At 64.1% G+C, this 111,095-nt stretch carries 108 protein-coding genes (1 of these 108 running past the window's edge); 62 read left to right on the top strand and 46 right to left on the bottom strand.

The annotated features are described in order from the left end of the window. The 10 genes from topA to ACLD02_RS10700 form a co-directional block, all read left to right on the top strand. Positions 1-12, top strand: the end of a protein-coding gene (topA, locus tag ACLD02_RS10745) for a type I DNA topoisomerase (RefSeq protein ID WP_410298687.1). It extends 2,724 nt beyond the left edge of the window; only the last 12 of its 2,736 coding nucleotides appear in the window; its start codon lies beyond the left edge, outside the window; its stop codon occupies positions 10-12. A 4-nt stretch (positions 13-16) separates the two neighbouring features. Continuing rightward, positions 17-544 (top strand): hypothetical protein, encoded by a 528-nt coding sequence (locus ACLD02_RS10740; protein WP_410298686.1) that lies wholly within the window; start codon positions 17-19, stop codon positions 542-544. Between the two features lie 105 nt (positions 545-649). After that, a complete protein-coding gene (locus tag ACLD02_RS10735) occupies positions 650-1,270 on the top strand; it encodes a TetR/AcrR family transcriptional regulator (RefSeq protein ID WP_203102304.1) in 621 nt (206 codons plus the stop codon). Between the two features lie 94 nt (positions 1,271-1,364). Next, entirely contained in the window at positions 1,365-1,838 is a 474-nt protein-coding gene (locus ACLD02_RS10730) for a L,D-transpeptidase (RefSeq protein WP_203102305.1), read from the top strand. An 11-nt stretch (positions 1,839-1,849) separates the two neighbouring features. Further along, a complete protein-coding gene (gene nagZ / locus ACLD02_RS10725; RefSeq protein ID WP_410298685.1) occupies positions 1,850-2,869 on the top strand; it encodes a beta-N-acetylhexosaminidase in 1,020 nt (339 codons plus the stop codon). Next, a complete protein-coding gene (locus ACLD02_RS10720) occupies positions 2,869-4,134 on the top strand; it encodes a mechanosensitive ion channel family protein (protein WP_203102306.1) in 1,266 nt (421 codons plus the stop codon). Before nagZ ends, ACLD02_RS10720 begins: the two co-directional genes overlap by 1 nt. Beyond that, complete coding sequence (locus ACLD02_RS10715) at positions 4,118-4,690, top strand: hypoxanthine-guanine phosphoribosyltransferase (RefSeq protein ID WP_203102307.1); 573 nt, start codon at positions 4,118-4,120, stop codon at positions 4,688-4,690. The genes ACLD02_RS10720 and ACLD02_RS10715 overlap by 17 nt, the downstream gene beginning before the upstream one ends. 1 nt (position 4,691) lies before the next feature. Beyond that, positions 4,692-5,429, top strand: a complete 738-nt coding sequence (locus tag ACLD02_RS10710) for an S-methyl-5'-thioinosine phosphorylase (protein ID WP_203102308.1) — start codon at positions 4,692-4,694, stop codon at positions 5,427-5,429. Continuing rightward, positions 5,426-6,655: an NAD(P)/FAD-dependent oxidoreductase gene (locus ACLD02_RS10705; protein ID WP_410298684.1), complete on the top strand. Its 1,230-nt coding sequence runs from the start codon at positions 5,426-5,428 to the stop codon at positions 6,653-6,655. Before ACLD02_RS10710 ends, ACLD02_RS10705 begins: the two co-directional genes overlap by 4 nt. A 134-nt stretch (positions 6,656-6,789) precedes the next feature. Then, positions 6,790-7,605 (top strand): enhanced serine sensitivity protein SseB C-terminal domain-containing protein, encoded by an 816-nt coding sequence (locus tag ACLD02_RS10700; RefSeq protein ID WP_410298683.1) that lies wholly within the window; start codon positions 6,790-6,792, stop codon positions 7,603-7,605. A gap of 24 nt (positions 7,606-7,629) precedes the next feature. Here the strand turns inward: ACLD02_RS10700 and ACLD02_RS10695 are convergent, their stop codons facing one another. The 4 genes from ACLD02_RS10695 to ACLD02_RS10680 form a co-directional block, all read right to left on the bottom strand. Continuing rightward, on the bottom strand, positions 7,630-8,124 hold the full coding sequence (locus ACLD02_RS10695; RefSeq protein ID WP_238400900.1) for a carboxymuconolactone decarboxylase family protein: 495 nt from the start codon (positions 8,122-8,124) through the stop codon (positions 7,630-7,632). A gap of 95 nt (positions 8,125-8,219) precedes the next feature. Continuing rightward, on the bottom strand, positions 8,220-8,699 hold the full coding sequence (locus ACLD02_RS10690; RefSeq protein ID WP_203102321.1) for an ester cyclase: 480 nt from the start codon (positions 8,697-8,699) through the stop codon (positions 8,220-8,222). Positions 8,700-8,736: 37 nt separating this feature from the next. Beyond that, positions 8,737-9,666 carry a nitrilase-related carbon-nitrogen hydrolase gene (locus tag ACLD02_RS10685; RefSeq protein WP_410298682.1) on the bottom strand — a complete coding sequence of 310 codons (930 nt, stop codon included), beginning with the start codon at positions 9,664-9,666 and terminating at the stop codon, positions 8,737-8,739. A gap of 23 nt (positions 9,667-9,689) precedes the next feature. Then, positions 9,690-10,982: an MFS transporter gene (locus ACLD02_RS10680; RefSeq protein ID WP_410298681.1), complete on the bottom strand. Its 1,293-nt coding sequence runs from the start codon at positions 10,980-10,982 to the stop codon at positions 9,690-9,692. Positions 10,983-11,135: 153 nt separating this feature from the next. Between ACLD02_RS10680 and ACLD02_RS10675 the strand changes: the two genes are divergently transcribed. Beyond that, positions 11,136-12,032, top strand: coding sequence for a LysR family transcriptional regulator (locus ACLD02_RS10675; RefSeq protein ID WP_203102325.1), 897 nt, complete (start codon positions 11,136-11,138; stop codon positions 12,030-12,032). On the opposite strand, the gene mfd is transcribed toward ACLD02_RS10675, so the two are convergent. Beyond that, entirely contained in the window at positions 12,029-15,496 is a 3,468-nt protein-coding gene (gene mfd, locus ACLD02_RS10670; RefSeq protein WP_203102327.1) for a transcription-repair coupling factor, read from the bottom strand. The genes ACLD02_RS10675 and mfd overlap by 4 nt on opposite strands. Positions 15,497-15,625: 129 nt before the next feature. Between mfd and tesB the strand changes: the two genes are divergently transcribed. From tesB to nqrM, 10 genes are all read left to right on the top strand, one after another. After that, complete coding sequence (gene tesB / locus ACLD02_RS10665; protein ID WP_203102329.1) at positions 15,626-16,501, top strand: acyl-CoA thioesterase II; 876 nt, start codon at positions 15,626-15,628, stop codon at positions 16,499-16,501. A gap of 252 nt (positions 16,502-16,753) precedes the next feature. After that, entirely contained in the window at positions 16,754-18,208 is a 1,455-nt protein-coding gene (locus ACLD02_RS10660; protein WP_203102331.1) for a glyceraldehyde-3-phosphate dehydrogenase, read from the top strand. Between the two features lie 318 nt (positions 18,209-18,526). Beyond that, positions 18,527-19,873, top strand: a complete 1,347-nt coding sequence (locus ACLD02_RS10655) for a Na(+)-translocating NADH-quinone reductase subunit A (RefSeq protein ID WP_203102333.1) — start codon at positions 18,527-18,529, stop codon at positions 19,871-19,873. Between the two features lies 1 nt (position 19,874). Then, positions 19,875-21,134, top strand: coding sequence for an NADH:ubiquinone reductase (Na(+)-transporting) subunit B (locus ACLD02_RS10650; RefSeq protein ID WP_203102335.1), 1,260 nt, complete (start codon positions 19,875-19,877; stop codon positions 21,132-21,134). After that, complete coding sequence (locus ACLD02_RS10645; protein ID WP_203102337.1) at positions 21,134-21,946, top strand: Na(+)-translocating NADH-quinone reductase subunit C; 813 nt, start codon at positions 21,134-21,136, stop codon at positions 21,944-21,946. Before ACLD02_RS10650 ends, ACLD02_RS10645 begins: the two co-directional genes overlap by 1 nt. Further along, positions 21,946-22,611: an NADH:ubiquinone reductase (Na(+)-transporting) subunit D gene (locus ACLD02_RS10640; RefSeq protein WP_203102339.1), complete on the top strand. Its 666-nt coding sequence runs from the start codon at positions 21,946-21,948 to the stop codon at positions 22,609-22,611. Before ACLD02_RS10645 ends, ACLD02_RS10640 begins: the two co-directional genes overlap by 1 nt. A gap of 25 nt (positions 22,612-22,636) precedes the next feature. Then, positions 22,637-23,257, top strand: coding sequence for an NADH:ubiquinone reductase (Na(+)-transporting) subunit E (gene nqrE / locus ACLD02_RS10635; protein WP_194297618.1), 621 nt, complete (start codon positions 22,637-22,639; stop codon positions 23,255-23,257). A 21-nt stretch (positions 23,258-23,278) separates the two neighbouring features. Beyond that, positions 23,279-24,508: an NADH:ubiquinone reductase (Na(+)-transporting) subunit F gene (nqrF, locus tag ACLD02_RS10630; protein WP_203102341.1), complete on the top strand. Its 1,230-nt coding sequence runs from the start codon at positions 23,279-23,281 to the stop codon at positions 24,506-24,508. Positions 24,509-24,629: 121 nt separating this feature from the next. Beyond that, positions 24,630-25,658, top strand: coding sequence for an FAD:protein FMN transferase (locus ACLD02_RS10625; protein WP_410298680.1), 1,029 nt, complete (start codon positions 24,630-24,632; stop codon positions 25,656-25,658). Between the two features lies 1 nt (position 25,659). After that, positions 25,660-25,896, top strand: a complete 237-nt coding sequence (nqrM, locus tag ACLD02_RS10620) for a (Na+)-NQR maturation NqrM (RefSeq protein WP_203102345.1) — start codon at positions 25,660-25,662, stop codon at positions 25,894-25,896. A gap of 192 nt (positions 25,897-26,088) precedes the next feature. Here the strand turns inward: nqrM and ACLD02_RS10615 are convergent, their stop codons facing one another. After that, positions 26,089-27,201, bottom strand: coding sequence for a GNAT family N-acetyltransferase/peptidase C39 family protein (locus ACLD02_RS10615; protein WP_410298679.1), 1,113 nt, complete (start codon positions 27,199-27,201; stop codon positions 26,089-26,091). Positions 27,202-27,320: 119 nt separating this feature from the next. On the opposite strand from ACLD02_RS10615, the gene ACLD02_RS10610 reads away from it, so the two are divergent. After that, entirely contained in the window at positions 27,321-28,460 is a 1,140-nt protein-coding gene (locus tag ACLD02_RS10610; protein WP_410298678.1) for a patatin-like phospholipase family protein, read from the top strand. Between the two features lie 80 nt (positions 28,461-28,540). On the opposite strand, the gene ACLD02_RS10605 is transcribed toward ACLD02_RS10610, so the two are convergent. Continuing rightward, on the bottom strand, positions 28,541-29,293 hold the full coding sequence (locus ACLD02_RS10605) for a glycerophosphodiester phosphodiesterase (RefSeq protein ID WP_203102351.1): 753 nt from the start codon (positions 29,291-29,293) through the stop codon (positions 28,541-28,543). Between the two features lie 407 nt (positions 29,294-29,700). Between ACLD02_RS10605 and ACLD02_RS10600 the strand changes: the two genes are divergently transcribed. The 3 genes from ACLD02_RS10600 to ACLD02_RS10590 all read left to right on the top strand — a co-directional run bounded on the left by ACLD02_RS10600 (position 29,701) and on the right by ACLD02_RS10590 (position 32,795). Continuing rightward, positions 29,701-30,867: a sulfotransferase family protein gene (locus ACLD02_RS10600; protein WP_410298677.1), complete on the top strand. Its 1,167-nt coding sequence runs from the start codon at positions 29,701-29,703 to the stop codon at positions 30,865-30,867. 91 nt (positions 30,868-30,958) lie between these two features. Continuing rightward, on the top strand, positions 30,959-32,095 hold the full coding sequence (locus tag ACLD02_RS10595; RefSeq protein ID WP_410298676.1) for a glycosyltransferase: 1,137 nt from the start codon (positions 30,959-30,961) through the stop codon (positions 32,093-32,095). Position 32,096: 1 nt separating this feature from the next. After that, positions 32,097-32,795: a polysaccharide deacetylase family protein gene (locus ACLD02_RS10590; protein WP_203102357.1), complete on the top strand. Its 699-nt coding sequence runs from the start codon at positions 32,097-32,099 to the stop codon at positions 32,793-32,795. A 7-nt stretch (positions 32,796-32,802) separates the two neighbouring features. Here ACLD02_RS10590 and ACLD02_RS10585 read toward each other — a convergent pair whose 3' ends face one another. Together ACLD02_RS10585 and ACLD02_RS10580 are read right to left on the bottom strand one after the other, a co-directional pair. Continuing rightward, a complete protein-coding gene (locus ACLD02_RS10585; RefSeq protein ID WP_203102359.1) occupies positions 32,803-32,973 on the bottom strand; it encodes a hypothetical protein in 171 nt (56 codons plus the stop codon). 57 nt (positions 32,974-33,030) lie between these two features. After that, entirely contained in the window at positions 33,031-33,939 is a 909-nt protein-coding gene (locus tag ACLD02_RS10580; RefSeq protein WP_203102361.1) for a LysR family transcriptional regulator, read from the bottom strand. A 915-nt stretch (positions 33,940-34,854) separates the two neighbouring features. Here ACLD02_RS10580 and ACLD02_RS10575 point away from each other — a divergent pair. The 3 genes from ACLD02_RS10575 (at position 34,855) to ACLD02_RS10565 (ending at position 41,034) form a co-directional block, all read left to right on the top strand. Continuing rightward, the gene (locus ACLD02_RS10575) at positions 34,855-36,186 is read left to right on the top strand and encodes an OmpP1/FadL family transporter (RefSeq protein ID WP_410298675.1); all 1,332 of its coding nucleotides are present in this window, start codon (positions 34,855-34,857) and stop codon (positions 36,184-36,186) included. Positions 36,187-36,275: 89 nt separating this feature from the next. Next, positions 36,276-37,598 (top strand): OmpP1/FadL family transporter, encoded by a 1,323-nt coding sequence (locus tag ACLD02_RS10570; RefSeq protein WP_410298674.1) that lies wholly within the window; start codon positions 36,276-36,278, stop codon positions 37,596-37,598. A 178-nt stretch (positions 37,599-37,776) separates the two neighbouring features. Continuing rightward, positions 37,777-41,034, top strand: coding sequence for an Ig-like domain-containing protein (locus ACLD02_RS10565; RefSeq protein ID WP_410298673.1), 3,258 nt, complete (start codon positions 37,777-37,779; stop codon positions 41,032-41,034). Positions 41,035-41,175: 141 nt separating this feature from the next. On the opposite strand, the gene ACLD02_RS10560 is transcribed toward ACLD02_RS10565, so the two are convergent. Then, a complete protein-coding gene (locus tag ACLD02_RS10560; RefSeq protein ID WP_410298672.1) occupies positions 41,176-41,676 on the bottom strand; it encodes a hypothetical protein in 501 nt (166 codons plus the stop codon). 218 nt (positions 41,677-41,894) lie between these two features. Between ACLD02_RS10560 and ACLD02_RS10555 the strand changes: the two genes are divergently transcribed. Further along, complete coding sequence (locus ACLD02_RS10555; RefSeq protein WP_410298671.1) at positions 41,895-42,131, top strand: hypothetical protein; 237 nt, start codon at positions 41,895-41,897, stop codon at positions 42,129-42,131. Positions 42,132-42,153: 22 nt separating this feature from the next. Here ACLD02_RS10555 and ACLD02_RS10550 read toward each other — a convergent pair whose 3' ends face one another. Continuing rightward, positions 42,154-42,822: a transposase gene (locus ACLD02_RS10550; protein WP_410298670.1), complete on the bottom strand. Its 669-nt coding sequence runs from the start codon at positions 42,820-42,822 to the stop codon at positions 42,154-42,156. A 798-nt stretch (positions 42,823-43,620) separates the two neighbouring features. On the opposite strand from ACLD02_RS10550, the gene ACLD02_RS10545 reads away from it, so the two are divergent. The 4 genes from ACLD02_RS10545 to ACLD02_RS10530 all read left to right on the top strand — a co-directional run bounded on the left by ACLD02_RS10545 (position 43,621) and on the right by ACLD02_RS10530 (position 48,974). Beyond that, a complete protein-coding gene (locus ACLD02_RS10545) occupies positions 43,621-44,106 on the top strand; it encodes a DUF192 domain-containing protein (protein WP_410298669.1) in 486 nt (161 codons plus the stop codon). Positions 44,107-44,229: 123 nt separating this feature from the next. Further along, positions 44,230-44,469 carry a hypothetical protein gene (locus ACLD02_RS10540; protein ID WP_410298668.1) on the top strand — a complete coding sequence of 80 codons (240 nt, stop codon included), beginning with the start codon at positions 44,230-44,232 and terminating at the stop codon, positions 44,467-44,469. 140 nt (positions 44,470-44,609) lie between these two features. Further along, positions 44,610-44,846 (top strand): DUF4351 domain-containing protein, encoded by a 237-nt coding sequence (locus ACLD02_RS10535; RefSeq protein ID WP_410298667.1) that lies wholly within the window; start codon positions 44,610-44,612, stop codon positions 44,844-44,846. A gap of 456 nt (positions 44,847-45,302) precedes the next feature. Then, positions 45,303-48,974, top strand: coding sequence for an Ig-like domain-containing protein (locus ACLD02_RS10530; protein WP_410298666.1), 3,672 nt, complete (start codon positions 45,303-45,305; stop codon positions 48,972-48,974). A gap of 1,329 nt (positions 48,975-50,303) precedes the next feature. On the opposite strand, the gene ACLD02_RS10525 is transcribed toward ACLD02_RS10530, so the two are convergent. The 4 genes from ACLD02_RS10525 to ACLD02_RS10510 form a co-directional block, all read right to left on the bottom strand. Beyond that, complete coding sequence (locus ACLD02_RS10525; protein WP_410298665.1) at positions 50,304-50,999, bottom strand: hypothetical protein; 696 nt, start codon at positions 50,997-50,999, stop codon at positions 50,304-50,306. Between the two features lie 127 nt (positions 51,000-51,126). Beyond that, the gene (locus tag ACLD02_RS10520) at positions 51,127-51,825 is read right to left on the bottom strand and encodes a hypothetical protein (protein ID WP_410298664.1); all 699 of its coding nucleotides are present in this window, start codon (positions 51,823-51,825) and stop codon (positions 51,127-51,129) included. A gap of 280 nt (positions 51,826-52,105) precedes the next feature. Further along, complete coding sequence (locus tag ACLD02_RS10515) at positions 52,106-52,855, bottom strand: DsbC family protein (protein ID WP_410298663.1); 750 nt, start codon at positions 52,853-52,855, stop codon at positions 52,106-52,108. A 27-nt stretch (positions 52,856-52,882) separates the two neighbouring features. Continuing rightward, on the bottom strand, positions 52,883-53,590 hold the full coding sequence (locus tag ACLD02_RS10510; RefSeq protein ID WP_410298662.1) for an FKBP-type peptidyl-prolyl cis-trans isomerase: 708 nt from the start codon (positions 53,588-53,590) through the stop codon (positions 52,883-52,885). Between the two features lie 125 nt (positions 53,591-53,715). Here ACLD02_RS10510 and ACLD02_RS10505 point away from each other — a divergent pair, with 125 nt between their 5' ends. After that, positions 53,716-54,546, top strand: a complete 831-nt coding sequence (locus ACLD02_RS10505) for a type II secretion system protein N (RefSeq protein ID WP_410298661.1) — start codon at positions 53,716-53,718, stop codon at positions 54,544-54,546. Between the two features lie 40 nt (positions 54,547-54,586). Here ACLD02_RS10505 and ACLD02_RS10500 read toward each other — a convergent pair whose 3' ends face one another. The 3 genes from ACLD02_RS10500 to ACLD02_RS10490 form a co-directional block, all read right to left on the bottom strand. Beyond that, on the bottom strand, positions 54,587-55,276 hold the full coding sequence (locus ACLD02_RS10500) for a transposase (protein ID WP_410298660.1): 690 nt from the start codon (positions 55,274-55,276) through the stop codon (positions 54,587-54,589). 625 nt (positions 55,277-55,901) lie between these two features. After that, on the bottom strand, positions 55,902-56,567 hold the full coding sequence (locus ACLD02_RS10495; RefSeq protein ID WP_203102390.1) for a hypothetical protein: 666 nt from the start codon (positions 56,565-56,567) through the stop codon (positions 55,902-55,904). 325 nt (positions 56,568-56,892) lie between these two features. Then, on the bottom strand, positions 56,893-57,612 hold the full coding sequence (locus tag ACLD02_RS10490; protein WP_410298659.1) for a transposase: 720 nt from the start codon (positions 57,610-57,612) through the stop codon (positions 56,893-56,895). A 311-nt stretch (positions 57,613-57,923) separates the two neighbouring features. On the opposite strand from ACLD02_RS10490, the gene ACLD02_RS10485 reads away from it, so the two are divergent. From ACLD02_RS10485 to ACLD02_RS10455, 7 genes are all read left to right on the top strand, one after another. Next, a complete protein-coding gene (locus tag ACLD02_RS10485) occupies positions 57,924-58,109 on the top strand; it encodes a hypothetical protein (RefSeq protein WP_410298658.1) in 186 nt (61 codons plus the stop codon). A gap of 29 nt (positions 58,110-58,138) precedes the next feature. After that, entirely contained in the window at positions 58,139-58,501 is a 363-nt protein-coding gene (locus ACLD02_RS10480) for a DUF4351 domain-containing protein (RefSeq protein WP_410298657.1), read from the top strand. A 151-nt stretch (positions 58,502-58,652) separates the two neighbouring features. Next, positions 58,653-59,354 (top strand): NUDIX hydrolase, encoded by a 702-nt coding sequence (locus tag ACLD02_RS10475; RefSeq protein WP_203102405.1) that lies wholly within the window; start codon positions 58,653-58,655, stop codon positions 59,352-59,354. Between the two features lie 165 nt (positions 59,355-59,519). Next, positions 59,520-59,882, top strand: a complete 363-nt coding sequence (locus ACLD02_RS10470) for a type II toxin-antitoxin system RelE/ParE family toxin (RefSeq protein ID WP_410298656.1) — start codon at positions 59,520-59,522, stop codon at positions 59,880-59,882. Beyond that, positions 59,875-60,180, top strand: coding sequence for a helix-turn-helix domain-containing protein (locus tag ACLD02_RS10465; RefSeq protein ID WP_203102409.1), 306 nt, complete (start codon positions 59,875-59,877; stop codon positions 60,178-60,180). The genes ACLD02_RS10470 and ACLD02_RS10465 overlap by 8 nt, the downstream gene beginning before the upstream one ends. A gap of 185 nt (positions 60,181-60,365) precedes the next feature. Next, on the top strand, positions 60,366-60,635 hold the full coding sequence (locus ACLD02_RS10460; RefSeq protein WP_203102411.1) for a helix-turn-helix domain-containing protein: 270 nt from the start codon (positions 60,366-60,368) through the stop codon (positions 60,633-60,635). 108 nt (positions 60,636-60,743) lie between these two features. Beyond that, complete coding sequence (locus ACLD02_RS10455) at positions 60,744-61,106, top strand: helix-turn-helix domain-containing protein (RefSeq protein WP_203102413.1); 363 nt, start codon at positions 60,744-60,746, stop codon at positions 61,104-61,106. Positions 61,107-61,210: 104 nt separating this feature from the next. Here ACLD02_RS10455 and ACLD02_RS10450 read toward each other — a convergent pair whose 3' ends face one another. The 5 genes from ACLD02_RS10450 to ACLD02_RS10430 form a co-directional block, all read right to left on the bottom strand. Further along, complete coding sequence (locus tag ACLD02_RS10450) at positions 61,211-61,786, bottom strand: hypothetical protein (RefSeq protein ID WP_410298655.1); 576 nt, start codon at positions 61,784-61,786, stop codon at positions 61,211-61,213. A gap of 274 nt (positions 61,787-62,060) precedes the next feature. After that, positions 62,061-62,396: a DUF3325 family protein gene (locus tag ACLD02_RS10445; RefSeq protein WP_203102416.1), complete on the bottom strand. Its 336-nt coding sequence runs from the start codon at positions 62,394-62,396 to the stop codon at positions 62,061-62,063. Next, a complete protein-coding gene (locus ACLD02_RS10440; protein ID WP_410298654.1) occupies positions 62,393-63,997 on the bottom strand; it encodes a PepSY-associated TM helix domain-containing protein in 1,605 nt (534 codons plus the stop codon). The genes ACLD02_RS10445 and ACLD02_RS10440 overlap by 4 nt, the downstream gene beginning before the upstream one ends. After that, positions 63,994-64,293, bottom strand: a complete 300-nt coding sequence (locus ACLD02_RS10435; protein WP_203102418.1) for a DUF3649 domain-containing protein — start codon at positions 64,291-64,293, stop codon at positions 63,994-63,996. The genes ACLD02_RS10440 and ACLD02_RS10435 overlap by 4 nt, the downstream gene beginning before the upstream one ends. A gap of 157 nt (positions 64,294-64,450) precedes the next feature. Next, on the bottom strand, positions 64,451-65,839 hold the full coding sequence (locus ACLD02_RS10430; RefSeq protein WP_203100378.1) for an MATE family efflux transporter: 1,389 nt from the start codon (positions 65,837-65,839) through the stop codon (positions 64,451-64,453). A gap of 54 nt (positions 65,840-65,893) precedes the next feature. Here ACLD02_RS10430 and ACLD02_RS10425 point away from each other — a divergent pair, with 54 nt between their 5' ends. The 4 genes from ACLD02_RS10425 to ACLD02_RS10410 all read left to right on the top strand — a co-directional run bounded on the left by ACLD02_RS10425 (position 65,894) and on the right by ACLD02_RS10410 (position 70,880). Continuing rightward, on the top strand, positions 65,894-66,445 hold the full coding sequence (locus tag ACLD02_RS10425; protein WP_203100376.1) for an elongation factor P hydroxylase: 552 nt from the start codon (positions 65,894-65,896) through the stop codon (positions 66,443-66,445). Between the two features lie 435 nt (positions 66,446-66,880). Then, complete coding sequence (locus tag ACLD02_RS10420; protein ID WP_203100368.1) at positions 66,881-67,399, top strand: sigma-70 family RNA polymerase sigma factor; 519 nt, start codon at positions 66,881-66,883, stop codon at positions 67,397-67,399. Positions 67,400-67,403: 4 nt separating this feature from the next. Next, entirely contained in the window at positions 67,404-68,378 is a 975-nt protein-coding gene (locus ACLD02_RS10415; protein ID WP_410298653.1) for a FecR domain-containing protein, read from the top strand. A 267-nt stretch (positions 68,379-68,645) separates the two neighbouring features. Next, the gene (locus tag ACLD02_RS10410; RefSeq protein ID WP_410298652.1) at positions 68,646-70,880 is read left to right on the top strand and encodes a TonB-dependent receptor domain-containing protein; all 2,235 of its coding nucleotides are present in this window, start codon (positions 68,646-68,648) and stop codon (positions 70,878-70,880) included. A gap of 74 nt (positions 70,881-70,954) precedes the next feature. On the opposite strand, the gene betT is transcribed toward ACLD02_RS10410, so the two are convergent. The 10 genes from betT to arsC form a co-directional block, all read right to left on the bottom strand. Continuing rightward, complete coding sequence (gene betT, locus ACLD02_RS10405) at positions 70,955-72,988, bottom strand: choline BCCT transporter BetT (protein ID WP_203100362.1); 2,034 nt, start codon at positions 72,986-72,988, stop codon at positions 70,955-70,957. Positions 72,989-73,172: 184 nt separating this feature from the next. Further along, a complete protein-coding gene (locus tag ACLD02_RS10400; protein ID WP_410298651.1) occupies positions 73,173-74,507 on the bottom strand; it encodes a DUF58 domain-containing protein in 1,335 nt (444 codons plus the stop codon). A gap of 37 nt (positions 74,508-74,544) precedes the next feature. Then, complete coding sequence (locus ACLD02_RS10395; RefSeq protein ID WP_410298650.1) at positions 74,545-75,513, bottom strand: AAA family ATPase; 969 nt, start codon at positions 75,511-75,513, stop codon at positions 74,545-74,547. Then, entirely contained in the window at positions 75,510-76,751 is a 1,242-nt protein-coding gene (locus ACLD02_RS10390) for a DUF4350 domain-containing protein (protein WP_410298649.1), read from the bottom strand. The genes ACLD02_RS10395 and ACLD02_RS10390 overlap by 4 nt, the downstream gene beginning before the upstream one ends. Next, positions 76,748-78,310 carry a DUF4129 domain-containing protein gene (locus tag ACLD02_RS10385; RefSeq protein WP_410298648.1) on the bottom strand — a complete coding sequence of 521 codons (1,563 nt, stop codon included), beginning with the start codon at positions 78,308-78,310 and terminating at the stop codon, positions 76,748-76,750. Before ACLD02_RS10385 ends, ACLD02_RS10390 begins: the two co-directional genes overlap by 4 nt. After that, the gene (locus ACLD02_RS10380; protein WP_410298647.1) at positions 78,297-79,265 is read right to left on the bottom strand and encodes a stage II sporulation protein M; all 969 of its coding nucleotides are present in this window, start codon (positions 79,263-79,265) and stop codon (positions 78,297-78,299) included. The genes ACLD02_RS10385 and ACLD02_RS10380 overlap by 14 nt, the downstream gene beginning before the upstream one ends. Beyond that, a complete protein-coding gene (locus ACLD02_RS10375; protein WP_410298646.1) occupies positions 79,262-79,954 on the bottom strand; it encodes an RDD family protein in 693 nt (230 codons plus the stop codon). The genes ACLD02_RS10380 and ACLD02_RS10375 overlap by 4 nt, the downstream gene beginning before the upstream one ends. Next, positions 79,944-80,285 carry a DUF2069 domain-containing protein gene (locus tag ACLD02_RS10370; protein ID WP_410298645.1) on the bottom strand — a complete coding sequence of 114 codons (342 nt, stop codon included), beginning with the start codon at positions 80,283-80,285 and terminating at the stop codon, positions 79,944-79,946. Before ACLD02_RS10370 ends, ACLD02_RS10375 begins: the two co-directional genes overlap by 11 nt. An 85-nt stretch (positions 80,286-80,370) precedes the next feature. Further along, positions 80,371-80,988, bottom strand: coding sequence for an NAD(P)H:quinone oxidoreductase (gene wrbA / locus ACLD02_RS10365; RefSeq protein WP_203100346.1), 618 nt, complete (start codon positions 80,986-80,988; stop codon positions 80,371-80,373). Further along, entirely contained in the window at positions 80,985-81,386 is a 402-nt protein-coding gene (gene arsC, locus ACLD02_RS10360; RefSeq protein WP_338015157.1) for an arsenate reductase (glutaredoxin), read from the bottom strand. Before arsC ends, wrbA begins: the two co-directional genes overlap by 4 nt. Before the next feature lie 171 nt (positions 81,387-81,557). Here arsC and ACLD02_RS10355 point away from each other — a divergent pair, with 171 nt between their 5' ends. Genes ACLD02_RS10355 through ACLD02_RS10345 form a run of 3 tightly spaced genes read left to right on the top strand, consistent with a single transcriptional unit; the run spans position 81,558 to position 84,033 of the window. Then, positions 81,558-82,877 carry a YihY family inner membrane protein gene (locus ACLD02_RS10355; protein ID WP_203100344.1) on the top strand — a complete coding sequence of 440 codons (1,320 nt, stop codon included), beginning with the start codon at positions 81,558-81,560 and terminating at the stop codon, positions 82,875-82,877. Continuing rightward, on the top strand, positions 82,867-83,151 hold the full coding sequence (locus ACLD02_RS10350) for an acylphosphatase (protein ID WP_203100340.1): 285 nt from the start codon (positions 82,867-82,869) through the stop codon (positions 83,149-83,151). The genes ACLD02_RS10355 and ACLD02_RS10350 overlap by 11 nt, the downstream gene beginning before the upstream one ends. A gap of 3 nt (positions 83,152-83,154) precedes the next feature. Further along, positions 83,155-84,033, top strand: a complete 879-nt coding sequence (locus ACLD02_RS10345; protein WP_203100338.1) for an alpha/beta fold hydrolase — start codon at positions 83,155-83,157, stop codon at positions 84,031-84,033. A gap of 101 nt (positions 84,034-84,134) precedes the next feature. Here ACLD02_RS10345 and ACLD02_RS10340 read toward each other — a convergent pair whose 3' ends face one another. Continuing rightward, positions 84,135-85,433, bottom strand: a complete 1,299-nt coding sequence (locus tag ACLD02_RS10340) for an APC family permease (protein ID WP_410298644.1) — start codon at positions 85,431-85,433, stop codon at positions 84,135-84,137. Between the two features lie 274 nt (positions 85,434-85,707). On the opposite strand from ACLD02_RS10340, the gene ACLD02_RS10335 reads away from it, so the two are divergent. The 7 genes from ACLD02_RS10335 (at position 85,708) to ACLD02_RS10305 (ending at position 92,727) form a co-directional block, all read left to right on the top strand. Then, a complete protein-coding gene (locus ACLD02_RS10335; RefSeq protein WP_410298643.1) occupies positions 85,708-87,219 on the top strand; it encodes a fumarate hydratase in 1,512 nt (503 codons plus the stop codon). Between the two features lie 378 nt (positions 87,220-87,597). Then, positions 87,598-88,602 carry an ABC transporter substrate-binding protein gene (locus tag ACLD02_RS10330; RefSeq protein ID WP_410298642.1) on the top strand — a complete coding sequence of 335 codons (1,005 nt, stop codon included), beginning with the start codon at positions 87,598-87,600 and terminating at the stop codon, positions 88,600-88,602. Beyond that, entirely contained in the window at positions 88,595-88,999 is a 405-nt protein-coding gene (locus ACLD02_RS10325; protein ID WP_203100329.1) for a RidA family protein, read from the top strand. The genes ACLD02_RS10330 and ACLD02_RS10325 overlap by 8 nt, the downstream gene beginning before the upstream one ends. Continuing rightward, entirely contained in the window at positions 88,996-89,778 is a 783-nt protein-coding gene (locus ACLD02_RS10320; protein ID WP_203100327.1) for an ABC transporter permease, read from the top strand. Before ACLD02_RS10325 ends, ACLD02_RS10320 begins: the two co-directional genes overlap by 4 nt. Further along, positions 89,775-90,569 (top strand): ABC transporter ATP-binding protein, encoded by a 795-nt coding sequence (locus ACLD02_RS10315; protein ID WP_203100325.1) that lies wholly within the window; start codon positions 89,775-89,777, stop codon positions 90,567-90,569. Before ACLD02_RS10320 ends, ACLD02_RS10315 begins: the two co-directional genes overlap by 4 nt. Before the next feature lie 49 nt (positions 90,570-90,618). Then, positions 90,619-91,797, top strand: coding sequence for an MFS transporter (locus ACLD02_RS10310; RefSeq protein ID WP_410298641.1), 1,179 nt, complete (start codon positions 90,619-90,621; stop codon positions 91,795-91,797). Positions 91,798-91,827: 30 nt separating this feature from the next. Continuing rightward, positions 91,828-92,727 (top strand): IclR family transcriptional regulator, encoded by a 900-nt coding sequence (locus tag ACLD02_RS10305; protein ID WP_203100321.1) that lies wholly within the window; start codon positions 91,828-91,830, stop codon positions 92,725-92,727. Positions 92,728-92,810: 83 nt separating this feature from the next. Here ACLD02_RS10305 and ACLD02_RS10300 read toward each other — a convergent pair whose 3' ends face one another. After that, positions 92,811-92,933 carry a hypothetical protein gene (locus tag ACLD02_RS10300; protein ID WP_274380618.1) on the bottom strand — a complete coding sequence of 41 codons (123 nt, stop codon included), beginning with the start codon at positions 92,931-92,933 and terminating at the stop codon, positions 92,811-92,813. 31 nt (positions 92,934-92,964) lie between these two features. Here ACLD02_RS10300 and ACLD02_RS10295 point away from each other — a divergent pair, with 31 nt between their 5' ends. Beyond that, positions 92,965-93,762, top strand: coding sequence for a hypothetical protein (locus ACLD02_RS10295; RefSeq protein ID WP_203100319.1), 798 nt, complete (start codon positions 92,965-92,967; stop codon positions 93,760-93,762). 314 nt (positions 93,763-94,076) lie between these two features. On the opposite strand, the gene ACLD02_RS10290 is transcribed toward ACLD02_RS10295, so the two are convergent. The 7 genes from ACLD02_RS10290 to ACLD02_RS10260 are packed head-to-tail and all read right to left on the bottom strand — an operon-like array spanning position 94,077 to position 101,327. Next, positions 94,077-95,036, bottom strand: coding sequence for an alpha/beta hydrolase (locus ACLD02_RS10290; RefSeq protein ID WP_410298640.1), 960 nt, complete (start codon positions 95,034-95,036; stop codon positions 94,077-94,079). Then, entirely contained in the window at positions 95,030-95,413 is a 384-nt protein-coding gene (locus tag ACLD02_RS10285) for a hypothetical protein (protein WP_410298639.1), read from the bottom strand. The genes ACLD02_RS10290 and ACLD02_RS10285 overlap by 7 nt, the downstream gene beginning before the upstream one ends. Next, complete coding sequence (locus ACLD02_RS10280; RefSeq protein WP_203100314.1) at positions 95,410-95,835, bottom strand: MaoC family dehydratase; 426 nt, start codon at positions 95,833-95,835, stop codon at positions 95,410-95,412. Before ACLD02_RS10280 ends, ACLD02_RS10285 begins: the two co-directional genes overlap by 4 nt. Further along, complete coding sequence (locus ACLD02_RS10275; protein WP_203100312.1) at positions 95,819-97,342, bottom strand: acyl-CoA synthetase; 1,524 nt, start codon at positions 97,340-97,342, stop codon at positions 95,819-95,821. The genes ACLD02_RS10280 and ACLD02_RS10275 overlap by 17 nt, the downstream gene beginning before the upstream one ends. Positions 97,343-97,389: 47 nt before the next feature. Continuing rightward, on the bottom strand, positions 97,390-99,864 hold the full coding sequence (locus tag ACLD02_RS10270) for an NHL repeat-containing protein (RefSeq protein WP_410298638.1): 2,475 nt from the start codon (positions 99,862-99,864) through the stop codon (positions 97,390-97,392). A 42-nt stretch (positions 99,865-99,906) separates the two neighbouring features. Beyond that, the gene (locus tag ACLD02_RS10265) at positions 99,907-100,677 is read right to left on the bottom strand and encodes an enoyl-CoA hydratase/isomerase family protein (protein WP_410298637.1); all 771 of its coding nucleotides are present in this window, start codon (positions 100,675-100,677) and stop codon (positions 99,907-99,909) included. Further along, complete coding sequence (locus ACLD02_RS10260; protein WP_203100306.1) at positions 100,674-101,327, bottom strand: TetR/AcrR family transcriptional regulator; 654 nt, start codon at positions 101,325-101,327, stop codon at positions 100,674-100,676. Before ACLD02_RS10260 ends, ACLD02_RS10265 begins: the two co-directional genes overlap by 4 nt. A 323-nt stretch (positions 101,328-101,650) precedes the next feature. Here ACLD02_RS10260 and ACLD02_RS10255 point away from each other — a divergent pair, with 323 nt between their 5' ends. From ACLD02_RS10255 to ACLD02_RS10230, 6 genes are all read left to right on the top strand, one after another. Continuing rightward, a complete protein-coding gene (locus tag ACLD02_RS10255; RefSeq protein WP_203100304.1) occupies positions 101,651-102,874 on the top strand; it encodes a substrate-binding domain-containing protein in 1,224 nt (407 codons plus the stop codon). A 127-nt stretch (positions 102,875-103,001) separates the two neighbouring features. Continuing rightward, positions 103,002-103,790, top strand: coding sequence for an ABC transporter ATP-binding protein (locus tag ACLD02_RS10250; protein WP_203100302.1), 789 nt, complete (start codon positions 103,002-103,004; stop codon positions 103,788-103,790). Between the two features lies 1 nt (position 103,791). Next, complete coding sequence (locus tag ACLD02_RS10245; RefSeq protein WP_203100300.1) at positions 103,792-104,517, top strand: ABC transporter ATP-binding protein; 726 nt, start codon at positions 103,792-103,794, stop codon at positions 104,515-104,517. A 33-nt stretch (positions 104,518-104,550) separates the two neighbouring features. After that, complete coding sequence (locus ACLD02_RS10240) at positions 104,551-105,609, top strand: branched-chain amino acid ABC transporter permease (protein ID WP_203100298.1); 1,059 nt, start codon at positions 104,551-104,553, stop codon at positions 105,607-105,609. 10 nt (positions 105,610-105,619) lie between these two features. Further along, a complete protein-coding gene (locus ACLD02_RS10235; RefSeq protein WP_203100296.1) occupies positions 105,620-106,831 on the top strand; it encodes a branched-chain amino acid ABC transporter permease in 1,212 nt (403 codons plus the stop codon). After that, a complete protein-coding gene (locus ACLD02_RS10230; RefSeq protein WP_203100294.1) occupies positions 106,821-107,600 on the top strand; it encodes a 3-hydroxybutyrate dehydrogenase in 780 nt (259 codons plus the stop codon). The genes ACLD02_RS10235 and ACLD02_RS10230 overlap by 11 nt, the downstream gene beginning before the upstream one ends. Positions 107,601-107,892: 292 nt before the next feature. Here the strand turns inward: ACLD02_RS10230 and yddG are convergent, their stop codons facing one another. The 4 genes from yddG to minC all read right to left on the bottom strand — a co-directional run bounded on the left by yddG (position 107,893) and on the right by minC (position 110,762). Further along, positions 107,893-108,768, bottom strand: a complete 876-nt coding sequence (gene yddG, locus ACLD02_RS10225; protein ID WP_410298636.1) for an aromatic amino acid DMT transporter YddG — start codon at positions 108,766-108,768, stop codon at positions 107,893-107,895. Between the two features lie 180 nt (positions 108,769-108,948). Next, positions 108,949-109,203: a cell division topological specificity factor MinE gene (gene minE, locus ACLD02_RS10220; RefSeq protein WP_203100283.1), complete on the bottom strand. Its 255-nt coding sequence runs from the start codon at positions 109,201-109,203 to the stop codon at positions 108,949-108,951. 2 nt (positions 109,204-109,205) lie between these two features. Continuing rightward, complete coding sequence (gene minD, locus ACLD02_RS10215; RefSeq protein ID WP_203100281.1) at positions 109,206-110,018, bottom strand: septum site-determining protein MinD; 813 nt, start codon at positions 110,016-110,018, stop codon at positions 109,206-109,208. Positions 110,019-110,054: 36 nt separating this feature from the next. Next, the gene (gene minC / locus ACLD02_RS10210) at positions 110,055-110,762 is read right to left on the bottom strand and encodes a septum site-determining protein MinC (protein WP_203100279.1); all 708 of its coding nucleotides are present in this window, start codon (positions 110,760-110,762) and stop codon (positions 110,055-110,057) included. Positions 110,763-111,095 lie beyond the last annotated feature (333 nt).

Genomic DNA, 111,095 nt, shown 5'->3' with positions numbered 1-111,095 from the left:
AGGAAGAGCTGACCCCATGTCCCGAATGGTCCGAGAAAGCGAAATCAGCGGCCTTCGCGAGCGGCTGTTCTTTGCCCGCAGCCTGCTCAAGGCCCTGGACGCCGACCCGGACGGCGCCGCCGGCCCGCGCCTGGCGCTGCGCGGCGGCGCCGTCTTCCACCTTTATTCGGTGCTGGTGGGCATCGCCCGCCAGGCCGCCAAGAGCTACCGGGTACCCGGCTACGAGGACCTCATCAGCCTGGCGGCCCTGGAGCAGGCGTTCCGTGACGCCGGCATCCAGGCGCCGGAAATGAGCCTGCTCGCCCAGGCCCGCGCCAACCGTTCCGACCCGGTGTGTTGGCTGGATCAGGAAATGCGCGCCGCCGTCGGCGCCGCCGGCCTGGCCCGGCGTCCCACGCCGCCGGAGGAACGGGACGCCCTGGCGATCCGCGCCGAGGACCCGTACGCGCCCCTGGCCAGCGGCGACCGGCAACGCCTGGACGGGGCCGCCGCCCGGGTCGGGGAGCTGGTCGAACAATGCGCCGCCTACATGGAAGAGTGGTAGCAGGGCCCGCTTCAGTCGCGATGCCAAGGCCCGCGATCACCCCCGCTTGACGCCCGTATCGGCCAAACGTATGTTTAAAACGCTTGTCCACCAGCGCGAGGCCTCATGTCCCAGTCCGATACCGTTGAGCGCATCCTGGATGCGGCGGAAATCCTGTTCGCCCAGAAAGGCTTCGCCGAGACCAGCCTGCGCGCCATCACCAGCAAGGCCCGGGTCAACCTGGCGGCGGTCAATTACCACTTCGGGTCCAAGGAAGCGCTGATCCAGGCGGTGTTCGAGCGCTACCTGACGCCGTTCTGCCTCGCCCTGGACGCCAAGCTGCAGGAGCTGGAGCAGGCCGGCGGTGTCGATCTGGAAAAGCTGTTCGGTCTGGCCTCCCGGCTGGCGCTGGGCTCCCACGGCGATGAAACACGCCGGGCGATCATCTTCTTCCGCCTCGCCGGCCAGGCCTACAGCCAGCCCCAGGACCATCTGCGCGCCTACCTGCGCGAGCACTACGGCGCCGTGTTCCGGCGCTTCCTGGCGTTGCTGCACGCCGCCGTGCCCGAGGTGCCGTCCCTGGAGTTGTTCCTGCGCGTGCATTTCTGCCTGGGCGCGGTGATCTTCACCCTGTCGGGCATGGAGTCGCTGCAGACCATCAGCAAGAAGGACTTCAACACCGACATCACCGCCGCCCGCATCACCCAGCAATTGCTGCCGTTCGTAGTGGGCGGCATTCGCGGCTGAAGCGGTACGCCGCCCGGCCGCTCCTACAAGGTCCTGCCCGACGTTCGGGGGTTTGCCGTTCCCGCGATGGCCGGGATTGCTGTATCGTTTCGTCATGCTGATTACCGTATCCCTCTCCGACCAGACCCTGACGCTCCAGGACGGAGCCGAAAGACACCTGTTCCCGGTTTCCACCGCCGCCGCCGGCGCCGGCAACCGGTGCGGCAGCAACGCCACGCCACTGGGTCGCCACCTGGTGCGCGCGCGCTTTGGCGCCGGCCTGCCGGAGGGCGCCGTGTTCCAGGGCCGCCGCTTCCACGGCGAAATTCATGATCCGGCGCGGGCTGCCGAACACCCGGACCGGGATTGGATCCTGAGTCGCATTCTGTGGCTCGGCGGCCTGGAACCGGGCCTTAATCTGGGCGGCGACGTGGATAGTTTCCGGCGCTTTATTTATATTCACGGCACGCCGGACAGCGAGCCCATGGGCACGCCGGCGTCGCACGGTTGCATCCGCATGCGCAACACGGATGTGATCGCACTCTTTGCCCGGGTGCCGGTGGCCACGCCGGTGACCCTCGTCGACTAAGACCACAGCCCATGCCAACAGACATCGAGACCCAGCCCTTGCTGATGCTGGACCTGGCCGGCCTTACCCCGGACCAGGAGGAACGGGAGCTGCTGCGCCACCCGGCGGTGGGCGGCCTGATCCTGTTCAGCCGCAACTACCAGGAGCCGGAACAGCTTCATCAACTGGTGCGCGCGGTGCGCGCCGAACGCCAGGAACTGCTCATCGCCGTGGACCAGGAGGGCGGCCGCGTGCAGCGTTTCCGCACCGAGTTCACCCGCCTGCCGCCCATGGCCACCCTGGGTCGCTACCACGATCGCGACCCGCAAGGCGCCCTTCAGGCCGCCGACCTGCTGGGTGAATTGATGGCCGATGAGCTGCGCGCCTTCGACCTGGACATCAGCTTCGCGCCGGTGCTGGACCTGGACCACGGCAACTCCAGCGTGATTGGCGACCGCAGTTTCCACGCCGATCCGCGCCAGGTGGTGGCGTTGGCCGGCGCCTTCATCGACGGCATGACCCGCGCCGGCATGGCCGCCACCGGCAAGCACTTCCCCGGCCACGGCCACGTGGCCGCGGACTCCCACCTGGAATTGCCCGAGGACCCCCGTGACCGGGACGCCCTGGAAGCGGATCTGGCGCCGTTCCGAGCCCTGGCCGGGCGCCTGGAAGGCATCATGCCGGCCCATGTGCGCTATCCGGCGGTGGCGCCGGAGCCGGCGGGATTCTCCGCCCACTGGCTGGGCCGGGTGCTGCGTGGCGAATGCGGCTATCGCGGCGTGATCTTCTCCGACGATCTGGCCATGGCCGGTGCCGCCGTGGCCGGCGATTACCCGAGCCGCGCCGAGGCGGCCCTTGGCGCCGGCTGCGACATGGTGCTGGTGTGCAATGATCGGCCCGGCGCCGTGGCGGTGCTGGAATGGCTGGAAGGTCGCCGCTTCGACACCCGCGTGCCCGCCGCCGGCCTGCGCGGTCGCGCCCGCGCGCCCATGGACCTGAGCCGCCGGCGCCAGGCCGGCGACGTCGCCGATTTACTGCTTAAGGACGCGTAATGGACTGGCAAGCCCTCACTGACTGGCGCCAACTGCTGATCTGGCCCGGCCCGGAAACCCAGACCGTGGTCTGGCTGGCCCAGGTGTTCGCCGTGGTGTTCTGCACCGTGGCCACCAATTTCATTCTGATGCGGGTGATCGACCTGCTCGATCACCTCAGCGACAAAACCGAAAATCTTTGGGACGACGCCCTGCTGGAGGCGGCCCGCGTGCCGGTGCGCCTGTTGCTGTGGGTGGTGGGGCTGTCGGTGGCCGCGGAGATGCTGCAATCGGTATCCGAGAGCGCCATCTTCGAATACGTCTCGGAAGTGCGCCGGGTGGCCTTCATCGCCATCATTGCCTACTTCCTGACCCGCCTGGTTACCAATATCGAGACCAATCTGGTCAACCCGAACCGGGTCAAGAAGCCCATGGACAAGACCACCGCCAACGCGGTGGGCAAGCTGCTGCGCATCTCGGTGATGATCACCGCGCTGCTGATCATCCTCCAGGCGCTGGGCTACAGCATCTCCGGCGTGCTCGCCTTCGGTGGCGTGGGCGGCATCGCGGTGGCCTACGCCGCCAAGGACCTGCTCGCCAACTTCTTCGGCGGCATGATGGTGTACCTGGACAAACCCTTCAAAGTGGGGGAGTGGGTGCGTTCCCCGGATCGTTCCATCGAGGGCACCGTGGAGCACATCGGCTGGCGGTTGACGCGCATCCGCACCTTTGATCAGCGTCCGCTGTATGTGCCCAACTCCCTGTTCACCACGGTGGTGCTGGAGAACCCGTCACGGATGCTCAACCGCCGCATCAACGAGAAGATCGGCATCCGCTACGACGATTGGCGGGTGATGCCCGACATCGTCGCCGCCGTGCGCCAGATGCTGATCGACCATGAGGACATGGAAACCGATCACCGCACCCTGATCGTCAACTTCGATCACTATGGTGACTCCTACATCGAGTTCTTTATCTACACCTTCACCAAGACCACCGACTGGGTGCGCTACCACGAAATCAAGCAGGACGTGCTCATGCGCATCATGCACATCGTGGACGAGCACGGCGCGGAATTCGCGTTCCCCACGCGCACCCTGCACATGCACACCAGTGAGCCCGCCGGCGACGACGACCAGGCCCCGGCGGACGACCAGGGCGGCGGCCAAGCGCCGCCCGCGCGCGGCCAGCGTGCTTCGCACCGGGCGCCCCGCAACCGGCGGGACCACCGCCAGGGCTGGAAAGGCGAACAGGATCAGGAGACAGGCAATGACGACGGCGAGTGATCTTAAGGACGAACTGATGCGGGTGCGCCAGCAGGCCCGCGAACTGCATTCCCACGACGATGTGATGGCGGCCATTGGCCGGGTGGCGGTGCAACTGACCACGGACTATTCCGAGCGTTGCCCGGTATTCGTCACCATCATGAACGGCGGCATCGTGTTCGCCGGGCAACTGCTCACGCGGCTGGATTTTCCGCTCGAAGTGGATTATCTGCACGCCAGCCGCTACCTGGGCGAGACCAGCGGCGGCGACGTGCAATGGCTGGTCACCCCCAGCGCCAGCCTGGCCGGCCGCGACGTGGTGATCCTTGACGACATCCTCGATCAAGGCAACACGCTGCTGGCCATCGTCGAAGCCTGCAAGGCTCAGGGCGCCACCAGCGTCGCCACCTGCGTGTTGATCGACAAGGTCCACGACCGCAAGGCCCGGCCCGGCCTCAAGGCCGATTACACCGCCCTGGAAGCGGAAGACCATTACCTGTTCGGCATGGGCATGGATTACAAGGGCTACTGGCGCAACGCCCCCGGTATCTTCGCTCTCGACGAAGAGGACGCCTGAGATGCTGGCGTTCATCGGCGGCACCGGCCTGACCCGCATCGAAGGCCTCACCATCCGCGAGCGGCACGCCACCGGCACCCGCTTCGGCGAACCCTCGGCGCCGGTGGTGGAAGGCGAGCTCAACGGCGCGCCGGTGCTGTTCCTGGCCCGCCACGGCGACCCGCACACGCGGCTGCCCCATCAGGTCAACTACCGCGCCAACCTGCTGGCGCTCAAGGAAGCCGGCGCCAGTGCCATCATCGCCGTCAACGCGGTGGGCGGTATCACCGTCGCCACCGGCTCCCTGGTGATTCCCGACCAGATCATCGACTACACCTGGGGCCGCGACAGCACCTTCTTCGACGGTCCCGACGACCCGCTGGTGCACGTGGACTTCAGCTGGCCCTTCGACCGCGCCCTGCGTGAGCGGCTGAGTGCCGCCGTGCAAGCGGCCGGTGTCCCGCTGATGGACGGTGGCTGCTACGCCGCCACCCAGGGGCCGCGCCTGGAAACCGCCGCCGAGATCCGGCGCCTGGAACAGGACGGCAACAGCATCGTTGGCATGACCGGCATGCCGGAGGCGGTGCTCGCCCGGGAACTGCAAATCCCCTATGCCATGCTGTCGCTGGTGGTCAACCCGGCCGCCGGCAAGGCGGAGCGGGAAATCACCATGGCCGAAATCGAGAAGGTCCTGCACGATGGTATGGCCGGCGTACGCCAGGCCCTGGCGACCCTCGCCGCCAACAACCGGTCAACATGACCGAGCACTACGACGTCATCGTTCTCGGCGCCGGGGCGGCGGGGCTGATGTGCGCCGCCACCGCCGGCTACCAGGGCCACTCCGTGCTGGTGCTGGACCACGCCAACAAGCCCGGCAAGAAGATCCTCATGTCCGGTGGCGGGCGTTGCAATTTCACCAACCTGAACACCACCCCGGCGCACTTTACCTCCGCCAATCCGCATTTCTGCAAGTCCGCCCTGAACCGCTATTCCCCCTGGCATTTCCTTGAGCTGGTGGAACGCCACGGCGTCGAACACGTGGAGAAAGCCCCCGGCCAGTTGTTCTGCGCCGGCTCCAGCAAGGAGATTCTCCAGGTGCTGCTGACCGAATGTGAGTGGGCCGGGGCGCAAGTGCGGTTGAACACGTCGGTCACCCACCTCAATGACGTACCGGTGGACGGGGAGGGCGCCGAGCCGGACCTGGCGGAGCGGGTCGCGGACGGCTTCCGGCTGCGCACGGCGGGCGGCAAGCTCCACGCCCGCCGCCTGGTGGTGGCCACCGGCGGCCTGTCCATTCCCACCCTGGGCGCCGGGCCCTTTGGCTACCGGCTGGCGGAGCGCTTTAACCTTGCCGTGCTGCCCACCCGCGCCGGCCTGGTGCCTTTCACCCTGCAGCCGGCGGACAAGGCCTGGCTGGCGGAGCTGGCCGGGGTCAGCGCGGAGGTCGCCGCCGAAGCCGGCGGGCGCCGCTTCGAGGAGCCGCTGCTGATCACCCACCGGGGATTGTCCGGGCCGGCCATGCTGCAGGTCTCCAGCTTCTGGCGCCCCGGCGACGCGGTCAGCGTGGACTGGCTGCCGGCGCTGGCGGACCCGGCGGCGGCCCTGCGCCAGGCCCGCGCCGAGCAGCCCACCAGCAGCGTGGAAAAATGGCTACGCGGTTTCTTCTCACAACGCCTGGCCGCCACCCTGGTGGCGCGTTTCGGCTGGGAGGGCCCGCTGCAGCATCATGGCAACGAACGTCTGGCGGAGATCGCCGCCGTGCTCAAGGGTTGGCGCTTCAAGCCCGCCGGTACCGAGGGCTACCGCACCGCCGAGGTGACGCTGGGTGGCGTCGATACCGGCGCCGTGTCCTCCAAAACTTTCGAGGCCAAGGCGGTGCCCGGCCTGTATTTCATTGGCGAAGTACTGGACGTGACCGGGGAACTGGGCGGTTTCAACTTCCAATGGGCCTGGGCCAGCGCCCACGCCGCCGGCTCGGCGCTCTGACTCGCGGCGTATCGCGCGCGACTTCCGCCCGGTCGCTCCTGCTGCATCCTTCAACCGCCAATTGCGCACCACTACCGGGCACCGCCGCGTCGCCGCCGGTTAAAATGGCCCACCACTCACAGTAGGACGTGAACATGCCGGACAACCCTCTGTTTGAATCGCTCAAACGCGCCGCCGATGACCCCGCCGCGCGCCCCGAATTCTACCGCCGGTTGCTGACCGCCGAGATCTTCGTGATCGGCCACGGAGACGGTTCCAGCGAAGGGAGGGGCACGGTACCGGCCGGCGCCCACCTCTCCATCGAACACTGGCAAAACGCCGAGGGGGAATCGGTGATCCCGTTCTTCACCGACCTGGAAGCATTGCAGCGGGCCATCGATGAGGAAAAGAGCTACCTGGGTCTGCCGGCGCGCAGCCTGTTCGAAATGACCGCTGGCACCCGACTGGTGCTCAACCCTCGTTCCGATTACGGCAAGGAATTCCATCCCGAGGAAGTTCGTTCGCTGCTGGAGAACGGCAGCAATCATTCCCCGGAAACCCGTCGGACGGAAGCCGACACCGACGTACTGCTCGGCCAGCCCTCGGAATACCCCACCGCCATGGTGGAAGCGCTCCAGCGCCTGCTGACCGGCTACCCGGAAGTCGAAGCCGCCTATCTATGCCTGATGCAACAGGGTGGCGAATCGCCCCAGCAAAGTCTGGTGGTGGGCCTGCGCGGCGGCAACCTGGAGCGTGCCCGCCTCGCCGCCGGCTCGGTGATCGCCGACACCGCGCCGCAAGGGCGCGCCGTGGACCTGATCGAGATCAGCAGTGACGCGCAGGAGGGCGGCCTGGCCGGTTACCTGCGTGACGAGACCACGCCGTTCCATGAACGACAACAGGCGGCTCGGACGCGGTCGGACGACGCCCCGCGCCGGCCTTGGTGGCGCCGCCTGTTCGGCGGGGGATGATGGGGCCGGTGTCCCGCGTGGATGTCAGTCATCTACTTGGATCTCGAACACATTCAGGGTCATCGCCACGCAGGTGTAATATCCGATTAAACCCACCAGGTTGACCACTACGCGCAAACCAAAGCGACCAATGGCCTCCTCGAAAAGGTGGTCGGAGACTCGACTGGAATGATGCAATTGCTTGGTGAAACGGTATATGAACTGCTCATCGGGGGCATCGAAATCGGGTGCCACACCTGTACGGATTGCCTCCAAGGCCGCCGGTGACAATCCGGATTCCACGGCAATCGGGTGATGGATTCGCCACTCGGTCATGGAGCGCCAATGAGCCGCCGTGACCAATACCGCCAATTCGGCGAGTCTTGTTGGCAACCCGCTTTGATAGCGGCATACGGAGCCCAGACGCTGGGCATGCGTTGCGAAATCAGGGCTGTGTATCCAGGCGTGGAAAGGACCGGTCAAACGACCTCGAGGGCCGGCGATGATCTCGTCGGCCACCGTCATTTGTTCGGTGTTCATGATCGATTTGTCGGTAGGGGGAAGCCGCATGATACTGCTCTTTCTCCTTTTTTTCCTGACCGTGCGGGCTGAAGCCCGCACGGTCAGTCGGGGAGTCACCGCACGGAAAATTCCACCGCGCTTTCCGAGGTTTCCAGTCGTTTGACGAGACCGTAGATGTCACCCAATACCCAAAGATCCCTGATTTTGTCGCCCTCGAAGGTGAAGATCGGGGCGCCGTGCCACCAGACACGCTCCTGGGTGGGTGGGTGTCCGAAGAAGAGGTCCCGGTGGATGCCATGGAAGCGCAGTTTGCCCGAAACCTGATCACCTTCCTCAATGAGGTCCAGGATGTCGGAGGTATAATCCTCCAACGCTTCGGTTAGCCATAGCACGTATTGTTTAAATTGTTCGTGGCCAATCAGTACAGGGCCCAAAGAGCCTCTGAAAGTGAAGTTTTGGTGGAAGACCTTGGGGATCAATTCAACCTTTTGTTGGTCCCATATGTCCTTATAGAAAACCCTAACAATGTTCTTCCTAGTGGAAAGATGGCTTGGGTTCAGATCAATTTCGTTTTCTTCAGGCAAGCTTCGCATGTGCGGATATGTCTCCTTTTCAAGGTCGGGGCCGGGGTTATTCAAATACAACGGGGGGCATCGGAGCTTCGTTGACATGAAGGCGAAAGATGTCGGAACGGGCGTAGTGGCCCGCCACGTCAAAGTCGTATTTGGCCCGGGCCAGATCGGCGAGGTCGAGATCATGAACAAGAATGTCATCCTCATCGAAAACAGGGCCGGCGAGGATTTCGCCTAGAGGACTGATGATGCAACTCCCGCCTCTCATCAACACGGTTTCCGGATCGTTGCCCTGAATGGCCTGATACCATTCGGGTGCGTCTTTACGCCGTAGATGCTGGCAAGCGGAGAGCACGAAGCAGCGGCCTTCCAGTGCGACATGCTGCATGGTGGGCACCCAGGTTGGCCGGTTATCCGCAGTCGGCGCACAGTAAATTTGCACGCCTTTGGCGTACATGGCCATGCGCATCAGTGGCATGTAGTTTTCCCAACAAATCACGGCGCCAAGGCGTCCGAAAGGCGTGTCGAAGATGGGTAGGGTCGAGCCGTCCCCGGAGCCCCAAACCAATCGTTCGCCAGCCGTCGGCATCAGCTTCCTGTGCTTGCCGAGCAGCCTGCCCTCCGGGCCAAGGAACAAGGCCGTGCAGTAAAGTGTGCCACCACTTCGCTCGATGACGCCGATGACAATATATAGATTCAGGTCGCCTGCGATCTGCGCAAGGCGCTCGCTATGCACTGAGGGCACCTCGATGGCGCTGTCGTAATAGCGCCGGTAGTCTTCCCGCCCCCCTGGAGTGCGTCCGCCGATAGTTGAGCCGAAATCAAGGCCCTTTGGATAGGCCGATACGAAGGCCTCGGGGAACACCACCAGTTGTGCACCCTGCTGCGCCGCCAAAACGGTATTCTTCTCAACTTTATCGAGCGTGGCATCGATATCGAACATCGCCGATCCGGTCTGTACGACCGCTGCGCGTACGTGGTTTTGCATGTCAGTCTCCTACTGAATATTGGTTAAGAGGTGGTGCGCGTCGGGGTGTTGACCGGCAGCTCATCGCCGACCAGGGGCTCGTTCTGATTGGAGTCCAGTGCAACACCCTGTGTCTCTGGCAGGAACAGGAGCGCGATAATGGCAATGCCATAGGCCCCAACGGTGTAGATACCGATGGCCATGCCCAGCGGCATGGTGGCGCTCAATAAGCCGACCAACGCGGGGAAGAAGGCCCCGACGCCCCTGCCGAGGTTGTACGCGAAGCCCTGGCCGGTACCGCGCAGTTCGGTGGGAAACAGCTCAGCGTAGAATGCACCGGTTGGAGCGAACATGGCATTGGCGAACAGTCCCAGCGGGAAGCCCAGGATCAACATGGCGGAATTCGAGAGTGGCGCGAACATATACAGGCAAACCATCGCCGCGGATAGGATGCCAAAAGTCATTAGTGTCTTTTTGCGACCGAGTGCATCCGCGCAATGCGCACCTAGCAGAAAACCCAGAAATGCACCAATAATGACCACCGCAAGATAGGAGCCGGTCCCAAGCACCGAAAGGTTGCGCTCGGTTTTCAAATAGGTGGGAAGCCAGGTGACCACGGCGTAGTAACCACCTTGCATGCCAATGGCAAATAAGGAAGATGCCAGGGTTTTTCGTAAAAGAGGGGGTTTGAAAATTGCTAGCGCACTAACTTTGTGCGTGGAAATCTGTTTTGCTTTTTCCTCAAAGGTGTCCGATTCCTTGACGTAGCGGCGAATCACGACGATGAGAAAGGCGGGCAGGATGCCGAGCCAGAAGAGGCATCGCCATGCGTACTCCTGGGGTACGAGTGAAAACACCAAAGCATATACGAGTGCCGCGCCACCCCAACCTACCGCGAAGCCACTGTGTACCGTACCAGCCGCTCGACCACGATATTGTGGGCGAATAATTTCCGACATCAGAACAGCGCCAGCGGCCCACTCGCCGCCAAAACCAAGGCCTTGAAGAGCGCGCAGAACCAATAGCTGCTCGAAGTTCTGTGCAAACCCGCTCAGGAAGGTGAAAAGGGCAAACCAGGCGACGGTCAGTTTAAGGACCTGGACCCGACCGATACGATCACTCAGCCTGCCAGCCACGGCGCCGCCGACCGCGGAGAACACCAAGGCCACCGTGCCTAGATAACCAGCTTCGGCCCTGGTCATCCCCCATACAGCGACAAGAGTAGGTATAACAAAGCTGTATATTTGAACATCGAACGCATCCAGCGCCCAGCCACCGAAGCAGGCACTCATGGTGCGCCGCTCCTGTTTGTTAAGATCAGATATCCAGAGTTTCATGGTTTTTCCTCTAGGGTTTTATCTGTTTCTGAGAGGCCCGTCTTGCTGGAATTCACAAAAAAACGCAGTATATTTTTGAGTTTTTTTTTACACAACAGGTAAAAAAACCACTGATGTCCGTGCATTTTTGCCTTGTTTTTATGGAGGTTTTTTATGGCCAAACCTTCCTGGTCTGATTTGAATATTTTTCTGGAGGTGGCACGTGGACCATCGCTGGCCGCGGTTAGCGAAAGGCTTGGCGTGGATGTGACCACCGTGCGTAGGAGACTGGCGGGTCTCGAGGAGACGATTGGCATGAGCCTTTTTGAAAAAAAAGGCAGGTCGCTTAGCCTCAATACGGAAGGCGAACGCATTTACTCAATCGCCAGCCGCATGGAAGTGCTGAGCGAGGAGATCGCAAATAGTGTTACAGACGCATCACGTGATCTATTGGGCGTGGTGCGCATATCCACCATGGAGGGCTTTGGCAGTTTTTACCTGGCGCCGAAGCTGGGCATGCTTGTTGCCGCTCATCCGAACCTGAGTATTCAACTGGTGACGGCGCCACATATCGTAAATTTGGCGGAACGGGAGGCGGATATTTCCCTGAACATGATGGAGCCACAGCGTGGCCGTTTTCTGGTTGAGAAGCTGACTGGCTTTTCAGTCGGACTTTACGCGGCCCCCTCCTACCTGGAGCGCAGCGGGAGCCCGCGAAGCTTGGACGATCTGGAGGATCACGTCTTTGTGACCTACGTGGAGGATTTGATTGAGGTGCCCTATGTGCAGTGGCTACCCGACGTGATTGACTCTCCCAGAGTGAGCTTGAGTTGCAGTAGTCTGGTTGCCCAGTTTCAAGTTACCTGCGCGGGTGCTGGCATGGCCATGCTGCCCGCCTTCATGGCCGAGAATGAGCCACGGTTGACCCGGTTGTTTCGGGACGAGATTCATCTGACGAGAGACTGGTGGATGGTGGTGCACCGGGATCTTGAGAAGGTGCCCCGCATACGGGCCGTCATGGACTTTCTGCGGGGTATTACCCGTGAGGATGCCGACATCTTGCTTGGTTAGCGGCCACTTTCACCGCCGGCCAAGCGCGCCAGTACTCCGGCCACCACTTCGATGCGCTCGGCGGCGTTGTCCGATTCCAGCTCGAAGCGCAGGGTGCTGGCGCCCTCCAGCTTGTAGATGTTGGGGCCGGACTGCACCAGCTTGACGATGGTGAGCGGGTCCACCGGGGTACGCTCGGCGAATTCCAGCTTGCCGCCGCGCGCATGGGCGTCCAGGCGGGTGATGCCGAGGCGCTCGGCGCGTTGGCGCAGGGCGGTGACCTGGAACAGGTTCTTGAGCGGGTCCGGCAGCAGGCCGAAGCGGTCGATCATCTCCACCTGCAACTCGTCCAGCTGCTCGGCGGTCTTGCAGCCGGCGATGCGCTTGTACAGCGTCAGGCGGGTGAACACGTCGGGCAGGTAGTCCTCCGGGATCAGCGCCGGAATGCGCAGGTTCACCTCGGGCCCGCCGGACAGTGGCTTGGCGGTGTCCGGCTGCTCGCCGTTCTTGAGCGCTTCCACGGCCTGTTCCAGCATTTCCATGTACAGCGAGAAGCCAATGGCTTCCATGTTGCCGTGCTGCTCCTCGCCGAGCAGTTCGCCGGCGCCGCGGATTTCCAGGTCCTGGCTGGCCAGCACGAAGCCGGCGCCCAGGTCGGTGGCCTGCTCGATGGCCTCCAGGCGCTTGAGGGCGTCCTTGGTCATGGCCCGGGGGCTGGGGGTGATCAGGTAGGCGTAGGCCTGGTGGTGGCTGCGTCCGACCCGGCCGCGCAGCTGGTGCAGCTGCGCCAGCCCCAGCTTGTCGGCCCGTTCGATGATGATGGTGTTGGCGCTGGGCACGTCGATGCCGGTTTCGATGATGGTGGTGCACACCAGCACGTTGAAGCGGCGGTGGTAGAAATCGCTCATCACCGCTTCCAGTTCGCGCTCGCGCATCTGCCCATGGGCGATGCCGATGCGGGCGTCCGGCACCATCTTGCGCAGCTCCTCGGCGGTGCGCGCCATGGTGTCGATGTCGTTGTGCAGGTAGTACACCTGGCCGCCGCGCAGCAGCTCACGCAGGATCGCTTCCTTGAGGGCGGTGTCGTTCTTTTGCTGCACGAAGGTTTTCACCGACAGGCGCTTCTGCGGCGGCGTGGCGATGATGGAAATATCACGCATGCCGCTCATCGCCATGTTCAGGGTACGCGGGATCGGCGTGGCGGTGAGCGTGAGAATATCGCACTCGGCGCGCAGTTCCTTGAGGCGCTCCTTGTGGCGCACGCCGAAGCGGTGTTCCTCATCGACGATGATCAGCCCCAGGTCGGAGAACGACACCGACTCCTGCAGCAACTGGTGAGTGCCGACGATGATGTCCACCTTGCCGGCTTTGAGGCGCGCCAGCACCTCGCTCTTTTCCTTGGCACTGCGGAACCGGGACAGCACTTCGATGTTCACCGGCCAGTCGGCGAAGCGGTCGACGAACGATTCGTAGTGTTGCTGGGCGAGCAGGGTGGTGGGCACCAGCACCGCCACCTGGCTGCCACTCTGCACCGCCACGAAGGCGGCGCGCATCGCCACCTCGGTCTTGCCGAAGCCGACGTCGCCGCACACCAGCCGGTCCATGGGCTTGGCCAGTTGCATGTCGCTGATCACCGCGCGGATCGCCGCTTCCTGGTCCGGGGTTTCCTCGAACGGGAAGCCGGCGGCGAAGCGTTCGTAATCCTCCGCCTCCACGGCGAAGGCGCGGCCCTGACGGGCCTCGCGGCGAGCGTAGGTGTTGAGCAGCTCGGCGGCCACGTCGTTGATTTTCTCGGCGGCTTTCTGCCGCGCCTTGGTCCACTGTTCGGTACCCAGGCGGTTCAGTGGCGGGCTGTCGCCGCCACCGTAGCGGCTGATCAGGTGCAGCGAGGACACCGGCACGTAGAGCTTGTCGCCGCCGGCGTATTCCAGCAGAAGGAATTCGTGCTGCTGGCGGTCCACCTCCATGTGCACCAGCCCCTGGTAGCGGCCCACGCCGTGATCCAGGTGCACCACCGGGGCGCCGATGCTCAGCTCGCCCAGGGAGCGGATGCCCAGCTCGTTGCCGCTGTCCTCGCTGGTGCGCCGGCGGCGGCGCTGCATCACCCGCTCGCCGTACAGTTCGCTCTCGCTGACCACCAGCAGCTCGTGGTCCGGGGCATAAAAGCCGGCGTCCAGCTCGCCCCGGGTCAGGTTCCAGCGTTGCGGGTCGGCGATGAAATCCGCCCAGCCTTCCTTGAGCGCCGGCTGGATGCCGATCTTCTGCATCAACTCCAGCAGCGCCTCGCGACGGCCGGCGGTTTCCGCCACCACCAGAATGCGCGTGTCCGGGTGCTCGTCGGCGAAGGTGTGCAGCGGCGCCAGCGGGTTGCGGGCGCGTGGGTCGGCGGCCACCGGCGGCGCCGCCTGCACTTGGAACGATACCGCCTGCTCGCCGTCGCGCTGGCGCGCCCGGGGCAGGCCCTTCCAGGCCGCGTCCAGCTCGTCCGGGCGCAGGAACAGCCGCGCCGGCGGCAGCACCGGTCGGTGGATGTCGTGGCGGCGCTGTTCATGGCGGGCGCTGACTTCGTCCCAGAAATGCCGGGCCGCTTCCTCGCAGCCGGCCATCTCCAGGGCCCGGGCGTTGTCGGGCAGGTAATCGAACAGGGTGGCCAGGCCGTCGAAGAACAGCGGCAGATAATACTCCAGCCCCGCCGCCGCGATGCCTTCGGACACGTCCTGGTAGAGCGGCACATGGCGCGGGTCCACGTCGAAGGTATCGCGGAAGGCGGTACGGAACCGGCGAATGCCCTCGGCGCTGAGCGGATACTCGGCGGCGGGCAGCAGGTTGATCTCGTTGACCTGACCGGTGGAGCGCTGACTCTCCGGGTCGAACAGGCGCAGGGACTCGATGTCCTGGTCGAACAGCTCCACCCGGAATGGCTGGCTGGAGCCCATCGGGAACACGTCCATGATGGCGCCGCGTACCGCGAATTCGCCGTGCTCGTAAACGTTGTCGCGCTGCCGGTAGCCGCAGTCCACCAGTTGCGCGCGGGTGCGTTCCATGTCGAACGCCTCGCCGACGCGCAGCATGAAGCTGTTGCCGCTGATGTGGGAGGGCGGCGCCAGGCGCTGCATCAGGGTGTTGATCGGCACCACCAGCACGCCGGCGCGGGCGCTGCCCAGCCAGTTGAGCACGCGAATGCGGTCGCTGACGATGTCCTGGTGCGGGCTGAACAGGTCGTAGGGCAGGGTCTCCCAGTCCGGGAACAGCATCACCGGCAGGTCGGGCCGCTCGGCCATCGGGTTGCTCGCCAGATAGAAGCTGAGAGCGTCGGCCAGTTGCTGGGCGCGGCCACTGCCCGGCGCGGCCACCAGCAGCGGGCCGTCCAGGGAGCGCGCCACCTGCGCCAGCACCGCCGCCAGGCTGCCGTCGGAAAGCCCGCGCCAATCCTTGAAGTGCTCGGCGCCGGCGGGAAACAGGGGAGTATCGGGTAACAGGGTCATCGTGCCTCCATCGAGGGCGCGCATTGTAGCGCAGCCGCGTGGCGGGTTCATGAGGCTTCACCGTAGGAGCGGCTTTAGCCGCGATGATTGTGGTAGCATCGCGCCGCTCGGTATACGCAGAGGCAGACAATGAAAGAAGCGGTTCGCGAATTAATGCAGCGGTTCAGCCTGGAACCCCTGGAAGACAATCTGTTCCGGGGCCAGAGCGAAGCCAACGGGCAACGCAGCATCTTCGGCGGCCTGGTGGCCGGCCAGTCGCTGCTGGCGGCGTCCATGACCGTGCCGGAGGATCGCCCGGTGCACTCCCTGCACGCCTATTTCCTGCGTCCCGGCGATATCCGCCGGCCGGTGATCTACGACGTGGACCGCATCCGCGACGGCAAGAGCTTCACCACCCGGCGGGTGAACGCCATTCAGCACGGGCGTCCCATTTTCAGCCTGGCGGCGTCCTTCCAGGTGGAAGAGGAGGGCGCCCGCCACCAGGCACCGATGCCCGAGGTGCCGGCGCCGGATGAGCTGGAAACCGACGAGCAGGCGCGCCTGCGCATGGCCGAGCGCATTCCCAAGCAGTTCCGCGACGATTTCCTGCGCCAGCGCCCGCTGACATTCCGCCCGGTGACCCCGAGGGATGCGTTCGAGTCCGAATCCCGGGAGCCGGTCAAGCGCTTCTGGTTCAAGGTGGCCGACGAAATCCAGGCGGACCGCATGACCCAGCGGGCCCTGCTGGCCTATTGCTCCGACTACGGCTTCATGGGTACCGCCATGCAGCCCCACGGCATGACCTTCTGGCAGAGCAACGTGCAGTGCGCCAGCCTGGACCACACCATGTGGTTCTACGAAGACTTCCGGGTCGACGACTGGCTGCTCTACGACTGCCTCAGCCCCGGCGCCGCCGGCGCCCGGGGGCTGACCTTTGGCAACATCTACCGCCGCGATGGCGTGCTGGTGGCGTCCGTGGCCCAGGAAGGCCTGATGCGCCTGCGTCCCGGCGAGGAGCTGGTTTAGGGCGCGGGCCGCTGGACGCCGGACGCTAACCCGGGCCTTGAATGATTGGTGTGTTTCCGGCCAGTCGGAGAGAGGGCGCCGGGGCAAACACTCCTTGCCGCGCCGCCTCGGGTTTGGCGTCCAGCGTCCGGCGTCTGGCGTCCCCACGGCGGCTGGATATACGCGGGTATTGGCGCTATCATGCGCGCGCCCCGGGTCCGGTCCGCCGAGGACCGGTAAACCGACCTGCAGACCCTGACTGAGAGGCGCCCCGTGAACAAACTGGAAGACCACTTCGGACGCTGGAAAAACCGCGAAGAGATCGCCGAAGCCATGATCCCCATGATTGGCCGGCTGTATCGGGAGAAGAATGTGACCACCCAGGTCTACAGTCGCTCCCTGGTCAACAAATCCGTGATCCAGATCCTCAAGGATCACCGGTTCGTCAAGCAAATCGAGGCGAGCCTCTCCGAAAGCGGCCTGTCCGTGGTCGATTCCTTCCCGATCCTTCAGGAAGTGTCCAAGCTGGACATCGGCCCGAGCCGCATCGACATCGGCAAGCTGGCGGTGGCCTACAAAAAGGACGACAAAGGTCTGTCCCTGGAAGAGTTCGTGCGCGGCGAGCTGGCTGAAGCGGTCAACCAGAAGGTCGACCTGCCCGGTCAGCAAGACGTGGTGCTGTACGGCTTCGGTCGTATCGGCCGCCTGCTGGCCCGCCTGCTGATCGAAAAAACCGGCTCCGGCGACGGCCTGCGGCTGAAGGCCATCGTGGTCCGTGAATCCGGCAAGGAAGACCTGCAGAAGCGCGCCAGCCTGCTGCGCCGCGACTCCGTGCACGGCCCGTTCGCCGGCACCATCGCCGTCGATGAGGAAGAAAACGCCATCATCGCCAACGGCAACTACATCAAGGTGATCTACGCCAACGATCCGTCCAAGGTGGATTACACCCAGTACGGCATCGACAACGCCATCCTGGTGGACAACACCGGCAAATGGCGGGACCGCGAAGGCCTCTCCCAGCACCTTCAGTGCGCCGGCGTGGAGCGCGTGATCCTGACCGCTCCCGGCAAGGGCGACCTGAAGAACATCGTGCCCGGCGTCAACCACGACATGGTGGAAGACTCCGACACCATTCTGTCGCTGGCCAGCTGCACCACCAACGCCATCGTGCCGCCGCTGAAGGCGCTGAACGACAAGTTCGGCATCGAAGTGGGCCACGTGGAAACCGTGCACTCCTACACCAACGACCAGAACCTGCTGGATAACTTCCACAAGGGCCCGCGCCGTGGCCGCGCCGCGCCGTTGAACATGGTTCTGACCGAGACCGGTGCCGCCACCGCCGCCGCCAAGGCGCTGCCTGATCTGGCCGGCAAGCTCACCGGCAACTCCATCCGGGTACCGACTCCGGACGTGTCCATGGCGATCCTGAATCTGACCCTGGGCAAGGAAACCACGCTCGAAGAGCTGAATGAATACCTGCGCTGGGTGAGCCTGCACTCGCCGCTGCAGCGTCAGATTGACTTCATCAGCAGCCCGGACGCGGTCTCCACCGACTTCGTCGGTTCCCGTCACGCCGCCGTCATCGACGCCGAGGCCACCATTGTCAACAATGGCCGCCACTGTGTGCTGTACGTGTGGTACGACAACGAATTCGGGTACAGCTGCCAGGTGGTGCGCCTCCTGCAACTGTTGTCCGGCGTGGAATATCCGCGCTACCCGAAAGACTGACCGGTCACGGAAAAGCCCGCGTAAGCGGGCTTTTTCTTGAGAGTATCGCCCATGGCGTTCCCCTTGCCGGGCCTCGCCGTGGACAATTTTCAGGGAATACCCACAAGGTCAATCCTGGCATCCGGACCGCACGGTCATTATAATGTCGCGCGCCGGCCCAGGCCGGCTTCTCCGGAGCTGGGTGCCCGGTACCTCCCGAACGGGTGTTCCTGACGCTTTCTACCGGTTTTCGCGCGCCTTCCCGCCTCCACCGCGACTCAGCGGTCCCCGGGGAATGCGCCGCTCGACTTCAGCAACACGCAACGTGGGCGAGACACTATGATCAAAATCAAGAAGGGGCTTGACCTGCCCATCGCTGGCGCGCCGCGTCAGACGATCGAGGAGGGTCATCAGGTCCGTTCTGTCGCCGTGCTCGGCGGCGACTACGTGGGGATGAAACCGACCATGGAGGTCCGCGAAGGCGACACGGTCAAGAAGGGCCAGCTGCTCTTCACGGACAAAAAGACCGACGGTGTGAAATACACCGCGCCCGCCGGCGGCAAGGTGACGGCCGTGAATCGCGGCCACAAACGCGTCCTCCAGTCCGTGGTGATCGAAATCGCCGATCAGGAAGAGGAAGTCACCTTCACCGCCCACGACCCCGCGTCCCTGGCGTCCCTGGATCGGGAAGCCGTGCAGTCGCAACTGGTCGACTCCGGCGAGTGGACCCTGCTGCGCACTCGCCCCTACGGCAAGGTGCCGGCACCGGGCAGCACCCCCAACTCCATCTTCGTGACCGCCATCGACACCAACCCCCTGGCCCAGGACCCGGCGGTGGTGATCAAGGAAAACGAAGACGCTTTCCGCCACGGTCTCACCGTTCTCACCCGCCTCACCGACGGTCCGGTATGGGTGTGCAAGGCGGCCGGCGGCAACCTGCCGTCCTTCGCCGAAGGCCAGGTCCGTGAGGAAACCTTCGGTGGTAAGCATCCGGCGGGCAACGCCGGCACCCATATCCATCATCTGGATCCGGTAGGCCCGCAAAAAACCGTCTGGAGCCTCGGCTACCAGGACGTGATCGCCATTGGCAAGCTGTTCACCGAAGGCCGCCTCGCCACCGACCGCGTGGTCGCCCTGACCGGCCCGCAGGTGAAGACGCCGCGCCTGCTGCGCACCCGCGTCGGCGCCAGCCTGGAAGACTTCACCCGAGGTGAACTCAAGGAAGGCGATAACCGCTTGATTGGCGGTTCCGTGTTCAACGGCCACCATGCCCGTGGCCCGATGATGTTCCTCAGCCGCGTCAGCAACCAGGTGACGGTGCTGCGCGAAGGCCGCGACCGCGAACTGCTGGGCTATATCTCCCCCGGCATGAACCGCTTCTCGGTGATGAACATCTACCTGTCCAAGCTGATGCCCGGCAAGCGCTTCAACCTCACCACCACCACCAATGGCAGCGAGCGCGCCATGGTGCCGATCGGTGCCTACGAGCAGGTCATGCCGCTGGACATCCTGCCCACCCAGTTGCTGCGTTCCCTGATCGTCGGCGACACCGACAGTTCCGTGGCGCTGGGCGCCCTGGAGCTGGTGGAAGAGGACCTGGCCCTGTGCACCTATGTGTGCCCCGGCAAGTACGAATACGGGCCGATCCTGCGCGACAACCTGACCACGATCGAGGCGGAGAGCTGAGATGGGCCTGAGAAACTACATCGACGACAAAATCGCGCCTCACTTCCACGAGGGCGGCAAGCTCGAGAAGTACTACGTCTTCTTCGAGATGTTCGACACCATGCTGTACAGCCCGGATTCGGTGACCCGGTCCGCGGCCCACGTGCGCGACGGCATCGACCTCAAGCGCATCATGATGACGGTCTGGTTCGCCACTTTCCCGGCGATCCTGTTCGGTCTGTACAACACCGGCTACCAGGCCAACCTGCAGATCACCGAGTTCGGTTACGACGCCATCCCCGGCTGGCGCGCGGACCTGGTGATGGCGCTCACCGGCTTCGACTACCAGAGTTTCTGGGCCAATCTGTTGCACGGCCTGGTTTACTACGTGCCGATCCTGATCGCCGTCTACCTGACCGGTTTCTTCTGGGAGGCGCTGTTCGCCTGGAAGCGCGGCCATGAAGTGAACGAGGGCTTCTTCGTCACCGGTATCCTGTTCACCCTGATCCTGCCGCCGTCGATTCCGCTCTGGCAGGTGGTGCTGGGGGTTTCCTTTGGCATCGTGATCGGCAAGGAAGTGTTCGGCGGCACCGGCAAGAACTTCCTCAACCCGGCACTGGTCGGTCGTGCCTTCCTGTACTTCGCCTACCCGGCGCAAATGTCCGGCGACGCCGTGTGGACCGCCGTGGACAACTTCTCCGGCGCCACCCCCCTGGGGCTGGCGGCCAACGGTGATCTGAACTTCGCCGCCGGCCTGTCCGAGAACGCCCTGGCCGCCGGCGCCAACGGCGCCACCCAGAGCCTGGCCTGGATGGATACCTTCCTGGGCGGCATCCAGGGCTGCATCGGCGAAACCTCGGTGATCGCCATCGGCCTGGGCGCGGCCTTCCTGCTGCTCACCAAGATCGCCTCCTGGCGCATCATGCTCGGCGTGCTGATCGGCCTGGTGGCCATGAGCGGCCTGTTCAACGCCATCGGCAGCGACTCCAACCCGATGTTCGCCATGCCCTGGTACTGGCACCTGACCGTAGGCGGCCTGGCGTTCGGCCTGGTGTTCATGGCCACCGACCCGGTGTCCGCGGCCATGACCAATACCGGCAAGCTGATTTTCGGCGCGCTGATCGGCGTCATGACGGTACTGATCCGGGTGGTCAACCCGGCCTTCCCGGAAGGCATCATGCTGGCCATCCTGTTCGGTAACCTGTGCGCGCCCCTGATTGACTACTTCGTGACTCAGGCGAACATCCGTCGTCGCCTGCGTCGGACCGGTGGAGCGGTGTAATGGCTGGAAACAAAGAGAGCGTAGCAAAAACCCTCACGGTCGCGTTTCTGGTGTGTCTGGTGTGCGCGGTGGTGGTGTCCACCGCCGCCGTGACCCTGCGCCCCGTGCAGCAGAAGAACCAGACCCTGGACCGCCGCGTCAACATCCTCCAGGCCGCCGGCCTCTACCAGCCCGGCATGGACGTGGAGGCGGCCTTCAAGACCATTGAACGTCGCTTCGTCGATCTGGACACTGGGGAGTACGTCGACAAGCCGGACTCCTACGACCAGCTCAAGGCCTCCAAGGACCCGCAGCAGAGCGAGGCGCTCAGTGGCGAGGAGGACATCGCCAGCATCAAGCGCCAGGCGGACGTGGCCGAGGTATTCCTGGCCCGCGACGACAACGGTGATCTCAGCCGCATCATCCTGCCGGTGCGCGGCTACGGCCTGTGGTCCACCCTGTACGGTTTCATGGCACTGGAACCGGACGCCAAGACCATCGCCGGCCTGGGCTTCTACCAGCACGGTGAAACCCCGGGCCTGGGCGGCGAGGTGGACAATCCCAAGTGGAAGGCACTCTGGGAAGGCAAGAAGATTTACGACGAAGACGGCGACGTGGCCATCCAGGTGATCAAGGGCACCGTCGACAGCAACACGCCCAACGCGGACAACAAGGTGGACGGCCTGGCCGGCGCCACCCTGACCAGCAAGGGCGTGAGTCATTTGGTGCGGTTCTGGGTCGGTGAAAAAGGCTTTGGCCCCTATCTGGAACGCATGCGCAACGGCGAGGCCGATAACGGCTCCAACGCCGGCGACACTGGAGGAGAGGCGTAATGGCGGAGAAGACCAAGGACCTGTTGTTCGGTCCCATTTTCGACAACAACCCCATCGCGCTGCAGATCCTGGGTATCTGCTCCGCGCTGGCTGTCACCAGTAACCTGAGCACCACGGTGACCATGTGCATCGCGCTGACCATGGTGACCGCGTTCTCGAACTTTTTCGTGAGCACGGTGCGTAACGTGATCCCGTCGAGCATCCGCATCATCGTGCAGATGACCATCATCGCCTCCCTGGTGATCGTGGTGGATCAGTTCCTGAAGGCCTACGCCTACAGCATCTCCAAGCAGCTTTCGGTGTTCGTCGGCCTGATCATCACCAACTGCATCGTGATGGGTCGCGCCGAAGCCTTCGCCATGAAGAACGCTCCGGTTCCGTCCTTCATGGACGGCATCGGCAACGGCCTGGGCTACTCCGTGCTGCTGCTTACCCTGGGCTTCGTGCGCGAGCTGTTCGGCGCCGGCAGCCTGTTCGGCATGCAGGTGCTGCCGAGCACCGCCGACGGCGGCTGGTACCAGACCAACGGCCTGCTGCTGCTGCCGCCCAGCGCCTTCTTCCTGATCGGCTGCTTTATCTGGGCGGTACGTACCTGGAAGCCGGAGCAGGTGGAGAAGGACGAGTTCAAGATGAAGCCGCACACCCGCGTCAGCGACGCGTTTTAACGGCGTGGAACAGGGGAGTTAACCAATGTTTGAACATTATATCAGCCTGTTCGTCCGCGCCGTGTTCGTGGAGAACATGGCGCTGGCGTTCTTCCTGGGGATGTGTACCTTCATCGCCATCTCCAAGAAGATCTCCACCGCCATCGGTCTGGGCATCGCCGTGGTCGTGGTGCTTACCATCACCGTGCCGGTGAACAACCTGATTCTTAAGTACCTGCTCGACGAGGGCGCGCTGGCCTGGACCGGCATCGATGCCCTGGCCAACCTGGACCTGCGTTTCCTGGGGCTGCTCAGCTACATCGGCGTGATCGCGGCGATCGTGCAGATCCTGGAAATGACCCTGGATAAGTACGTGCCCAGCCTGTACAACGCCCTGGGCATCTTCCTGCCGCTGATCACCGTGAACTGCGCCATTCTTGGCGCGTCCCTGTTCATGGTGGAACGCGACTACAACTTCGGCGAATCCCTGGTTTATGGCATTGGCGCCGGTACCGGTTGGGCCCTGGCGATCACGCTGCTGGCCGGTATCCGCGAGAAGCTGAAGTACAGCGACGTACCCGACGGCCTCAAGGGGCTGGGCATCACCTTCATCACGGTGGGGCTGATGTCACTCGGGTTCATGTCCTTCTCCGGCGTGCAACTCTAAGGGTAAGGGGAGAGCCAGAACATGAGTTTTGAAATCATTCTCGGCGTGGTCATGTTCACCGCCATCGTGCTCGCGCTGGTGGCGGTGATTCTCGCCGCCCGCTCGCGGCTGGTGATCAGCGGCGACGTCCACATCGACATCAACGGCGACCAGGAAAAGAGCATCGACGCGCCCGCTGGCGGCAAGCTGCTCGGCACCCTGGCCGATCAGGGTATCTTCCTGTCCTCCGCCTGTGGCGGCGGCGGTACCTGCGCGCAGTGCAAATGCCAGGTGCTCGACGGTGGCGGTGACATTCTGCCCACCGAGGAAGGCCACTTCACCAAGGGCGAAATCCGCGACGGCTGGCGTCTGAGCTGTCAGGTCAACGTCAAGCAGGACATGAAGATCAAGGTGCCCGAGGAATTCTTCGGCGTGAAGAAATGGGAATGCGAAGTCGTTTCCAACCCCAACGTGGCCACCTTCATCAAGGAACTGACCCTGAAGCTGCCGGAAGGCGAGGAAGTGGACTTCCGCGCCGGCGGTTACGTGCAGCTCGAAGCGCCGCCCTACGACATCGATTTCTCGAACTTCGATATCGATGAAGAGTTCCGCGGTGACTGGGAGCACTTCAAGTTCTTCGATCTCAAGGCCAAGAACAACGAAACCGTGGTGCGCGCCTACTCCATGGCCAACTACCCGGAAGAGAAGGGCATCCTCAAGTTCAACATCCGGATCGCCACGCCGCCCCCGGGCGCCAAGGACATTCCGCCGGGCCTGATGAGCTCCTTCGTGTTCAACCTGAAGCCGGGCGACAAGATCACCGTGTTCGGTCCCTTCGGTGAGTTCTTCGCCAAGGACACCGACGCCGAGATGGTGTTCATCGGCGGTGGCGCCGGCATGGCCCCCATGCGCAGCCACATCTTCGACCAGCTCAAGCGTCTCAACTCCAAGCGCAAGATCAGCTTCTGGTACGGCGCGCGGAGCTGGCGCGAGACCTTCTACAACGAAGAGTACGATCAGCTCGCCGAAGAGAACGACAACTTCGAGTGGCACCTGGCCCTGTCCGATCCGCAACCGGAGGACAACTGGGAAGGCCCCACCGGCTTCATCCACAACGTGGTCTACGAAATGTACCTCAAGGACCACCCGGCACCGGAAGACTGCGAGTACTATATGTGCGGCCCGCCGATGATGAACGCCTCCGTGATCAAGATGCTCGAGGATCTGGGCGTCGAGCCGGAAAACATCATGCTCGACGACTTCGGGGGCTGATTAAGCCTCGGGTATCGCGACCGGGCGGCGCACCGCTTCAGTCGCGATCCGGGGTCGCCCCGCGCCCCGACGATGGCCTCGCCGCTCCTCGGCATCCCCCAACCCGCGAATCGGCAGCCCCATGCGAATCCCTCTCTTCCGCCTGTTCCCGCTCCTCGCCCTCCTGGCGCTCCTCGCCGCCTGCGACGACACCAGCGACCGCCTTTCCGCGCTCAACGGGCCCACCATGGGCACCACCTGGTCGGTGAAATTCACCGGCACCCCCGGCGGTGGCGTTCCGGCCCTGCGCAAGGACATCGAATCGGCCCTGGAGCAGGTCAACGCGGACATGAGCACCTACCGTGAAGACGCCACCATCAGCCGTTTCAACCGCGCCGACGCCGGTCGCGCGGTGACCGTCTCCAAGGATTTCGCCAAGGTGCTCAAGGAAGCCCTGTCGATCTCCCGGGATACCGACGGCGCCTACGACGTCACCGTCGGGCCGCTGGTCAACCTGTGGGGCTTCGGCCCCGACCCGGAACGGTTCGAGCCGCCGCCGGAGGCGGACATCGAAGCGGCCCGGGCCCGGGTTGGCTGGGACAAGCTCAAGCTCAACGGCGACCAACTGGCGCAACCCGGCGGCGTCTATCTGGATCTGTCGTCCATCGCCAAGGGCTTCGCCGTGGACAAAGTGGCGGAAGTGCTGGAAAGCGCCGGCATCAAGAACTATCTGGTGGAGATCGGCGGCGAACTCCGTGCCGGCGGTCACAAGCCCTATGGTCAGCCCTGGCGCGTCGCCGTGGAGCGACCGATCGCCGGCGTCCGGGAAATGGAGAAGGTGATCGCCCTCGAAAACCTGGCCATCGCCACCAGCGGTGATTACCGCAACTTCTTCGAGGACGACGGCACCCTGTATTCTCACACCATCGATCCGCGCACCGGCTACCCGGTGGGCCATCAACTGGGCTCGGTCACCGTGTTACACTCCAGTTGCATGGTGGCGGATGGTTTGGCCACCGCGCTCACCGTGCTGGGGCCCGAAAAAGGGCGGGCGTTCGCCGAAGCCCGCGAACTGCCGGTCTTGTTCATTGTCCGAACCAAGGACGGCCCCGAGGAAATCATGACCCCCGCCTTCCGGACCCTCCTGGAAGCCGAGGAAGGAGGAAACTGAAATGCTCGCCACCGTACTCGCCAGCTTCGTGATCGTGGCCCTGCTGTTCGCCGGCATGGCCATCGGCGTGATTCTCTCCAACAAGCCCGTCAAAGGCTCCTGCGGCGGCCTCGCCGCCCTCGGCATGAAGGACGGCTGCGAAATCTGCGGCGGCGACAAGGACGCCTGCGAGGAGAACACCCGCCAGGTCAACGCCCAACGCGCCGCCGAACTTGGCCGCGACGTCCTCAAAACCTGAACCGGCACCGCGGCCGGCGGCTCGTGCCGTCCGCCGCGTTGATCGCGACTGAAGCCGCTCCTACAAAACCTTGCCAATAGCCACTGTAGGAGCGACTTCAGTCGCGATCCGTGCCATCCGCCACCACCACGCCCGACCCGGGCCCCATCGCGCCGACGCCACACGGTAGGCGCAACCGGGCGGCGCTCCGCTTCAGTCGCGACCCGGGCGCCCGACGATGACGGCGGTGCGCAGGCGCGCCTGGCCGTAACGGGTCATGCGCTCGAAACGGTCCCGGGTGATCGGTACATGCTGGCAATCCAGCGGTACCTGATCCTCCGCCGGGTCCGGGTCGTGGATGTAGAAGCACTCGTCGTCGGCGCCGCTGACCACCACCCAATGGGGCGCCTTGCGTCCGTCCAGCCGCCAGGTGCTGATCAGCACGATGGCCACGTCGCCGTTTTCCAGCGCCCGATCCAGCCGCGCCGCGCTGAGTTCCTGGTAATGCACGGGAATCCCTGAAGCACGGGCCTGTTCCTCGAAATGGTCGTGCACGGTCTCGATCACGCGCTTCTTGTTTTCGTCGCGCACTGAATCCAGGAACAGCGGCCCGCGCTGGTTGCAGTACACCTCGGCATTCAGGCCGCGCCGCCGCGCCGCCAGGGCCAGCCCCAGGGGATGGCAGCCGCCGTGGCCGGCGGTCATGAAGATGGTGGTGGCCTCGCGCCAGATCAGCAACTCCTCGCGGGCGTCCGGAACGCGGTGGAGCAGGGCCGCCAGGGCCATCTGCAGACACGCCGGCCCGCAGGTGAACTCGGTGCCCTGGCGCACCCAGGGCAGCGCCAGCCGGTTGCCGCCCTGGGGCGTGTAGTGCAGCCGCTTCTGGTAGCGCAGGGCGTCCTCGTGGTCCTCGTAGTAATCCGGCGTGCGCGCGAACAGTTTGTAGCCGCGCCGTTCGTAGAGGCGAATGGCGGCGGCGTTATCGCGGCGCACTTCCAGGCGCAGGTAGAGGCGTTTTTCCTGGTGGGCGTAGTCCTCGGCGGCGTCCAGGAGCCGTTCACCAAGCCCCTGGCCGCGCCGGTCCGGGTCGGTGGCGATGGAATACAGCCGCGCCAGCCGCGTGCCGCGCTGCAGAATCACCAATGCATAGCCGGCCAGGGCGCCGTCCTCGGCGAGCGCCAGAATCAGCCCGGAGTGGGCCTGGCGTATCCAGTGGCGGAAGCTGCGGCGTGACAACCGGTCGCTCTGGAAGCAGCGGCGCTCCAGGGCGGTAAGGGCATCGAGATCGTCGGCACGGGCGGGGCGGAAGGTGAAACGATGGGCCATGGGCATATCCATTGAAGTGCGGCCAGCATAGCGCCGCGCCGCCGCCCGGCGCCAGCGCTTTCCGACGGATGACGGGGCCCGCCCGGTCGCCCATAATGCGTGCATAAGGAGATCGCACCATGCCAGTTTCGTCCGCCCCCACGCGGGGGCTGATTCTGTCCGGCGGTGGCGCCCGCGCCGCCTACCAGGTGGGCGTGCTCAGTGCCATCGCGGACATGTCGCCGCCCAGCGCCACCAATCCCTTCCCGATCATCTGCGGCACGTCCGCCGGCGCCATCAATGCCGCCGGCCTGGCCGCCGGCGCCCACGATTACCGCCTGGCGGTGCGCGGCCTGGAGCAGGTGTGGGCGAACATGACCGCCGACCAGGTCTACCGCACCGACATCGTCGCCTTCGTGCGCAGCCTGTTGCGCTGGGTGTTCAGTTCCGCCGCCGCCGGCCGTGGCACCACGCGCAGCGCGCTGCTCGACAACACGCCGCTGAAACGGCTGCTGCGGCTGGTGATCAATTTTCAACGCATCGGCCAGAGCATCGACGAAGGCCATCTGCGGGCCCTGTCGATCACCGCGTCCAGCTACGCCTCCGGCGAATCCGTGGCGTTCTTCCAGGGCGCGCCGGACCTGCCGGAATGGAACCGGGCGCGGCGCCTGGGGCGGCGTTCCGCCATCGGCGTGCAGCACCTGCTGGCCTCGGCGGCGATTCCGCTGCTGTTCCCCGCCGAGCAGGTGGATGGCCGTTACTATGGTGACGGCGCCGTGCGCCAGCTGGCGCCGGTGAGCCCGGCGCTGCATCTGGGCGCCGACCGGCTGCTGGTGATCGGCGTATCCGGCCATTCCTCCGCCGCTCACCAGCGGCAGTTGAGCGGTTACCCGTCCCTGGCCCAGGTGCTCGGCCACGTACTGGACAGTGTGTTCGTGGACACTCTGGAAGGGGACGTGGAGCGTCTGGAACGGATCAACCGCACCGTGCAGGCGCTCAGCAACCGGGCCCGCAGCCAGCATGAGATCCAGCTCCGCAAGGTGGACGTACTGAAAATCTACCCGTCCCAGCCGCTGGACGAAATCGCCGCCGAGCACACCAAGGAGCTGCCGCGTACCCTGCGCTTTTTCCTGCGCGGCTCCGGGGCGACCCGGTCACCAGGGGCATCGGCGGTCAGTTATCTGCTGTTCGAGCCGGGCTTCACGGGGCGCTTGATGGCCTTGGGGTATCAGGACGCCAAGGCCCGCGAGGAGGAAATCCGCGCCTTTTTGCGGGATTGAGGGGGCGTTATCGCGACTGAAGTCGCTCCTACAAAACCTTGCCAATAGCCACTGTAGGAGCGGCCGGGCGGGGCTCCGCTTCAGTCGCGGTTGGCGCCGCGTTTATTGAAATGCGCGATGAAGCTGGTCGGGAAATCGGTGATGATGCCGTCCACGCCGAGCCCGGCCAGGCGCTCCGCCTCCACCAGATCGTTCACCGTCCAGGTGGACACTTTCAACCCCCGGCGCCGAGCGCGGCGCATTAGCGCCGGGGTCACCAGGGAATGGCGTGGCATCAGCCAGGCGCAGCCCAGGCCGGCGGCGCGCCGGGTGGGTTGCTGGTAGCGGTATTCCACCACGTAGCCGCGCTCCACCCGGGGAGTCATGTTGCCCAGCATGCGTAGAAAACCGGTGTGCTTCGAGGTCACCACCACCCGCTCATGGAGCCCCAGCTCGTCGATCAGTGCCACCAGACGGTGGGCAAGCCGGTGCAGCAGAGCGGACTCAGTGCCCTTCACCTCGAACTGAAAACGCATCGTCGGGCCGCACAGCTCCACCACTTCGCGCAGGGAGGGGATGCACACCGGGCTGTGCCAGCCGGGAGTGTCGTGGCGCGCGTCGAGCACCCCCAGTTGTGCCAGGGTGTAGTGGTGCGCCTTGCCCCGTTCGCCGGTGGTACGGGTAACGTGCTGGTCGTGCACCACGATCAAATGCCCGTCCCGGGACAGGCGTACGTCCAGCTCCACTTCGCGGGCACCGGCCTCCAGGGCGACCTGGAAACCGGCCAGGGTGTTTTCCGGGGCCTCGCCGCGGGCGCCGCGGTGGCCAACGATGGTAGGAATGCCTTGGTTCATGGGTCTCTTATGCAGCTATGCATCTATGCATCAGGCGTTGGGCGGACCGCCCGCCGGTTCGCCGGGCATTGTGCTTTGGCGCCCCGACCGCATCAATAGCCTCCGCCCATTTGTCACGCAATTGTCGCAACCGCCCCCGCCACGGTCTCCATGGAAGCAACCGTCGAAGCCCCCGTAGACCCCCCGTAGAACAGCCTGTAGAACAGCCCGTAGAACAGCCTGTAGGAGCGACTTCAGTCGCGATAACGGCCTGGCTGATCGCGACTGAAGTCGCTCCTACAGTCGCTCCTACAGTCGCGCCTAGGGGCGCGGCGCGGACCGTCCGGCGTTGAGCGGAGGCCCGTTGTCATGGAAGAGTCATGTTGGGCCTGCTAGGGTTGGCCCACCGCGAACCGCCGGAGACCGGGATGGGTTCCCTGATCAAGGCATACGCGGTGCTGTTCGTGCGCTCCTGGAATCCGGACTACGACGGCACCGTAAGCGGCGTCTCGCCGCGACGCTGGCTGGTGATGGCCGGCTTCTGGCCCCTGTTCCTCCTGGTGCAGGCGGTCAACGGCCTGGGGCTGCTGCTCGACCATCTGCTGTTTCCGGATTTCCGCCGCGTGCGGGTGCGCGAGCCGCTGTTCGTGGTGGGCGTGCCGCGCAGTGGCACCACCTTCCTGCACCGGCTGCTGGCCGCCGACGACAAGCGCTTCACCACCACCGCCCTATGGGAGCTGATCTTCGCCCCCTCGGTCACCCAGCGCTGCCTGTGGCGCGGGGCAGGGCGCCTGGATGCCCTGTTCGGGCGTCCGCTGGGCCGGGCCTTCCAGTGGCTGGAGCGACGCCTGCTGGGCGGCCTGGACGACGTCCACAAGACCGGCCTGCGCGATCCGGAGGAAGATTACCTGGCGCTGCTGCCGGTGCTCGGCTGCTTCCTGCTGGTGCTGGCCGTGCCGGACCCGCGCCTGTGGCGGCTCACCTACGCCGACCGGGACCTGCCGGCGGCGGAGAAACAGCGCCTGATGGCCGCCTACCGGCGCTTCGTGCAGCGCCACCTGTATTTCCACGGCGATCACCTGACCTTCCTGTCCAAGAACCCGTCGTTCACGCCGTTCATGGCGACTCTGGCGGCGGCCTTTCCGGATGCCCGCTTCATCGGCTGCCTGCGCAACCCCACGGCGGCGGTGCCCTCGCAGATCAACTCCATCGTCATCGGCGCCCGGGTGTTCGATGGCCGTGACACCGCCGCCTACTGGCGCGAGGGCTTCCTGGCCATGCTCGACTATTACTACCGCCATCTGCTGGAGCAACTGGAGCGGCTGCCACCGGAGCGCCAGGCCTTGTCCGTGATGGAAGCCCTGGCCGCCGAGCCGCGCGCCACCGTGGAGGGGTTCTACCGGCGCTTCGGGATGACCCCGTCACCGGCCTACCAGGCGCGGCTGGCCGCCGAGGACGAACGCGCCCGGCGCTACCGCAGCGGCCACCACTACTCCCTGGAAAGCCTGGGCGTGGCCCCCGAGCGGCTGTGCGCCACCTTCGGCTGGGTGTACGAAAAATTCAGTTACCCCTTGCCCGGGGTTGAACACGAGTGACATTTTTCTTGTCACAAATCGGAAATAAGTGGTACTCATACTGCCTGCTATGAAAACAAAAGACCTGCGAGTACTTTTTGTCGTGGACGCCATGAAAGGCCGCAATGGCGTCGGTGCCTACTTCCAGGATCTGGTGACGCACCTGGGCCAGGAGGTGGAACGAGCCGAACTGGTCTGTCCCAGCCTGGAAGAGCCCCACCCGTGCCAGGGTCTGTCCGTGCCGATTCCCGGCGACCCCACCCAGCGGTTGTTCTTCCCCAAGATGCGGGAACTGAGCGCCCTGGTGTGGGAGATGAAACCCCATGTGATCGTCATCCCCGGCCCCGGGATTTTCTCGCTGGGCGCTTACTGGATCGCCGGCAAGCTTGGCATTCCCGTGTGCGTGACCTTCCAGACCGACTATGACCGCCTGGTGCAGCTGTACTGGGGCCCGCGCCTGGCGCGGCTGGCCGGCGGCCTGCTCAACTGGCTGAACCGCACCATGTTCCGGGGCAGCAGCGCGGTGGCCACCATCTGTGAAAGCATGATCGCCGATGCCCGCGCCGCCGGCGCCCGCCATCCGCAACTGGTGGGCACGCCGCTGGGCGCGGAGTTCGTCAACAGTGCCGTGACGCCACTGGCCGACACCGTGGACTCAGTGCTCTATGTGGGCCGGCTGGCGGCGGAAAAGAACATCGAGCATTTCCTGGCCCTCGCCGAGGCGCACCCGGACTGCCGTTTCACCGTGGCCGGCGATGGTCCGCTGCGTGGCCTGGTGGAACAGCGTCGCAAGGAGCTGCCCAACCTGAATTTCCTGGGCTGGTGCAGTCGTGAACGGGTGGTGGCGGAGCTGGACGCCCACCAGGTGCTGGTGCTGCCCTCCGCCGTGGAGGCGTTCGGCACCGTGGCCCTGGAGGCTCTGGCCCGCGAACGCCTGGTGATCACCACGCCGGTCTGCGGCATCAATCAGTGGCCGGCCCTGGCCCGGGCTCTCACCGTGGCCGAGCCCGGCGAATGCCTGGCCGACACCCTGACCCGCCTGCGGGCAATGACGCCGGAGCGGCGCCGCGAGCAGGCTCGCGCCGGCCGCCAGGCCGCCCTGGCCATGAACCGCGAGGCCGTGGAGGGCTGGCTGCAAGTGCTCGGCGGCTGCGCGCGACAGGGCGCCGCCATGCCCAAGCCGCGCCGTTCACCGACCCTGGCGGTGCTGCGCCGGCTGAGCACCAGCCAGGCCCGCCCCGGGCTCTGACATGGCGCTTTCCGGGCTTGTTTCCATCCATGATGTAATGCCGGAAACCCGTGAGCGGGTGTCCGAGTTGCTGGAGCGGCTGGTGGACATCCCGGCCGGGGCGATCACCCTGCTGGTGGTGCCCGGTCGCGACTGGCACGCGGACGATCTGGACTGGCTCCGCGACCTGAGCGCGCGGGGCTACCCGCTGGCCGGCCACGGCTGGCGGCACCGCTGCGACCCGCCGCGCACCCTTCACCACCGCCTGCACAGCCGCTTTATTTCCCGCGACGTGGCCGAGCATTTGTCCCTGGACGGCGCCGCCATCGCCGCCTTGATCCAGGACTGCCACCGCTGGTTCGTGGAGCATGGACTGACGCCGTCGCCACTGTACGTGCCGCCGGCCTGGGCGCTGGGGCGCATCGAGCCACGCGCCCTGGCGGCGCTGCCGTTCCGCTACTTCGAAACCCTCGGCGGCGTATACGACGCCCGGGAACGTCGCTTTATCCGTTTGCCGCTGGTCGGGTTCGAGGCGGATACCGCCTGGCGCGCCTGGAGCCTTAATCTGTTCAACCGCGCCAACCTGGCGGCGGCGCTGCTGAGCGGGCGCTCACTGCGGGTGTCGATTCATCCCGGGGATCTGTACTACAAGCTGGGTGGGCAGGTGGAAGCCTGGGTGCGCCGGCTGGACCACACGCTGGATTACCCGGCGCTGGCCTGAGGTGGACCTAGCCGCGCACGGCGGTGGGGCGGCGGGGCAGGTCCGCGTCGGAGGAAGAGCTTTCACCGCCGATGGTGGGCCCGTCGGCGGCGGAGGGATCGCTGGCGAAACCGGCCCCGGGCATATAGAAAAACGCCGCAAGAAGCAGCAGCACCCGAGTCAGAAATCTGGTTTTCATGAAGCCCCCTCCCCATGTGACCCGGGGAGACTAACGCCTGAGGCGTGAAGATCGCGTTCAGCCGGCGCTTGCCTGCAGCCGTTCGGCACGGTCTTCCAGGAACGCCACGAAAGCGCGGGTCTTGGCCGGGATCAGCTCGCGGCCGGCGTACACCAGATAGAAATCCAGATCCGGCGCCCGGTAACCGGGCAGCAACCGCACCAGTTCGCCGCTTTCCAGCTTGTCCTCGATGTCCCACAGGCTCTTCATGGCGATGCCCTGACCGTCCAGCACCCACTCACGCAATGTTTCGCTGTTGTCGGTGATCAGGCCGCCTTTTACCCGCACTGAATGGCGTTTGCCGGATTCATCCTCCAGCACCCAGAGGTCCTTGAAAGAGCCCGGGCAATCCAGAATCAGGCAGGCGTGTTCCTTCAGTTCCTGGGGCGTGGTCGGCGCCGGGTGGCGTTGCAGATAGGCCGGCGAGGCGCACGGCACGCAGGGGTTGCGCAGAATGCGCTTGGCCACCAGGGAGGAGTCCTGCGGCTGGCCGATCACGATGGCCACGTCCACCTGGCCGGCGCCGGTGTCCGGGTCGCGGTCGCCGAAATTGAGCTGCACGGAAAGATCCGGGTACTGGGCCGCGAATTCCGACACCAGCGGCGCGATCCGGCGCCGCGCCAGGCCGATGCTCGACGTAATGCGCAACACACCCTGCGGTTGCAGGCTGCTTTTGCTGACCTTGGTGACCACCGCGTCCAGTTCGTCGAGCAGCCGGTCGACGTGTTCATAAAGATCGCGGCCCTCGTCGGTAAGCTTGAGCCCGCGAGAATTACGCACCAACAGGCGCACGCCCATTTGCTGCTCGATACGGGTGATGTATTTGCTGACCGAAGCAATGGAAAGGTCCAGCGTCTTGGACGCTTGGGAGATGGTCCCTGCTTTGACAACCGCCACGAAAATGGCGAAATCCGCAAGCCGTTTCATCGCGCATTCCCTTTTTGTTGTTTACACCTGATTTCGTTTTTTTAATAACCGCGCCGAGGCACGGTGAAGCGGGGTGCATGTACGTCCATCCATGAACGTTGTTGAGTATGGCACACTCGTTCCGCTACGACCATAGCCGGAGGAAACACCGGTTTTATCCTTTGAGTACACCGGACCCCGCACCAGAGCGAAGGCCGCCCCTTTCTGTTTTGCCGCCAGCAGGCCCGGTTTTCCAGCCAGCGGCCGATGTCATGTTCCTTTAGGTAACACCTGTAAACAAGGTCAACATCGAGCATGACGATGTTTCCTACATTATAGGATTAAGGAAAGGATTTTGCCCAAAAAGATACAAAACAATTGTTTGTGTATATTTTTTTGCCGGTTTCTCCGCCCAAACAGCCTTGGACTTGCCGGGCCATAAGTGTTTACATCTGTGCTTGTGCTGGCCAGGGTTCGCCGTCGACGGCGTAATTCGCGGGGTTAAGGGAAAAGCGGCCTTTTCATTTTTTGAAAGGCTCCTTTTCATTGTTTTTGTGTTTACGGTTTCATCGTCGACCCACTAGGATTCTGTCAGTCTCCCCGTTGTCATTCCGGCGTCCGGGCAGGGCGCCAAAAAAAACAACAAACGGACAAGAAATCAGCCGTGTCTGAAACGCGGTGAAGTACAACAAAAAAGAAGGAGGTCGAGAACGAATGTTCTTTGTATCGACAAGCCAGGACGGCGCATCCGTTCCCCCAATATCAACACACCGCTTCGTTTAAACGCCTTACTCCCGGCGGCTCTAGCCGTGGAGACCGTTTAACGCGGCGCTATGATCCTTACCGAAAATGTAAAAGCTGTGCTAATGGTTGAGCTGCGGTCACCCGGCTGCGTTCATCAAGAAGAACAACATCAGGTAGAAAGGTTGTCTAACTATGAAAAAATCGATAATCAAAACAATCCTGTTGCCCGCGGGAATGCTGGCTCTCGGCTCGCCCGCGCTCGCCAATATGGGCAACACGGGCACCACCTACGGTCTGTTCCCGTCGGATATTGCCTCAGCCCAGGCGCTCTCACTGTTCAGCACGAACACGTCCTCCACTTACTACAACCCCGCCAACCTGGTGCGGGATCGTCGTAGCGAGGTAACCGGCGCGATCTTCCACGCCGAGCACGACCTGAACACCGAAAGCCCGAACCCCGCCTACGACGGCAACATTCTCGACACCCCGTCGCAACAACTGATGCTGGGGCTCAAGGCGGACCTCAGCGGCCTGATGAAATCCCAACACCCGATCTACCTGGGCTTCGTCGCCGGCGTGGACCGTTACGGCAAGGAAATGCTGGCGTTCAGTTCTTCCGCGGAAGGGGACAACGCTCAATACTTCCAATACGACCGTCAGCCGCTGTTCCTGGCCGCCAGTATCGGCACCAACGTCTGGCGCGGCATCAAGTTCGGCGCCGGCGTGCAGGTGACCCTGCACAACGACGCGGAGCTGTTCATCACCAACAACCTGGCCGGCACCACCACCTACGAGCGGGTGAGCGTGCAATCCAGCCCGCAGTTCCGGCCCCTGCTTGGCCTCACCATGAACGTTGGCGAAACCTTCTGCCACGTCGAGGATTGCTGGCTGGACAAACTGCACACCGCCATCAGCTACCGCGCCTCCGCGGATCAGCAGACCTCGGTGTCCTCCAACGCCATTATTCCGGGCGCGGTGGGCTCGCCGGGTATTCCGATCGAGGTCAACAATGTCATCGATTCGTTCCAGCCGGCGGTTACCGCCGCGGGCTTCCAGTACGACTTCGGTGCCTGGCGTCTGGGCTTCACCGCGGAGTACCAGGAATGGTCCCGCCTGGGCAGCAAGCTGCGTGACGACACCATCAAGGACCAGGCCGGTCTGGAATTCGAGGACATTTTCGTGCCGCGCGTGGGCCTGGAAATCGACCTCAACGACGTCTTCATGGTCACCTCCGGTGTCGCCTGGGAAAAATCCCCGCTCAAGAACAACTCTTCCCTGGACGTGAACTACGTCGACGCCGACCGCCTGGTGGTGGGCGTGGGTATCAGCGCCAACTTCAAACACGTACCCATGATCGCGCACCCGGTCACCATGAGCTTCGGGTATCAGTACCAGCAGCTCGACGAGCGTGATTTCCAACTGAGCCGCTCGCAGCGGCTGGGCCAGCCGGACCAGACCTACGGAACGGTGACCACGGACGGCGAAGTGAACGTATTCGCCGGCTCCATCACCATGAAGTTCTAACCGGCTAAACGAATACGGTGGGTACCACAATGCGAAATAAAAACTACCAATACGACAATAAGCAGAACAGGGTTAAGAGGTCCGCTTCTATGAGCCGCAATTCGACACCAACCAACCTCCTGTCCGCGGGCATCATGCTCGCGCTGAGCTCCACTGCCGCGGCCGGCATGAGCAACGCGCCGTCCACCTATGGCATGTTCCCCTCGGATGTGGCATCGGCTCAGGCTTTCTCCATGTTCAGTGACAAGGCCAACGCGGTGTTCTACAACCCGGCCGCCCTGGCCCAGGACACCCGCGGCCAGCTCACCGGCGCCATCCTGCATGGCGAACCGGACGTCGGCTACACCGACGCCACCGGCCCGGGGCCGCGCAGCAAACGCCTGAACAACGAGCCATCCCAGCAACTGATCCTCGGCCTCAAGGCCGACGCCAGCGATCTGCTGACCACCGGTCATCCGATCTATCTGGCGCTGATGCTCGGCAGCGAGAAATACGGCCGCGAGATGCTCGCCTTTGAATCGCAGACTTCCCGCGACGGCCAGTACCTGACCTACGGCCGCAACCCGCTGTTCCTCAACGTGGGCGCCGCCACGCCGATCTGGCGCGGCATCGACTTCGGGGCCTCGATCAACATCACCCTGCAGAACGACGCCGACCTGGACACCCAGCTGGAACTCAGCGGTGAAACCCGCCACGAGAGCCTGGACGTGTCCGCCAAGACCAGCTACCGGCCCATCGTCGGCGTCAGCATGAACTGGGGTGAGACCTTCTGTCCGGACAACGCTTGCTGGCTGAACAACCTGGACACGGCGCTCGCCTTCCGCGGCTACTCCAAGACCACCACCTCCATCGCCGCCACGCCCGACGTGCCCGGGCTGATCGACGCGCTGCCGATCCGCGTGGTCGACGTGATCGAAGGCTACCAGCCGGACATCTACAGCGTCGGTATCCGCTATGACTTCGGCCGCACCCGGGTCGCCCTCACCGGCGAGTACCAGGTATGGTCCGATCTTTCCGAGGAGTTCGCCGGGGATACCGTCAAGGACCAGGGCAACCTGCAGTTCCAGGACACCTTCGTACCGCGCGTGGGCCTGGAGTTCGACTTCACTCCCAGCTTCATGTTCACCACCGGCGTGGCTTGGGAGGAATCGCCCCTCGAGGACCAGACCTCCCAGGACGTGAACTACCTGGACGCCGACAAGCTGGTGGTGGGCATGGGCCTCTCCGCCACCTTCAAGAACCCGCCGCTGCTGGCCTGGCCGCTCACCGTGGACCTCGCCTACCAATACCAGAAGCTGGATGAGCGCCGGTTCGACATCAACACCACGCAAAGCGGCGATCCGATTCCGGATTCCGTCAAAACCGAAGGGGAGGTCAACGTCTTTTCAGGCTCCGTGACACTGAAATTCTAGGACGGAATTTCACCAGCTCCATCACTCGAAATCGTAAACAGAGGGCATTATGACAATTCGAATCCTCAACTCGGCCGCGGTGGCCTTATCCACCGCGGTACTCCTTTCTGCGTGTGGAGGAAGCGGAGATTCCGCCGGTGGCCGTGCCGCCGACCCTGCCACGCAATCCCAGGGCCTGGTGTACGCCTATCCCGGCGACGGCCAGAGCGAAGTGTCCACCGCGGCACCGGTGATCCTGCGTTTTTCCGCGAGTGTCGGTGTCGCCGACGCCGCCGCGGCCATCCGCCTGTATGAAGGTGATGCCGACGGTCGCGAAATGACTCCCAACTTCGAGGAAGTGCAGGGTGAGAGCGGTAACGTGATGATCGTCCCCGAGGACGATGATCCGTTCAAACCCAACCAGCAATACACCCTGGTCATTGACGGGCTCACGCTCGCCAACGGCGGCGCGGTGGCGGACCGCACGCTGCGGTTCAGCACCCGGGCCCTGCACCAGGGGCCCAAGGAGCTGGTGGTGACCGATATGGATAACTTCGAGGTTATCCGCGCCTTCCCCAACTTCGACAACCTGAGCGTGCCGGCGGCCCAGCAGGGCTTCGCCGCCATGGATTTCTCCAGCTTCCGTCTGCAGATGTCGCAACCCGTGGATCGCGACACCGCCGTCTATGGCGAGAGCGTCACCCTGACCCACGGCGCCGACGATGAGCAAGTGCCCGCCACCCTGCTGGTCGACGGCCGCTACCTGACCATCGATCCGGAGCCGGAATACCTGGACCCGACCCAGACCTACACCCTGACCCTGGGCGCCGATCTGGCGAGTATCTATGGGGTCAACTTCGACGAGCAGCGCTTGCGCTTCAAACCCCAGGACACCTCGCCCCGTGGCGAGCCCACCCGACTGGTGCAACGGCTGACCGTGGGCGGACAATCCCGGCTTACCGGCCGTGACGTCAACCAGGTGCCGGTGAACGGCACTCTGCTCGGCGAGGACGCCAACATCACCCAGGCCCGCGCCGAGTCGGTGGTGGCGGAGCTGGCGGACGCCACCCGGTTCGCTGAAATCACGCCCATCCGTCTGCCGAAAGGCACGGTGCTCAGAGGCGATGAAATCAGCCCCATCATGATCGGTGGCGAAGTCGCCGCTGGCTTCGGGTCCGGCGATGTCACCATGACCCTGCTCTCCGACGCCACCGGCTACATGATGGAAAACCGCTATTCGGTCGGCGATGAGAGCGCATCCCGAATGATCCAACTGATGATGGACGTGGGCATCGCGACGGAGGAAGCGCGGGCCAACGGTGCCTTCACCCAGGATCTGCTGCACATCGAATTGGTTGGCCTGGCCGACATTGATACCGACGCCGGCGTGCTGAACGTGGACGCCGTGAGCGTGGTCGAGCCGGATATTCTCGGCCAGGAATTCGGCTACGGCCTGCTGAGCTTCCAACTGCAGTCCTATGAGGATCAGGGCAGCGCGCCCACCGCCCAGGCGGACACCGTCGGACCCACGCTGCAAAGCTGGATGCCAGGCGACAAGACGAATCTGCAGAAGCCGGGTGATCCCATCGTGCTCAATTTCGACGAGCCGCTGGCGCCGCGTTCCGTGACCGGCAAGGTCACGTTGTACAAGACGGACAATAGCGGTGTCGCGGAACAGCCCATTGACGTGATGGTGGATGGCGCCTCCGTGGTGGTGCGCCCCCGTGAGCCACTGCGTCTGAGTGAGGAACTGAACCCGATCCAATATCGTATCCAGGTAGCGTCGGGGGTGACGGACCTCGCGGGTAATGCCCTGGCCGTACCGCTGGACGAGACCTTTGAGCTGGCCACCCGTGTCGAGGAAATTATCGGCGGGACGGACAACTTTGGAGAGCCGGTGGAAATGGTCGAGTGGTCTCCGGTGATCACCAGCCTGTACCCGGGTTACCCCTGTGTGCTGGACGAGAGCACCCGGGACATCGCCAACGGCCTGGCGGGGCGGTGCCTCGGTGGCTTCACCGGTATCACCGCCGAACAGTACCCCGACCTGACCCTGATGCCCGCGGATATCCAGCCCGCCGACGATGTGCTGCCGATCAGCCAGTTGCCCGCCAACCGGCCGGTGATCGTGCGTTTCTCCAAGGATATCGACCCGAGCAGCGTGGTATATGGGAGCAGCTTCGTGGTGGAGGAACTCGATGACAGCGGCAACGTGGTCGGTGAAGTTCAGGGGGATATTACCCTGGGCGCGCGTGACATCACCTTCTGGCCGGCGTCACCGTGGCAGGAGGGTGGCTACTATCAATATACCCTCGGCTCCAACGGCGACTGGAGTTCCAGTGACGCTCAGTGCGGGGATGAGGCGATCTGCGGCGTGGACGGGCTGCCGCTGCAAACCCGTCAATTGGCGCAGGTAGAGATCAAGCGGGCCCTTTCTCCGATGACGCGTGCTACCTATGTAACGGCGACTACCGTGACGGAGGCCGATGGTGGCGGGGAAGACCTCACCCAGATCTTCCAGGGGGCCAGCGAGACGCACAACGTGCTTCAGTCCCTGGTGAACTTGCCGACCGCGGACGTGAATTCCAACTTCGAGCATGAAATGAACCACACCGTCGAGGAAACCGGGCCCAATGCCACGGGGTTCACGCCCTTTGAGTACGCCGTGCAGGAGCCGGTACCCGGTGACGAACCGGACCCCTACACCGATCCCGCGATTGACCCGGACGGCGTGCGCCCGCTGCCGAACAGCGCGAAGATACTGGTGAGGACCCCGGGAGGTCTGCCCAACGGCCAGGCTCAACCGCCATTTTTCACACTGAATAGTGGCACGGTCGGATGCGGTTTCAATTATCCGGCCCCGGCGGATCAAACCCCGGACAGCGTCGCCGACCCATTGGTGTGCCCCAAGGAAAAATTCACCTATCTGACCGCCGCCCTGAACGCGGAAGTCACGGATGAATTCGTGGAGGGCCAGGGGCTCAAGGTTCTGATCTGGCCGGGTCGTATCCTGACCACCAGCTTCCGGGTGTATCAGAACCTCAACACCACCATGGTTCCCGTACCCTCCGGCCTGCAGATCATGAGGATGCGTTATCAGGAAGATGGTAACGGCCAGCGTAACCAACCCATTGAAGCCTGGATCAAGGATGGCGCGGACGGTCCGGTTCTGAGCGCCGAGAATGTGGATCTCTATCTGGATGCGCCCTTCCTCGAACGCAACCTGTTCGGTTTGACGGTTTACCACAATATCTACAGCTACCCGGTTACCATGTCGCTGTCCGGGGATGTGAAGTTCCTCGACGACGGCCGCATGGTTGTTGAGCAATTCAACACCGAGGATGTACCGGTCGATGTGAAGTTCTTCGCCAACGTGGGGTTCCAGGCTGGTTTCCTGGATCTCTTGATCCCTCAGCGTGGTAGCTTCATCAGCTACGTATCAAGCCCGATCAAGTAATCCGGGCAAATAACCAGGGGCGGGCCTTCCTATGAAGGCCCGCCCTTTTTTTTGAAGACAACGTAGGAAAATGGACCCATAAAAGAAGGCCGGGGCTGAATAGCCCCGGCCTTGGTTCGGGTGAAGCTGTTTACCCGATGATTACGGGTAGATGTTGATGTCGGTGCCCTGTACTTCCAGGTCGCCGGTTACGGAGCAGATGCCGAAGCTGGCGTTGTTCAGAGCGAAGAAGGACGGATCGGCATCGGTCGGCGTACCGTTGGAGAAGCCGGCGGTGATGTTGCCGCTACAGGTAACCAGGCCACCGTAGATTTCAACTTCAACACCGTTGAGAGGCAGGGTGTAGTTGCTGGGGTCCGCGGTACCGGTCCAGGGGAAGCCCTGCAGCTCGATGTTGCCACACACGGCGGAAGCGCCGGAAACGCTGCCGGTGGTGACGCTGACGTTACCAGAAGAATCCACGTCGCCGGTCAGGCTCAGGTTACAGGTGGCGGTCACGAAGCTCGCGGACAGCGTGGTCTGACCCTCGAAGGTGTAGGTCCCCGGATATTGCACGTCGATCGCGTGAGCGTTCACGGCACCCATCAGAGCCACGGCACCGGCGGCACCAATCATTGCTTTTTTCATCATCTTGATAGACATGAGAGTGTCCTCTTTTTTTCCGTTTGTAAGGATGGTTGCCACGGCGTTTCTTTACTTCTTCCATGCTCGCCGTGACGTCGGCCCGTGAGTTGTTGTTATTGCCCCCCGAGCCGACAACTTCAAAGTTAGTGGAGGTGGAGTGAGAGGAAAATAGAAAACGCCGAAAAGGGGACGCTCGTTTCCACCGAAAATAAAAAAACAATGAATATCAGGAACTTGTGAACAAACATCCAGGTACAGGTGTAAACAAATTGAGTGGGATTCGTTTCGCTAAAAAAGGGATTTTTGTGAACCTGGGCACCATTGCCGCATCGCTCACCAGTGATAAAAGCGGTAAAGGAAGAGAAAAATATCGACTTTTAAAGTGTCTGGTTGATCCGGGCGTTACCGTTGGTAACGCCGGTCATCGTGTGGAGGAGAGGGGAGGGGCAACGCGGGAAACCAGAGGATCATAAGGTCAGAGAGAAAAACGGATGTTCACCTATTGGTCAATGATTGAGCCGTTTTGAATTCCCGGTAAGCGTCCTGTACGAAGCGCGGCGAGCCGGTCAGCAGGTTACGGTGTATCGCCTGATGAATGGCATCCAGATCGTCCGTGTCCAGGGCTTCCTTGATGTAGGCGCGGTAGGCGCGGGCGCGCTCTTCGATGGTGTCGCCCAGGCGAAGGTATTCCTGCGGGTCGTCGAGCCAGTAACGGTCGCTCTTGCCCAGGCGCATACGGTAGCTGCTGTGCCGGTAATGGAAGGCGGAGCTGGCCAGTTGTTCCATGGCCGGCAGGCGCTCGATATAGCACATGGTGGCGAGCAACCACTGGCCGGGCTCCACCGGGCTGGCACGGAAACCTTCCTCCCAGGGCGAACTGATCCGTCGCAGGCTTCGCTGGCGCAGGGTGGCACGGCAGGAAAGCGCCTTCACAAAGGAGGAGATGTGCCTGGCTTTCTGCCTGGGCCGTACCAGTAGATGAATCCGGTCCGGTAGAATGGTCCAGGCCATCAGATCCAGGTCGTAGCGTTGTTTCAGTTGCCGGATCTGGCTGTAACAGTGCCGGTAGTCGGCTTCGTTGAGAAAGACACGCTCGCCTTGACGGCTTTTGCGCATCAAATGGTGGGGATAGTCCTCGAGCAGCAAGCGCTCCGTGCTGGACATGATGACTCTCCTTCATCACGAAATTTTATCCGTGAGGTCACGAAAGCGAGATATCGCCAACTGCGCGTGATCGCCTCTTATTGTTCTATCGTGGCGGGCCGCCGCCGGCCCCGGTACGGGTACCGGCTAGCCGGGCGTGTCCGTCCGGCCGCCGCGCCGTGGCGGGGTGCCGGCGAGGTACAGCAGGGCAGCCCGGCGCCAAGGTGGCCGTGGCGTTTTGAAGGGAGTGCCGCCCGGAAGCCGGGAAGCGGAGAGGGTATTCGATCTGGGGATGGCCATGAGACCTCCTGACGTTCCGGGTCTGGCTTAACCGGGGGCAAAAAGGGGAGGCGGGGTGCGCTCCGTGCGACCCCGCCGCGGGGCTTTACCTAGCCACGGTTACCGGGAACGTTTCTCTTTTTTTCGAGTGACATGAGATTTCCTTATTCCTTTTGTATACGCCCGGCGGGTTTTTCTTCCATGCCCGTGGGCGCATGCCGCTTTTTTCTGGCGACCGATAAACCCTAGTCGAAAAGCGGAGCACCGGGAATCCAATTTTTTGAAAAGCTGGTTTGCAAATAAAGAAAACAAGGGGGTTTTGGGACTGGAATGCCTAGCAAATTCAATAAGTTACACGTCCCCTTTGCCGGGATGCCCGATGATGAACGGTATAAAATATCTGATAAACGGCATCCCGCTGTAGAGGCGGAGACAAAACCTTGTATCCTGTGCAGTTGTGCTGCCGTCCAGGCCGTGGTTAGCCTTTACTAACCGGCTCTCTGCGAATAAAACATTTATCGGCGTCCGGAAATGACAGCAATGGAAATCCAAAAGGCGGTATCAAAGACTCTCGCGGCGGGCCTGGTATTTTGTTGCGCACCGCTGTTCGCCGCCCCGGCGGCCACGGAAACCCTGTGCGTGGCACATATTAAACAACCTCTGCGGGTGGAAGTGGCGGCGACGCCGCAGGCTCGCCAACGGGGCTTGATGCAGCGCGAGTCCCTGGCCTCGGACAGGGGCATGCTGTTCCGCTTCGATCCTCCGGCCCGGGCGGAGCAGGGCTTTTATATGTACCGCACCCTGATCCCGCTCGACATCGCCTTCCTGGACGAGAGTGGGCGTATTCTGGCGCTGCGCACCATGACGCCCTGCGAGAGCCGGGACCCCCGCCGTTGCCGGGTTTATCGCCCGGGCACCGACTACGCCGCGGCACTCGAAGTCAACGCCGGGTTCTTCCGCCACCACCAGATCGCCGTGGGCGACCACATCCGGCCATCGGAACGGGGCCGCTGCACTCCGGAGTAAGACTTCCCTCCGGCACCCCTTACAAATTCAATGTCCAATCGCTGACAGCCTTTTCCTCGATTCCCCACAGTCATCGGCGCCTCCCTGGTGTCACCCTGCAGTTTCAACACAAGGAGGTGACAGGTGGCGCAAGACGATTACGACTCACCCTGGAAGGAAGCCATTGAGGAGATGCTGCCGGATTTCATGGCCTTCTATTTCCCCGATGCCTGGCAATCCATCGATTGGACGAAATCCCACCGTTTTCTCGATCAGGAGCTGCGCAAGATCGTGCCGGAGTCCAACACGGGCCAGCGCGTCGTGGACAAACTGGTGGAGGTGGCGCTGGTTGGGGGCGGCGCTACCGTGCCAAGTACCGCCTGATCCGGCTGCTCTATGGCCACGGTTGGGAAAAACACCGTATTATTCAACTATTACGCATCATCGATTGGCTCATGGCGTTGCCTCCACACCTGGAACAAAGCCTGCGGCATCGCCTCACCGTCATCGAAGGAGAAGGGCACATGCAATACGTGACAAGCTTTGAGCGTCTCGCCAAGGAAGAGGGCATGCAACAAGGCATGCAGCAAGGCATGCAACAAGGCCAGAGTAAACTGCTGCTGCTCCAGCTCACTCACCGCTTTGGCCCCCTGCCGGATGAAGTGCGCCAACGGGTGGAGCAGGCCACGGTCGAGGAAATCGATACCTGGGCGGGCCGGATTCTCGATGCCGGGTCGTTGGAGCAAGTGTTCGAGGGCTGAGGAGGGCGGCTCCGGCGCTCTTGTTTCTATCGGTAACAAATGTAGATATAGGTTGCTTGGCGGTTATTCCGTCCCCTTTTACTGTTTTGTTCATTTGCCTTGACGGTTTTTTGATGAATACACAAAACGACCGTTATGAAGGGTGCTAACCCATTCAATAAGAAAGACTTTTTATTATCTCCGTCCCCTTTTAAAGGTTGTCCCTGAAAACCCAATTTAACGTCTCTCCTGCCTATACACCCCTCCTGCCCGCTGGCTATTCTCGAACAGTGAATGTGAACGTGTTTCCACTATGGGCGAAACGCCATGGGGGTGCATCGAACAACAACAACAACGCCAATCAAGGAATCGCTCGCCAGCAACCAGGGCGGGTGATGGCTATTTCCAGTCCGAAAAGCCGATATAAAAAAGACGTTGATAACAATGAGGTTAAGTATGAAACGTCGAGGAGCGACCATGATAAGAAAGATAATGCCAGTGGCCCTGGCCTTGCCCACGGCCGTCATGCTGGCCGCCTGCGGGGGGGGATCCAGCAGTCCTTCCGGTAGCGCCGGCGAAGCCGCGCAAAACGCATTGACCTATTCCTACCCGATTCAGGACCAGCATGAAGTGCCCACCCCCACGCCGGTGGTGCTGCGCTTCTCCCAGAGCATCGAGGGCCAGGGGCTTGAAAACGACGTGGTGCTGCGCCAGGGCGGCCAGGCCGTGGACACCGACAGCCGCCTGACCGCCGATGGCCGGTCGCTCATCCTCACCCCCACCGGCAAGCTGGATTACCACGCCGACTATGTGGTCGAGTTCCCCGACGACACCGACATCACCGGTGTGCAGGACATCCGCTTCAGCACCCGCGCCGCGGAAGAAGGCATCAAGGCCAACGTCATCACCGCCGACACCATGGACGTGACGCGCGCCATGCCCAGCGGCGGCGAGCAGGACCCGATGATGGATTTCTCCACCATCCGCCTGCAGTTCACCCAGCCGCTGGAAGAGAAGACCCTGGTCTACGGCCAGGGCGGTGACAGCACCGTGCGCCTGCTTGACCGCAACGGCGACCTGGTGCCGGCCTGGATGGTGGTGGACGGCCCTTACCTCACCATCGATCCCAAGGAAGACCTCACCGCCGGGCAGTCCTACCGCCTCGCGTTCGAGGACGGCGCCATCGAGAGCATCTACGGCGAAAGCTTCGCGTTCCCCAACGGCAACCGCTTCCGCTTCAACCCGGCCAGCTCCCTGGCAGAAGGCACGAGCCCGGATCAGCGGCCGTTGCCGCTGGTGCAGCGCATCACCACCCCGGGTGATCAGGGCGCCGGCAACGGCCTGTCGCCGCTCACCGGCGAGGAAATCAACAAGATCCCGGTGAACGCCGTGCTCCTCGGCGATGCCGAGACCACCAACATGGCCGCCACCCAGCAGGAAGGCGACCTGCTCGGCGACCTGGCGTTCCTGCCGGACTGGCCCACCGTCTCCCCGCTGCGCATCCGCCGGGGCACCCTGCTCACCGGCAGCAGCATCGACGTGAAAATCGGCGGTGAAGTGGAAGCCGGGTTCGACAGCGGCGAAGTGCGCGTGCACTTCCTCTCCGACGCCAACGGCTACCTGATCCCCAACATCTACGATCCGGAAGGCCCGCGCATGGTGCGCCTGTTCATGGACGTGGCCATGAGCACCGAGGACGCTATCGCCAACGGCGGCGTTACCCAGAACATCACCCACCTGGAACTGGTGGGCACGGTGAGCACCGACACCGATGCCGGCGTCATCGACATCAACGCCGTGGGCGTGGTGGAACCGATGATCCTCGGCCTGGAACGCGGCTACGGCACCTTGAGCTTCCAGCTGCAGACCTACCGCGACCAGACCGAGCAACTGGTGGCGGACGTTCGCCAGGAACAGACCGACACCACGCCGCCAATGATGCAGAGCTGGAGCATGGGCAACGACAGCATCACCGGCGACGAGAAGGCGGTGCTCGCCAAGCCCGGCGACCCCATCATCATGAACTTCGACGAGCCCATCGAACCGGGCAGCGTGAAAGGCAAGGTGCACGTCTTCGACGCCGCCGACCAGGAAATGGACATTGACTACTACGTCGATGGCACCGCCCTGGTGATCCAACTTCAGGAAACCAGCGAGGAAACCGCCGCGGGCACCAAGGTAAGCCAGCCCGGCTTCCAGCTGAGCCCGGCGGAGAACCCGAACGTCTACCGCGTGGAAGTGGATGGCGCCACCGACCTGGCCGGCAACATGGCCGTGGGTATGCCGATGATCGAGCAGTTCGAGCTGGCGACCATCGTGCCGGATTATGATCTGACCAGCCCTGAGGTGTCTCCAACCTATCCGTCCTCGCCTTTCTGGAATGAGCGCCGCACAACGAGACAAGCACCGGTGATTCTGGCTGCTTATCCCGGTTTTCCTTGCGCCTTGCTGGAGGACTTTATCGAGGCAGGTGGTTTTACTGGGCTGTCTGAGCCTGCCTCGGGGGGGAACGACATCGGGCAGACCTCCTACCGAGACCTTGCCAACGGCGTCGCGGGTATGTGCGCTGGTGGCGCGCAAGCCATCACTGATGGCACTGAGCGAGAAAATCGTCCCGCGGATGACGCGATCCCCGTGATGGATATGCCCGCTAACCGCCCAATCATCATTGCTTTCGGCATGAAGATCGACCCCGATACTGTAGTGCTGGGTCAAACCTTCAAAGTGGAGAGGATCAACGAGAGCGAACAAGTGCTGGAAGAGGTGGCCGGTACGGTGGAAATGGCCGATATGACATTAAAGTTCTGGCCGGCGGAGCCGTGGCAAGAAGACGAGCTGTATCAGTACACACTGAAGTCATCCGGCTGGGCAATCTGTTCAGAGGGAAACGGCAGCATGAAGCGTATCGTCGCGAACGATGCCACGGAAATTGAGCCATGCAGCACTGGCGCGAATTCGGAGATAACCGCGGACAACCGAGACTTCCAATGCGGCGTGGACGCAGTATGCGATAGTGAAGGCTTGCCCGTGCGCACCCTGCCCGTGGGAGTAGCCTTTGCAAGAAAAAGGTTTCCGGGTGGTTCATTCCACAAATACAATGAGAATCCCACCGCGTCTATAACGGCGGGCGGCCCGAATATGACGCAATTTTTTCGGGGCGATGCGCCAAGCGCACATGTCTTGCAAGTACTGCGAACACAGCCTGTAGCAGATACCAACCGGAACTTCGTCAGTGACCGCACTAATATCGGTGCTGCAGCTGATAGTATAAGCGACGTGATCGACTTCTGGACTATAACGGGCGAGCCGGATCCCGTAAGAGCTGCAGGAGCAGGGGAATTTGATTTCGATATTGAGGAGTATGGCCCCGAAGGTCCGCTTGTGGCGGGAGATCTCGGGTTCGGTTTATATCCCGATTATGATCCGAACGGATTAAAGCCTGCGAAGAACAGTGCAAAAATTCTTTCACGCTTCGATTCCCGAGGGCCTGCGGAAAGCTTAAGCGGAGCAAACGTGGGATGCAGTTATGATTCTGATTTCAAGATGGATCCAGTCACTATATTTCCGGTCACCAGTGAAGTTCGGGAACCCTTTGAGTGTCCCGAAAACAAGTTCAGCTATCTGATGTCCGCTGCAATCGCGGAGGTGACCGATGAGGTTGATGAGAATGGCCGTGTGAAAATCAAGTTGTGGCCCTCGCTTGTTATGGGGACAGCGCTTGACCTCTATATCAACACCAATGCTCTTGGTGCTTTGTATTACGCTGCGGGTACTCTAACAGGTCCGCAGATCCTGCGAATGCGTTTCTCTGGAAATAATAGAGATGAGCCGATTGTCGGCTGGATTTCGGAACAAGATCAGGGTGCGGTATTGAGCATGGATATGGAACTTTACCTTGATGCGCCGAACTCTTTGCAGTGGGACCCGCTCAGTAACCCGGGGGACCTTAAGTCTTACCAATTAAATATGAACCTGGAGGGCGAGGTAAGCTTTCTCGATGACGGGCGCATGCAGGTTGAGCAGCGTAATACGAACTTGATCAATATTGATATCGGTCTATCTTCTTCTGGAGAAGAAGCAGGATACCTCGACCTATTTATTCCTGAATATGGCTCCCGGATTAATATGATTTCGGAGCCTATAAAATAGGAATAATAGTAGAAAGCAAGGCGCTACTTGTAAGGGGCTCCGTAAGGAGCCCCTTTTTATTATCCTGGCCATTTCTGAATAGAGTTGACACGTTTCAGCCCCGATTGTGGTAGATTTGATGAATCAAAGAGTTAAGCGCGCGGAGCGAGATTACGTAAGCTTTTCCCATCACATAGTTGCCTAAAAAATGGAAATTCCGCCCCTTTCGTAGCTGATCGGCCATGTTACGCATCTGCGTGCGAGCGGGTACCGTTGAATATAGGTACTTCCGTTGATTTCGGTTTTGATACAAGGCGCCAGTCCGCCGTCGGCCGGGGTTCCAGTCCTTCGCCGTAATGCTTCGCCGTAATGAGTGACCAGGTCGTCAAGCTGAGAAGTGTTAGGGGTCGGGTTGTTATTTCCATGGTTGCCGTCTCCATAGTGATTCGTTCAAAAAAGCCCCGGTGAGGCCGGGGCAGGATGGGGAAGTGTTCGGCGCCAAGCGGATTGTGCCCACCTGGCGCCGAACTTATATCGCTATTGCTTGTTACTGGACGTCCAGTGAGGCGGCGTTTTTTATCGTCAGCGCACCGTTAAGGTAGCAGTTCGCGTTATCATCACAATTGTAGAAATCGGATGCGAAAGCAAAGTTGGCGCCAACACCTGGAGAAAAAATAACACCTTGAAGGTGTTCGTCTTCGACGAGAGGAACGCCCAGGGCGCTAATGCCTATGGTGCCTACATTTGCGGTATAGCTAGAGGCGTTCCCGTCATACGGGATCAAGCTATCGCAGTCATCCTCTAACGGGCAGTGCGGGGTAATTCCCGGGTCTTTGGTATACCAAGGGAAACCGCTGAAACGATGAAGACCGCAAAAATGGCCCCATTGATTTGGAATCCGACGCGTCAGTTGCCACTATTGTCCTGGAATTTCTTTATCTTACCGCTCCAGGCTAAGGTGCAGTTCACACTCCAGTCGCAATTGAAGGGCACACCGTCGCCTTCAAAAACGAAGTCACCACCGCCCTCCGCGGCAGGCCGGCCATGCCATGCATCCGCGTGCCCCCCCCAGTACCGTTGAAATGATAGGTATTGCCGTTGATTTCGGTTTCGATACAAGGGGCCGAGCCACCGCCAGGGCAAGCGCTGGTATCCCTGTCTGCTACTGTGATGCTGGACAGTGAACAGGCCGTTAGGCCGAGAAGCGTCAGGGGTAGAGTTGCTATTTTTATGATTGTCATTCCATAACGAGTCGCTTTAAAAAGCCCGGGCTAGACCGGGGCCGGATGGGGAAGTGTTCGGCGCCAGCCCGATTGCGAGATCCGACGCCGAGCCTGCCGATATTGTCTGTTATTGGATGTCCAAGGATGTGGCATTATCAATTATCAGCTCACCCTCAAAGGAACAGTCTGAGCTCTCATCGCAATCGTAAAAATTGGAAGAGAAGTCGAAGCTGGCGCCGAGGCCGGGGGTGAAGGCCACGCTGTGAAGATGCTCCTCGTTCACTAATCCTATGCCGATAGCGGTCAGGCTGATTCGTCCCAGATTTGCGGTATAACTAGATGCTGTTGCGTCATAAGGTATGAAGTCATCACAGTTATCCACGAACGGGCAGTGGGGGGTGAGACTGGGTTCCTTCAGGTACCAGGGGAAATTGCTCAGAATGTAAAGGCTGCAGAATGAACCATTCGACATGCTCGCCGAATTGATCTGGAAGCCGATACGCCAGTCACCGTTGGAGTCCTGGCATTTTTTTATCTCTCCACTCCAGGCTAGTGTGCAGTTCAAATTCAAGGAGCAATAAAATCCTGCATCGCCTTCGAAAACGAAGTCACCACCGCCCTCCGCAGCAGGCCGGCTATGCCATGTATCCGTGTGCCCGCCAGTACCGTTGAAATGATAGGTATTGTCATTGATTTCGGTTTCGATACAAGGGGCCGAGCCACCGCCGGGGCAAGCGCCAGTATCCCAGTCCGCTACTGTAATGTTGGACAGAGACCAGGCCGCCAGGCCGAGAAGCGTGAAGAATAGAGTTTCTATTTTCATGGTTGCCGTCTCCATAATGTATCGCTCAAGGCAAAAAAAGCCCCGGCAAGGCCGGGGCAGGATGGGGAAGCATTCGGCGCCAGCCTGATTACGAGCTTAGCGCCGAACGTTAATCCATGAATCGCTGTTATTTGACGTCCAGGGATGTGGCATTATTAACGGTCAGAGTACCGTCAATAGAGCAGTCTGCGTTTTCTTCACAATCGAAGAAGTCGGACTGGAAGTCGAAGTTGGCACCAACACCCGGGGTGAAGATCACACCGTGAACGTGCTCATTATCGACCAGGGTCATGCCCAGGGCGGTAACATCAATGGAGCCGAAATTGCCGGTATAGGTGGTGGCGTTCGGGTCATAGGGGATGAAGCTGTCGCAGTCATCCTCAAACGGGCAGTGGGGGGTAATGCTTGCATCCTTAGAGTACCAGGGGAAGCCACCCACGTTCACCAAGCCGCAGAAAGTGCCGTTTGAAACGTCTGCGTCAGTAACCTTCACGCCGATGCGCCATGCGCCGTTGGAGTCTTGGCACTTTTGCACTTGGCCGCTGAGCGCCAGGGTGCAGTCAAGATCGAGGGCGCAATTCAGCTCCACGTTGTCGCCTTCGAAAACGAAGTCACCACCACCCTCGGCGGCGGGGCGACCGTGCCAGATGCCAGCGTGGCCGCCGGTGCCGTTGAAGTGGTAGGTGTTGCCGTTGATTACCGTTTCGATACAGGGCGCGGAGCCACCGCCGGAGCAGGCACCGGTATCCCAATCCGCGGTTGCCACGCCAGAGAAGGACCAGGCGGCCATACCGAGAAGTGCTGAAAGTAACAGTTTCGTCTTCATGACAAAGTCTCCGTAATTGTTTGTCGTTCGTATGCTGCAGAATGTACTGCCATTTCAACGTAGCAAGGTTTTAGCGGCGGTTCCGCAGTTCGGCGGGGTTTAATTAGGGTGTTTGCGGGATGGCCTTTTTAATCAGACACTTAACCGGCTTCTTATGACCCGCACGGCGGTGGATTTTTGTGGAAATACGATAAAGCGGGGTTATTTGCCTTGGGGAGGGATTAACAGGGAAGGAATACGGGCCCGCATGTCGGCGTGATCATGCAGGCCCGGAGGGCCGTTAGTTCCTGAGGCCCGCGGTGTTGGCGATGGCGGCGCTCAGCTCATCCGGCGACATGTAGCCGCCCAGGTTGCGGCCATCGGAGGCAAAGACCGACGGCGTGCCGCTGACGCCCAGGGTCTGCGCCATGGTGTACTGGTCCGCCACTGGTGAGCGGCAGGGCAGCACTTCCTGGGTGAGCGGCTGGCCGGAGAAGACGTCGGTGATCGCGGTTTGCGGGTCCTCGGTGCACCAGATCCTGGCCATGTTGTTGGCCGCCGAGGAGTCGATGCCCGCCCGGGGCAGCGCCAGGTAGTGCACGGTGATGCCGCGTTCATTGATGTCGGCCATATGGGCGTGGAACCGCTTGCAGTACGGGCAGGTGATGTCCGTGAACACATAGATCTCGTGCTCTTCCTGGCCGGTGGCGGGGAAGGTAATGGTGGTGCCCTTGTCCACGCCTTGAAGCCGTTGCGCCCGGTCCTGCCGTTCGCGCTCCTCGGTGTGGTCTTTCCAGGAATCCTGGGTGAAGCTGAGCAGGCGGCCCGAGAAAATATGGTCGCTGCCCGGCTCGGCATAGAGGAACTCGCCGTTGCTCAGCTTGATTTCCTTGACGCCCTCCACGGGGCTGTCCTGCACGCTTTTCACGCTCAGGTTCGGGTTGGTGATGGCCAGCGCGCTTTCCACCCGCTCGCGAAGGTCCGCGGTGGCCAGGCCGGGGAGTGCCAAGGCGATGAGTAGAACATTCAGAATGTAGCGATACGGTCTCATGGGTGTGCCCCCTTCCAATGGTGGTTATCAGCTTCTGTCGATCACTTCGACCAGTTCCAGTTCGTAGATCAGGGTGGATTGCGGTGGCACCCTGTCTCGCACGCCCGCTTCGCCATAGGCCAGCTCCGGCGGAATGAAGAGGCGCCATTTATCGCCTTCCTTCATGTGCACCAGCGCTTTTTGCCAGCCTTTCAAGGCCACGCCCATGTTTACCCGCACCGGTTCGCCCCGGGCCAGGCTGCTTTCCACGAAGGTGCCATCCAGCAAAGTGCCGGCGTAATGCACGAGCACCGCGTCGTTGCCGTCCGGGCTGGCGCCGCCGCCGGTGCTCTCCAGCACTTCGTATTGCACGCCGCTCGGCAGGGTTTTCACGCCGGGGCGCTCCTTGTTTTTCTCCATGAACTCCTGGCCCTGAGCCGCGTTGCGGGCGATGAGTTGCTTGTGCTCTTCCTCCAGGCGCTGCATGACCTCCTTCTGGTAGGCGCCGGAGGCGGCCCGGGCGTCTTCTTCGCTGAGGCGCAGTTCGTTGCCCTTGAGCTTGTCGCGCAGGGCTTCCAGAACCAGATCCTCATTGAGTTTGCTCTTGGCCAGGGAGACGCCGAGGCTGTCGCCGAGCAGCATGCCGGCGGCGTAGGAGGCTTTTTGTTGGTTGGTTTCCAGTTCGCTGGTGGGTGGGTTGTGGCTGCAGCCGGCGAGAATCGCCAGGGGTAGCGCGCCAACGAGTAACTTCCTCATGGTTCCTCCTGATTGTTTTATTGGATATCGTTTTGTTGTCTTTGTTGTTGTCAGTAAAGAGAGCTATATATTATTTAAGTTCCTTGTAAAACATGTCGTAAACCATAAAAAATTAGCGGGTGCGTATGAAAGGTCAGAAGATAATTACTAAGTGCCTGTTTTTGGCGGCATTGTTTTTTTTATCCCTTATTTTCTTTTTCGCGAACGAAAGGAATGGCACGGATGATGCCGGCCAAAAAACGGAACGTCCTTCGCCGGCTCTTACCCCCCGGGCGGAGCGCGCGGCGAGGGTGGCTCCCCCGCCGGCCGTTGAAACGCCCGCCGCCTTGTTGTCCAAGGAGCAGGTGCCGGGGGAACCGGTGGACGTGGGCTCCCTGGCCCTGCTGGCTGTCTTTCAGGCGCACAGCCCGCTGGCGTCCGCGGTGATTCATGTGGAGGGCCATGGGGCGCACCGCTACCACGTCGGCGCGGAGTTGCCGGAGGGCGGCGTGCTGGCCGCCATTCGGTCCACCGAGGTGGTTATCGAGGACGCCGGCCGTCGCATCACGCTGCGCATGGCTCTCCTCGGCGGGGGCGGGCGCGCCGAGGTCGCCGATGTGGATGAAGAGGTGGAGGATGCGTCCGATAATGACCGCCCCAAGATGCCGCAGCGCGTGCTCGATTTTCTCAGCAAGCTTGACCTGACGCCGGTCAGCGAGGATTCGCCGGACGGGTACCTCGTCGGCGATGACTTTCCGGAAAGCGGCAGGGAGGAAATCGGGGTAAAGCCCGGCGACACCATCGTGGCGGTGAACGGCTATCCCGTGGGGGAATACAACAGCGATTACCTGGTATGGCTTTCCTTCAAGGACCGTTACCGGGCCAGCGTGCTGGTCCGTAGCGAGGACGGCAAGGAGTTTTCCTTTCACTTTCCGGATGATCTTCAAAACGTCAGCCTGCCCGGCCCGGGTGGCTGACCGCCGTGGCCGGCCCTCGCCGGCCACGGCATCCGGTTGCTCAGGCATCGTCATGTTCCCGGGTCAGTTCCTTCTCCACCCCTGACAGGCCGTACTTGCGGTACACCTCCTTGATGAAGCGGACCGAGCCGATCAGCCGGCAGCGCTTCACCGCGTTGGCGATGGCTTTCTCTTCCTCCGCGCTCAGGCCATTGCTCACGTAAGTGCGGTAGGCTTCCGCGCGTTCCTCGATGTCGCGCCCCAGGCGCTGGTAGATCTCCGGGTCGCTGAGCGAGTAGCGCTCGGTCTTGCCCAGCCGCATTCGATAGCTGCTGTACCGGTAGTGATAGGCCGATGGCGCCAGCTCGTGGACGATGGGCAGCCGCTCGATGTAGCACATGGTGGTGATCACTGGCTGGCCCGGTTCGATGACGCTGGAGCGATAGCGGGTTTCCCACGCCGAATCGCGCCGGTGCACCTTCTTGCGCCGTAGCGAGGCACGGCACGTCAGCGCCTTCATGAACCGCGACACCGCCGTCGCGTCGTCCTCGGGCGAGGCCAGCACATGCACGGAGTGGGGGAGCAAGCAGTAGCCGTGGATGGCCAGGCCGTGCTCGATGCTGAGCTCGCGCATGTCGGCGAGGCAGTGGGTGTAGTCCGATTCGTCGATAAAAACCGGTTGGTTGTCCGCGCTTTGGCGCATCAGGTAGTGCGGGTGTTCCGCAAGCAGAAAGCGATCCTTACCAGACATGATGAATCTCCTTTCATCACTGTTTGTTGTTCTCGGCTGACCCGATGTTCCGCCGGGCCGGAGAGGTCTCGCTGGAGGGGCGGGTCACTCGGGCGCCGCTCTTTGAGCGGCGCCCGGGCCCGCTTTGCTTCTTCCCCCCACTTGGGTTGGCAACGCAGTCGATTTGCTTTTTTTGTATCTCCAACCCTAATCCGAAACGATTTGTGTATGGAGACTTTTTCTCTGAAAAGTGAGTTTGAAAAAAATGAAAGGTTGAACATGAACGGGGCTGTTTTTTCCATAAAATCAGCAACTTACAGAGATTATATAATCGGAATTCTGATGATGACTGGTATCAAAAATCTGATAAACGGTATATTGGGGACAGAAAATAACAGGCACTTTTTTGTGTTTTGGGGGTGTTGGAGGGGGAGCGGGTCGAGACTATGGAGGGAAAGGTAACATTATTTGTTAAAATATATATATCTGTCCCCTTTAAAATGATGCGTATTGCTTCGCGATTATTTTTTATACTACAGCCCCGTGTTTTATTAAACAAAATTCCATCTCTGGACATTATCTGAAACATTGCCGGCGGGCGGCGCGTTCCCGGCCTGGTTGGCGGGCCGGGAACGCGTGCCTGGTGTCAGTACACCGTCAGGTAGTCCACATCGCCTTGCAGTTGCAGGGCGCCGTTCAGGCTGCAGCCTTGCGGGTCATCCGTGCCGTTCTCGTAGAGATCTCCGGTCAGGTTGAAGGTGTCGTAGTTGTCGTAGCTCACGCCGTGGGCGTGGATGTCGGAAATGCCCGCCAGCGGCACATCCAGGGTGCCGATGTTCCCGGTGATGGGGCCCGGCCACGGCACGCCATCGTCGTTGCCGAAGTTGTCGTGGGTACCGCTGTCGGCCAGGTACCAGGGCAGGCCCTCCAAGTCCGCCAGGATGCACAGGAAACCCCCGGAGAGGTTGGCCTCGTTCACCTTGATGCCGATGCGCCAGTCGTCCTGGTCATCCTGGAACTTCTTCACCTGGGCATCCAGGGAGATCGAGCAGTTCAACGTCTGGCTGGGGCATTCGAGGGTGCCGCTGCCGGCGAACTCGAAGTCGTCGCCGTTGGCGTCGCCGTGCCACTCGTCGGCGTGGCCGCCGTTGAAGTGGTAGACGTTGCCGTTGTACTCATGCTCCACGCAGGGCACCGAGAGCCCGGTCGGGCAGGCGCCACTGTCCCAGCTTGCCTGGGTCAGGGGAGAGAGCATCAGCAGGGCGCCGCCGAGGGCACCGGTGATCAGGCTGTTCCGTTTGAGCGTATGCATGGTCGTTCTCCTTGTGATTTCTTGTACTTTCCTCACGGGCCGGCGGGGGCCGGCGACTCCCACGCTAGTTTCTGGTGCGTTCGTACCACAATGAAAAGGCGGTGCGGGTTTGTTGTTCTCGCCGGGGCTGTCGTACAGGAATTCGGTGGGGGGTTGGAGCGGGAGGGCCATGGGGCTCATCTTGTGCGTCGTTAAATTTGTTCTTGTGCGGTTTTTTTGTGGGAGATTCCCGGGCGGTTGTCCTTGCCGGGACCGTGAATCCGCCCGCGCCCCTGGCTCGGGCTGTAGGAGCGACTTTCCGTCGCGACTGAAGCGGTGTGCGCGCCTAGCCGGGATTCCCATGCCGCGGCGTCAGGCGCCGTCGCTTGCGGGGCCGGCCCGGGCCCCGGTTGATGTACAGCACGCCATAGCGCAGGTAGACCTCCTTCACGAAGCGCGGCGAGCCGGTTAGCCGGTTGCGGCGTACGGCGGTGGCGATGGCCTGTGCCTCGCGGTGGTCCTGGCCTTCCTTGAGGTAGCGACGGTAGGCCGCCGCGCGCTCCTCGATGGTGTCGCCCAGGCGCCCGTATTCCGGCGGGTCGTGCAGGGTGTAGTGGTCGGTCTTGCCGAGGCGGGTGCGGTAACTGGAGTGCGGGTAATGGTAGGCGGCCACGGCCAGGCCGTGCTCAATGGGCAGGCGCTCGATGAAGCACATGGTCGCCAGCACCCACTGGCCCGGTTCCACCGGGCTGGCGTGGTAACGGCGGCGCCACGGTGACGGCGCCCGGTAGCGCTCGCGGTGGCGCAGCGCCAGGCGGCACGACAGCGCCTTCATGAACACCGACAAATCCCGTGCCCGCGCCGGTGGCGTGGCCAGCACATGGAGCCGGTCCGGCAGCAGGCACCAGGCGTGGATGGCGATGCCGTGCTCGGCCGCCAGCTCGAGCAGCAGCCGGGCGCCATGCACATAGTCGGTATGTTCCCGGAATACCCGCTCGCCAGCGCGCGCCAGGCGCAGAAGGTGGTGCGCGTGCTCCGCCAGTAACAGTCGTTCCCTTGCTTTCATGGCCGCCTCCTTGCCCGCGCTCCGCGTGAACCCCTGGCTACCATGGTCCCCGGCCCGACCGCCATTCGCGAGGGTGAAGTGGGGGGAAAAGCTTTTATCGTTCAAGTGGCACGGAAGTACCGGTCTTAGTGACTGAATCCGGGCGGGTTTATCAATGCCTCGGCGGCGCCTTGCCGGCGCGGCCCGGTACCGTCCGCGATAGGGTCCGCCCCCAATGGAAACGGATTGTCGGTTCCTGTCTATGCCGATCTCCGCTTTGGCTTACAGCCGTTGTCCGCGCCGGAGGACAGACAGCCCCATCCGTCGCGGCAATGAACGGCAGCTACGTCACCGATAACCTGCGCGGGCGGCGCGGCGAACTCGGCCCCGACCGCAAATTACCGGCGGTGTTGCCGGTGGTGCTCTATAACGGCGAGCGCCGCTGGTGGCCGCCCTGTTCCGGCTGGAACACCACCGTTCCTCCGACGAGGTGGCCGGTCTTCTTGAACTTTTGGTAAGGTGGCTATCGGGTCCGGAACAGGCCGATTTGCGCCGATCTTACCTGGAATGGCTGCGCCGCCGGCTGCCACGCTGGTTCCCCGGCGAAACCTTCCCCGAGATGCACGATCTGCAGGAGGCGTACGAAATGATCACCAACCGGTTCGAGGAATGGAAAGAACGCCAGCGCCTGGCCGGCGTGGAGCAGGGCGTCGCGCAAGGCATTGAGCAAGGCATTGAGCGGGGCCGCCTGGAAGGCGAGCGCAAGCTGGTTCTGCGCCTGATGCAACATCGCTTCGGCGACCTCCCCGCCGCGTATCGTCTGCGCCTGCAAAGCGCCTCCCAGGCCGAACTGGAAGACCTGGCCGACCGCGTTCTGGATGCCGCTTCCCTGGACGATCTGTTCCAATAGCGGCGGAGGTCCCGGCTCCGCCGGTTGCGGATGGTGTGGGAGCGGCTGAAAGCGCTCCTACGAAATCAGGATGGCGGTGTTCTCGAGTGGATGATTCCGCCGGCTCGGGTTATGGTCGAAGGCGAAGTCCGGTTTCGAGAATAATAACGCCATGCAACCACGCCCCGCCTCCACCCTGGCCCTGCTCCGCGATTCCGACCATGGCCCCCAGGTTCTGCTGCTGCAGCGCACCCACCAGGCCGTGTTCATGCCTGGATATTACGTTTTCCCCGGTGGGGCGGTGGACCACCATGACCTGAGTGTCACCGGCGACGGCGCCGGGCTGGCGGAGATCGCCGCCAATGCCATGCTGGGTGTGGAAGCGGGCGGCCTGGGCTATTTGGTGGCGGCCGTGCGTGAGTGCTTCGAGGAGGCCGGCCTGCTGCTGGCCCGGGACGGGCAGGGCGCCTGGGTGGATGCCGCCCACCCGGTGCTGGCCGCCCGCCACGTGGTGGCCCGGGGAGAAGCGAGCTTGGCGCTGCTATGCCAGGAATACGGGCTGGATTTGTGCCTGGACCGGATCGCCTATCTGGATCACTGGGTCACGCCGCCGGGCCCGCCGCGTCGCTTTGACACCCGCTTCTTCGTGGCCGAGGCGCCGCCCGGCCAGGTGCCCCTGCACGACGGCCAGGAAACCATCGACCATTGCTGGCTCACTCCCCGCCAGGCCCTCGCCGACCGCCGCTCCGGTCGACGCCGCTTCGCCACCCCCACCACCGCGGTACTGCGGCGCCTGGCGGACTACGGCTCGGTACAAGCCGCCCTCGCCGACGGCGCCCCGGCCCCGGACTCCGCGCCGCTTACGAATCCCTGACATCCCCGCCTCGTTCCGCCTACACATCTTGGTGCGGAATTCCTACGTTGACCTCCGATATTGCCCACTGACCCGCAGGCCCGCTCTGGCCATGCTTTCGGTTGAACGAATGTATTCGTGTATGTGGCACTAAGTGGTATGGGTGGGTGAAATGTGAGAATATTCATGAACCGGTCGTTCGCTCGCTGGGCGTCGCGTGAGCGTATTTCCAGTGCCGCCTTGATTCAGGCGGTTACTGAGATGGAAGCGGGCCTGATTGATGCTCGTCTTGGTGCCGGCCTCTATAAAAAGCGGATCGGTTTGCCGGGCCGGGGCAAGCGGGGAGGCGCACGGGTTCTGGTCGCTTTTCGGTCGCATCGGCGAACGGTTTTCCTGTTCGGTTTTGCCAAGAGCCAGAGAGCGGACATTTCTCCGGTGGAAAGGAGGGCGCTGGAACGGCTGGCGCACGAGTTACTGACTTATAGCCCGGCGCGTATTGGGATGGCGCTCAGACATGGAGCTATTATCGAGGTGGAAAACGATGGCTAAGGGCATTTTGGGTGCGGTGCATGACACCGCTCACGATCTTTCCAAAGCTGGTGTGATGGATGCCGTCACATTGCGTGAATTCGATGCAATGTGCCTTCCGGAGATCCGGCCTTTCCGCGCCGCTGATATTCGCCGTATCCGTCGACGGTATAAGGTTAGCCAGGCGGTGTTCGCGGCCTACCTCAACACGTCGCTCTCCACGGTGCAGAAATGGGAGCGCGGTGACAAAAACCCTAACGGAATTTCGCTGAAGCTGCTCAACCTGGTGGATAGCAAAGGGCTTGAAGTCCTGCTGTAGCTGGTCATGCCTACACATCTTGTGGTGGATTTCCTACAGGGATTGCGGTGAATCACTGATTTTTTGCCGTTGGCATGCCGGTCACGATGGATGCGTGATACGCAAGTCGACGCCGGCCCGGCCCGGCAGTGAGGACGCCGATGTCGGAGGACACTACCCCTTATTGGCCAAGCCCGCGGAGGCCCATGGATACCTGGGTGGACCGCTTGCTGGAGCACAGCCGCGCGGAACTGGCCAGGTTGCCGCTGGAGACGCCCGTGGATGGCACCCATGTGACCGCGGTGATGCGTCTGACCGGCCTGGACCGGTTTCGCATGGCGCGGTTGCTGGGCGTGGACCCGATGACCCTGGACCGCTGGGAGCGGGGCATGGGTGTGCCGGGGGGCGCGGCCCGTACTCTGCTGTTGATCGGTTTGAGCTTCCCGGAGACCTTGCGCATTTTCGCTGACCCTTGATCTGGCATTCGCCTGTTGATCCGCGTTCCGGATAGAGCGAACCTTTGCGCCAGTGCAAAGCGCGTAATGCGAATGCGACAACGGGAATGGGACAACGGAGAGCGGATCATGGATATCGGTGCGGGGTTAAAGCGTCAACGGTTGGCGCAGGGCGCCACCTTGCAGCAGGTGGCGGAGCGGGCGGGCACGGACGCGGGCAACTTGTCACGGGTGGAGCGCAATGCCCAGGACATCAGTTTCCGGCGTTTGTGCCGGCTGTGTTCGGCGCTGGAGGTGCGGGTGGTGGATTTTCTGCGCCAGGTGGAGCAGTGGGAAGGCATTGAGATGGGGCCGATGCCCGGTGATGGCGTGTCGCGCCGGTTGAGCAGCATGGTGCGGCAGTTCGGCGCGGTGTCGCGGCGCGACCAATTGTTGTTGATCGGCCTGGCGCGAAGCATGCGGCGGCAAACCCGGGCGGCGGATCACGATTGAAGGTGACGGTGGCCCGGGTGCGGGGCGGGTGATTATCGCGGCTGAAGCCGCTCCTACAAGGGTTCCCGGTTGTAGGAGCGGCTTCAGCCGCGATCCTCGCGCCGCTAGGAGCGCGTGGACAGCATGGCGATGGCGGCCAGGGCTTCCGGGTCGTGGTCCTTCAGCCGGTTGGCGATGCCGTGTTGGAAGAAGTAGCGGAAGTCCGGTTCGTCCTGTGCCGCGCACAGGCAGTGGTCGCCGGGCAATACCGGTGTCTGGGTGACCGCCTCCTCGTCGGCCACCATGGCTTTGGTGGAGCCGTCGGCGTACAGCCGCCAGCTCACCACCTCGGTGAGGCTGAGGGTTTCGAACTGATCCTCGGAGAACACGGCGTGGGTGCCGATGGTATCCGGGATCTCCTGAATCGGCCCGCCGCCGCCGGGCCGGCCGAAGAATTCCACCGCCGCGTCCAGTTCCCGGACTTTGTGCGGCGGTGCGTCGCGGAACAGATAATCGCTGTCGGGCAGCCGGTAGCCCTCCCAGCGCCCGTTGAGCGGGTCCGCCAGATCGGTGGCGGTGACCAGCTCCTTGAGCCAGGGCACCACGGCCACGGTGTCGCCGTCGTCGCGCCGTGCCCAGGCGAGGATTTTGATGGAAAACAAGGTGTCCGGGTGTTGATCGTTGGCATAGAGGAGCTCCATGCCGTCGTACTCCGGTGAGAGTCGCAGGATCGGCGGAAGCGATGCCCGCCGTCGGGGGGTAAACGGCAATACATTATTGCCGCGAGGGTCACGCCGGTTTGCCATAAGCGCCTCCGCGCAAGCCGACCAAGGAACTGCGGAATAACTGATACGTAGACGCTCGCTGCCGGCGTGCTCACGCATGAGTTATTCCGACGTTCCAAATTCACACTAGACGCTCGGCGGAGGCGGCGCAAGCGTTGTTTGCGGGGGGCACGTTATAACCCGCGCGTGGCTAGCCGGGCATTAATCCGAATACCGCGGCGATCACCGGCAACCCTAGCGCTAGCCGCGCGGCCAGCCGTGGCCGGTACGGCAGCAGGAACACCAGCGGCAGCCCGGCGAAGGCGACCATGCCAAAGGCCATCCACAGCGCCAAGCCGGTGGGCCAGACCATCAGGCAGCCAGCGGTCATGGTCGCCAGCAGCGCCCAGCCCAACACCCGAAAGCCGCGTAGCCGGGCCTCGGAGGCCTTGCTGCCGAGCATGGCTTCGTGGTGGCGCTTCATGGCCAAAGCCAGGGCGGTGAGCCCGGCGTAGCCCAGGGTCCAGGTCAGCGGCAGCAGGGTCACGGCGTGTCTCCGGTGGCGGCGCGGCGGGGCCGGGCGGCCCGGGCCGGTTTGCGCGCCGGGGTGTGGCCGGCCACCCGCCAGAAGGCGTAGCCGGCCCCGGCCGCCATGCCCAGGCAGACCAGGTCGAAGGCGGCCAGGGCGCCGTGGCGCCAGGCAATGGCGCTGAACAGGTGGCTGTCGGTGGTGGCCAGATCGATCACCGGCACCGCCAGCCAGAGCGCCGCCAGGGCGGCCAGTTGCTCCAGCCAGCCGCGCCGGTGCGGACGCCACAGGGCGTGGATCAGGGTGGCCAGCCAGGCCAGCAGGAAGGCGCGGATTTCCCAGCTCTCGCGGCCTTCCAGGGCCGCCGGCAGCAGCCGGTTGGCGGCGAAGTAGACCGCCATGGCGGCCAGCAGGCCGGTGATCGACGCCATGTTCAAACCGTTCACCAGGCGCAAGTTGAAGCCTGGCGCCTTGCCGCGCAGTTGCTGGGTGCGTTTGGCCACCCACAGCAACATGCCGGTGCAGGCCATGGCACTGCCCACCACGCCGAACACGAAGAACAGCCAGCGCGTGGCCGGGTCGGCGAAGCGTGCCAGGTGCAGGTTCACGAACAGGTTGTAGATGCGCACGGCGACGCCGTCGCTGGGGTGGGTGCCAGGGTCCGTTTTCAGCAAGCGACCGCTGACGCCGTCGAAACTGAGGGACGGGGCGCCACCCCGGCGACGGTCGGTGATCGTTGCTTCCTTGGCGGTGGAGACGCGGATCAGCGCGTTGTCCCGGTTGGGCCACTCCACCTCGATGTAGCGCACCGGCTGTCCGAAGGTGGCTTCGGCGCGCGCCACCAGGGGCTGGATGTCGTCGATCATGGCGGCGGGGGCCCCGGCGCCGGTGGTCTGCTCCTCGCGGGGAAACACCTCCGCGAAAAAGCCGCGCCAGCCGTCCTCGTAGGCGGCGTTGATGCCCCAGGGCATCAGCATGATCATGAAAATCAGCAGGCCGGAATAGGTGATCATGAAGTGGAAGGGCAGGGCCAGCACGGCGGTGGCGTTGTGGGCGTCCAGCCAGGAGCGCTGGCCCTTGCCCGGGCGGAAGGTGAAGAAATCCTTGAAGATCTTTTTGTGGGTGATCACGCCGCTGACGATGGCCACCAGCATGAACATGGTGGCGACGCACACCAGCCAGCGCGCCCAGATACGCGGCACGCCGTACAGCTCGAAGTGGAAGCGGTACAGGAAGTCGCCGCCACGGCTGGCGCGGGGCTCCAGAATCTCGCCGGTGGAGGCGTCCATTTCCGCTCGTTCGCCGCGCCGGCGCCGGTTTTCCTGGGCCTCCGGGGTGTCGGGTTGCCAGCGCAGTTCCACCACCGGATGGCGCTCGTCGGGCAGGCCGATGAGCCAGTTGCGGGCGTTGGGGGCGGTCGTGTTGAGTTGCTCCCAGGCAAGCCGGGGCGCGGCTTCGGAGGCCACCGACTGGTGCAGCTCCGGTGCCATCCAGAAGGAAATTTCATCGCGGAAATAGGCGCTGGTACCGGTGATGAAAATGGCCACCAGCAGCCAGCCCAGCAGCAGGCCGCTCCAGGTGTGCAGCCAGGCCATGGATTGTCGCAGGCTGGCTTTCATGCCGGGCCTCCCAGCCATACCAGGGCGGCGCCCACCAGGGTTGGCACGAGGATGCCCACCCAGGCGCGCAGCGCGCTGCGGGTGGAAAAGGCGAACAGCACGGCCACGGTGTAAATCAGGAAGGAGAGCAGGGTGCCGGTAAGCACCGCGTCCATCCGTGCCACCGGCAGCCACAGAGCGAGCGCGGCGGTGCTCACCGCCGCCAGGGCGTAGCCACCGAATACCGCCGCCAGCGCGCGCGACGCCACGCCCAGACGCGGCGAGGCGGCCAGTTGCTGTAAAGAAAGTCTGGACATGGAATCCCGAAGTCCGCGGAAAATAAGAATCGTTATTATCCGCATATGGGAAAGGGATGCAATCCGCCGATACGTTCTTTACCCGCCCGGCCGCTCCTACCTTTCTAATTGCGGTAGGAGCGGCCGGGCGGCGTTCCGCTTCAGCCGCGATCCGTCGTCAGGCGGCTTGCTCCAAGGTTGCCCCATCGCGCCGGGCGACCGCCGGCAACGGCTGCCGCAACCGCCAGCGCAGCCTCAGCGCCAGCAGAATGGCGGCGCTGGTGAGGCCGGCCACCAGGCCGATCCAGAACCCCGCCGGGCCCATCGCCGGCCCCCACAGGTCGGTGAGGCCCAGCACATAGCCGATCGGCAGGCCCACGCCCCAGTAGGCCAGCAGGGTCATCATCATCGGCCAGGCGGTGTCCTCGAAGCCGCGCAGGCAGCCGTTGGCGCTCACCTGTATGGCGTCGGACACCTGATAGATGCCGGCGAACAACAGCAGGTGGGCGGCCAGGGCGATGACCTGGCCGTTATCGGTGTAGATGCGCGGAATCCAGGCGCGGGTGAGCACCAGGCCGAGCCCGGCCAGCAGACCGATGGCGGCGGTGATGATCAGCGAGCAACGCACCGCCACGCCCACCCCCTGGCGGTCGCCGCGCCCCCGTGCGTGGCCCACGCGCACCGTGGCGGCGATGGCGAAACTCAGCGGCAGCATGAAGATCAGCGAGGTGAAGTTGAGCGCGATCTGGTGGCCGGCGACGATTTCCGGCCCCAGGCGACTGATCAACAGGGCGATCACCGCGAAGATGCTGACCTCGAAAAAGATCGACAGCCCCACCGGCAACCCCAGGCGCAGCATGTAGCCCAGGCTGGACGGCTCCCAATGGCGCTGGCCCAGGGTCAGCCGGGCCGGGCGGTACACCGGGTGGCGCTTGATGTAGCCGGCCATCATCAGCGCCATACACCACATCACCAGGCTGGTGGCCCAGCCGCAGCCCACCCCGCCCAGGGCTGGCAGGCCCAGCTTGCCGTAAATCAGAAGGTAGTTGGCGGGAATGTTGATCAGCAGGCCCACCACGCTGATCAGCAGCACCGGCCGGGTGTGGTTCATGGCCTCGGTGTAGCTGCGCAGCGCCAGCAGCACGGCGGCGCCGGGCATGCCCCAGCTGAGCGCGTCCAGGTAACCCTGCACCAGGGGCCGGATTGATTCATCCACATCCATCAGGTGCAGCACCGGCGCCATGGAGCGCAGGATCAGCATGCTCATCAGCCCCAGGCCCAGGGCCAGCCACAGCCCCTGCTGGGCCAGCGGGTTGACGCGATGGTAAGCTTCGCCGCCGAGATGGCGTGACAGGATCGGCGTTGCGCTGGTCAGCACCCCGGTCATGAACAGGAACAGCGGCACCCAGATGCTGGCGCCCACCGCCACCGCCGCCAGGTCCTCGGCGCTCACCCGGCCCGCCATCATGGTGTCCACGAAACCGTTGGCGGTCTGCGCCAACTGGCCGCCGAGAATCGGCAGAGCAAGACGAAACTGAGCAAGGTATTCCCGACGATGCAAGGACATGGTGAATCAGCGACAGGGCAAGGGGCGGCTACCATACCGCAAAGCACCCCACCCATGCACCGCGCCGCCGACCTGGAAACCCTGTTCCGTGACACGTTTTACGCGCGCCATCACACCGTGCTGGAAGGCGGCTTCGACGAACCGCTCTATCTGCCCGGCGACCCGGCTCGCATTCGCTACAGCCACGATTATTTTCGCAGTGCCTTGCACGAGATCGCGCACTGGTGCGTGGCCGGCCCGCGCCGTCGCGCCCTGGAGGATTACGGTTACTGGTACGCCCCGGACGGCCGCGACGCCGACCAGCAAGCCCGCTTCCTGCGGGTGGAAGTGCGCCCCCAGGCCTTCGAAGCGTTGTTCTGCGCTGCCTGCGACCACCGCTTCCGGGTATCCCTGGACAACCTGAACGGCGACCCCGGCGACGCCCACCGCTTCGCCACCGAAGTCCGCGCGCTCGCCCACGACCTCATCGACCAGGGCCTCCCCGAACGCCCCCGCCAATGGGTCGTCGCCCTGGAACACCACTACCGCACCGCCCAACGGCCCCTCGCCGACCGCCTCGACGCCGTCTTTCCGCCCACCGACCGTGCCACCCTCCATCGCGACTGAAGCGGAGTGCCGCCCAGTCGCTCCTACCGCATCCTTCTCACGCCCCATACCACCCAGCACGTGCCACGTCCCCCCGTAGGAGCGACTTCAGTCGCGATCCCACCCCAACCGCCGTGCCACCTCCATCGCGACTAAAGTCGCTCCTACCGTATCCTTCCCGCGCCAGCCACGCCCCCAACCGCCCATTCCGGCCACCCACCATGGCGGCTACCTCGAAGCGTCTCGGCTGGAGGGCCCGCACCCCGCTGGAGGGCCCGCACCCCGCTGGAGGGCCCGCACCCCGCTGGAGGGTCCATACCCCGCTGGAGGGCCCGCGCCCCGACCCGAACACTTGCCACCCACCCACCACTGCTTTATATTCCCGCTATTGATAATTATTCCTATTTGTATTCGCAAATTGCCCGCTTTTGCCGCGGTCCAGACATTCCGGATGCCATGGCCTCCACGACTTTGAGCAACACCCTGAACGCCCGCGTCGGTGCCCTGTATCGCGACCATTCCCACTGGCTGTTCGGCTGGCTGCGCGGTCGCCTGGGCGGCAACCAGGACGACGCCGCGGACCTGCTCCAGGACACCTACGTGCGTCTCATCGACGCCGGTCGCTACCCGCCCCCCGGGGAAGGGCGCGCCTTTCTGACGCAGATCGCCCGGGGGCTGGTGATCGATCTGCACCGCCGCCGCCGGCTGGAGAGTGCCTACCTGGAGGCCCTGGCGGCGCGCCCGGAAGAGGAGGCGCCATCCTCGGAGCGGCGTGCCCTGGTGCTGGATATTCTGGTGCGCATCGACCAGGCCCTGGACCGGCTGCCCGACAAGGTCTCCCGGGCGTTCCTGCTGTCCCGCTTCGAAGGGCTCACCTACCACCAGGTGGCGGAACGCCTGGGTATTTCCCACGGCGCGGTGCGCAAGTACATGCTCAAGGCCACCCAGGCCTGCCTGCTGGCCCTGGACGAATAGGCCGATGTCCGCCGACGCCGCCCTGGGGCGCCACGCCGCCCGCCATGGTCTGGAACTCCCGCGCCTGGAAGCGGCGCTGGAGTGGCAGGTAACGCTCTGGTCCGGCGAGATGGACGATGCCGGCCACCGCGACTGGGCCGCCTGGCTGGCGGCTCACCCCGGTAACCAGCGTGCCTGGGCGGAGGTGGAGCGGCTCGCCGGCCGCCTGGGTGAGCTGCCCTCGGACGTGGCCCGTCATACCCTGAAACGCCCGCGCCGCTTCAGCCGTCGCCAAGCGTTGTCGTTGTTCGGCCTGGCCGGTGCCGGCGCCCTGGTGGCGCGCGGCGGCTGGGTGGAGCGAGCGGTGGCGGATTGCCGCAGCGGCCCCGGCGAACAGCGCGACCTGACCCTGCCGGATGGCTCCAGCCTGAAGCTCAATACCGCCAGCGCGGTGAACCTGGCGTTCGACGGCGAGCGTCGTTTGCGGGTGCTGCCCGGCAGCGAGATCGCCCTGGACAGCCGTGGCGCCGGGGGCGCCCCGCTGCGGGTGGAGATGGCGGAGATGCGCCTGGATGCCAGCGACAGCCATGTGGTGCTGCGCGATCATGGCGAGCGGCTGGCGGTGTCGGTGCTGGCGGGACGGGTTGAGGTGTTGTCCGGGCCGGGGGGCATCGCGTCCCAGGCCGCCACCCTGCTGGGCGGCGAAGCGGCCTGGTTGTCGGCGGGCGGGGTGCGGCGGGTGCCTCTGGACCGCGCCGCCGCGCTGGACTGGACCCGGGGCGTGATGCGCGCCGACCGCCTGCCGCTGAACGCCTTCCTCGCCGAGCTGGGCCGCTACCGCCACGGGTTGCTGTATTGCGACGACGACGTGGCCGGGTTGGTGGTGTCCGGTGCCTTCCCGGTGCGTGATACCGATTACGCCTTGCAGTCCCTGGCCCAGGCATTGCCGGTGGCGGTGCATTACCGCACGCCCTGGCTGGTGCGGGTCAGCGCCGTTTGAGGGAGCGATCGGGGCTGGAGTTCATTCTGGCGCCGGATCGCGACTGAAGTCGCTCCTACAACTCCAGCCTCGGTAGGAGCGACTGGGCGGCACTCCGCTTCAGTCGCGATCCGGCGGTTGGATGTTGTCCGGCTTCAGCCGCGATCCCCGCCTGCCTTTAAACTCCGTTTCCCTCAAAAAAATTTCCACGCTGTGTAGCACTTTTCCCGTCCTCGTTCGGGGTACCGGTATAGCCACACGAAATACACCCCTGCTAAGGATCGGAGAATGATGCGTTTCTCAACGTTACGGCACCGGCTGCCCGCCGTCGGGTTGTGCCTGGCCCTGTCCGCCACGGTACTGGCGCCCTTGCCGGCGGCCGCCGCCGAGGCCCGCGAATACCGGATCGAAGCCGGACGCCTGGACAGCGCCCTGAGCCGCTACGCCAGCGAGGCGGGCCTGACCCTGGTGATCGATGGCCGCCTCACCGACGGTAAGACCACCGCCGGCCTGGACGGCCACTACCGGGCCCGCGCCGGTCTGAGCGCGCTGCTCGCTGGCAGCGGCCTGGAGGCGGTGCGTCAGCCCAATGGCAGCTATCGGCTGCGGCCGCTGCCGACGGCGGAAAAAGGCGAACACCGGCTGCCGGAAGTCAGCGTGACCTCGGCGTCGGCGTCCGGTCGCGCCGTGGACGTCACCAACGCTCCGGCCAGCATCTCGGTGATCAGCCGCGAGGATCTGGAAGGCAAGTCCTACCGCGACATCACCCAGGCGCTGCAGGACGTGCCCGGCGTGTACGTGGACGACGGCCCCTCCGGGAAGGGCGGCACCGAGGAGATCTCGATCCGCGGCATGGACAGCAAGTACACCCTGATTCTGGTGGACGGTCGCCCGCAGGGCTCCGGGCAGTCCTACTACAATGGCTTTGGCAGCGGCGCCGAATACGGCTGGTTGCCGCCGATCTCCGCCATCGAGCGCATCGAGGTGATTCGCGGGCCGATGTCGTCGCTGTACGGCTCCGACGCCCTGGGCGGGGTGATCAACGTGATCACCAAGGCGACCCCGGATCAGTGGGGCGGCTCCGTGACCCTGGAGCGCACCCAGCAGGAAAGCCACGAGTCCGGTGATTACCAGCAGCAGCGCTACTATCTGAGTGGCCCGCTGATCGAGGACACCCTGGGCTTCACCGTGAACGGCTCCCGCTATCAGCGCGACGAGGACCAGATCGAAGCCGGCTACCGCGACTACGACCGCGACAACACCATCGCCAAACTGACCTGGACGCCGGTGGACAACCAGTCGCTGTCCCTGGAAGCCGGTTACTCCACCCAGGAAACCCTGGGCACCGCCGCCAACTCCGGCTCCGATTCCGAGCTCTACACGGTGCGTCGTCACCAGGCGCTCAACCACGACATACTCTGGCACGGCGACATCGATACCAAGAGCTGGGTGCAGCGCGAGGAACTGGAAAACCAGACCCAGAACGCGCTTTATGAGCGGGTGACGGCCAACACCTCCACCGCCGTGCCGCTTGGCGACCATGTACTGACCCTGGGCGGCCAGTACCGGGAACAGAAGACCGAGAACCCGACCCGCGCCATCGGCGAGCCGGACCTGGAGCGCTGGGACATGGCGCTGTTCGGTGAAGACCAGTGGTTCGTCACCGACGATCTGGCGTTAACCGCCGGCCTGCGCTGGGTGGACGATGAGAACTACGGCAGCGAGGCGGTGCCGCGCGCCTACGCGGTGTACAACTTCACGCCGCAATTCACCCTTAAGGGCGGGGTCAGCGCCGGTTACCGCACCCCGGACCTCAAACAGGGCGACTCCAACTGGGTGGAAGGCGGCGGTGGCCGTTCCGTGGACGGTGGCGACATCGGCAACGATGACCTCAAGCCGGAAAAAAGCCTGACCTATGAACTGGGCGCGCTGTGGGAAGGCTACAACGGTGTTCAGGCCAGCGTGACCGTGTTCCACACCGACTACGACGACAAGATCGAGAAGCCGATCATCTGTGATCGGGTGTCCGGGCCGGATACCACCTGTCTCTATCAGGGGTACGACTACGAGAAGCTGTACCGTTACACCAACGTGGACGAGGCCCGTATTCGCGGCGCCGAGGTGACCTTCTCGTTCCCGGTGGGCTACAGCGTGCGCGTGGACAGCAACTACACCTTCACCGACAGCGAACAGCTGTCCGGCGACAACAAGGGTAACCCGCTTAACGATCAGCCCCGCCACCGTGCCAACCTGGGCGTGAACTGGCGCGCCAACGACGCCACCCGGCTGTGGGCCAAGGCCCGCTTCAAGGGCAAGGCCGAGCAGATCGCCGGTCGCGGCGGGCTCACCGACGAGTACCCCAGCTACACCCTGGTGGACACCGGCCTGATTTACGCGCTCACCGAACAGGTGGAAGTGTACGGCAGCGTCCAGAACGTGCTCGACAAGGAAGTGGACGACGAAAACTTCGGGCGGGTGCTGGACGGGCGGCGCTACAGCGCCGGGGTGACCGTTAACTTCTGATCGGGGGGATGATCGCGACTGAAGTCGCTCCTACAGGGGAACTGTAGGGGTGACTTCAGTCGCGATTTCTTTCCCTACCGAAGCATGTGCAGGAAATGCATGTGCTTCTCGTACTGATCCAGTACGTCGCTGATCACCTGCTCACGGGTGAACCCCATCAGATCGTAATCCTGACCGCCTTCGCGCAGGAACACGTCGGCGCGGTAATACTGATCGGTGTCCGCGTGCCGTTTGGAATGCTCCAGTTGCCGCAGGGTGATCGAAGGCCGTGCGTAACCACGCACCCGGGCGCCGTACAGGAAGTCGGTTTCCTCGCCATGGCTGACGATCAGGGTGACGCGATCATCGCCTTCGCGGACTTCCACTTCCAGGCCGTGGCCGCGCAGTTCATCGGCCACCGCGTTGAGCGCCGGCGTTACCACCTCGCGCACGAACTGCAGCACCCGGGCCCGGTTGGGGAAGCTCACCATGCCTTTCAGGCGCACCTTCCAGCCGCCGCTGCGTGGCGTATGACCGACGTGGATGGCCGCCGGGGCGGTGCCCAGATTGCTCTGGAAGCTGAGCCGGCGGATTCCTTCCACCTGCAACGAGCGCATCAGCCCGAAGCAGGCCAGCAACAGCACGATCGAGAACGGCAGCGCCGAGGCGATGGTGGCCGATTGCAGCGCGCCCAGGCCGCCGGCCAGCATCAGCGCGATGGCCACCACGCCCTCGGAGCCGGCCCAGAAGATACGCTGCCACAGCGGCGTGTCGTCGTGGCCACCGGAGGCCAGCATGTCCACCACCATGGACCCGGAGTCCGAGGAGGTGACGAAGAACACCACCACCATCAAGGTGGCGACGCCGGAGATAAAGCCCGACCAGGGGAACTGCTCCAGGAAGTGGAACAGTGCCACCGCCTTGTCGTTGTCCACCTGGGCAGCCAGTTCCGGATAGATGCCGTCGAGGATCATCTGGATCGCGGAGTCGCCGAACACGGTCATCCAGAACAGGGTGAAGCCGGCGGGCACCAGCATCACGCCGAGGGCGAATTGGCGGATGGTGCGGCCCCGCGATACCCGCGCGATGAACATCCCCACGAACGGTGACCAGGAAATCCACCAGCCCCAGTAAAACAGGGTCCAGCCGCCCATCCAGTCCTGGGGCCCGTCTTCCACCTTGGGCTGGTAGGTGTAGAGGTTGAAGGTCATGTTCACCAACTCGGACAGGTAGGCGCCCAGGTTCTGCACGTAGGCCTTGAGCAGGAACACGGTGGGGCCCAGGAACAGCACGAACATCAGCAGCAGGAAGGCGAGCCCCAGGTTGAGCTCGGAGAGCCGGCGGATGCCGCCGTCCAGGCCGGTGACCACGGAGATGGTGGCCAGCCCGGTGATGCCGATGATCAGCCCCACTTGCACCCATTCGTTCTTGGGGATGCCGAACAGATAGGTGAGGCCGGCGTTCACCTGCTCGACGCCGAAGCCCAGCGAGGTGGCCACGCCGAACACGGTGCCGACCACGGCGAACACGTCCACCGCGTGGCCCAGCGGGCCGTAAATCTTCTTGCCGATCAGCGGGTAGAGTGCCGAGCGCAGGGTCAGCGGCAGGTTATGCCGGAAACTGAAATAGGCCAGGATCAGGCCGACGATGGCGTAGATCGCCCAGGCGTGCAGGCCCCAGTGGAAGAAGGTGGCGCGCATCGCTTCCTGGGCGGCGGCGATGGTGCCCGGCTCCGCCATCGGCGGATCGCTGAAGTGCAGCACCGGCTCGGCGACGCCGAAGAACATCAGGCCGATGCCCATGCCGGCGGAAAACAGCATGGCGAACCAGGACGTGTAGCTGTATTCCGGTTCCGAGTGATCCTTGCCCAGCTTGATGTCGCCGTAGCGGCTGATGGCCAGGAACACCACCAGGGAAATCAGGATCGCCACGGTCAGCACATAGAACCAGCCGGCGTCGGCGATGATCCAGTCCTTGAGACCGTCGAAGAAGTTTTCCGCCACCTTGGGCACGATCACCGAGAACAGCACCAGGCCGGCGATGATCGCCACCGAGGTGAAGAACACCGGTGGATTGATTTTTACCTTGGCGGAGGCATCGGGAGTGGGGGACTCCGTTTCGTTGGCCATCTTGGGGCTCTCCTTATCCTTTCGGCCGGTACAGGGTACACAAAGAGCCCTTGAGGCTAACACAGGCGGGGTGTGAGAAAAGTGTGAGCGGGGGGGCGCGGTGTTCGGGCCGCCGGGCGATCGCGACTGAAGTCGCTCCTACAATGGATTTGTAGGAGCGACTTCAGTCGCGATCCGGCGGCGTTTACAGGCGCCCGGCCCGTTTCAACTGCTGATAGGCCTGCCCCAAACGCTCCGCCAGGGTGGCCGGGGTGGCGGCCACCAGGTGGGCGCCGGCGTGGCGCAGGCGGATGTGCAGGTCGCGGCGTTCCTGGTGCTCACGGGCATCGGCGGCGAGGCGCAGAGCGTCGTCCAGATCGTCGACCTCGGTGCGCCGCAGGGCTTCCTGCTCGGGCAGCGCCATGTCCGCCACCATCACCAGGTGACGCTGGCCCAGCAGGCGCACGGCGGTGAGCAGGTCGTCGCCGTCCTCCGGTTGCACGCGGCTGATGATCACCACCAGGGAGCGGCGCGGCCAGCGGCCATGGAAATGCCGGGCGGCCTGGCTGAAATCGCTGGCCCGGTCCGCCGGGTGCACGTCGTAGAATCCCTGCAGCAGGTTCTGGATGCCGTGCTGGCCGTGCACCGGGTCGAGCCAGCGCGGCTGCTCCGCGGAGAACAGCATGGCGCCGGCCCGGTCACCCTGGCGCAGCGCCGACCAGGCCAGCAGCAGGGCGGCGTTAAGGCCATGGTCGAAGGCGGTCAGCCCGCCCACCGGCAGGGCCATGCGGCGGCCGCCGTCGAGCAACACCCACACGGTCTGGTTCTGCTCGTCCTGAAAATGGCGGGTGATCAGCCGGCGGCGCCGGGCGGTGGCTTTCCAGTCGATGCGGCGCGGGCTGTCGCCGGGCTGGTAGTCGCGCAGCTCATGGAATTCCAGGCCCTCGCCCTGGCGCGGTTGCACCCGGGTACCGAACCGGTTGCGGCTTTTGTCCACCGCCAGGGCGGCCCGGGAGATCGGCGAGAAATCCGGATAGACCGGCACCCGGCGCTCGGCGTCGATGCGGCGGCGACCTTCCCACAGGCGCCGGGGGGAGGGCAGCCACAGTTCGATGGGGCCGAAGGTCACCGGCCCCCGGCGGCTGGGCCGGTACGGATAGGTCACCGCCACCCGCTCATGGCCCGGGGTCAGCGTCAGGGTGCGTGGCAGGCCGGTGTCGGTGTCGTCGGCGGGATGGTGGTCGGCCACCAGCCAGCGTTCCGCCACGCCGCCGGTGTCCAGGGTCAGGGTCACGGCGTGCGGCACGCCCACCGCCAGGGCCGCCGGCAGGCGCCGCTCGGCCCGGGGCGTGGGGCGCCGGCGCAGCCGCCGCAGATCGTCCAGAGCCCAGAACACCACCAGGCCGCCGAGCAGCGCCCAGGCCAGCAGCGCCGGCATCGCCAGCGCTGGCGCCCAGGCCCGCGCCAGCAACGGTAGCGCGCCCAGCGCCGCCCAGCCGAGCAGCGCCTGGATCAGCCGCGTGCCCGGCCTTACCGGCATGGGGCCTCCGGCGCTGGTGTGATCGGTGGGGGGGCGATCATTGGCGCGGGGCCTCCACCTGCTCGAGGAGCTGTTCGAGCACCGATTCCACGGTCTGGCCTTCGATGTCGGCGTCCACGCCCAGGCGCAGGCGGTGGCGCAGTACCGGCGGTGCCACCTGTTTGACGTCGTCGGGGATCACGTAGTCGCGGCCGGCCAGCAGCGCCTGGGTCTTGGCGGTGCGCGCCAGGGCGATGCTGGCGCGCGGGCCGCCGCCCTGGATCAGGCTGGGGTGTTCCCGGGTGGCGCGCACCAGGCGCAGGATGTAGTCGATGATGGCGCGGTCCAGGATGATCGCCTCCGCCTGGTGGGCCAGGGCGAGAATGCCTTCCGCGTTGGTCACCCGGGTCAGTTGCTCGGCGTCCAGGCTGTCCGGCAGGCTGCCGTCGAGCACCATTTCCACCATGCGGGTTTCGTCTTCCAGTTCCGGGTAGTCGATCAGAATCTTGAACAGGAAGCGGTCCAGCTCCGCCTCGGGCAGCGGGTAGGTGCCCTCCTGGTCGAGTGGGTTCTGGGTGGCCAGCACCACGAACGGCGGGTCGAGCTCGAAGGTCTCGCCTTCGATGGTGATCTGGCGTTCCTGCATCACCTCCAGCAGCGCCGCCTGGGTCTTGGCCGGCGCCCGGTTGATCTCGTCGGCGAGCAGCAGGTTGGTGAAGGCGGGGCCCTTGCGTACCCGGAAATCGCCGGTCTGGCTGTCGAACAGCACATGGCCGGTGACGTCCGAGGGCATCAGGTCCGGGGTGAACTGAATGCGCTGGAAGTCCAGCTCCAGCACCCGGGCCAGGCTGCGCGCCAGCAGGGTCTTGCCGAGCCCCGGCACGCCCTCGATGAGCACGTGGCCGCCGGTGATCAGCGCCAGCATGACCTGGCGGGTCACCGCTGGCTGGCCGATCAGCACCTGGTTGAGCTGGTCTTCGATGCGGCCGGCCAGTTCGGTGGCTTCTTCGATGGTTCGCGGTGTCATAGACGGCTCCTGATCCGTTGCAATACCGCCACCTGGCGGGTCCAGCCCGGGCGGTCCTTGAGCGCCGGCCCGAGGGCGGCACGCAATTCGTTCTCGTTCATCGCCAGCCGCTCGGCGGCCAGCGCCAGGGCCCGATCCGGGTCCGGGTGCAGCAAGGCCAGCCGGCGCCGGGCGGCGTCGCGCAGCGGTGCCAGCAGAGCTTCGCCCTGGCCGGTGCGCCAGTAAAAGTGCCCCAGGGCGCGCAGGTGGCCCAGGTAGTCGGTGGTGTCCCGGGCCGACGGTTGCCACAGCGGCCCCGGGCGCGGCAGGCGCCGCCACAGCCACAGGGTCAGGGCCAGCACCAGGGCCAGTATTGGCGGCCAGGCGTGCTCCCACAGCCACAGCGGTAGCGGCGGCATGTCGATGCCCTGCACGAACCACACCGGCCCGTCGCCGGTCAGGTGGCGCAGCAGCCAGGCGTGGTCGAAGTAGAGCAGGTGGTCGTTGTCCCACGGGTCCAGGCCGGCGAGCACGGTGACCACGCCGGCGCCGTGGGTCAGGGTGATCAGCTTGAGGCCCTGGTCATTTTCGGCGAGCACCGCCATGCGGGTGTTATCGGCGCCAGCGTATCGCAGCACCAGATTATTGAGGATCTGCAGCCGCCGGAGAGTGCCGTCGAAGTCCCGGGTCAGCGCCGGCGCCACGGTCTCCGGAATCTCGCAGGTGAGCCGCTCGCACTGGCGCTGCATCTCTTCGTCGTCGCTGTCCAGGCAGTATTCCAGGAACAGGCTTTCCATGGGCTGGAAGCGGTCGAGGAGGGTGGCCATGGGGTCATCGTCATCGTCGTCTTCGTCGGGCAGCCGCCGGGCGTGCACGCCGACGCCTTCCAGCAGTGGATCGGCGCGGTCGCGGTCCTCGTCCTGGTCGCCGTACACCGGTCGTGCCGCTACGATCAGGGTGCCGCCGGCGGCGACCCAGTCGAGCAACGCCTGGATACGGTCGCGGCCCAGATCGCCCCGGTATTCGTCCAGGATCAGGGTGGTGTCCGTGGCCGGCAGCGGGAACAGCGCGCGGGTGCTGAACACCCGGCGGCTGGGCCGTTGCCAGCGGTCCAGCAGGGTGCGCGCGGCCAGGTACGGGTCGCGGGCGGCGGCTTCGGCGTGGGCCGGCGCCATGTAGCGCACCGGCTCGGTGGCCCAGTAATAGCCGGCCACCAGACCCGCCACCAGCAGCAGGAACAGGATCAGCCAGCGCTTCATGACGGTGCCCTCCCGGCCAGGGCCGGGCGCAGCGCGCCCCAGCGGTCGCGCAGCGCGTTCACCTGTTGCCGGTCACTGGGCCGGTGCGCCCAGGCGGTGCGGGTCCAGGCGTTGATCAGGTCCGACAGCCAGGCCACCACCGGCTCGTCGCCGAGCAGCCGCTGGTAGGCGCGCAGGCAATCCTGTTCGGTGGCGCCGGCGGTGAGCGGCGTGGGGTGGCGTTGGAACAGGGTGATCAGGCCGTCGCGCAGCAGCAGGGCCAGGGCCGCGCGGACGTCGCCGCGCGCCAGTTCCTCGTCCAGGGCCCGGTTGAGGTCGGCGGGCAGGCTGTCGGCGCGGGTGTCCAGGCCGGCCACGCTCACCGGCATGTCCGGGCCGCGCCGGCGCCGGCCGGCGGCGCCGGGCAGGCGCTGCAGGATCAGCGCCAGAATCACGCCCAGCACCACCACCAGCAGCAGGTAGCCCATGCCTTCCACCACCGCGTCGGGGATCGACAGGGGGGCATCACGGTCGCTGTTGTCCCGGTCCCGGTCGAGCAGTTTCTTGAGCAGGTCCTGCCACCAGCTACGGTCTTCATTGTCGTCGTCGCGCAGGGATTCGCGCAGGCGTCGGGTCTCTCGTTCCTCGAACGGCATGAAGGTGTCCGAGGCGAGCAGGTCCAGGGCTTGTTGTTTGGGGGTAGCGTCATCGGTGCTGGCGCTTTCGGCGGCATCCCGCTTCAGTCGCGATTCGGGCTGGCTGGCCTGCGCTTCCGCTGGATGCGGCGCGGCACTGAACAGGGCCAGCAGCACCAGCAGGGCGGCGCCGCCGCGCCCGGCGCGCCGGCGCCGTTCGCCGATACGGGTCAGGCCCAGCTGCAAATCCCAGCCTTCCAGCCAGGTGCGCTGGTTCAGATAGAGCGCGAAGGAGGTGGCCACGTAGAGCGGCTCGGTGACCATCAATACCAGGTACCAGGCCAGGTTGGCGAATGCCCACTGCAGCCGGCTCTGTTCCTGGAACCAGACGCTGAATTCCAGGTTGAACTGCCAGGGCACAAGGGTCATCGCCAGCATGATCAACGCCACCGTCATCAGGTGCTCCAGGGTGAGCAGGGTGAGCGTCAGGGTGCCGGCGCGCTGGCTGGGTGGGCGCAGCAGCACGGAAATGCGCCCGCCCACCTTGTCGCCCTTGCTGCCTTCCAGTTGCCAGACGCCGGTCAGGAAGCCGCGCAGCGGGCTCAGTCGCCGCCAGGTGAGTTGGGCGGCCAGGCCGTTGAGCCCGTAACTCCGGAAGGTGCGCAGCAGGGTCCAGGGGCTTGGGTAATCGCCGAACAGGGCGCGGCTGTAGAACGCCAGCAAGGGGCGCTCCCACAGCGGCTTGAGCCACCAGAACACAAACATCGGCCAGAGGCTGCGGGTGGCGGCGCCGTAGCCGGCCAGCAGCGCGAACGGCAAGGCGGTGAACACCAGCCACACCAGGGCGCCCTGGCGCCACCAGCGCCGGTACAAGCGGGTGCCGAAGTCCACCGCCTGCCAGCAGGAGCGGGGCGCCAGACGGGCGTTGATCCTATTCAGGTCCATGGCGCCTCCCGGCCAGGAACAGGTACAGCATCAACAGGCCCCAGCAGGCCGCGCCGACGCTGTACTTGATCTGGGGCGCCAGCTCCCGGGACGACCAGAACGCCTCGATAAAGGCGGCGATCACCAGCAGCACGAACACGCCGTACATCACCGGCAGACATTCGCCGGCGGCCCGGCGCAGGGCGTCCACCCGGCTCCAGGAGCCCGGTGCCAGCACCGACCAGCCCAGCCGCAGGCCGCAGCCGCCGGCCAGCATGATGGCGGTGAGTTCCGGGGCGCCGTGGGCGATCACGAAGGTGAAGAACGGCTGCGAGGCCCCGACCAGGCTCAGGTGGGCGGCGGCGGCGCCGAAGAAGCTGCCGTTGAACAGCATCGCCAGCAGGGCGCCCACGCCCAGCAGCAGGCCGCCGGCGAAAGTGCGGAAGGCGATGCCGATGTTGTTGTAGATGTAGTAGCCGAACATCATCACGTCGTCGGCGTGGTCGCGGTCGCCGGTGTCGCGCAGGTCCGGGTGGTACATTTCTTCCAGGTCGGCGACCTGGTCCGGGCCCACCACCGTGTGCACCAGCTCCGGGTCGTGCTGGATCAAGCCCCACACCAGCAGCGCCGAGAGCACGAACGCCAGGGTGCTGACCAGATGCCAGCGCCACTGGCGCCGCACCGCCTGGGGAAAGCCGCGCGCGAAGAACGCGGCCAGCCGGGGCAGCAGCGGCGCCCGGTGGCGGTAAAGCTGGCGGTGGGCGCGCAGCATCAGGTCGTTGAGATCGTTCTGCAGCGTCAGGCTATAGCCGCGCTCGCGGGCCAGGGCCAACTGGTGGCACAGGCTCTGATAGTCGGCGGCGAACGAGGCCAGGTTGTCCGCCGGCGGCCGGCCCATGCCTTCCAGGCCCTTGAGGGTGACTTCCAGGCGCTCCCAGAGCGGCCGGTAGCGGTATTCGAACTGGCTTTGTCTCATGGCTGGCCCCCGTCCGGGGCGCCCAGCACATGGCGGGCCACCCGGCGCAGTTTTTCCAGGGCGGCGGCGGGCGGTTGTTCCGGGAACGCCAGCCGCGCCAGTTCTTCCTGGCGCTGGCGGGACAGGCCCGGCGCCCGCTCGCTGAAGGCCAGCAGCACCAACTGGTCGTCGCGACTCAAGGGCCAGTCCGGCGCTTCGCTGCCCTCGCCGGGTTCCGGTCGCGCCCGGGCCGGTGGCGGCACATGGATCACCACGGTGTCGGCGGCCAGATCGCCGAGCCGTTGCAGGCGCGGTGAAATCAGCATCACCACGAAACCGGTCAGGTAGGCGATCGGGAACAGGTCGGCGGTGCGCAGCAGGTTGCGCACCAGGCTGCCGTTGAGCGTCAGGGGGGCGCCGTTGCCGTGCACCACCGCCAGCTTCATGGCCCGCTTACCCGGCGTGCGGCCCTGCCAGAGCATCTCGAAGAACACCGGGTAGAACCATTCCAGCAGGAACATCAGCACCAGGTAGGCACCGTAGCCGTGGCCGCCCATCAGCATCAGCGGGATCGACACCAGGAACAGGATCAGCCCACGCAGGGCCAGGTCCAGGCCATAGGCCAGGGCGCGTGGAATCGGCCCGGCCAGGGACAGGCTCAGCCGTGCTCCCTCCGGGGTATCGATATGAAGCTGGTCGTCAATCCGCACGGGGGCCCCGCCGGATCAACTGCATGGCGGAGAGGAACAGAACCACGGTCAATGAAAGCTGGACGATGGCCAGGGTGCGCTGCGGCGGCGGATTGAGGCACTGGATCACGTAGCCGCAGAAGTAGAACAGCAGCAGGAAACACAGCCAGGTGAGCGAGCGCGGGTGCAGGGTGAGCGGCGCCACCATCAATAACAGCAGCGGCAGGTACAGTACCAGGGCCATGATTACCGAGGCGGCCACCGGGGCATTGGGCGGCGCGAACCAGAACTGCGCGGCCACGCCGAGCACCAACAGCAGCACGTAGCAAGCGCGTAATATGAAGTCCAGCATCTTTGTCCTTGTGCTCCCCCGGGTTTCTTCAGCCGCGATGCCCCGGCGCGATGCGGCACTGCCGGCATCGCGGCCGAAGCCGCCGCTACGGGCGTTTTTCCCCGTTAAGGGGGTGGCTCAATTTTCTGGCGGTGTGCGCCAATCGTTTTCCCAATGCCCGGGCAATGGCGTTCTCGTCGTCGCTGGTGGCGCTGTCGCCACGCTCGCCGGCCACGTGGCTGGGACCATAGGGCGTGCCGCCGCCGGTGGTGGTCATCAGCGCGGGCTCCGAGTAGGGCACGCCGGTGAGCAGCATGCCGTGGTGCAGCAGCGGCAGCATCATCGACAACAGAGTACTTTCCTGGCCGCCGTGCAGGCTGCCGGTGGAGGTGAACACCCCGGCCGGGCGACCGATCAGCGCGCCGCCCATCCACAGGTCGCTGCTCTGATCCAGGAAATACTTGAGCGGCGCGGCCATGTTGCCGAACCGGGTCGGCGAGCCCAACGCCAGGCCGGCGCAGCCGGCCAGGTCGTCCAGGGTGGCGTAGGGCGCGCCGCTGTCCGGCACCGGTGCCGCCGTCGCTTCGTGGTTGGCGGACACCGGCGCCACCGTGCGCAGGCGCGCCTCCAGGCCGCCGGCTTCCACGCCCCGGGCCACCTGGCGGGCCAGATTGGCCACCGAGCCGGCGCGGCTGTAATACAGCACGAGAATGTAGTCGCTCATGGCGCCTTCTTATCGATGAATTCCCGGACATTTTCCGGTGGCCGCCCCAGTACGGCCCGGTCGCCCTTGACGACCACGGGACGTTCCAGCAATTTCGGATAACGTGCAATGGCCTGGATCACTGTTTCGTCATCGGCGTCCGGCGTCAGGCCGGCTTCCCGGTATTCCGCTTCCTTGGCGCGCACCAGGTCATGGGCGCGCGCCAGGCCCAGCTTGCCGACCAGGCCGCGCACCGTGTCCGCGTCCGGTGGCGTTTCCAGGTACTTGATGACCTCCGGTTCGATGCCGTGTTCCTGCAACAGAGACAGCGTCTGGCGGGATTTCGAGCAACGCGGATTGTGGTAGATGGTGTACTGTGCCATTGGAGCAATGCCGTTGATGGATTGGATGCGGGGCATTGTACGGTACGCATCGCGCCGGTTGTAGGAGCGGCTTTAGGCGCGATCATCGGCGCGTCGTTATCGTCCGCCGCCGGTAGCGCGGCTAAAGCCGCTCCCACGGTGGGTTTCGCGGCGGGTTCGCGGTGAGTCGCCGTATCGAAGTGGATCAACGAATTTTTAAGGAAACCAGTGAGCGAGAACAACGAGGCGGCGAAAACAGACGAAGCGCCGGTGATTCCGTTCCGCGCCCGGGCGGCGTCGGTGTGGGCGTTTCTCAAGTTATTGCGGCGGCAATTCGTGGAAGACGGCTGCCAGTCAAGCGCGGCGGCGCTGACCTACACCACGCTGTTCGCCATCGTGCCGATCATGACGGTGACGTTCGCGGTGATCGCCGCCATTCCCTCGCTCAACGAGCGTGGTCTGGCGGTTCAGAAATGGGCGTTCGAATATTTCGTGCCGTCCGCCGGCAACCAGATTCTGGGTTACCTGGCTACCTTCTCCCGGCAGGCCACCAACCTGACCGGGGTGGGCGTGGTGTTTCTGGTGGTCACCGCGGTGCTGATGCTGCGCACCATCGAGCAGACGCTGAACCGGATCTGGCATATCCGCGAGCCGCGCAAGGGGCTCACCAGTCTGATGATGTACTGGGCGGTGCTGTCCCTGGGCCCGCTGCTGCTGGGCGCGGGCCTGGGCATCTCTTCCTACCTGACCTCGGTGTCACTGATCAGTGACACCGTGGCTTACCTGGGCGGGGTGCGGTTGTGGTTGTCGGTGCTGCCGTTCTTCTTCACCTTCGCCATGCTGGCGCTGCTTTACATCCTGGTGCCGAACACCTCGGTGCCGGTGCGCCAGGGGTTGATCGGCGCCGCCGTGGCGGCGCTGCTGTTCGAGCTGGCCAAGGCCGCCTTCGCGCAGTTCATCAAGCACGCGCCCAACTACCAGGTGGTGTACGGCGCCTTCGCGGCGGTGCCGCTGTTCCTGTTGTGGATTTATATTTCCTGGATACTGGTGCTGCTCGGCGCCGAGCTGGTGCGCGCCCTGGTGGTGTTCCAGGAACACCGCCGTCGGGTACCCGGCACCCAGGCATTGCTGCGCCTGCTGCGGGTGTTCTGGGAGCGCCAGCGCCACGGGCGCATACTGCGCAGTACCGAGGTACGCAAGGTGATGCACGAGTCCGGCGTCACCCACTGGGATGAGTTCCGTAACCTGCTTCAGGACCGTCGCCTGATCCGGCGTACCGAGGAGGGTGGCTACGTGCTGATCCGCGATTTGCGCCGGCTGACGCTGTCGCAGCTGGTGGCGATGATGCCCTGGCCGGCGGATCAGCAATTGCGCGTCAACGCCGACGGTAAGGAACCCTGGGAGGCAACGCTCAAACAGCACTGCGACGCCGCCCGCAAGGGGCTGCACCAGCCCCTGGATTTCGACCTGGAGAGCCTTTTCGAGAACCGGGTGGACGATGACAACGACAAAAACAACGAACGGGATGAAAAAGAAGATGAACAATAAATCCGAGATTGCCCGACAAGTTACCGTCAGAGGCCGTGTTCAGGGTGTGTACTATCGGGCCTCCACCCAGCAGCGGGCCCGGCATCTGGGCATCGCCGGCTGGGTGCGCAACCTGCCCGACGGCCGCGTGGAAGCCTGGCTGGAGGGCGGCGACGAGGCGGTGGAGACGCTCATCGCCTGGATGCGCGAGGGCCCGGAAGGGGCCGATGTCACCGGGCTGTGCGTCAGCGAGACCGAACTCCGCCGTTACACGGATTTCGATATTGGCGTCTGATTTATGAAGCAAGTGGAACTGGTCAACGGCCATCTGCGCTTTCCGGCGCTGCTCGCCGGTGACGGCGAGCCGGTGATTCTGCTGCACGGCTTTCCCGACTGCCACGACAACTGGGCCGGCATCATGGCGCGGCTGGCGGACGCCGGCTACACCGGCGTGGCCCCGGCGTTGCGTGGCTACGCGCCGTCCTGCCAGCCGGGCAGCGGCGATTACTCCCTGCACGCCGCCGTGGACGACCTGCTGGTGTTCGCCAACCAGCTCGGCGGTCGCGTGCACCTGATTGGCCACGATTGGGGCGCCGCCGTGGGCTACCTGGCCTGCGCGCGCTACCCGGAGGCGTTCTGCACCTTCAATGCCCTGGCCATTCCACCGCTCAAGCGCCTGCCCAAGGCCCTGCTCAAGGTGCCCGAGCAGATCAAACTGAGTGGCTACATGCAGTTCTTCCAGTTGCCGGTGGCGCCGGAGGCCTGGCTCAAACGCGATGACCTGGCCGGCGTGGAGCGGCTGTGGCGGCGCTGGTCGCCGGACTGGGAACCCGGTGAGCACCTGGAGAACGCCCGGCGCACCCTGGCGGAACCCGGGGTGTTGCCCGCCGCCCTGGGCTGGTACCGGCACCTGATCCGCCTGTGGCGCCGGCAACAGCGCGAGGCCCAGGAGTGGCTGTCCCTGGACGTGACGGTGCCGACCCAGGTGCTGATGGGCGAGCGTGACGGCTGCATGAGCCCGCGATTACTGGATTACACCATCAACACCGACGACTTCCCCGCCGGCCTGTACGTGGAGCGGGTGGAAGACGCCGGGCACTTCCTGCACCTGGAGCGGCCGGACGCGGTGGCCGATCTGCTGGTGCGCCACCTTAAGCGTGGGGAGTGCCTGGTCTGATCCGGGCGGATCGCGGCTACGTAGCTGCTCCGACACAAGCTACGCAGCCGCGTAGGAGCGACTTCAGTCGCGATAACTCCCCCCCAGGGCGGCGCTCCGCTTCAGGCGCGATAGGCCCGGCGTCCACGCCGGGCCACCAGAACCGCTTCCAACACCGCCGCCACCAGATAGAACCCACCCAGCCACGCCAGCCCCTCCGGGTCCTCGCGCCCGGTGTGCACCAGCAGAATCACCAGGCTGGCGGCGGCCAGCAACGCCCCGGCCAGGGGTACCCAGCGGTTCAGCCCGATGTCCCGGTGCTGCTTGAGCGCCGCCAGGTTCACCGCCGTGAAAATGATCAGGAAGGTGGCGCTGGCGAAGGTGGAGATCACCGCCAGTGGCGCCCCCAGGGTGAACAGCAGCGCCAGCCCGGTGAGCACCAGCAGCGCCACCCAGGGCACCGGCCGGGTGCGTTCGCGCAGGGAAAACACTTGGGGCAGGGCGTGCTCGCGGGCCATCACCATGGCCAGCCGGGCGGCGCCGAACAGGGTGGCGTTGATCGCCGAGGCGGTGGACAGCAGCGCCGCCAGCCCGATCAGCACGAAGCCGGCCTGGCCGAGGGTGGGGCGCGCCGCCACCGCCAGCACGTACTCCTGATCCTGCTGAATCTGCGTGGCGGTGAGATTGCCCTGGGCGACCACGGCCACCACCACGTACAGAGCGGTGGTGACCAGGATGGCGATCACCAGGGCGCGCTTCAGGTTGCGTTCCGGGTCCTTCATTTCGTCCACCGCGTTGGGGATCAGCTCGAAGCCTTCGTAGGCCACGAAGATCAACGCCATGGCCGCCACCGGCGTGATCAGGCCGCGGTCGAACAGCGGTGTGAAGTGATCCGCCTGCACGGTGCTGAAGCCGACCACGGCGAACAGCGCCAGAATCGCCAGCTTGATCGCCACCACGGCCAGCTCCACGCCGCCGGAGAGTTTGGCGCCGGTGAGGTTGATGCCGAGAAACAGCAGCAGCACGGTGGCGGCGAGCAGGGACGCTACCAGGTGGCCGCCGCCGGCGCCGCTGATCAGGCTGGCGCCGTAGTCGCCGAAGGCGCTGGCGTACAGAGCCAGGGTGCCGACGTAGCCGGCCACCAGTAGCCAGCCGGCGAAGCCGGCCAGGGTGGGGGAGGCGAACGCCTTCTCGATGTAGGTGAAGCTACCGCCGTCGTCCCGGTAGGCGAGGCCCAGGTGGGCGTAGGAGAGGCCGGTGAGCAGGGCGATCACGCCGCCGCCGGCCAGGGTCAGGGCCACCGCGTGGCCAGCGGTGGCGATGGCCAGGCCGAGCACCGCGAAGATGCCGCCGCCGATCATGCCGCCGATGCCGATGGCGGTGACCGCCGCCAGACCCAGTTTGTCGTCGTTGTCGCCCACACCGTTCTCCGCCCTTTGCCAGAGCCGGGATTCTGCCGGGTGCCGGGCAGTGGTGCCAGCGCCAGAGGCGATGATCGCGACTGAAGTCGCTTCTACCGCATCCACAGTAGCCGCTGTAGGAGCGACTTCAGTCGCGATCGACCGCGGTGCCATTTTCATCGCGACTAAAGTCGCTCCTACCGCTCCAGAGGGCGGCTGGGGGGCGTTCCGCTTTAGCCGCGATTGCCGCTGGGCTATAATGCGCGCCCCTCGTTCCAAGCCCAGGAGTACCCCGATGACGGTGATTCGCCAGGACGATCTGATTCAGAGCGTCGCCGACGCCCTGCAGTACATCTCCTACTACCACCCGGTGGATTTCATTCGTGGCGTCAAGGAAGCCTACGAAAAGGAAGAGAGCAAGGCGGCCAAGGACGCCATGGCGCAGATTCTGGTGAACTCGCGCATGTCCGCCATGGGGCATCGCCCGATTTGCCAGGACACCGGCATCGTCACGGTGTTCGCCAAGGTCGGCATGAATGTCACTTTTGAAGGCGACATGTCCTTGGATGACATGATCAACGAGGGCGTGCGCCGCGCCTACAACCATCCGGACAACGTGCTGCGCGCCTCGGTGCTGGCGGACCCGGACGGCAAGCGCGCCAATACCAAGGACAATACACCGGCGGTGATCAATTACTCCATCGTCCCCGGTGACAAGCTGGAAATCGACGTGGCCGCCAAGGGCGGTGGTTCCGAGGCGAAGTCCAAGTTCGCCATGCTCAACCCGTCCGATTCCGTGGTCGACTGGGTGCTCGAGCAGGTACCGAAGATGGGCGCCGGCTGGTGCCCGCCGGGGATGCTCGGCATCGGCATCGGCGGCACCGCCGAGAAGGCCATGCTGCTGGCCAAGGAATCGCTGATGGACCCGATCGACATCCACGAGCTGCAGGCCCGGGGCGCGCAAACCCGCGCCGAGGAACTGCGCCTGGAACTGTACGAGAAGGTCAACGCGTTGGGCATCGGCGCCCAGGGCCTGGGCGGCCTGACCACGGTGCTGGACGTGAAAGTGGCGGATTACCCCACCCACGCCGCCAACAAGCCGGTGGCGATCATCCCCAACTGCGCCGCCACCCGCCACGCTCACTTCGTGCTGGACGGTACCGGCCCGGCGGATCTGAAGGCCCCGGACCTGGAAGAATGGCCGGACATCGCCTGGGGCAACGACGAGGGCGCCAAGCGCGTCAACCTGGACACCGTGACCCCGGAAGAGGTGCGCACCTGGAACCCGGGCGACACCCTGTTGCTGTCCGGCAAGCTGCTCACCGGCCGTGACGCCGCCCACAAGCGCATGGTGGACATGATCGCCAAGGGCGAGGAGCTGCCTGTCGACTTCACCAACCGCTTCATTTACTACGTGGGCCCGGTGGACCCGGTGGGCGACGAAGTGGTGGGCCCGGCCGGCCCGACCACCGCCACCCGCATGGACAAGTTCACCCGCACCATGCTCGAGAAGACCGGCCTGATCGGCATGGTCGGCAAGGCCGAGCGCGGCGACACCGCCATCGAAGCCATCAAGGACAACAAGGCGGTCTACCTGATGGCCGTGGGCGGCGCCGCCTATCTGGTGTCCAAGGCGATCCGCAAATCCCGCGTGGCGGCGTTCGAGGATCTCGGCATGGAAGCCATCTATGAGTTCGAGGTGGAGGACATGCCGGTGACCGTGGCGGTGGATTCCGAAGGCGAGTCCGTGCACAAGACCGGCCCGGTGATCTGGAAGAAGAAAATCGCCGAGAAAACACCGGCCTGACCCGCCCCGGGCAGGGCCGTTCCGCTCCGCTCTCCCGCGCGCCGATGCGCCGCCGGGAGGGCGGAGCGGCCTTCGACTTCATACTCCCCTCATATTTATTTCCCTTCTTCTTTCCTGTCGATTGCGCCACTTCGGTGCCCGTGCCCGGTAAATGGGCCGAGCAGGCCCGTGTCAGGCTTGCGTGCCGAGCCGTCCGGGCCGGCTCCTAAGAGCATTCCCAATCCCTGGAACTATTTATATTTAATAGTATGAAATAAATGCACCTTATCGGTGTGTTTTATAGCCTTTATTAAACGTTTTGGACGTTTTGGCACCAGATTTGCAGCTATCAAGGAGAGTCTATTTCATATTATTAAATCTGAATTTAGGGTGATAAGGATGAACGACGATGCACGCAAAGGGGTACTCCCGGGTTTGGTGGGCGCGGTCATGGCGGTATGCATTGCCTGGGCGGGCCCGGTGATGGCGGATGACAGCTACTCGTTGCGCTTGAACTGGAAAATGAAGGGGGAGTTCACGCCCTTCGTGGTGGCGGACAAGAAAGGGTTCTTCAGCGAGCAGGGTCTGGGTGTGGCGGTCAAGGAAGGCAGCGGCGCCACCCTGGCGCTGCAGTCCGTGGCCACCGGGGAGGATGATTTCGCCTATGTGCCTTCGGTCCAGCTGATCCAGGCGGTCAACAGCGGCATGCCGGTAAAAGCGGTGGCAACGGTGTACAAGGTCGATCCCATGGGCATGGTGGCCCGCCCCGGTGTGACCCTGGATACGCCCAAGGATCTGGAAGGCAAGAAAGTGGAGATCGCCGCATCGTCCACCTTCAACAACGTCTGGCAAGCGTTCGCCAAGGCCAATGATATCGATGTGAGCAAGGTCGACGTTGTCAGCGTCAGCCCGGGAGCACGATTCGGGCTGCTGCTCAGCGGGCAGGTCGATGTGCTGGCGGATATCTTCTTGACCAACGAACTGCCGGTATTGCGAGAGCGCGGCTCCGGCGAGATGGACAGCCTGACGGTGGGCGATTTCGGTTTCGGCATCATTGGCTACACGCTGGTGACCAGCGAGAAGATGATCGAGACGAACCCCGACGCGGTACGCAAGTTCCTGGCCGGGGCGGCCCGGGGCTTCCAGTTCATGATCGATAACGCCGATGAGGCCGCACAGCTGGCCATTGATAGCCACTCCTCCGAGTTGCTGCCCGCTCCCACCCGGGGCCAGGTCCAAACCACCATCGAGTTTCTTGCCAAGGGTGAACCGAAAGCGCTGTTCGTTGGCAGCGATGAAGGCTGGCGGTCGACGCTGGCAATCCTCAAGGGGGCGGGCGTGATCGACCGCGAGAAAGCGCCGTCCGCTTACTACACCAACGAGTTCATCATTGGCAATGAGTGATATCGCGAGAACCTTCCGGATCGAAGGCGTGCCCCCGGCCACGGGGCCCTGGGCACGCGCGGTCGAATGGAACGGCATGATCTTTATTTCCGGGCTGCGAGGCATTGATCCGGAGACCGGCCTGCCGGCGGGGACCACCGATCAGCGTTTGGAACGGATTCTCGAGCATCTGTCCCTCACGCTCGAGGCCCACGGCAGTGATCTTTCCTCGGTGGTGTCCACCCGCGTCTATGTAACGGATATGAACGGTTTGCGGCCGGCGGTGAATGCCTTCTATGAGAAGGCATTCGGCGAACATTTGCCGACCCGCACCATTCTTGAAGTGTCATCACTCAACCAGAACGACAGCATCGAAATCGAGTTTGTCGCCATTCGCAAAAAGGAGCCCGATCTATGAACAGGGGCGCGCTGTATAAAATCCTGCCACCACTGATTGCCTTCATGGGGCTGCTGGTGCTCTGGCAGCTCTGTGTCCAGGGGTTCGCTATTCCCGAGTACGTTCTGCCTTCCCCAGGACGGATCGCGGTATCGATCGCCGACAACTGGCTGTCGTTGCTTCGGCACACCGGGGTGACCTTCGTGGAGTCGATGCTGGGCTTCGGGTTGGGCATCGTGGTTGGTCTGCCATTGGCCATCCTGATCGCCGGGTCCGCCGCATTGGAGCGGGTGATTTACCCCTTGTTGGTAGCCAGTCAATCGGTGCCCAAGGTGGCGCTGGCTCCGATCTTCGTGGTCTGGTTCGGGTTCGGTCTGATGCCCAAGGTATTGATCGCCTTCTCGATTGCCTTCTTCCCGGTGGTGGTGAACACCGTCGCGGGTCTGCAACGTACCCCCGGCGATATGGTGCGCATGATGCGATCACTGGGCAGCTCGTCGCTGGAAATTTTCTGGCGGGTCCGCATCCCGATGGCGTCGCCCTATATCTTCGCGGGCATCAAGATCTCCTCCGCGTTCGCCGTGGTGGGGGCCATCGTCGGTGAGTTCATCGCCGCCACCAGCGGCCTGGGGTACCTGCAGCTGATCGCCAACAACAATCTGCAGATTCCCTTGTTGTTTGCTTGTCTGGTGATGTTGTCGCTGCTGGGCGCGGTGATTTATTACCTGGTGGTGCTGGTGGAACACCTGGTGTTGCCGGCGCCATTACGTGCGATTGCGGAAAAGGAAATACATCAATGAGTCAGGATATGGAAACAAAAAAGCGCGGTGCTTCCGTGGCGATCCGGGGAGTGGGTATGGATTTCACTCGGCGCGGCGAGACCATTACCGCCCTGGATGACGTGACGTTGGACATTCCCGCCGGTACTTTCTGCTCGATTCTTGGCCCCAGTGGTTGTGGCAAAAGCACGTTGATGTCGTTGGTGTCCGGTCTGGATACGCCGACCCGGGGTGAGGTCCGGTTGGACGGTAAAACGTTGCAGGGCGCTTTCCATGATGTGGGTATTGTCTTCCAAAGCGATGTGCTGCTGCCCTGGGTCACCGTTTTGGACAATGTTCTGTTGCCTGCCAAGGTCAAAAAACAGGATATCGGGAAGGCTCGCGAGCGTGGCCGAAAACTGCTGGAAAACGTGGGATTGGGTGGCTTTCTTGACCATTACCCCGGCGAGCTTTCCGGTGGTATGCGGCAACGCGCTTCGATCTGCAGAGCACTGGTGGCGGAGCCCTCGGTGCTGCTGATGGATGAGCCGTTCGGCGCTCTGGATGCACTTACCCGTGAGAAAATGCAGCGGGATCTCAATCGTATCTGGGCCGAGGATGCCAAGACCGTGATGTTCATTACCCATGACATTGAAGAGGCGGTCACCATGGCGGATCAAGTCATCGTGATGAGTCCACGTCCCGGTAAGGTATTGACCCGATACGAGATCGACTTTCCGCAACCCCGCCGTCCTGAGATTCGCCGCGATCCGCGTTTTCAGGACATCGTGGATGACATCCGCCACGTATTTCAAACGGCGGGCGTGCTTTAGCCCGCCGCGGATCGTCATTCTTTTCTGCATGGAATAACCCTTGAGAAACATGTCGACGAAACCGGCTTCGGGTGCTATCCGGGTAATGGCCGTGGCCGCGGGTGTGGTGGTGGCCAATAATTATTACAATCAGCCGCTGCTTAATGACATGGCCCGCGACCTGGGCGTGTCCGGAGTGGCGGCATCCTGGATTTCCAGTCTCACGCAGATCGGCTATGCGTTGGGCTTGCTGCTGTTGCTGCCGCTGGCCGATCGCATGGACCGGCGCCGCTTGATCACGGTAATGCTGTTGTTGGCGAGCGCGATGCTTTTTCTGTTCGCGTTGTCTCCAAGTTATCAGTTTGTGTTGGCGTTTGGTTTTCTGATTGGTCTGACCAGCATCGTGCCGCAGATTCTGCCGCCGGCGGCGCAGCAATTGGTGCCGCCGGCGGCGGCCCCGGAAGCCGTGGGCCGTATCATGGCTGGCTTGTTGCTGGGCATCGTCCTGTCACGTTTTGTCGGGGGCTGGTTGGGAAATATGTTTGGCTGGCGTGCTCTATATGGCGGCGCGGCGGTAGTCATGCTTGTTCTGGTGGTCTTGCTGCGGCGGGTACTGCCTCCGTTTCAGACCACCTTCCATGGTGGCTATCTGAGCCTTATGGGCTCGCTGGGCCGCTTGTTTCTGGCTCACTCCGTGTTGCGGGGCCTGGCGTTCGCCGGGGCCATGCAATTCGCCGCCTTTAGTCTTTTCTGGACCACACTGGCATTTCATCTCGCCGCCATGCCAGGGCACTATCCTGCCAGTGTGGCGGGTTCATTCGCTTTGATCGGCGCGGTGGGGGTGCTTGGCGCCGGTTTGGTCGCGCGTCTGAGCCGCCGTTCATCGGTGCGTTTTACCCTGATGGTCAGCGGGCTCCTTATGTTGGTCGCTTTTCCCGTCTTCTTGCTCGCCGAGGATTCGCTGTGGTGGATGGTCCCGGCGGTGTTGCTGTTGGATCTTGGTATGCAAATGAGCCATGTCACCAGTATGGCGACGATTCTGTCCCTGGACCGGACAGCGGCCAGCCGGTTGAATACCCTTTATATGTTCATTCGTTTCCTGGGAGGGGCCTTGGGAACTCTGGTGGGCGGCTTTGCCTGGTGGCACGGTGGTTGGCTGGGTGTCTGCCTGTGCGGGCTGGGTTTCTGCATGCTGGCACTGGTAGTGAATATGCGCCGCTGCGTTGCCGGAACCGCCACGGCGTCCTAGTATCGGTCAGCGGATGGAGAGCGCCGAGCCATGACAGACCGTCAATCCCGTACCAATAAGGAATCCCGAATCGAGCCGGTTGATATTACTCCGGCCAAGACGGAGATCGTACTCGATGAGCGGGCGGCGCTGCCCCGCCATGGCGAGACCTCCGAGGAAGGTAAGGAGTCGGTCAAGCCTGCCGTCACCATACAATCGGTGGAACGGGCATTGGATATTCTGGAGTACGTGGCTGACGCCAAGGAACCTCGGAAACTCCATGATATCGCCCGGGCGGTGGGTTTGAAGTCGCCGACCTGTCACCATTTGTTGAACTCACTGGTAAGACGCGGCTACGTGCGCCGTAATGCTCGTCCGCGTAGCTACTATCTGGGCCCGAAAGTCATTGAATTGGGCCATCGTCAAGGCGCGAGTACGGACATGCGTGAAGCAGCGGCGGCCCGGCTGGCCGAATTGGCCCGGGATTCCGGTGCCAGTGCCGTGATGTCGGTGCTCAACGGGACCACGCTGACGTTGCTGCTCGAGCAACCCGCCGCCGGCGGGATCGTGCTGGATGGTTACCGGGAAGGTGTCGCCATGGCCGCTCATGCCACGGCGCTGGGAAAAGCGATTCTTGCCTGGTTGCCGGAATCCCAGGTTGCCCGAGTCGTTGCGGATCATGGGCTTACGCCCTTTACGGGCAGGACGATCGACACGTTGGCGGAGCTGGTCGAGGCCCTGAGACAGATCCGAAGGCATGGTTTCGCGGTGGAGGATGGCGAATACCGCGGCGAGGTGAGCGGCTTGGCGGTGGCGTTGCGAGACCGCTCCGGTTCGGTGGTCGGCTCCATCGGGTGTCTGATACCCCGTGATTCCGATGAAATGGTCCGCATGCGGGAACTGCAGTCCAAAGTGCGCTCGGTAGCGAAGGCGATTTCCAGGCTGTCATGATGGAGTAAAGGCGGCGACCTGCGGAAAAGAAGCAATTGGTATGCTAATATTTTCAGCCCTGGAACTAAATGGGGCGCTCGCGATCAGATGAGCCCGGGGACGTTGGGCCCGCCGTCTGGATCGAGGCCTGGCGCCATGGTTTTTGCCGTCGTCAAGTTGCTGTTCATGAAACCACGCTTACCTTCCATGCCGGTCTTATCGGTCATGGTTTGTCTGTTGCTATCAGGGTGCGCTTCCATGATGGAAACCACCGCCGGCCTGATCGGCCGCTCCCCGGCACCGGCCACCGTGGACGGTCTGGACTACGCCGCCATCCGTGATCTGGGCGCTCTTGAGGGCAGCTGTGAAAGCCTGCGCCAGGCCCACGACAGCGAACGCTATGTCTCGCAACGCACTCTTAACGACCTGTGGCTGCCCGCTTGCCGGCAACGGATTGTCGAAGCGCGCCGCTTCAACGAAGAGATGGAGCGGCTGGTGCGGCAGGCCTACGAAGCGGAGCAGGCCCACCAGAAAGCGCTGGCCGAACAACGCGAAAAGGAACGGCGGGTACGGGAGGCCATGGAGGCCGCTCGCCGCGATGCCGAGGAGCGCCAGCGCGCCAGTGCCGAGGAAGAGAACCGCGAGCACCTGAGCGAGCGTCTGGCCGACGCCCATATTCTGCAGATTCTCGACGACATCCCCGACCAGCCCCTGGCCTTTTCCCTGGGCCAGCCCTCCGAACGATCCATGAAGAATTTCCTGGCCTGCCTGGAAGTGGGTTACCCGAACCAGGGGTATCAGGTGCAGCGCGGCGACGACGCGCTCACGGTCACCGCTCTGCAGGCGGACATGCTGCGCGGCGACGTGGACATTCGCGCCCGCTTCGTCAACGTCTGGGATACCTGGATGCTGGAGTCCCTGAGCGTGGCGGAGATGACCGCCGACACGCCCCGGGACCGTTTCATGCTGGCGCAGAACCTGATGGCGGGACCCTGCTACGGCATCGACGAACTGCTCCGCCGCCCCGCCGCCGACGACGACGGCCAGAGCGGCTGACGCCCGCCCGCGCCTCTAACACGCGTAGGAGCGACTTTAGTCGCGATGCCATTGGCACCGCCGTTGATCGCGACTAAAGTCGCTCCTACGTCTCCAGATGGCGCCGGGGTATCTCACCGAACCCCGATTCCTGGGCCCGAGCGCCGAAGCCCCAACGGAGCGTCCCGGCGTGGCCCCCTTTCCGGGACCCTGTCAAACAGGACGTTTGACAGGGAGCCTACAGGGACGTACTCGCGGCGTTCCCGGAAAGGGGGCCACGCCGGGACGCGCCCCCGCTGGAGAACCCACCTCCGACGACACCTCCCCACGCCGAATCACCGAGCCAGGAATTCTCCCACGACCCGATAGGTTTCCAGGCAAGCCTCCGGCACCAGATCCTCCAGATTGAGATAGGCATGGATCATGTCCGGGAAGGGCACATGCCGCACCGGCACGCCGGCGGCGTCGAGGCGTTCCACGTAGGCCTGGGCCTCGTCGCGCAACGGGCAGAAGCCGGCGGTGATCACCAGGGTGGCGGGCAGCCGCGGGCTGACCGTCATGTGCAGCGGCGAGGCGTCATGGCGCCGTTGCCGGTCCGGCGCGTCGCCGTCCTGGAAGTAGTGATCGAAGTACCAGCGGATGCGGGGCGTTTCCAGCAGATAGCCGTGGCCGTTTTCCTCCACGGAGGGGTAGGCCAGGTCGTAGTCCAGGCTCGGGTAGATCAGCACCTGTTTATCGACCATCAGCGCCGGGTCGTCCTGGGCCAGGGCGCTGACGGTGGCCGCCAGGGTGCCGCCGCCGGAGTCGCCCACCAGGCTCAGGCGCCGCTCCACCCGGCGGCCTTCGGCGTCGAGCAGGGCCCAAAGATGGCGGGCCACGCCGAGACAATCCCGTAACCCCCGGGGGTAGGGATGCTCCGGCGCCAGCCGGTAATCCACCGATACCACCAGCTGGCCGCTGGCCTCGGCCAGCTTGCGGCAGATCGGATCGTACACCGCCACGCTGCCGGCCATATGGCCGCCACCGTGGAAAAACAGGCACACCGGTTTGTGATTCTCCGGCGCCGGGTCGTACAGGCGCACCGGTACCGGTTCGCCGTCCACCGCCACGCTGGCGTCACCGACCCAGGGCAGCGCCGGCGACCGGGTGACCAGGTTGCGGGTCATCGTGGCCATGCTGTCGCGCACCGTGGCCGGGGTGGCCGTCACGCCGCGAGCGGCCTGCTCGGCCACCAGGCGGTTGAGGCCCGCCAGCCAGTCGCTCAGACCGGGATGGGGACGATCGGCTTTCAGCATTGAAACAGCACCAGGGCGTCGCCGTCGCAGATCAGCCGGTCGCCTTCGCCGGTGCAGCGGGTATCCAGGTAGACCAGTGCCTTGTCGCGGCGCAGGCGCGATACCGTCACCGTGGCGGTAAGGGCTTCGCCGGGGCGGCCGGCGGCGTGAAAACGCATGTTCTGCTTCAGATAGTTGGTGCCGTGGCCGGGTAGTTCCTCGCCCAGCAGGTAGGAAAACAGGGCGGCGATCAGCGGTTCCGGCACCTCCGGCCAGTCGCCCTGGTACCCCGCCAGCCGGCACCACTCCTGGAGATCGGAGGCCTCGAAGCGGCGCGTCACCCGGGCCTGGTCGCCGGCCCGCAACTGGTCGAAACGGGGTAACTCTTGGTCGCTCATTCATCCTCCTCCAGGTTGAGCTTGAGACGGCAGTGGCCGTCCAGGCAGAGCTGCTCGTCGGAACGGATCACCTGGGTGCGCAGCTCCAGGTAACCGTCGCGGGCCGGTGCCGGGATGCTCAGACGGATCACCATCGGGTCGCCGGCGAAAGCCGGCGCCGGGAACATCAGCGCCTGGGTTTCCATCCCGGCGTTGGGGTACTGGTCGGCGATCAGGCCGCGCACCGCGGTGAACAGCAGCATGCCGTGGGGCACGGTGGCGCCGAAGCGGGTGGCGGCGGCGTAGTCCGGGTCCACGTGGATCGGGTTGTGGTCGCCGCTGAGCGTGGCGAAGCGGTCGAAGTCGGACTGCTCGAGGACCAGGTCCCGCTCGATGCAGGCAATGCAGCGGTCGTTTTCCTGTTGCTTAGCGTCGTGCGTCATCGCGTAACTCCTGTTTGGTGACCTTGCCCAGGGCATTGCGCGGCAGGGCCTGGACGCGCTGGAATGCCTTCGGCACCTTGTAGCCCGCCAGCCGCTCGCGGCAGTAGTCGCGCAGAGCGTCCTCGCCGGGGTCGTCCTGGTCCGGTTGCAGGCCGTAGTAGGCCTTGCCCACTTCGCCCCAGCGTTCATCGGGCATGCCCACCACCGCCACCTCGGCGATCGCCGGGTGCTGCTCGAGCACCTTCTCCACCTCGGCGGGGTAGACGTTTTCGCCGCCGGAAATGTACATGTCCTTCCAGCGGTCGACGATATAGTAATAACCGTCCTGGTCCCGTCGCGCCACGTCGCCGCTGTGCAGCCAGCCGTCGGCGCGGATCGCCTCGGCGGTGGCGTCGGGCCGGTTCCAGTAGCCCGGCGTGATGTTGGGGCCGCGGATCAGCAGCTCGCCGGCCTCGCCCTCGGGCACGTCGTGGCCGTCACGGTCGACAATGCGCACCTCGGTGAGCAGTTGCGGGCGGCCCACCGAGCCGATCTTGTCGATCACGCTTTGCTCGTCGAGCAGGAACACGGTGGGGCCGGTTTCGGTCATGCCCATGCCGGTGCGCACGCGGATGCCCTGGTCCACGTAGCGTTGCGCCACCGGCAGGGACAGCGGCGCGCCGCCGCAACCCCAGGAGCGCACCCGCTCCAGCCGCCGGCCGTCGAAGGCCGGGTGGTCGATGAGCGCCTGGTACACCGCCGGCACGCCAAAGAACACCGTGGCCCGTTCCTCCAGCACCCGCAAGGCCTGATCCGGCTCGAAGCCGCGTGGCACCAGCACGCTGCCGCCGGCCAGGAATACCGCCGAGGAATACAGGTTGATGCCGGCGGTGTGGAACAGCGGCAACACATTGAGCAACACGTCGCCGCCGGTCAGTTCCACCGCCAGGCCGATGTTCAGATAATTGGCCAGCATCATGCGGAAGGTCTGGATCACGCCCTTGGGCTTGCCGGTGGTGCCGGAGGTGTAGAGCAGATACCAGGGGGTGTCCGGGTCCTTGTCCGGGTGCGGGGCCAGCTCCGGCTCGGTGTCGGCCAGGTCGGCCTGGTAGTCGCGCTGGCCGGCGGCGGCGCCGTCCAGGGCCACCAGGGTCAGCCCGGGCTGGCGCTCCGCCAGGGTGGTGGCGGCATCGGCGAATTCGGCGCCGAAGATCAGCGCGCCGGGCTCGCAGTCGTCCATCAGCACGGTGAGCTCGGGCACCGCCAGGCGCCAGTTGAGCGGCACCAGGATCAGGCCGGCCTTGGCGCAGCCGAACAGCATGGCGAAGAACTCGGCGCGGCTATGGCCCAGGAAGGCGAGCCGGTCGCCTTCCTGGAGCCCCCAGTGCCCGCGGGCGGCGGCGGCCAGCCGCGCGGCCCGTTGGTTAAGGCCGGCGTAGTCGTAGCGTTCGCCGCTGTCCAGGTCCTCCAGCGCCGGCCGGTCCGGCGTTACCCGGGCCCGGTGGGCGAGCAGGTCGAACATTTCCATTTTTTATTCTCCGGTTGTGCGTTGTTCGGGGTGTTGCGATTGGGCCTTCAGGGATTCAACTCCGACCAGCTGAACCGGGTAATGCGGTTGCTGATCAGCGAAAACACGAACACGTTGCCGCCGCCCACCGCCACCTGCTCGGTGTCGAACAGGCCGCCGGGGCGGGTGCCCAGGTCGCGGTCCAGCCAGTGGCCCTGGTAGGCCGGGTCGATCACGCCGCTGGCGTTCGGGGCATAGTCGTCCGGGTTGTTCCAGACCCGCGCCACCATGTTGAAGCCGTCGGCCACGATCAGGGCGTCGTGGCTGGCGTCGTAGGCGAGGCCGGCGGGCAGGAACAGGCGGTCCGGGTCGAGGCCGTCGGGGTGGTCATAGGTGCCGCCGCCCAGGCCTACCTGGCCGAGGCGGGCGCCGGTGGCCGGGTCCAGGGCCTGCAGGCGCTGGTTGCGGCGGTCGGTGACGTAGACCCGGTCGTCCAGGGCCAGCACGTCGCCGATCTGGTCGAAGGTGCCGGCGGCGCCCTGTTCGAAGAAGTCCGGGCCCAGGCTCCAGTTCTCGCCCAGGTCGTTGCCCTTGGAGGCATCCGCGCCGCCGGCGTACCAGTTGCCGCTCAGGGTGCCGCTGCCGCTGTCGTAGTCGAAGCGCCACACGTAGTTGTCGAAGCTGGTGATGTAGACGGCGTGCTCGTCGCCACCTTCGCCGTGCACGGATACCGCCACCGGATAGTTGGTGTTGCTGGTGGAAAGCCCGATTTCCGGTACCGGCAGGCCGCCGGTGCGGTAGCTCAGGTTGAACAGTTCCTCCAGGTTGCCGTCAGCGTCGTAGATGCGCAGGCTGGCGTCGCCGGTGTAGGGCCAGGGCAGGGTGGCGTCGGCGCCCACCAATACGGCCACGCCTTCACCGATGTTGGGGTCTTCGAAGGTGGCGATGCCGGTCACGCCGTAGCTGATGTTGGTGCCCGGGAACCGGCCCTGGTAGGTGCCGCCGCTGTCGTACATATTGATGCGGGTATTCGGCGTGTCGCTCACCAGCAGGCGGTTCTTGCTGGCCAGCCAGGCCATGCCGCTGGAAGAATGCAACTGGCCGGCCAGGGTGCGCGGGTGGCCCCAGAATTCATTGTTGGCCACGGTGCCGACGCCGGCGGACACGGAGCAGCGCAGCAGGCTGGTGCCGCTGGAATTGGTCCAGCATTTCTTGATGCGGTTATTGCCGGAATCGCTGACCAGGTGCACCCGGGCGTTGCTGTAGTAGTAGCCCCAGGAATAGATGTTCTCCCGGTAAAAGCTGCCGTCGGCGCGGATCACCGGCACCAGATCGTTGGGTAACTGGAAGGCTTCGTCCTCGGTGCCGGCGCTGGTGGGGGCGCGCATTTCCACCTGATGGATGCCGAGGCGGCCATACACCCAGGCTGCTTCGGCGTCACTGCTCTGGTTGGCGCGGTAGCGGATCGGGTTGCTGTCGGTGGTGGCGGCCAGGTTGTCGAAGCGCAGGATGCGGCCGTTGTAGGTGTCGGCCACGTAAAGGTTGCCGTCCAGGTCGGTGCGTACGCCGCGCGGGCGCTTGAGATGGTCCACGTCGCCGTCGTCGTCGCGGAAGCGACCGAGCATGTCATCCAGGGTGAGCTGGCCGGTGCCGGTGTCGACGCGGAAGATCTTGATGCGGTTGTTGCCGTTATCCGCCACGTACAGGTAGGTGGCGCCGTTGTCCGGGGACTGATAGTAGGTCATCCCCTGGGGGATGCGGTAGCCGTCGCGCTTGGCGGGCTCACCGGCGTAGTCATCGTAGTGGGTGGAGTCGCTGCCGTAGTCCTTGTCCACGCCACGGATGATCGGACCGGCGCCCACGTAGTCTCCGCCTTCCTGGTGACCCAGGGTCTGAATCAGGCTCACCTGGTAACCGTTGTCCGGGTCGATGCCGAACGCCTTGACCCGGTGGTTGAACTCGTCGGAAACGTAGATAAAGCCCTGCGGCGTGATGGTCATGTTGCGCGGCAGGTAGAGATCCTCGCCGCCGCCGTGGCCGGGCTGGCCGATGGACGTGACGTATTCGAAGTCGTCGGCGTCGCCGGCCACGGTGCGGAAGAAGTGAATCTGCTGACGGCCCACGTCGTTGACGTAGAGGCCGGCCAGGCGGTCGTCGTCCGCTTCGCTTTTCGACAGGAAGGCAATGCCCAGCGGTGCGCGGATGTCCGGTACCGAGGCGGCCGGGCTGTCGGCGGCCAGGGTGGTGTCGGCGTCGTCCAGACGGCCGACCAGGGCGCCGTTCAGGTTCAGTACCTTGATTTCGTGGTTGCCCATGTCGGCCACGTAGACGCGGGCGCCGCTGGCGCCGCCACTCAGCGAATCGCGGTCGTAGGTGACCGTGGTGGGGGTGTTGAACTGGTAGCGTTGCTGCACCGGCTCGCCGCTGAGTTCCGCGGAGCGGTCCTCGTCGGCGAAGGTGTCGAAGGCGCCGGCGGTGAGGGGCAGGACGGTGAAGGGCAGGGCGCCGAGTAGCAGCGCGCCGGCCAGGTTTTTTGTTTTCATGATGCTCTCCCGTTGTGATTGTTGTTCTTCGCGATCAGGCGTCTATCGTTTCAGGAAGGCGGCCATGCCGAGGTCCGCCTCGTCGCTCTCGATTTGCTCCAGAAAATGCTGGTATTCGGCCTCCAGGCCGGCGGCCACCGTGGCCCGGTCCGGGCGGGTCAGGGCCAGGGTGCGGCCCACGCTGTGGGGCCGGGCGGCGCGGATTTTTTCCGCCACTTCCCGGGCCCGCGCGCCAGTGTCGTCGGCGCCGGCGCGGTACTGGACCAGCCCCAGGCGATAGGCCTCGTCGGCGTCCAGGCGGCGGTTGGTCAACTGAATATCCAGCGCCCGGGCGCGGCCGATGCGCTCGGGCATCAGGGCGGTCCAGCCGCCGTCCGGGCTGAAGCCCACCACCGTGTACCAGGGCGCGAAGCTGGCCCGGTCACCGGCCACCGCGATGTCGCTGGCCAGCACCAGGCCCAGGGAACCGCCGGTGACCAGACCATGCACCGCCGCCACGGTGGGCACCGGCAGGTCGAGCAGATCCAGCAGGGTGGCGTTGAGCGTGCCCACTACCCGCTCCGCGTAGGCGCGGCGCTCGGCGCGGGGTGTGTCGAAGAAGCCGGCCACGTCGCCGCCGCTGGAGAAGGAGCGACCGTTGGCATCCAGGATCAGCACCGCGGCGTCGCTGTCGCGCACCCGGGCGAGCTGCTCGCGGATCGCGTCCAGCAGCTCCGGCACCAGGGCGTTGTGGCGTTCCGGGCGGTTCAGGGTGAGCCGGGCGATGCGGTCCTCGACGTGCAAGGTGGCGGCGTGGAGGGGGGCGGCGCTCATGAGGATTTCTCCTTGCCGTCCAGGGTCAGGCCGTTGCGGAACAGGTCGGCGATGGTGTCGACGATTTCGTCAAACGGCACGTCCCGCTCCCAGAGTGCGTAGCGCAGGCCCAGGAAGTTGGACATTCCCATCAAGGCCCACACTCGCACCTCGTTGTTGCCGGCGCGGATTTCGCCCTTGCGGGTGGCGTTGGCGAGCATGCGCAGATAGCCCTTGCCGAAGGCCTCGTAGTAATCGCGGTAGATGCTTTCGTCGACGAACTGGGCTTCCTGCAGCACCCGATACAGGGCCGGGTTCTCGAACAGATACTGGAGAAAGGCGCGCAGGCCTTTTTCCTCGGCTTCCAGCCGGTCGCGGGCATCGACGATCTCGGCGGCGAGATGAGCGCGCACCTGGTGGCCCATGTCGCGCACCAGCTCACGGAGGATTTCCTCCTTGCCGGCGAAGTAGGTATAGAAGGTGCCCTGGGCGACGCCGGCGGCGCGGGTGATATCGCTGATGCCGGCGCGGTGGTAGCCGAGGGTGCCGAAGGTATCCTCCGCCGCTTTCAGGATGCGCGCCCGGGTGCGTGCGCCACGGGCGGTCTTGGGGGCGCCGGGGCCCGGGTTGGCGGCGGTGGCGTTCTGTTTGGCGTTGACAGCAGTGTTCATGGAGGGGCCGTTGTTGTTCTTTGAAAGTTGAATCGGTATTCAACTAAATTAGGTTCGGGGTCCGGTTCTGTCAACCAGCCGTACCTTCATTGGCGCTTGGTAAGGGTGCTTGAAGTCTCGCCGTTATGCTCTGAAACCCCTGTTATAAAAGGCTTTGCGCTTATTCTCCCGGTGCCTTTCGGAAATATTCCACGATCGTGGAATTTTTTTCGCCAACCCCTTGCGGAAAGGTGAATCAGTTGTCATATTGTTGGCGAACTCCGAATAAACAACACAACAACAACTCCGGCCCCGGGCCGGCAAAACAACAAGGGAGAGATCCTATGAAGCGTCTCATTACCGCGACGGCTTTCACCCTCACCGCGCTCGCCGCCGCGCCCATGGCCCAGGCCGACGATCCCATTCGCATTGCCCATGTCACCGGCTTCACCGGCCCGCTGTCCGCCTATGCGGAGCAGTTGAGCGTGGGTATGAAGATGGGCTTCGAATACGCCACCGACGGCAGCATGGAAATCGAAGGCCGCAAGATCGAAATCATCGACAAGGACACCCAGCTTGATCCGGCCCGGGCCCGTTCCCTGGTGGAAGAAGCCTACGCCGAGGACGACGCCCAGATCGTGGTGGGCCCGGTGTCCTCCGGGGTGGCGCTGGCGACCCTGCCGATCGCCGAGATGTACGAGCGCATCATCATGCCCGAGGGCGTGGCCGACGCGATCACCGGTGCTGACTGGAACCGCTATGTGTTCCGGGTCGGTCGTAACTCCTCCCAGGACGCGGTGTCCAACGCGGTGGCGCTGGGCGAGCCGGGCGTGTGCGTGTCCACCATCGCTCAGGATTACGCCTTCGGCCGTGACGGCGTGGCCGCCTACAAGGAAGCGATGGAAGGCCAGGGCGGTAAAGTGGTGCACGAGGAGTATCTGCCCACCGACGCCACTGACTTCACCGCCGCCGCCCAGCGGCTGTTCAATTCCCTGAAGGACCGTGACGACTGCGAGCAGGGCAAGTACATCTTCGCCATCTGGGCGGGCAGCGCCAATCCGCTAAGCCGTATCCAGGACCTGCAGCCCGAGCGTTTCGGCATCAAGCTGGCCACCGGCGGCAACATTCTGCCGGCGCTGGTGAGCTACTCCGAATTCCCGGGCATGGAAGGCGCCGGCTTCTACTACTTCGAGTCGCCCAAGAACGAGATCAACGACTGGTTCGTGAAGGAGCACTTCAAGCGCTTCGACGCGGCGCCGGACTTCTTCACCGCCCAGGGCTTCTCCCAGGCCATGGCGATCACCGCGGCGATCCGCAAGACCAAGGGTTCCACCGACAGCGAGGATCTGATTCGCGCCCTGGAAGGGCTGGTGTTCGAAACGCCCAAGGGCAAGATGATCATCCGCGACGAGGACCACCAGGCGCTGCAGGAGATGTATCACTTCCGCATCAAGGCCGAAGAGCGTGACGACTGGTTCGCCGACCGCACCGTGACCGCCGGCGTGCCGGAACTGGTGCGCAAGATCGCCATCGATCAGATGAACATCCCGATCCGCAACAAGCGCTAAACCCCGCTGTAGGAGCGAGCGGGCGGCGTTCCGCTTCAGTCGCGATGGTTCGAGGCGACTCGCCATCGCGGCTAAAGCCGCTCCTACACAGGCTCCGCATTATTCCGATAACACGAAGGGACCATCCATGGCCTCCTTGCAACCCGAAGCCGATTCCCGTCCGGTGCTGGAGACCCGCGATCTGACCATCAACTTTGGCGGTCACGTGGCGGTGAACCAGGTGTCCTGCGCCTTCCACGCCGGCACGCTGACCTCCATCGTGGGGCCCAACGGGGCCGGTAAGACCACCTGGTTCAACCTGATTTCCGGGCAGCTCGCCGCCACCGCCGGCAGCGTGCGCCTGTTCGACGAGGACATCACGCGGCTGGGCGCCGCCGCCCGCGCCGGCAAGGGGCTGGGCCGCGCTTTTCAGCTGACCAACCTGTTTCCCGACCTGACCGCCCTGGAAAACGTGCGCCTGGCGGTGGCCGCGCGCTACCACATCGGCCATGTGTTCTGGCAGATGGCCAGTCGGCGCCGCGACATCAGCGACCGCGCCGCCGCCTTCCTGGAGCAGGTCAACCTGGGCAAGCGCGCCGACGACCTGGTGGCCAATCTGCCCCATGGCGACCAGCGCAAGCTGGAAGTGGCGCTGATGCTGGCGCTGGAGCCGGAAGTGTTCATGTTCGACGAGCCCACCGCGGGCATGAGCGTGGACGAGGTGCCGGTGATCCTGGATCTGATCGCCGACATCAAGAACAAGCAGAACAAGGTGATTCTGCTGGTGGAACACAAGATGGACGTGGTGCGCTCGCTGTCCGACCGCATCGTGGTGCTGCACAACGGCGAACTGGTGGCCGACGGCGAGCCCGCCGAGGTGATCGCCTCGCCGATCGTTCAGGAAGCCTACCTGGGCGCCGAGGTGGAGGAGATCTGAGATGAGCGAATCGATTCTGTCCCTTTCCGGGGTGTCCGCCAATATCGACCAGTACCACATTCTGCACGGCGTCGACCTGGAAGTACCCGCCGGTGAACTGACCGTGCTGCTGGGCCGTAACGGCGCCGGCAAGAGCACCACCCTGCGCACCATCATGGGCCTGACCACGGTGACCGGCGGCAGTGTGCGTTTTCGCGGTGACGACATCACCGGCCAGCCGACGCCCCGTATCGCCCGCAAGGGCATCGCGTTCGTGCCCGAGAGCATGGGCATTTTCAGCCTGCTCACGGTGCGCGAGAACATGATTCTGGCGGCGGTGAGCGGCCCCATGGACGAGCAACGCCTGAACTGGATCTTCGATCTGTTCCCGCCGTTGAAGAAGTTCTGGAACCGGCCGGCGGGCAATTTGTCCGGCGGCCAGAAGCAGATGCTGGCCATCGCCCGGGCGGTGATCGAGCCCCGCGAACTGCTGCTGGTGGACGAGCCCACCAAGGGGCTGGCGCCGGCCATCATCAACGACCTGGCGGGCGCCTTCGAGCAGCTCAAGGAGCAGCGGGTGAGCATTCTGCTGGTGGAGCAGAACTTTAATTTTTCCCGGCGGCTGGGCCAGTCCGTGGCGGTGATGAACGACGGCGCGGTGGTGTATTCCGGCCAGATGGCCGAGCTCGCCGACAACGAGGAACTGCAGCACGACCTGCTGGGCCTCGGCCTCGGCGCGCATCAATGAGGGCGCGCCGCTATGAATAAGGAGAACACAGCCATGTCGGCCCACGACGAACTTATTGAACCACGGCCCCAGGGTGCCCTGGGCCGGTTCCGCGCTTTCCGGGAGGAGCGGCCCCATCTGTTCCTGCTGGTGCTGATGATGCTGGTGGCGTTTTTCATGATGGACCCGCGCACCTGGGTGGTGCTCACCATCAGCGGCCTGGCCATGGGCGCCATGGTGTTCTTGATGGCCTCGGGCATGACGCTCACTTTCGGCCTGATGAACGTGCTCAACCTGGCCCACGGTGCCTTTATTTCCCTGGGCGCCTTCGCCGGCGCCACGGTGCTGGTGCACTGGCTCAACGGCCAGGCCGGCGAGGCCTCGGTGTGGGCCAACCTGGCGGCGGTTCTGCCGGCGCTGGGCTTCGCCCTGGTGGTGGCCGGCCTGATCGGCCTGCTGTTCGAACGGCTGGTGATCAAGCCAGTGTACGGCGACCACCTCAAGCAGATCCTGGTCACCGTGGGGGGCTCCATCATTCTCATGGAGCTGATCCAGGTGGTGTGGGGGCCCAACGAGATTCCGGTGCCGCGCCCGGAAACCCTCACCGGTGCTTTTTTGATTCCGGAGTCGCTGCCGGTGATCGGCGGCGTGGCGCTGGAAAAATACCGTTTGGTGGCGGTGATCCTGGGGCTGGCGGTGTACGGCCTGATGACCTGGGTGATCGAGCGCACCCGCACCGGCGTGCTGATTCGCGCCGGCGTGGAGGATCGGGAGATGGTGGAGGTGCACGGTTACCGCATCCGCCTGCTGTTCCTGGGGGTGTTCGTGGCCGGCTCGGCACTGGCCGGGCTGGGTGGCGCCATGTGGGCCATGTACCGGGAGATCATCACCGCGCACATGGGCGATGAACTGATGATCTCGGTGATCGTGGTGATCATTCTCGGCGGTCTCGGCTCCATCAAGGGCTGTTTCTATGGCGCCGTGCTGGTGGGGCTGATCAACCTCTACGTGGGCTACCTGGAACCGCGTCTGGCGGCGGTGGCCACCGTGGGCCTGATGGTGGGCGTGCTGATGTGGCGCCCCCAGGGCCTGATTCCGGTCATCAAGGTGTGAGGGGCCAGCCATGATGCAACGACTGCTTTCCGGCGATTACCCGCGCAGCCGCGCGCTCACCGCGCTGCTTCTGATCATTGGCGTGAGCCTGGCGCTGGGGCCGTTCCTGTTTCCCGGGGTGCGCGCCTTCTCCATGCTCGGCATGATCTGCGTGTTCATCATCGTGGTGGCCTCCTACGACCTGATGCTGGGCTATACCCACATCGTGTCGTTCGCGCACACCATGTTCTTCGGCATCGGCGCCTACGGCGTGGCGATGGCCACGGACGCCTTCGGCAACGGCTACGGCGCGGTGCTGGCGGGCATCGGTGGCGCCGTGCTGCTCACCATCGTGTTGTCGCTGCTGCTGGGGCTGCTGTCACTGCGGGTCAAGGCGATCTTCTTCGCCCTGGTGACCCTGGCGGTGGCGTTCGCTTTCCTGAGCCTGGTGACCCAGCTGTACAACCTCACCGGCGGCGAGGATGGCCTGGCGGTGCGCGTGCCCCGCGAACTGGGGCCGGCGTTCCGCCCCTTCGACGAGCCCTGGGTGGGCTTCGACGTGGTGGGCTTTTTCAGCGGCCTGTTCAGCGATCCGGGCAACGCTTTCAAGGACGCCCTGTTCGACGTGCGCGTCAACGGTCGGCACCTGGTGTACTACATTGCCTTCGCGAGCGCGGTGGCGGTGTTCCTGTTCCTGCTGCGCATGGTCAATTCACCGTTCGGCCGGGTGCTGCAGGCGATCCGGGAGAACGAGTTCCGCGCCCAGGCGCTGGGCTACCGCACCGTGTTCTACCGCACCGCGGCGGTGATTGTGTCGGCGGTGCTGGCGACCCTGGCCGGGGTGCTGTTCGCGCTCATAAACCGCTACGTGAACCCGGAGAACACGCTTAACTTCGAACTGATGGTGTTCATTCTGCTGATGTGCGTGATCGGCGGCATGGGCACTCTGTACGGCGCCGTGGTGGGCACGGCGCTGTTCCTGCTGGCGCAGAACTATCTGCAGGACCTGCTCAAGCTGCTCGCCGGCCATGTGGAGAAGGGCTCCATGCTTGCCGAGTTGGTGGGTCCGGACAGCTGGTTGCTGTGGTTTGGTCTGTTGTTCGTGCTCAGCGTGTATTTCTTCCCCGCCGGCATTGTCGGCCAGCTGCGGCTGTGGGCGGCGCGTCGTCGTCAGCGCCGCGCCGGTAACGGTGGCGCCCGCCGGGATGGGGTGCCCGCGCAAGGAGAAAGTCATGCGTCTTGAGGACCGTGTAGCAATCATTACCGGCGCCGGCCGTGGTATCGGCCGGGCAATCGCCGAAGGGTACGCCCGGGAAGGGGCGCGGGTGGCGGTGGCGGATCTCGATGCCGCCACCGCCGAGGACGCGGCGGCCGCGATTCGCGCCGCCGGAGGCGAGGCCATCGCCGTGACCATGGATGTCACCAACGAGAAAGCGGTGGATGACGGCGTACAACGGGTGATCAACACCTGGGGCCGTCTCGACATCGCCGTGGCCAACGCCGGGGTGCAGCACATTGAAGCCCTCGACAAGCTGTCCCTGGCGGAATGGCGCAAGGTCACCGCGGTGCATCTGGATGGCGCCTTCCTGCTCACGCGGGCGGCGCTGCGGCGGATGTACCAGGGCGGTGGCGGCACCCTGCTGTACATGGGCTCGGTGCATTCCATGGAGGCGTCGCCGTTGAAGGCTCCCTACGTGGCCGCCAAGCACGGGTTGTTGGGCCTGTGCCGGGCGGTGGCCAAGGAGGGCGCCGAACACGGCGTGCGCAGCCATATTATCTGCCCGGGGTTCGTGCGCACCCCGCTGGTGGAAAAGCAGATCCCCGAGCAGGCCCGGGAACTGGGGCTGTCCGAGGAGGAGGTAGTGCGCAACGTGATGCTCAAGAACACCGTGGACGGCGAGTTCACCACCGTGGAGGACATCAGCCAACTGGCCATCGACCTGGCCGCGTTCCCGTCGGCGGCGCTCACCGGCCAGTCGGTGATCGTCAGCCATGGCTGGCACATGGGATAAGGTCCGGGAGCCCGGTTCCATCCCTGGAACCTGGAGATCGATCAGGCCTTCAGAGGGGTCGCAAAAAAGAAAACCTGAAGGGGGCCCGCCGGAAAGCTGAATGTACTGTACAGAGGGACAGTAGTCAAGACATGGGAGAGCGTTGGGCGCCGGGGAAATCCCCCGAGCGCCTTTTTTTGTCCATCGTGCTTTAGCGGGGCGTGGAACCCTCCATCGGGCCCGCGTCTTGGCGTGGTTCCACTTCTGGTATCGCTCAAGCCGTCTATTCGTACCGGACGCCCGTCCTCGATCATTAACGTGTCGCTTGCCAGCAAAGAATGGAACCGATACACACCATCGCCGCGCCTTGCCAAAATGGCATGGAGAGAGGCGTGTCCAGAACCAGGGCGGCCAGAGCAGCGGATAATACCGGAATGAAATATGAGGCCCCCGCCAGGATGGTGATGCGTCCGTGCAGAATACCTACATTCCAGGCTGCGTAGCCAAAGCCCATGGCGCAAGCCGCGAGTAGTAAATAAATGATCGCGCGCGCGTTAACATTCATCACGCCTTCATCGGCGAAAAAGTATTGAATCCACAGTGATATGGCCACCAAGGTGAAGAACAAAGTAATACCGTTCCGCCCCCTGGCGATACGGGCGGTTACCGTGCAGTAGGCGGCCCAGATCAAGGCGCCGGCGAAGGCGAGTCCATAGCTTAAGGGGTTGTCGTGGACATTTGCCCATATACTGGCAAAGTCGAGTCCCTGCTTACCGCCTAGAATCCAACAGGCACCCAGCGTGGATAGTAAAAAGCCCGGCACCACCAGCAGGTTGGCTTTTTGCTTGTTGAACACAATAGCAAAGAGAATGGTTAGCGAAGGCCAGAGATAGTTCACCATGCCGACCTCGATCGCCTGACGGTCGGTGTTGGCGTAGCCAATCGAAAGAGCCAGACACAGTTCATAGGTCACAAAAAGCAGGCTGCCCCAGGCCAGATAGGTTTTAGAGAAATCCCGAACCTTGGTCGGGCCGACGGTAAAAACCAGAAATGCCGAGGCCAGGGTGTAGATCAAGGCCGCACCACCTATTGGGCCAAAGCTCTCACTGACGCCACGAATCAGGCCGACGATGAGGCTCCATAGCATAATAGCGAGCAACCCGATAAGGGTCGCTTTATTGGAACTCATTGTTTGCATCTTGGTATCTCTGGGAGTGTTTAGCGGGCGGCGAAATGCATGGGGCTCCGCCGCATGCGACAAGGCGGAGCCGGGCTCCTGAGAAGGGGCTGGTTGATTTGCGCGAAAGGCAAGGGGGCGTTGATAGCCCCCTTGTGGTTTTTTTCGAGCGCCGCTGTCCGGCAGCCCCGGTTATTCCTGCTCGGGGAGGGTGATGTTCAGTTCCAGGATCTCGCAGCCGGAGTCACGGTCCACCTGCACGTTGACCGCGTCCTGATCCACCGGCACGTATTTACGCACCACCATCAGCAGCTCTTCCTGCAATTGCGGCAGGTAATCGGGCCCGCCCCGGGTGGACCGTTCCCGGGCCACGATGATCTGCAGGCGCTCCTTGGCCACCGAGGCCGATTTTTCCTTCTTGGGCAGCAGATAGCTGAAAATGCTCATCGTTACCCTCCGAACAGGCGGCCAAAGAGGCTTTTCTTGGTGCTGGTCAGGAACCGGTGCTCGCGGGTTTCACCCAGGAAGCGGGCGACGGCGTCCTCGTAGGCCTGGCCGGCGTCGGAGTCGCGGTCCAGGATCACCGGGCTGCCGGAGTTACTGGCGTTGAGCACCGCCTGGGATTCCGGGATCACGCCGAGCAGATCGATGGCCAGGATCTCCTTGACGTCCTCCACGGACAGCATCTGGCCGCTTTCCACCCGTTCCGGGGAGTAGCGGGTCAGCAGCAGGCGCGCGGGAATGTCGCCCTCGCCCTGTTCCGCCTTGCGGGTCTTGCTGGAGAGAATGCCCAGGATGCGGTCGGAATCCCGTACGCTGGACACTTCCGGGTTGGTCACCACCACCGCCTCGTCGGCGAAATAGGCGGCGGTGAGCGCGCCTTTCTCGATGCCGGCGGGGCTGTCGCAGATGATGTATTCCATGCCCATTTCCTTGAGGCCGTCGAGCACCTTCTCGACGCCTTCCAGGGTCAGGGCGTCCTTATCGCGGGTCTGGGAGGCGGGCAGGATGTACAGATCCTCCACGCGCTTGTCCTTGATCAGGCCCTGCTTGAGGTTGGCGTCGCCGTTGATCACGTTGACCAGGTCGTAGACCACGCGTCGCTCGCAGCCCATGATCAGGTCCAGATTACGCAGGCCCACGTCAAAATCGATCACCGTGGTTTTATGGCCTCGCTGCGCCAGGCCGGTTGCCAGGGCCGCGCTGGTGGTGGTTTTGCCCACCCCCCCCTTGCCGGATGTTACGACCACGATTTTTGTCACGATCTCGTCTCCTTGAATGAGTGTTCGCGGGGCGGCTTATTTGCCGCTCAGCTCGACGAAGCGCATGGCGTCGCCGTCCAGAGTGATTTGCACCGCTTTGCGGCGCTGATTATCGGGCAGATCCTCGGCCACGCGGTAGTGGCCGGCGATGGAGACCAGTTCCGCGTCCAGGTCCTGGCAGAAGATGCGCGCGGCGGTGTTGCCGCGCACCCCGGCCAGAGCGCGCCCGCGCAGGGTGTTGTAGACGTGGATGTGCCCCTCGGCGAGCAGCTCGGCGCCGGTGCTCACCGGCGCCAGCACGATCAGGTCGCCATGGCTGTAGATCTGCTGGCCGGAGCGCACCGGCTGCTCCACCACCAGGGTGTCCGCCGCGGGTGTCTGGCTGGCCGGGGCCGGCTCGGGGCGCGGCACGTCGCGGCCGCCGGCCAGGCTGATGCTGCCCAGGCCGAGCATGGCGGCGGTGTCCGCGTCCAGGTGGGCGTTGCGGGCCAGGGCCACCAGATTCACGCCCAGGCCGCGCAGGGTGTCCACCGCGGCCAGCAGCTCGATCTGACTGCTGTTTTCCGGGTCGGCCAGGTCGATTACCACCGGGGCGTCGCGCAGCCATTGCGCGGCCTCGTCCAGGCGCCGGCCCACTTCGCGGTGCAGGGTGTTGGGGTCCAGGTCCTTGAGGTGCAGGACCGTCATCATCAGCATGCGGCCCTTGAATTCCAGAACCGCTTTTTCCTCGGAAGCCACTGTCATTGGAGGGTGTCTTGTACCGAATGGGTGGACGCCGGCGCGGAAGTGGGGAGCAGCCGGCGACGAAGTCCGCAAAAGCCTAGTCGAAAGCGCGATTCGGTGAAAGCGGCGTGACAGAGGCGCTTTGTTAAATTTCGCCGCTCTGGGACCGATTGGACAGAAATCCGTCGCCAGGTAAGAACAACGGCGTAGGGAGCCCCGTAGCCTGGACCCTGCTGTAGGAGCGACTTCAGTCGCGATCAACGGCGGTGCCATTTTCATCGCGACTGAAGTCGCTCCTTGTGTCTCTCCGCAGGGAGATGATTAGCTACCATCCCCTGTCAGCCCGGTGGCAAC

It is taken from the genome of Alloalcanivorax sp. C16-2 (genome assembly GCF_046507615.1).
Taxonomy (GTDB): domain Bacteria; phylum Pseudomonadota; class Gammaproteobacteria; order Pseudomonadales; family Alcanivoracaceae; genus Alloalcanivorax; species Alloalcanivorax marinus_A.
Note: the sequence above shows the minus strand (reverse complement) of the source record. Positions and strands in the feature narration are given on the sequence as shown.

Excerpts from the sequence above, each read along its gene's own strand:
- ACLD02_RS10740 (WP_410298686.1), top strand. The coding sequence starts at position 17 with ATGTCCCGAATGGTCCGAGAAAGCGAAATCAGCGGCCTTCGCGAGCGG.
- ACLD02_RS10735 (WP_203102304.1), top strand. The coding sequence starts at position 650 with ATGTCCCAGTCCGATACCGTTGAGCGCATCCTGGATGCGGCGGAAATC.
- ACLD02_RS10730 (WP_203102305.1), top strand. The coding sequence starts at position 1,365 with ATGCTGATTACCGTATCCCTCTCCGACCAGACCCTGACGCTCCAGGAC.
- nagZ (WP_410298685.1), top strand. The coding sequence starts at position 1,850 with ATGCCAACAGACATCGAGACCCAGCCCTTGCTGATGCTGGACCTGGCC.
- ACLD02_RS10720 (WP_203102306.1), top strand. The coding sequence starts at position 2,869 with ATGGACTGGCAAGCCCTCACTGACTGGCGCCAACTGCTGATCTGGCCC.
- ACLD02_RS10715 (WP_203102307.1), top strand. The coding sequence starts at position 4,118 with ATGACGACGGCGAGTGATCTTAAGGACGAACTGATGCGGGTGCGCCAG.
- ACLD02_RS10710 (WP_203102308.1), top strand. The coding sequence starts at position 4,692 with ATGCTGGCGTTCATCGGCGGCACCGGCCTGACCCGCATCGAAGGCCTC.
- ACLD02_RS10705 (WP_410298684.1), top strand. The coding sequence starts at position 5,426 with ATGACCGAGCACTACGACGTCATCGTTCTCGGCGCCGGGGCGGCGGGG.
- ACLD02_RS10700 (WP_410298683.1), top strand. The coding sequence starts at position 6,790 with ATGCCGGACAACCCTCTGTTTGAATCGCTCAAACGCGCCGCCGATGAC.
- ACLD02_RS10695 (WP_238400900.1), bottom strand. The coding sequence starts at position 8,124 with ATGAACACCGAACAAATGACGGTGGCCGACGAGATCATCGCCGGCCCT.
- ACLD02_RS10690 (WP_203102321.1), bottom strand. The coding sequence starts at position 8,699 with ATGCGAAGCTTGCCTGAAGAAAACGAAATTGATCTGAACCCAAGCCAT.
- ACLD02_RS10685 (WP_410298682.1), bottom strand. The coding sequence starts at position 9,666 with ATGCAAAACCACGTACGCGCAGCGGTCGTACAGACCGGATCGGCGATG.
- ACLD02_RS10680 (WP_410298681.1), bottom strand. The coding sequence starts at position 10,982 with ATGAAACTCTGGATATCTGATCTTAACAAACAGGAGCGGCGCACCATG.
- ACLD02_RS10675 (WP_203102325.1), top strand. The coding sequence starts at position 11,136 with ATGGCCAAACCTTCCTGGTCTGATTTGAATATTTTTCTGGAGGTGGCA.
- mfd (WP_203102327.1), bottom strand. The coding sequence starts at position 15,496 with ATGACCCTGTTACCCGATACTCCCCTGTTTCCCGCCGGCGCCGAGCAC.
- tesB (WP_203102329.1), top strand. The coding sequence starts at position 15,626 with ATGAAAGAAGCGGTTCGCGAATTAATGCAGCGGTTCAGCCTGGAACCC.
- ACLD02_RS10655 (WP_203102333.1), top strand. The coding sequence starts at position 18,527 with ATGATCAAAATCAAGAAGGGGCTTGACCTGCCCATCGCTGGCGCGCCG.
- ACLD02_RS10650 (WP_203102335.1), top strand. The coding sequence starts at position 19,875 with ATGGGCCTGAGAAACTACATCGACGACAAAATCGCGCCTCACTTCCAC.
- ACLD02_RS10645 (WP_203102337.1), top strand. The coding sequence starts at position 21,134 with ATGGCTGGAAACAAAGAGAGCGTAGCAAAAACCCTCACGGTCGCGTTT.
- ACLD02_RS10640 (WP_203102339.1), top strand. The coding sequence starts at position 21,946 with ATGGCGGAGAAGACCAAGGACCTGTTGTTCGGTCCCATTTTCGACAAC.
- nqrE (WP_194297618.1), top strand. The coding sequence starts at position 22,637 with ATGTTTGAACATTATATCAGCCTGTTCGTCCGCGCCGTGTTCGTGGAG.
- nqrF (WP_203102341.1), top strand. The coding sequence starts at position 23,279 with ATGAGTTTTGAAATCATTCTCGGCGTGGTCATGTTCACCGCCATCGTG.
- ACLD02_RS10625 (WP_410298680.1), top strand. The coding sequence starts at position 24,630 with ATGCGAATCCCTCTCTTCCGCCTGTTCCCGCTCCTCGCCCTCCTGGCG.
- nqrM (WP_203102345.1), top strand. The coding sequence starts at position 25,660 with ATGCTCGCCACCGTACTCGCCAGCTTCGTGATCGTGGCCCTGCTGTTC.
- ACLD02_RS10615 (WP_410298679.1), bottom strand. The coding sequence starts at position 27,201 with ATGGCCCATCGTTTCACCTTCCGCCCCGCCCGTGCCGACGATCTCGAT.
- ACLD02_RS10610 (WP_410298678.1), top strand. The coding sequence starts at position 27,321 with ATGCCAGTTTCGTCCGCCCCCACGCGGGGGCTGATTCTGTCCGGCGGT.
- ACLD02_RS10605 (WP_203102351.1), bottom strand. The coding sequence starts at position 29,293 with ATGAACCAAGGCATTCCTACCATCGTTGGCCACCGCGGCGCCCGCGGC.
- ACLD02_RS10600 (WP_410298677.1), top strand. The coding sequence starts at position 29,701 with ATGGGTTCCCTGATCAAGGCATACGCGGTGCTGTTCGTGCGCTCCTGG.
- ACLD02_RS10595 (WP_410298676.1), top strand. The coding sequence starts at position 30,959 with ATGAAAGGCCGCAATGGCGTCGGTGCCTACTTCCAGGATCTGGTGACG.
- ACLD02_RS10590 (WP_203102357.1), top strand. The coding sequence starts at position 32,097 with ATGGCGCTTTCCGGGCTTGTTTCCATCCATGATGTAATGCCGGAAACC.
- ACLD02_RS10585 (WP_203102359.1), bottom strand. The coding sequence starts at position 32,973 with ATGAAAACCAGATTTCTGACTCGGGTGCTGCTGCTTCTTGCGGCGTTT.
- ACLD02_RS10580 (WP_203102361.1), bottom strand. The coding sequence starts at position 33,939 with ATGAAACGGCTTGCGGATTTCGCCATTTTCGTGGCGGTTGTCAAAGCA.
- ACLD02_RS10575 (WP_410298675.1), top strand. The coding sequence starts at position 34,855 with ATGAAAAAATCGATAATCAAAACAATCCTGTTGCCCGCGGGAATGCTG.
- ACLD02_RS10570 (WP_410298674.1), top strand. The coding sequence starts at position 36,276 with ATGAGCCGCAATTCGACACCAACCAACCTCCTGTCCGCGGGCATCATG.
- ACLD02_RS10560 (WP_410298672.1), bottom strand. The coding sequence starts at position 41,676 with ATGTCTATCAAGATGATGAAAAAAGCAATGATTGGTGCCGCCGGTGCC.
- ACLD02_RS10550 (WP_410298670.1), bottom strand. The coding sequence starts at position 42,822 with ATGTCCAGCACGGAGCGCTTGCTGCTCGAGGACTATCCCCACCATTTG.
- ACLD02_RS10545 (WP_410298669.1), top strand. The coding sequence starts at position 43,621 with ATGGAAATCCAAAAGGCGGTATCAAAGACTCTCGCGGCGGGCCTGGTA.
- ACLD02_RS10535 (WP_410298667.1), top strand. The coding sequence starts at position 44,610 with ATGCAATACGTGACAAGCTTTGAGCGTCTCGCCAAGGAAGAGGGCATG.
- ACLD02_RS10530 (WP_410298666.1), top strand. The coding sequence starts at position 45,303 with ATGATAAGAAAGATAATGCCAGTGGCCCTGGCCTTGCCCACGGCCGTC.
- ACLD02_RS10525 (WP_410298665.1), bottom strand. The coding sequence starts at position 50,999 with ATGAAAATAGAAACTCTATTCTTCACGCTTCTCGGCCTGGCGGCCTGG.
- ACLD02_RS10520 (WP_410298664.1), bottom strand. The coding sequence starts at position 51,825 with ATGAAGACGAAACTGTTACTTTCAGCACTTCTCGGTATGGCCGCCTGG.
- ACLD02_RS10515 (WP_410298663.1), bottom strand. The coding sequence starts at position 52,855 with ATGAGACCGTATCGCTACATTCTGAATGTTCTACTCATCGCCTTGGCA.
- ACLD02_RS10510 (WP_410298662.1), bottom strand. The coding sequence starts at position 53,590 with ATGAGGAAGTTACTCGTTGGCGCGCTACCCCTGGCGATTCTCGCCGGC.
- ACLD02_RS10505 (WP_410298661.1), top strand. The coding sequence starts at position 53,716 with ATGAAAGGTCAGAAGATAATTACTAAGTGCCTGTTTTTGGCGGCATTG.
- ACLD02_RS10500 (WP_410298660.1), bottom strand. The coding sequence starts at position 55,276 with ATGTCTGGTAAGGATCGCTTTCTGCTTGCGGAACACCCGCACTACCTG.
- ACLD02_RS10495 (WP_203102390.1), bottom strand. The coding sequence starts at position 56,567 with ATGCATACGCTCAAACGGAACAGCCTGATCACCGGTGCCCTCGGCGGC.
- ACLD02_RS10490 (WP_410298659.1), bottom strand. The coding sequence starts at position 57,612 with ATGAAAGCAAGGGAACGACTGTTACTGGCGGAGCACGCGCACCACCTT.
- ACLD02_RS10485 (WP_410298658.1), top strand. The coding sequence starts at position 57,924 with ATGAACGGCAGCTACGTCACCGATAACCTGCGCGGGCGGCGCGGCGAA.
- ACLD02_RS10475 (WP_203102405.1), top strand. The coding sequence starts at position 58,653 with ATGCAACCACGCCCCGCCTCCACCCTGGCCCTGCTCCGCGATTCCGAC.
- ACLD02_RS10470 (WP_410298656.1), top strand. The coding sequence starts at position 59,520 with ATGAACCGGTCGTTCGCTCGCTGGGCGTCGCGTGAGCGTATTTCCAGT.
- ACLD02_RS10465 (WP_203102409.1), top strand. The coding sequence starts at position 59,875 with ATGGCTAAGGGCATTTTGGGTGCGGTGCATGACACCGCTCACGATCTT.
- ACLD02_RS10460 (WP_203102411.1), top strand. The coding sequence starts at position 60,366 with ATGGATACCTGGGTGGACCGCTTGCTGGAGCACAGCCGCGCGGAACTG.
- ACLD02_RS10455 (WP_203102413.1), top strand. The coding sequence starts at position 60,744 with ATGGATATCGGTGCGGGGTTAAAGCGTCAACGGTTGGCGCAGGGCGCC.
- ACLD02_RS10450 (WP_410298655.1), bottom strand. The coding sequence starts at position 61,786 with ATGGAGCTCCTCTATGCCAACGATCAACACCCGGACACCTTGTTTTCC.
- ACLD02_RS10440 (WP_410298654.1), bottom strand. The coding sequence starts at position 63,997 with ATGAAAGCCAGCCTGCGACAATCCATGGCCTGGCTGCACACCTGGAGC.
- ACLD02_RS10435 (WP_203102418.1), bottom strand. The coding sequence starts at position 64,293 with ATGTCCAGACTTTCTTTACAGCAACTGGCCGCCTCGCCGCGTCTGGGC.
- ACLD02_RS10430 (WP_203100378.1), bottom strand. The coding sequence starts at position 65,839 with ATGTCCTTGCATCGTCGGGAATACCTTGCTCAGTTTCGTCTTGCTCTG.
- ACLD02_RS10425 (WP_203100376.1), top strand. The coding sequence starts at position 65,894 with ATGCACCGCGCCGCCGACCTGGAAACCCTGTTCCGTGACACGTTTTAC.
- ACLD02_RS10420 (WP_203100368.1), top strand. The coding sequence starts at position 66,881 with ATGGCCTCCACGACTTTGAGCAACACCCTGAACGCCCGCGTCGGTGCC.
- ACLD02_RS10415 (WP_410298653.1), top strand. The coding sequence starts at position 67,404 with ATGTCCGCCGACGCCGCCCTGGGGCGCCACGCCGCCCGCCATGGTCTG.
- ACLD02_RS10410 (WP_410298652.1), top strand. The coding sequence starts at position 68,646 with ATGATGCGTTTCTCAACGTTACGGCACCGGCTGCCCGCCGTCGGGTTG.
- betT (WP_203100362.1), bottom strand. The coding sequence starts at position 72,988 with ATGGCCAACGAAACGGAGTCCCCCACTCCCGATGCCTCCGCCAAGGTA.
- ACLD02_RS10400 (WP_410298651.1), bottom strand. The coding sequence starts at position 74,507 with ATGCCGGTAAGGCCGGGCACGCGGCTGATCCAGGCGCTGCTCGGCTGG.
- ACLD02_RS10395 (WP_410298650.1), bottom strand. The coding sequence starts at position 75,513 with ATGACACCGCGAACCATCGAAGAAGCCACCGAACTGGCCGGCCGCATC.
- ACLD02_RS10390 (WP_410298649.1), bottom strand. The coding sequence starts at position 76,751 with ATGAAGCGCTGGCTGATCCTGTTCCTGCTGCTGGTGGCGGGTCTGGTG.
- ACLD02_RS10385 (WP_410298648.1), bottom strand. The coding sequence starts at position 78,310 with ATGGACCTGAATAGGATCAACGCCCGTCTGGCGCCCCGCTCCTGCTGG.
- ACLD02_RS10380 (WP_410298647.1), bottom strand. The coding sequence starts at position 79,265 with ATGAGACAAAGCCAGTTCGAATACCGCTACCGGCCGCTCTGGGAGCGC.
- ACLD02_RS10370 (WP_410298645.1), bottom strand. The coding sequence starts at position 80,285 with ATGCTGGACTTCATATTACGCGCTTGCTACGTGCTGCTGTTGGTGCTC.
- wrbA (WP_203100346.1), bottom strand. The coding sequence starts at position 80,988 with ATGAGCGACTACATTCTCGTGCTGTATTACAGCCGCGCCGGCTCGGTG.
- arsC (WP_338015157.1), bottom strand. The coding sequence starts at position 81,386 with ATGCCCCGCATCCAATCCATCAACGGCATTGCTCCAATGGCACAGTAC.
- ACLD02_RS10350 (WP_203100340.1), top strand. The coding sequence starts at position 82,867 with ATGAACAATAAATCCGAGATTGCCCGACAAGTTACCGTCAGAGGCCGT.
- ACLD02_RS10345 (WP_203100338.1), top strand. The coding sequence starts at position 83,155 with ATGAAGCAAGTGGAACTGGTCAACGGCCATCTGCGCTTTCCGGCGCTG.
- ACLD02_RS10335 (WP_410298643.1), top strand. The coding sequence starts at position 85,708 with ATGACGGTGATTCGCCAGGACGATCTGATTCAGAGCGTCGCCGACGCC.
- ACLD02_RS10330 (WP_410298642.1), top strand. The coding sequence starts at position 87,598 with ATGAACGACGATGCACGCAAAGGGGTACTCCCGGGTTTGGTGGGCGCG.
- ACLD02_RS10325 (WP_203100329.1), top strand. The coding sequence starts at position 88,595 with ATGAGTGATATCGCGAGAACCTTCCGGATCGAAGGCGTGCCCCCGGCC.
- ACLD02_RS10320 (WP_203100327.1), top strand. The coding sequence starts at position 88,996 with ATGAACAGGGGCGCGCTGTATAAAATCCTGCCACCACTGATTGCCTTC.
- ACLD02_RS10315 (WP_203100325.1), top strand. The coding sequence starts at position 89,775 with ATGAGTCAGGATATGGAAACAAAAAAGCGCGGTGCTTCCGTGGCGATC.
- ACLD02_RS10310 (WP_410298641.1), top strand. The coding sequence starts at position 90,619 with ATGTCGACGAAACCGGCTTCGGGTGCTATCCGGGTAATGGCCGTGGCC.
- ACLD02_RS10305 (WP_203100321.1), top strand. The coding sequence starts at position 91,828 with ATGACAGACCGTCAATCCCGTACCAATAAGGAATCCCGAATCGAGCCG.
- ACLD02_RS10300 (WP_274380618.1), bottom strand. The coding sequence starts at position 92,933 with ATGACCGATAAGACCGGCATGGAAGGTAAGCGTGGTTTCATGAACAGC.
- ACLD02_RS10295 (WP_203100319.1), top strand. The coding sequence starts at position 92,965 with ATGATGGAAACCACCGCCGGCCTGATCGGCCGCTCCCCGGCACCGGCC.
- ACLD02_RS10290 (WP_410298640.1), bottom strand. The coding sequence starts at position 95,036 with ATGCTGAAAGCCGATCGTCCCCATCCCGGTCTGAGCGACTGGCTGGCG.
- ACLD02_RS10285 (WP_410298639.1), bottom strand. The coding sequence starts at position 95,413 with ATGAGCGACCAAGAGTTACCCCGTTTCGACCAGTTGCGGGCCGGCGAC.
- ACLD02_RS10280 (WP_203100314.1), bottom strand. The coding sequence starts at position 95,835 with ATGACGCACGACGCTAAGCAACAGGAAAACGACCGCTGCATTGCCTGC.
- ACLD02_RS10275 (WP_203100312.1), bottom strand. The coding sequence starts at position 97,342 with ATGGAAATGTTCGACCTGCTCGCCCACCGGGCCCGGGTAACGCCGGAC.
- ACLD02_RS10270 (WP_410298638.1), bottom strand. The coding sequence starts at position 99,864 with ATGAAAACAAAAAACCTGGCCGGCGCGCTGCTACTCGGCGCCCTGCCC.
- ACLD02_RS10265 (WP_410298637.1), bottom strand. The coding sequence starts at position 100,677 with ATGAGCGCCGCCCCCCTCCACGCCGCCACCTTGCACGTCGAGGACCGC.
- ACLD02_RS10260 (WP_203100306.1), bottom strand. The coding sequence starts at position 101,327 with ATGAACACTGCTGTCAACGCCAAACAGAACGCCACCGCCGCCAACCCG.
- ACLD02_RS10255 (WP_203100304.1), top strand. The coding sequence starts at position 101,651 with ATGAAGCGTCTCATTACCGCGACGGCTTTCACCCTCACCGCGCTCGCC.
- ACLD02_RS10250 (WP_203100302.1), top strand. The coding sequence starts at position 103,002 with ATGGCCTCCTTGCAACCCGAAGCCGATTCCCGTCCGGTGCTGGAGACC.
- ACLD02_RS10245 (WP_203100300.1), top strand. The coding sequence starts at position 103,792 with ATGAGCGAATCGATTCTGTCCCTTTCCGGGGTGTCCGCCAATATCGAC.
- ACLD02_RS10240 (WP_203100298.1), top strand. The coding sequence starts at position 104,551 with ATGTCGGCCCACGACGAACTTATTGAACCACGGCCCCAGGGTGCCCTG.
- ACLD02_RS10235 (WP_203100296.1), top strand. The coding sequence starts at position 105,620 with ATGATGCAACGACTGCTTTCCGGCGATTACCCGCGCAGCCGCGCGCTC.
- ACLD02_RS10230 (WP_203100294.1), top strand. The coding sequence starts at position 106,821 with ATGCGTCTTGAGGACCGTGTAGCAATCATTACCGGCGCCGGCCGTGGT.
- yddG (WP_410298636.1), bottom strand. The coding sequence starts at position 108,768 with ATGAGTTCCAATAAAGCGACCCTTATCGGGTTGCTCGCTATTATGCTA.
- minE (WP_203100283.1), bottom strand. The coding sequence starts at position 109,203 with ATGAGCATTTTCAGCTATCTGCTGCCCAAGAAGGAAAAATCGGCCTCG.
- minC (WP_203100279.1), bottom strand. The coding sequence starts at position 110,762 with ATGACAGTGGCTTCCGAGGAAAAAGCGGTTCTGGAATTCAAGGGCCGC.